Here is a 115343-nt window from a genome sequence, read left to right on the forward strand (position 1 = left end):
AGACCCCTGGAAGACGACCAGGTTGATAGGTTCGAGGTGGAAGTGCAGCAATGCATGCAGCTGACGAATACTAATCGGTCGAGGGCTTATCCTAAGAACATTCGGAGAATGTTCACTTCGGAAGCATACGCTTGCTTCGGAGGAATGTCTTCGAAAAAACCTAGCTAAAGGTGTAAGTTTCGTATCCAGTTTTCAGGGTGTGACGAATGAAATGAACCTGCCAAGTGCAGCTAGTTTCTGAAGTTACAGCGGCGTTTGGCGACGCTGTTCACCTGAAAGTATGATTGAATTGTGGCGGTGTAGCTCAGCTGGCTAGAGCATTCGGTTCATACCCGGAGGGTCGGGGGTTCGAGTCCCTTCGCCGCTACCACACATATGGAGGCTTAGCTCAGCTGGGAGAGCATCTGCCTTACAAGCAGAGGGTCGGCGGTTCGATCCCGTCAGCCTCCACCATTTTAGTTAATGCGGAGCCGTGGTGTAGAGGCCTAACATGCCTGCCTGTCACGCAGGAGACCGCGGGTTCGAATCCCGTCGGCTCCGCCATTTAATTAAATAGTTTGGCTCGGTAGCTCAGTTGGTAGAGCAGAGGACTGAAAATCCTCGTGTCGGCGGTTCGATTCCGTCCCGAGCCACCATTTATTGTGGGGATAAGCCTCATGATTGCATGGAGGATTAGCGAAGTGGCCAAACGCAGCAGACTGTAAATCTGTTCTCTGACGAGTTCGGTGGTTCGAATCCATCATCCTCCACCAGTTTTATATTAGAGCCATTAGCTCAGTTGGTAGAGCACCTGACTTTTAATCAGGGTGTCGTAGGTTCGAGTCCTACATGGCTCACCATGTTTTTGAAATGAAAACCTGTGGATTATTCCACAGGTTTTTTTGTTTTTTTATCTGAAATGACCTTAGATCCTGTACACACTGGTTTGATTCGCTGAATTCGATGTCAATGTATGGTACAATGTCCTAAAAACAAAGAGCTGTCGCTCTTGGATAGGGGCGAATGATGAGTAAAGCGAACTGGATCGAGCAATTGGAACGTGTGCTTGCACGCCCTGTACATCAGTTACAGATCCCGATTCAAGATTGGAATGAGGCCGCCCTTGAGGTGGAGGAAGGTTCTTTTCAACCGAATAAGAATGCGTTTACACTCGGAGAATGCTTGCCGCTGCGCGATGGCCGGCTTTGGTTTGCGCTTAGCGCAGACGGAAGAAACCTCGACGTGTTGGAGATCGATCGAAGCGGTCTGACGACCACGGAGATTAATCTCGTCTCGTTTACTTTAACGCAGATAGCCGGGACTGCTGAGCCCGCGATGTATGCAGGACTAACCGATGCCGAGCGTACGGTTAGAGAGCTTGGCGGCTGGATCGATCAGCAACTCACAACAGGAGAACATACTTCGGTAATTCCGGAACGGTTGATTCGACGTAATCGCATGTATACGACAATGATTCCTTTCTTGCTTATTAGTGATCAGGCCGAAGCGAGCCGTACAGGATATAGCGAATTAGAGAAGCTGCTTCGAACCTTCCTGTCGGAGGATATCTTGCTTATACCGCTTAAAGAGCAGGAATGGCTGATTCTTGGCCCGGTCTCCCTTATTCGAGAAGCGCAGACAGAAGAACGTGAAGAGGAAGAAGAAGAGTCGGAGGAGGAAAGTCTAGCTTCCATTGCTTCGGGTCTTCATGACATGCTGGCTAGCGAATGGATTGGCGATTGCCACCTTGCGGTCCTGCAGCCGATTCAACCGACCAAAGATCTTGTGGCAGCAGCGGGGCAACTTCGGGAAACAATTCAATTGGGACGGGCCTTCCATGTCGGTTCTAATATTCATTTGCCATGGCTGCTTCAATTAGAATGGCTGCTGAGCACAATCCCCGAGCCGCAGCGGTTAAAATTCATGGAACAAGCGCTTAAGCGGACGGATGTATTTCTGGAGCCGGAAATTTTAACGACGCTGGAGACCTTCTTCTCTTTAGATTGTAATGTGAGCGAAACGGCTAAGAAGCTATACATTCATCGCAATACGCTTCTCTACAGGCTGGACAAGCTGAAGCAGGAGACCGAACTCGATGTGCGTCAGTTTGGAGATGCCGTACTCGTCAAGATCGTCCTGCTATTGTACAAAGTGACGAAAAGGAAGTAGGATTTTTGTAAAGTTTGTGCATAGTCACATTTGAGCCTGTGAGATAAGATAAGTGTAGTTAAGAACAACTATTTGTTAGGGGGAAATACAAATGGCAGGTGTACGCTTAGAACATATTTACAAAAAATATGCAGGTTCGGATAACGCATCGGTTAAAGACGTTAACCTTGATATTAAGGACAAGGAGTTCCTCGTTCTTGTCGGTCCATCCGGTTGCGGTAAATCGACGACTCTTCGTATGATCGCAGGTCTCGAAGAAATTTCCGAAGGTAAATTGTTCATTGGCGACCGCCTCGTGAACGACGTTGCGCCAAAAGACCGCGACATCGCGATGGTATTCCAATCCTACGCCCTGTACCCGCACATGAACGTGTACCAAAACATGGCATTCGGCCTTAAACTTCGTAAATTCAAAAAAGCGGAAATCGACAAACGCGTTCGTGAAGCCGCTAAAATTCTAGATATCGAACATCTGCTTGACCGTAAACCTAAAGCGCTTTCCGGTGGTCAACGTCAGCGTGTTGCCCTCGGCCGTGCGATCGTACGTGAGCCGCAAGTATTCTTGATGGACGAACCGCTCTCCAACTTGGACGCGAAACTTCGCGGTCAAATGCGCGCGGAAATCTCCAAACTGGCTAAGCGTCTGGAAACTACTGTTATCTATGTAACGCATGACCAGATCGAAGCAATGACGATGGGTGACCGTATCGTCGTTATGAAAGACGGTATCATCCAACAAGCAGCTTCTCCAGAAGAGCTGTACAACCATCCATTAAACATCTTCGTTGCAGGCTTCATCGGATCGCCTACAATGAACTTCATTACAGGTACGCTGTCTGAGCAAGGCGGAGTAACTCGCTTCAAATCGACAGGCGTAGACGTAGTCGTGCCGGAAGGCAAAGCACAACTGCTTCGCGAAAAAGGCTACGCTGGCAAAGAGATCATCCTGGGCATCCGTCCGGAAGATCTTCATGAAGAGCCAGTATTCCTGGAAGCTTCGCCAAACACTGTCGTTACAGCACACGTTGAAGTTTCCGAGAACCTCGGTCACGAAATGTACCTGTACCTGAACGGTCTCGGTAAAGACACGGTAATCGCGCGTGTTGACGGCCGCTCCGGTCTGAAAGAAGGCACAAACGTTAAGCTTGCGTTCGACATGAACAAAGTTCATGTGTTCGACAAAGAGTCCGAACTGAACGTATTCGAGAACTAATAGATCCGGCAATTGCCGACGACAAGCAGCCATCCTGATGACGGGATGGCTGCTTTTTTGCGCTTGTATGCAAAAGATAATGTGGGCGGCTTCGTACATCTTCTTTAAATTGGGGAAACGATAATTGTAACACGACAAGCAGGTAACGGGAACATTGCGTTCGGTGCTGTTTTTCGATAGGATGAAGACATTGGAAAACTACATAGGCACTGTGGGCTAGATGCAGCAGCAGCTTTGGTGAAGGAGGCTGACCGATGGCGAAGAAAGTAAAGGTGTCTGATCTTGTCCAGCAGTTTCAACTCGAAATTGTGAGCGGAGAAGACGGACTGCGCCGAAGCATTACGGTTGATGATTTATATCGTCCAGGCTTGGAGATGGCAGGATATTTTCACTATTTCCCGAGTGAACGGGTACAGATTCTAGGTAAGACTGAGCTGGCGTTCATGGAGACGCTGAACGGCGAAGAGCGGTTGGATCGCATTGAGCGTCTATGCCATGACGAGACACCTTGCTTCATCATTACAAGAGGTCTGGAAGCGCCAAAGGAACTAATCGAGGAGTCGAACCGCAAGGAAATTCCGGTGCTGCGGAGCACCGTGGCAACTACGATTATTTCCAGCCGGATCACGAACTTCCTGGAACGCAAGCTTGCACCTTCCGCTACCATTCACGGCGTACTCGTTGACGTCTATGGCGTTGGCATGCTCATTACGGGCGGCAGTGGTATTGGTAAGAGCGAGACGGCGCTAGAGCTGGTCAAACGCAGCCATCGACTGGTTGCCGATGACGCGGTTGAGATCCGCCAAACTTCCGATGGCCAGTTGCACGGCACAGCTCCGGAGCTGATTCGCCATTTGCTCGAGATCCGGGGTCTTGGCATTATTAATGTAATGACGCTGTTCGGTGCAGGCGCTGTGCGGAATAACAAGCGGATTAGCGTCGTTATTCGACTTGAGAACTGGCAGGCCGATAAGCAATATGACCGTCTGGGCCTGGATGAAGAGACTACGCGTATTATCGATACGGATATCCCGATCGTCACGGTTCCCGTACGTCCTGGACGTAACCTTGCCGTCATTATCGAAGTGGCCGCGATGAATTTCCGTCTCAAGCGGATGGGCTACAACGCTGCCTTGCAGTTTACGAATAAGTTGACGGAGACGATCGCAGACGAATCGGACGATTTTGATTGATAAAGGAGCCCCTCATTCATGTTCACGCTAAAGATGGAATCGATAGCTTTCAACCTGGGGCCTATCCCGGTCCATTGGTATGGCATTATCCTGGGGACGGCAGCGCTCGTCGGCTTGCTGCTCGCGGTGCAGGAAGGCAAGAGGTTCGGCCTATCCCCCGAATTCTTCATGGATTTGCTGCTGTTCGGCGTGCCGTCAGCGATTATTGGCGCTCGCATCTACTTCGTCGCCTTCAAGTGGGACGAATATAAGAATGACCTTCCCTCCGTATTTGCGGTGTGGAATGGCGGTATCGCAATTTATGGCGCGCTGATCGGCGCGTTTATATGCGGATTCATTTATTTCCGTTATAAAGGCTACAATTTCTGGCGAATTGCGGATATATGCGCGCCTGGCCTGCTCGCTGGTCAAATGATCGGACGTTGGGGTAACTTCGTCAACCAAGAAGCATACGGAGGTCCTGCAGAAGAAAGCTTCCTGCGCGATACGCTGCATCTGCCGGGCTGGATCGTGAATCAAATGAATGTGGAAGGCGTCTTCCATCATCCAACCTTCTTGTATGAATCTTTGTGGAGCTTAGTAGGCATTATCGTGCTGATGGTGTTGCGTCGCCGTCCATTCCTCCGTGCAGGCGAACTGCTGTTTAGCTACTTTATCTGGTATTCGATTGGTCGCTTCTTTATTGAAGCACTGCGGACGGACAGCTTAGGTTTCAATGGACCAAGCTGGCTCGCTTCCTTCGTGGATGCGCTGTGGTCGCCGATGACGGTTCTTGGTTTCGAACAAGGTTATCTGGATCCAGCATACGGGAATATACGGATTTCGCAGCTTCTGGCGCTGTTCCTCGTGATCGGGGCTATCGCGCTGATCATCATCCGCCGTCAGACGGGTCTGGCCAAAGCGCGGTACCTCGATCCAATCATCTCGACCAAAACCGGTATGCCTGCCGGCGCTGAAGCAGCTTCTTCCGATGCGGCAGCAGCTCAGCATGCGGATCGGACGAACAAAGCGAACGATGAGACGGATCTGAATACGAAGGAGTAGCAGAAGAATGACAAGATCTATTACAACGGTGCTCTACGACCTGGATGGCACCATTCTCGATACGAACGAATTGATTATCCAATCCTTCCTGCATGCGCTTCAGGGCGTCGTGCCGGAAGGATTCGGCCGCGATCACATTATTCCGAGCATGGGACAGCCGCTGACGGCGCAGATGCAGCTGTTCTCCAAGCAGGAGGAAGTGTCGCATCTCATCTCTCTGTACCGGGAGTTCAACCTGCGTACCCATGATGAGCTGGTTAAGCCATTTCCCCAAGTGGTCGAAGTGATGAAGCGTCTCCATGAAGCGGGCATTCAGCAAGGAATCGTTACGACGAAGATCAGGCTGACGACGGAGAAAGGGCTTCGCTATGTCGGTATCTACGATTACGTAGCCCCGCATGCGATCGTCACGATCGACGATGTGACGAATCCGAAACCGCATCCGGAGCCGGTACTGAAAGGTATCGAGGCATTCGGCGCCGATCCGTCCACCACGCTCATGGTAGGCGACAGCATCGTGGATATACAAGCAGCCGCTGCGGCGGGTTGTATTCCGGTCGGCGTTGCATGGTCGTTGAAAGGCGAGGAACTTCTGCGGGAGAGCGGCGCTAAGCATATCATCCACGATATGCGAGACTTGTACGAGCTGATCGGACTGGAGAGGGAGTCGCTTGCGTAACGTAGAGCGCTATCCGGTCGAAGGCCCAAATGCGCTGTGGCAGGTGTACCATACGGTGAGCCGCTTCAAGGCGGTGAAAAATTTTGTTTTTATCCAAATCTCCCGGTATTGCCCGTCACTCCCGGTGAAGAATTGGATCTACCGGAACATGCTCGGGATGAAGGTAGGCAAGCATACGGCGTTCGCGCTGATGGTGATGGTCGATGTCTTCTTCCCCGAGCGGATTCGCGTGGGCGATAACACGATCATCGGGTATAACACAACCATATTGACGCATGAGTACCTGATCGGCGAATACCGGTTAGGCGATGTGTTGATCGGCTCGGGCGTCATGATCGGCGCGAACTCGACGATTCTGCCGGGTGTGACCATTGGAGACGGCGCCGTCGTAGCGGCGGGCTCCGTTGTCCATAAGGATGTCGCGCCGGGGGATTTCGTCGGGGGTAATCCGATTCAGTTGATTCGTGCAGGCAAGGGGTAACCCAAGTCTATGGGGCTGAATGGCCTTAAAGTCGTGATCAAGCGGGAAGAATGAGGACAAGCAAGGAGGCAGCGTTAGCTCCATCCGCGTTTGTCCTTTATTTTATGATGGCAGCATGAATTGGAGAGGCGGCGCGGAAGACATGACCATTATTGGTACGGCAGGTGCGGAAGCAATCTTGACGGAAAATGGGTAGCGTGGTACTATAACGACTAATCACTTTATTTTGGCAGTATGGTAACATGGTAGTACATTAACTCACTAAAGTATATGTAGGTGAATAGACAATGTCCAAACCGAAGGTGTTCGAGAAACCGATCGGAGTTAAAGATTATTTGCCTCATGCAGGCGCGAAGCTGCGCCAGATTGAACGCCAAGCGCTCGCTTGCATGCAATCTTGGGGCTATGAGCAGATTATTACGCCAACGATGGAATATTACGATACGGTCGGGGTCGCAAGTTCGACGTCCGACGAGAAGCTGTTTAAGCTGCTGAACAAGCGCGGCACGACGCTGGTGCTTCGTTCCGACATGACGGCGCCGATCGCACGGGTCGTTGCTTCTTTGTTGAAAGGCGCGGAGTTTCCGCTTCGCCTGTCTTACCATGCCAATGTGTTCCGGGCTATTGAGGAAGAGGCAGGGCGCGAAGCAGAGTTCTTCCAGACAGGCGTAGAGCTCGTCGGCGATCCTTCGCCAGAAGCCGATGCCGAAGTTGTGGCGCTTGCGATTGCTTCGCTCAAGGCGGCAGGCGTGGATCGTTTCAAAATCGCGATCGGTCACGTCGGCTTCCTGAACGGATTGTTCCAGGAAACGCTGCATGGCTTGACGGATGCCCAGGATGGGCTGAAGTCTTGCCTGCTCAGCCGCGATCATGTCGGCTACAGGGAGCGTCTGAAGTCGCTTCAACTGTCAGAACCCGTACAGCGCGAGCTGGAAGGCATTCTGCGCCTGCGCGGCGGACAGGAGATCTGCGATCAGGCGCTGCAAGTTAGCCGCGATGCGACGGCCCAAGCGTCGATCCAACATCTATGCGAGATGTGGGATGTACTGAAGGCTTACGGCGTTAGCGAGTACGTGCTGATCGATCTGACGATGATCGGCGACTTCTCCTATTACACCGGCATGACTTTCGAGGGTTATGCGGCCGATCTAGGCTTCCCTGTCGTTAGCGGTGGCCGTTATGATAACCTGATTCAACAATTCGGCCGTCCGGCGCCTGCTACCGGCTTCGCGCTCAAGACGACCCGAATCTTGGAATTGATCGGCGATGATGCCGAGAGCGGTACCGAGCGCGTACTGATCGGTTATGATGCATCCGGCCGAGCGAAGGCGCTGGCTGAAGCGCAGCGTCTCCGCTCGGAAGGGACTATCGTTGTAACAGAGAAGATGAGCATCGCAGAGACGGATCAAACGGCGCAGCTTGCCGCGGATCAGCAGTCATGGACGCATAAAGGAACGGTCTATACGGCTTTCGTACCGTTCGTGCAGCAAGGAGGCGCGTAACAGATGACGATCGAGACGAGCAGGAACGATTTATTGAAGGTCGCCATGCCCAAGGGACGGATCTATAAACAAGCATCGAAGCTGTTCCGGGAAGCGGGATTGCCTATCCCTAGCGACTTTGACGATACGCGCAAGCTGATTATCGAGCTGCCGGAGGCGGGCATGTCTTTCATTATGGCGAAGCCTGTGGATGTTCCGACGTATGTGGAATACGGGGTAGCGGATATCGGCGTCGTAGGCAAGGATGTGCTGATGGAAGAGAACCGGGACGTCTATGAGCTGCTGGATCTCGGCATCGCGAAGTGCCGTATGTCGGTCATCGCATTGCCGGACTGGAAGCCGGTCATTAATCCGCGCGTCGCGACCAAATATCCGAACGTGGCGTCGCAGTATTTCCGCGAGCAAGGACAGCAGGTTGAGGTAATCAAGCTCAACGGATCGATCGAGCTTGCGCCGATGATCGGGCTGGCCGACCGGATCGTCGATATGGTCGAGACCGGGCAGACGCTGCGCGAGAACGGGTTGGTCGAGATGGAGTCGATCTTCGGCATTACGAGCCGTCTGATCGCGAACCGGGTCAGCTACCGGATGAAGAACGAAGCGATCCAGAGCTTGTGCGACAAGCTGCAGCAGACGATTGGCGCGAAGGCCGGCGTATAAGGGAAAAGATGAGGATGCCGCTGGCGAACCGATGGGTTAGCTGCGGCATGACTTTTATCGCATAGAAGCTAGCTTAAGGGGGCGATACGCATGCGTACGCTGCGTGCGAAGGACTTCGGCTTAACACGCGAAGTCGAATATGGAACACCAGAGCAGAACGAGGCGGTCAGCCAGATCGTCGAAGGGGTGCGCACGAAGGGCGACGCCGCGCTGCTCGATTATACGGAGAAGTTCGACCGGGTGAAACTGGAGGCGGCTCAGTTACGCGTTACCGAGGCGGAAATTCAGGAAGCCTACAACCATGTGGAAGCGGACTTCCTGGTCGCGATCCGCGAGGCGGCGGCCAATATCCGTTCCTTCCATGAGAAGCAGATGCGCCAGTCCTGGGTGGATGTACAGCCGGACGGTACGATGCTCGGTCAGATTCTACGTCCGCTCAAACGAGTCGGCGTCTATGTACCCGGCGGCAAAGCGGCTTACCCGTCCTCCGTGCTGATGAACGTCATTCCGGCGCAAGTGGCAGGGGTTCCCGAGATCGTCATGGTTACGCCGCCGGCTACAGGCGGCAAGGCGGGTATCGATCCGTACATTCTCGTCGCGGCAGCGGAAGCGGGCGTCCAAGAGATGTACCGCGTCGGCGGCGCGCAGGCAATAGCAGCGCTGGCTTACGGAACGGCGACGATTGCGCCGGTCGATAAAATTACCGGCCCGGGCAATATCTTCGTGGCGCTTGCGAAGCGCGCCGTATTCGGCGCAGTCGATATCGATAGCATTGCCGGACCGAGCGAGATCGTCGTGTTGGCCGATGATACGGCCGATGCCGCTTACGTAGCGGCGGATCTGCTCTCGCAGGCCGAGCATGACGAGATGGCTTCGGCGATTCTGGTCACAACGTCGGCGAAGCTAGGCGAGGCGGTGGCCGCTGAGGTAGAGAAGCAGCTGGCGACGCTGCCGAAAGCCGACATTGCCCGTGCATCCATTGAAGCGAACGGCGCGGTATTGCTGGCGGATACGCTTAATGAAGCGATTGAAGCGGTGAATCGGATGGCGCCGGAGCATCTGGAGGTTATGGTTAACGAGCCGATGTCGATCCTCGGCCGGATCGAGAATGCGGGAGCGATCTTTGTCGGACCGTACAGCTCGGAACCGGTTGGCGACTATTTTGCGGGACCGAACCACATCCTTCCGACGAACGGCACGGCGCGCTTCTCCTCCCCGGTGAACGTGGATGATTTCGTGAAGAAATCGAGCCTTATCTACTACAGCAAGGACGCGCTGCTCGCGAACGGGGAGAAGATTATGACGCTGGCCCGCCACGAGGGGCTCGAAGCGCATGCCCGCGCGATCGAAATCCGCCTGGAGCGGGAAGGCAACTAAGAGACGAACGTGCAATTATTTTTCATATGAGAGAAAGAAGGGCCCAAGAACATGGCAGACAACGTGATTCGCGCAGCCGAGGTGGCGCGCAAGACGAACGAGACCGACATTAAGCTCGCATTCGCAATCGACGGCACGGGTACGTCGAATATCGAGACGGATGTGCCTTTCCTGAACCACATGCTGGATCTGTTCACCAAGCACGGACAGTTCGATCTGACCGTGGATGCCCGCGGCGACGTCGATATCGATGACCACCACACGGTAGAAGACATCGGTATCTGTCTGGGCCAGACTATCCTGGAAGGACTGGGCGACAAACGCGGCATTAAGCGCTACGCTTCCGTCTTCGTGCCGATGGATGAGGCACTCGCGCAGGTCGTGATCGACATCTCGGGACGTCCGCATTTCGAGTATCGCGCGCAATATCCTTCCCAGCAGGTCGGCAGCTTCTCTACTGAGCTCGTTCATGAGTTCCTCTGGAAGCTGGCGCTTGAAGCGCGGCTGACGCTTCACGTTATCGTGCACTACGGGCAGAACACCCATCATATGATCGAGGCAGTATTCAAGGCGCTTGGACGTGCGCTTGACGAAGCGACAAGCATCGATCCACGCGTACAAGGAGTGCCTTCGACGAAAGGAGTGCTGTAGGATGATCGCGATCATCGATTACGGCATGGGCAATCTCCATAGCGTGAGCAAGGCCGTCGAGCGTCTCGGGTACGAGGCGGTCGTCACGTCTGACGAGCAGGAAATCATGGCCGCAGACGGCGCGATTCTTCCTGGCGTAGGGGCCTTCGGCGACGCAATGGAGAACTTGCGCAGCACGGGAATGGATGCGGTGACCAAACGCTATGCGGCGTCCGGCAAGCCGCTCCTCGGCATTTGTCTCGGCATGCAGCTATTGTTCGAGCAGAGCGAAGAGCACGGCGTGAACGAGGGGCTTGCACTGCTGCCGGGGGCGGTCATTCGATTCCAAGGGGACTACAAGATTCCGCATATGGGCTGGAACAAACTCCGCTTTGAGCAGGAGAGCCCGTTGTTCACCGGACTTGAAGAAGGGCACGTATACTTCGTCCATTCCTTCCATGCGAAACCGGGGCGCGCAGGCGATCTGCTCGCTACAACCGACTATTATCAGCCGGTGACGGCGATCGTCGGGCACGACAATGTATACGGCATGCAGTTCCATCCGGAGAAGAGCGGGGAGCTCGGCACGCAGCTGCTGCGCAACTTCCTCGCCTTAACCGGGACGCGTTAAAGTACCAAGCAGCAAGATGAAAGCTGCATGCTCGCTCGCGCAATCAGGAGAAGCGGGCATGCAGCTGTCGAATAGGAGGTGGCCGCGTTATGCTGGCCAAACGGATTATTCCATGCCTGGACGTCAAGGACGGACGCGTGGTCAAAGGTGTTAATTTCGTCAATCTGCGCGATGCGGGCGACCCGGTGGAGCTGGCGTCCACTTACGATAAAGAAGGCGCAGACGAGCTCGTATTCCTGGATATATCGGCTTCGCACGAAGGCCGCGCCACGATGGTCGATGTCGTGCGCAAGACTGCAGGCGAGATCACGATTCCGTTCACGGTGGGCGGGGGCATTGCCCATGTCGACGACATGAAGCGGCTGCTGCGCGCCGGCGCGGACAAGATTGGCATCAACACGGCCGCTGTCGTGAATCCCACGCTCGTGAAGGACGGGGCGAGGAAGTTCGGCTCGCAATGCATCGTCGTCGCGATCGATGCACGCTTCAACCCGGAATGGGGCGAGTGGGAAGTGTATACGCACGGCGGACGCAAAGCGACGGGCATCAAGGCGCTCGCTTGGGCGCAAGAGGTCGAGCGCCTTGGCGCAGGCGAGATTCTGCTCACGAGCATGGATGCGGACGGCACGAAGGATGGCTTCGACATCAAGCTGACCCGTGCGGTATCGGATTCGCTCGGGATCCCGGTCATTGCCTCCGGCGGGGCGGGAAGAGTCGAACATTTTGCCGACGTGTTCGAAGCGGGCCGCGCGGATGCGGGCCTGGCGGCTACTATTTTTCACTATAAGGAACTGACGATCGCGGATGTGAAGGACGATCTGCGCAAAAAAGGAGTCGAGGTTCGATGAGTCAGAACGTCGAAACGCTGGTGCAGCAAATCAAATGGGACGCAAGCGGCCTTGTGCCGGCCGTCGTGCAGGACAGCGGCAGCAAAGAAGTGCTGATGCTTGCGTATATGAATAAGGAATCCTTGGCGAAGTCGCTGGAATCGGGCACGACCTGGTTCTGGAGCCGTTCGCGCAACGAGCTGTGGAATAAAGGCGCGACGAGCGGCCATACGCAGCGCATTGTATCGATGTCGTATGACTGCGACGGAGATACGCTGCTCGTGCGCGTGGAGCAGCAAGGCCCGGCTTGCCATACCGGCAGCTACAGCTGCTTCTACAACGCCATGGAGAGCGAAGCGGTTCAGGCCGCGACGGCTGCGGCGCAAGCCGATCGGTTCGCTGTGCTGAATCAACTGGAGAGCGTCATTGCATCGCGTCAAGCCGAGCGCCCGGAAGGCGCCTATACGACTTATCTATTCGAACATGGCGTCGATAAGATTCTGAAGAAGGTCGGCGAGGAAGCGTCCGAAGTCATTATCGCGGCGAAGAATGCGGATCTGGACGAGCTTCGTTACGAGACGAGCGACCTCATCTTCCACCTGATGGTGCTGTTACGCGAGCGGGGGCTGCCGCTCGACGACGTGCTCGCCGAACTAGGCCGCCGTCATGGCAAGCAGAAATCGGAGTACGCTCAAAGCCAAGCCAAATAACCAAAGCCTTAGAACGCAAGCCGAGCCCGCAATTACGCGCAAGCTCGGTTTTACGTGCGTCTAGAGGTAGATGGGCGTGCTTTGGCAACAAGCAGCGACGCAAGAATAAAGCTTCCTGTGCTCACTTAAAGCTTTACCTGTAACTGAATTGAAGGGGGTCATTTGCCTATGAAAATCGACTACCATACGCATCATGTACGCTGCGGCCATGCGGTCGGGACGCTAGAGGAGTACGTGAAGCAGGGCGTCGCCATCGGTCTTGATCAGCTTGGATTATCCGATCATATGCCGCTCCTGCACGTGGATCCGGCGACTTATTATCCCGAGATGGCAATGGCCATGGAAGAGCTGCCGCGATACGTGGAAGAGGCTTTCTCGCTGAAAGAAAAATATAAAGGCCAGATTGATATTCGCGTCGGCTTAGAGGGAGACTATATCGAAGGCTCCGAGGAAGCGATTGAACGGATCGTGAAGGCGTATCCCTGGGACTATGTCATCGGCTCGGTTCATTTCCTCGGGACATGGGACATTTCTGACTTCCGCCAGACGCATGAGTGGGAAGGCAAAGACAAACTGGCGGTCTATGAGCAATACTATGATGCGGTCCAGAAAGCATGCGCAACCGGATTCTATGATTATATCGGCCATATCGACGTGATTAAGCGCTTCGGCTTCAAGCCGGATGCCGATGTTACCCATCTAGAGGACGCGGCGCTCGCGGCAGTGAAGGCGAACAATCTGGCCATCGAGCTGAATGCCTCCGGCCTAAGAATGCCGGTGGCGGAGATGTTCCCGAGCCGCAGAATGCTTGAGAACGCGCTTGCGCTCGGCATTCCGCTGACGATCGGCTCCGATGCGCATCAGCCGGAACGGCTCGGACAATATTTAGATGAAGCGCGTATGGTGCTGAAAGAAGTCGGATTTACGCAGCTGGCTACGTATGAGGGCCGAAAACGAATCATGGTCGATTTTTGAATTATTATGAATTCCATGTATAATGGAGAATGTCGAAACAAAGCTACGTTTAATAACATGCAAATTAAGTAAATTAAGTGGTCTAATCGCTCAGGAGGGTATCATGTTTAGCGACAAGGTGCGAATTTTTTCGGGTTCGTCGAATCCGAAGCTTGCCGAGAATATCGCTGCCGAACTCGGCATTGGTCTCGGTAAAATTAAAGTGTCCCGTTTCAAAAGCGGCGAGATTTATGTTCACTACGAGGAAACGATCCGTAACTGCGACGTGTTCCTTGTACAATCGTTCTCGCATCCGATCAATGATCATTTTGTCGAGCTGCTAGTCATGATTGACGCCGCAAAACGCGCATCGGCGCGCACGGTGAATATTGTTGTGCCTTACTACGGCTATGCACGTCAAGAACGCAAAGCAGCACCGCGCGAGCCGATCTCGGCGAAAATGCTTGCGGACGTTCTGAGCACGGTCGGCGCTACGCGTGTCGTGACGATCGACCTTCATGCTCCAGCTATCCAGGGCTTCTTCAACATCCCAGTCGATCATCTGACCGGTCTTGACTTGATCAGCGACTACTTGAAACTGAAGGACATTCCGAATCCGGTCGTCGTATCCCCGGATGCGGGACGCGCTTCGACGGCCGAGAAGCTCGCCAACTATCTTGATGCGCCGTTTGCAATCATGATCAAGAAGCGCCCGGCCCATAACGAGTCCATCATCACGCACGTTATTGGCGACGTTGAAGGCCAGACGCCGATCATCATCGAGGACTTGATTGATACCGGTACAACCATCGTCAACGTGGTAGAAGGACTGAAGGAGCGCGGAGCGCATGACGTATACGTCTGTGCGACCCACCCGCTGTTCTCGGGTCCTGCCCTACAGCGATTGGACCATCCGAATATTAAGGAAGTTGTCGTTACCGACTCTATCGCCCTGCCGGACAATCGTTCGGACCGGTTCACGGTATTGTCTGTCGCACCGATTCTTGCTGAGACTGTCCGCATCATTATCGAGGGCGGATCAATCAGTACGCTATTCAAAAACGCGGGTATCTAAGCGGCAGTTATCGCCGCAAGAACACCGCTATGAAGCACTACAGAAAATCGCGGACGAGCCACTATGCGTATCAGGCAGCAGGCTGCAAGGCTTCACTTCAGCAAGACATGTGCTTGCGAAGAGGAGGGCTTGCAGTGATGCGGGCTTTGGAACGACGGGCTACGTCCGCGTTTTTGCCACATTATTCTTTCGTGTATGGATAGGCCGTGCTATGGTATAATCGTAGCAACTTTGATGATGTACCGGGGAGGTGCCTTGCGAATGAAAGAGAGGAAACGTGCGGCTTCAGGTAGTCATAAAACGAATGTGATACCGGTTCATTGGGACGCGACGTTCTTTTTCGAGCGAGCCGTGCGCTCGCTGGATCGATATCATTATGACAAGGCACTGAAGTATTTCCGCCGCGCGGTGGAGTACGAGCCGGACAATCCGGTTAACCATTGCAATATGGCAGGGATTCTATCGGAGATGGGCAATTACGAGGAATCCAACCGTGTCTTGAAACGCGTTGTCGATGAACTCGATCCGGAAATGACGGAATGCCATTTCTATATGGCGAACAATTTTGCCAACATGGAGCAGTATGAATCCGCCGAGGATGCGCTCATCCGCTATCTGGAGCTGGACGCCGAAGGCCAGTTCCTGGAGGAAGCCGAAGAGATGATGGAGCTGCTTCATTATGAGTTGGAGCGTCCAATGAAGCTTGCGTCGGTCAAGGCGCGCGAAGGTTATTTCGAGCATGACCAGGCAAGGGCGATGCTGGAGGAAGGCAAGTTCGTGGAGGCGGTCCGCCTGCTCGAGAGCATTGTCGAGAAGAATGGGGAATTCCTTGCAGCACGCAACAATTTGGCGTTGGCCTATTATTACATGGGCATCTTCGACAAGGCGATGGCAGCGATCCAAGAAGTGCTCGCGATTGAACCCGGCAATTTGCACGCGCTGTGCAATTTGGCGATTTTCTATCAGCATGAGAGCAATGAGGAGGCGCTTCGTCCGCTCGTTGTGCAGCTGTGCAAAATGGTGCCTTTCCACCAGGAGCATGTGTTCAAGATGGCGACCACGATGGGCATCTTGGGCGAGCACGGCGAAGCGTACCGTCATTTTGCCCGGCTGATGCGGGAAGGCGCTCTGCGCGCCGATGCCTGCTTGTACCACTATACGGCTGTAGCGGCATGGAACATGGGTCGGATGGATGAAGCGGAGCGGCACTGGATACAAGCCGGTAAGCTGGATCCGAAGTCGAACGTGCCTGACTATTATCTCGAGCTGGTGGAACGCGTTCGGGGCGGCGGTGAGATGGCCACGGCCAGCTATCACTACCATCTGCCGTTCGAAGAGCAGTTCAAGCTATGGGAGAAGTCGAGCGAGGCGCTGCCGGATCACCTGAAGCGGGATCCGCTCGTGCGTTCGTCGTTCTTCTGGGCGCTGCGCCACGGCGATCGGAGCACGAAGCTGCAAGTGATTCAAGCGCTCGGCATGATTGCGGACAATGAAGTGAAAGACGCGCTCAAGTCCTTTATTCAGGAGGCGCAGGAAGACGACTATCTGAAGCGGATCGCGATCTTCGTCTTGCGTTCGATGGGTGTTCACGAATCGCTGAATGCGATTCTCGAAGGGCAGGAGACGATCATCGAGCATAGCCGAATGCCGTCGCGCCTTCCGGTCTGGGAAGAGAAGTGGCAAGATGTGCTCGAGGCCGCGCTTAGCCGGATGAATAAGCAGTACGATTTGGTGCAGCAGCATGATCTCTTGACCTTGTGGATCGAATTCCTGTCGAGGGTGTATCCCGATGTGCCGAAGCTCGGCAAAGTGGAAGCTTGGGCAGCTGCGCTCGAATATTTGACGGCGAAAATGCACCGCAGAACGATTTCGTATCATGAAGTATCGCAGCGTTACGGCACTTCGATTGCCACGGTAAGCAAATGCGCCAAACGAATTGATGAAATTTGCGGGATTAAGGAGAAAATGAAAATGGTCTTCCCCGCACTCTCCGAAACGAGTAACGAATCATAATCCTGCTGAGCAGGATTCCCCGTGGTTCAAGGGATAAGGCTTTACCGTTTAAGAGAGGCAATCTGCAGCAGGAACGTCCCTCAAAGAACCGAATGCAAAGGAGGCTACTTCGATGTATAAAGCGATTATTATTGGAACAGGTCCAGCCGGATTAACGGCCGCCATCTATCTGGCGCGGGCCAACATGAAACCGCTCGTAATTGAAGGACCTGAGCCCGGCGGACAATTGACGACGACGACAGAGGTCGAGAACTTCCCGGGTTTCCCCGAGGGGATTATGGGACCTGATCTCATGGCGAATATGCGGAAGCAAGCAGAGCGCTTCGGCGCGGAGTTCCGCACCGGATGGGTGAATTCCGTCGACACGTCGAAACGGCCGTTCACGCTTCAGGTAGAAGGCCAAGGCGAACTGCAAGCAGAGGCGCTCATCATATCGACCGGCGCATCGGCCAAATATTTGGGGATTCCGAACGAGCGCGAGAACGTAGGACGCGGCGTCAGCACTTGCGCAACCTGCGACGGTTTCTTCTTCCGCGGGAAGAAGATCATCGTCGTCGGCGGCGGCGACTCGGCGATGGAGGAGGCGAACTTCCTGACGCGCTTCGCATCCGAAGTGGTGCTTGTCCATCGCCGTCAAGAGATGCGCGCCTCGAAGATTATGCAGGACCGCGCCCGTGAGAACAGCAAGGTGACTTGGTCGCTGAACCGGACGCCGCTCGAAGTTGTAGCAGGACCGATGGGCGTTACGGGGCTTAAGGTACGCAATAACGAGAGCGGTCAAGAGGAAGTCATTGAAGCAAGCGGCGTCTTCATCGCGATCGGCCATACTCCGAACACGAAGTTTCTCGGCAGACAGTTGGAGGTTGACGAGACCGGCTATCTGATTACGAAGCCGGGAACGAGCGAGACGAGTATTCCGGGCATCTTCGCATGCGGCGATGTGCAGGATACAAAGTATCGGCAGGCCATTACGGCAGCGGGAAGCGGCTGTATGGCGGCGCTCGATTGCGAGAAGTATCTGGAAGGGCATGCCGTTCACGATTGGAGCCAATCGCTCTAATCGATCCTTCTGACGCTGCGTTCGAAGCGGGAGGGTTACGCTTGCCCGAAGGCTTTACGTTGACGCTGCCCGGATGACAGGCAGCGTCGTTTCACGTCCGAATGCTGCGGGCAGATTCATCGGAATGTATCCCTGCGAGATGCTTGACCGCCTGAAAGGGCGTAACTTATAGTGGGGAAAGCAGCACCCCAACCATTATAGTAGAGGTGGCTTTATTCATGTCTGAGAAGATTGTAGTAGGCGTCGATATCGGCGGCACAGCGATTAAAGTGGGTATTTGCGATTTGAACGGTGAGCTGCTTCATACGTATGAAGGCCCGACCGAAACGGAGAAGGGCTCGGACGCGATTTGCAACAACATTGCCAATTACGCGCGTCTTATCGTGGAGCAATCCCCTTACAGCTGGGATCAAGTAGAAGGCGTCGGCATCGGAGTTGCCGGATTTCTCGACATTCCGAACGGTATTATCAAATTCTCCCCGAACCTGGGCTTCCGCAATGTACCGCTGAAGGCATTCCTCGAGGAGCGTCTTGGCAAAAAAGTACTCGTCAACAATGATGCGAACGTAGCGGCGCTCGGCGAAGCATGGGCTGGCGCAGGACGCGGCGTAGACCACTGCGTATGCTACACGCTCGGAACAGGCGTAGGCGGCGGCATTATCATCGGCGGCCGTATCGTAGAAGGGTTCAACGGCATGGCTGGCGAGCTTGGCCATATGTCCATCGTTCCTGACCTCGAAGCGATCCAATGCGGCTGCGGCAAAATGGGCTGCCTGGAGACGGTATCGTCGGCGACAGGCATTATTCGCATGGCAAAAGACGCCGTAGAACGCGGTGACCGGACATCGCTCTCGTTCGTGCCGAATATTATGGCTAAAGACGTCATCGACGCAGCCAAAGCCGGCGACGAAGTGGCAAGCCGGATCGTGGCGCGCGCTGCATTCTACCTGGGCAAATCGATGGCAGCGGTCGCAGTCGTACTTAACCCGCAGCGCTTCATCATCGGCGGCGGCGTATCCAAGGCAGGCGAGTTCCTGTTCGAGCAAATTCGTGAAGTGTTCCAGAAGGCAACGCCGGAAGTTGCGGTTGAGGGCGTCGAGATCGTGCCTGCTATCTTGGGCAATAACGCAGGCGTTGTAGGCGCAGCGGGTCTGATTATTCGTTCCTAGAACGAGGAACTGCTGCAGCGGATATAGATTTGGTTCTTATTCATTCTTCATACAAGTACGGTACGCATCGTGAATTTGGATGATGGTTAACTTAGGAGGGATCGACGATGGAAGCGGGAACAGCGATGGCGAGACTGGTCATCATTACAGGGATGTCCGGCGCGGGTAAAACAATCGCGGTGCAGAGCCTCGAGGACCTCGGCTTTTTCTGCGTCGACAACTTGCCCCCGGTGCTTATCCCGAAGTTTGCTGAGCTGATCGAGCAGTCGAACGGCAAGATCGGCAAAGTTGCGCTCGTGATCGACTTGCGCGGCCGCGAATTCTTCACGGCGTTGTCGGAATCGCTAAGCTACTTGAAGGATCATTATACGATCGGCTATGAAATTCTGTTCCTGGATGCGACCGACGGCGTTCTCGTCCAGCGTTACAAAGAAAGCCGCAGGCGGCATCCGCTCGCGCCGGAAGGTCTGCCGCTCGAGGGCATACAGCACGAGCGCCGTCTGCTTGAAGATTTGAAGGGCATGGCGACGCAAGTGATCGATACGAGCACGCTCAAACCGCTGCAGCTGAAGGATCGGATCATGTCGCATTTCACCAATGCGGACCAGAGCTCGATCTCGGTAAACATCACATCCTTCGGCTTCAAGTACGGCATTCCGATCGACGCGGATCTTATCTATGACGTTCGCTTTCTTCCGAATCCGCACTATGTGGAGCATCTGCGCCCGAATACGGGGCAGGATGCGGAAGTGTACGATTACGTCATGAAATGGCCGGAAACCCAGACGTTCCTGACGAAGCTGCTCGATATGCTCCAATTCCTGATTCCGCAGTATCGCAAGGAAGGCAAGAGCCAGGTCGTGATCGGTATCGGCTGTACAGGCGGCAAACACCGCTCGGTCGCTATCGCAGAATACCTCGGCCGTATGCTTGGCGCGAGCGATACCGAGACCGTACGAGTGAGCCATCGCGATTCCGATCGCGACCGGCATTAGAGGTGAGCGGATGAAGCAAAAACGAGCTGCGAAAGAAGAACGTTTGCCTCGTATCGTCGTCATTGGCGGCGGTACGGGTTTGTCCGTCATGCTGCGCGGTCTAAAGGAAAAACCGCTTGATATTACCGCGATCGTTACCGTAGCAGATGATGGGGGAAGCTCGGGGATCTTGCGCAACGAGTTGCAGATGCCGCCGCCCGGCGATATCCGCAACGTCCTTATTGCCTTGGCCGATGTCGAACCGCTGCTGGGGAACATGCTGCAGTATCGCTTCAATAGCGGTACAGGGCTTGCCGGGCATAGCCTAGGGAATCTGATGCTCGCTGCGATGACGGATATCTCTGGCGATTTTGTAACCGGCATTCGCGAGCTAAGCCGCGTGCTAGCCGTTCGTGGGCGCGTCCTGCCGGCGGCCGGCCAGGCAATTGTGCTCCATGCGGAGATGGCGGACGGTTCGATCGTATCCGGAGAGTCGAATATTCCGAAGGCAGGTCAGGCGATCAAGCGCGTATTTATCGAGCCGGAGCATGTGGAGCCGCTCGAGGAAGCGGTCGAGGCGATCCGTGAAGCGGACGCGATCCTGATTGGGCCCGGCAGCCTTTATACAAGTATTATTCCGAATTTGCTGGTCCCTAAGCTGGCGGAATCGATCGTCGCATCGGATGCCGTGAAGCTGTTCGTCTGCAACGTGATGACACAGCCCGGCGAGACGGACAATTATTCCGTGAGCGACCATCTGGATGCGGTGCACGCGCATATCGGGCATCACTTGTTTGATTACATCATTGTGAATGATGGTGAAATCCCTCCGCAGGTGCAGGAGAAATATGCCGAGATGGGCGCGCAGGCCGTACACCTCGATCTAGAGGAAGTACAGCGGCGGGGCTATCAGGTCATTGCCGATAGGCTGGTACTGTTCCGGACTTACTTGCGGCATGACGCAGCGAGGTTAAGCCATCATATTTATCAGCTCGTCGAGAACTGGATGAGCCGGAAGAGGTGAGAATAGCAGATGTCTTTTGCAGCGCAGACCAAAAAAGAATTAACCCTGATCGAAGCGGACCCGTGCTGTGAAATGGCGGAACTATCAGCCCTCATCCGAATGAATGGCTCTGTTTCGCTCTCCAGTCGAAAGGTCATTCTTGATATCTCGACCGAGAATGCAGCGATCGCAAGACGGATCTATTCGCTGATCAAGAAGCGGTTCGCGGTACATACAGAGCTGCTTGTCCGGAAGAAAATGCGTCTGAAGAAGAACAATGTGTATATTGTGCGCATTCCCGTAGGTGTTCAAGAAATTTTGAGCGAGCTCAATATCGTATCTCAAGGCTTTATGTTCAATCAAGGAATCGACAAGGAAATGATTCGCAAATCGTGCTGTAAGCGCTCCTACTTGCGCGGTGCGTTCCTGGCTGGCGGATCGGTCAACAACCCGGAAGGTTCCTCCTATCATCTAGAGATTGCCTGCATGTATGAGGAGCATTGCGAGGCGCTTGTCGGGCTTGCGAACAAGTTCGATTTGAACGCTCGTTGCATTGAGCGGAAGAAAGGGTACATTTTCTACATGAAAGAGGGCGAGAAGATCATTGAGCTGCTCAATATCATTGGCGCTCACCAAGCCCTGTTCAAGTTTGAGGATGTCCGCATTATGCGCGATATGCGCAATTCCGTGAACCGGATCGTCAATTGCGAGACGGCGAATTTGAATAAAACGATTGGCGCCGCTGTGCGGCAAATCGATAATATAAAGTTGCTTCAGCGTCAAGTAGGCCTCGACAGCCTGCCGGATAAGCTTCGCGAGGTGGCGGAGATTCGTCTGCTGCATCCCGACATGAACTTGAAGGAAGTCGGCGAGATGCTCAAAGGCAAGGTGAGCAAGTCGGGCGTTAATCATCGGTTGCGCAAAATCGATGAGCTTGCGGAAAAGTTGCGTGGCAGCTAGGCGTAAGACTAGTGTACATGCAAGAAAAGTGATATAATGTTGAATAAAATGACGTTTTGCACTCGTGAATCGCACGATTGAATTTCGTATAGGGGGTAGTTTCGATGACAAGGCACCCGGTTGTCGTTCGTCTCAAAACAGGTCTCCATGCAAGACCGGCGGCACTTTTCGTACAAGAAGCGAATAAGTTCTCGTCTGAGGTCTTCGTGGAGAAGGACGATAAGAAAGTGAACGCGAAATCGATTATGGGTATTATGAGCCTGGCCATCAGCTCCGGTACAGAGGTGACGATCAGCGCAGAAGGTTCGGATGCCGATCAGGCTGTAACCGCTTTAGTCAATTTGGTCAGCAAGGAAGAGCTGGAGAACCAATAATGCAGCATAGTGAGACGGCAATCGCGTTGTAATTAGCGGTGCGATGCGTTTCATTCTGTGGAAAGTCCTCTTAGGAGGGCTTTTTTGCTATTCCCGGTGATTGGTTTGCGTTCACTGTCGGGAGACAGGGAATGCAGCATTCACCGAAGTGATTGGTTTGCGTTCACTATCGGAAGATAGGGAATGCAGCATTCACCGTAAGTGATTGGTTTGCGTTCACTATCGGAAGATAGGGAATGCAGCATTCACCGAAGTGATTGGTTTGCGATGGATCTTTTTCATTTTCCTAAAGATTAAGTTAAGACGAATGCAACAATACTAGGAAGACGAGCGTCAAGAGGTCAAACGGTGAAAAGGGTGATTCCATGCGCAAATTAGGGTCAGAACTGCGGGAGCATGTGGGGCAAAACAGTAACGGCAGCAAAGGGAAGAAAGTCGCCATTCTGCTCGTGCCGGCACTAGCGGCGGCAATCGGCATCGGCGCAATCGTTGGCGTGAGCAGTCCTGCGCCAAGCGTACAAGCAGCGGAGACGGTAGCGGCTCAGCGGGGCATCATTACGGTAGCGGGTCAGGGCCAGATTAAAGTGACTCCGGATGTGGCTTATATTACGCTAGGCGTCGAGACGAGAGCGACCACGGCGAAGGAAGCGCAGTCACTGAATGCGAAAGCCTTCGCGGCCATCGACCAAATGCTGTACACCACATACAAGCTGTCGAAAAAGGACGTGCAGACGACGAGTTTCTACGTACAGCCGCAGTATCAGTACAACGAGAAGGACGGTACTAGCAAAGTGGTCAGCTATACGGCGACGAATATGGTTGAGGTTACCGTTCGCGATCTGACCCAGATCGGCGCTATGTTGGATAACTTGTCGGCAGCGGGGGCGAATCGGATTGACGGTGTTCGCTTCGATACGGAGAAGCAGGAACAATACGAACTGCAAGCAATGGAGAAAGCAATGGCGAACGCGAAGGTGAAGGCGGAGACGCTGGCTAAGGCAGCAGGTAGAAGCGTGAAGCAAGTAGTCAATATCACGCAAGGCAATGTAAGCAGTTCGCCGATCTTCCAAGGCAACGTCATGATGGAGGCCGCAACGGCAGACAAAGCGACATCGTCGGTCCAAGCAGGCGAAATTACGGTCTCGACCGATGTGACGGTTTCGTACGAAATGCAATAATGCGCATGACAAAAGGCAGATGCCACGAGGCATCTGCCTTTTCTTTTGTGCGTGCATTCGGCGCTGCTGGCAGGAGGCCAGCAATAAGAGGCTTACAGGTCGTCCTTCAACTGGATGCCGCGTTGAACGATGGCCTGTTCGATCAGGGCAATGAATTCGCTGGAAAGACGCATCGCTTTGGCCTCATGATAGACCTCCAGCAGATGGGTATCGCTTAATGGACGGAGCAGAAGCGACTTATCCTGCATCGGCAGGTAAACGTTCATCTTCTCTTGTGGCGCATCATCCGATTCTCGTGCGAAGGAAGCGCCGAAACCGGACGGATACTCGCCATAAAGTGAGTTCTCGGACTCGTGTTCTATGAAGTTATGCGCATTAGCCGTAGACTGGGATCGATTCATAACCAAGCAACTCCGTAATTATTAGATTTGATAGTCGGGTGTAGCAATGGAATTGGAACTATTTAGTATATCGTAACATGAAAACTACACAGCGTCGTTAAGATTTGAATCAGTTGAATTTGTGTTGACAAATGGAGGAATGTGTGATAATTGAGGTGAGGCGGAGTCATAATAGAGGAGTTCATGGAACGCAAAAAGTCAGCCTGCATCCAAGCAAGCTGACTTATTGACGTTACAAGCAAGTATAACTGTGCGTTGGAAGGCTTAATTAAGCTTCTCGATGACTTTATCCACGAGGCCGTATACGCTAGCTTCCTGCGCGCTCATGAAGTAATCGCGGTCGGTGTCGCGCTCGATCTTCTCAAGCGGCTGACCCGTACGCTCCGACAGGATGCGGTTCAGCGTATCGCGAGTCTTCAGAATGTGCTTCGCGCGAATCTCGATGTCGCTCGCTTGACCTTGCGCGCCGCCCAGCGGCTGGTGAATCATCACTTCGGCGTTCGGCAACGCGAAACGTTTGCCTTTGGCGCCTGCTGCCAGCAGGAAGGCGCCCATGGAAGCGGCCAAGCCTACGCAGATCGTGGAGACGTCGGGCTTAATGTATTGCATCGTATCGAAGATGGCGAGACCTGCCGAGACAGAACCGCCAGGGCTGTTGATATAGAGCGAGATGTCCTTCTCGGGATCATCCGCTGCCAGAAACAGCATTTGTGCAATGATGGAATTGGCGACCACGTCGTTCACCGGCGTGCCAAGAAAGATGATGCGGTCCTTCAGCAGGCGGGAGTAGATATCGTATGCGCGCTCACCGCGGTTGCTCTGCTCAATAACCATAGGTACGAAATTCATGTCCAAGTCCCTCCCTAATTGTGGTTATAAGTAAGTTATAGCCGGCACTCACGCTTCTTAAGCATGAGGCGGATGCTGAAATCTAACCTCATCATAACGGATGGCGGGTTAAAAGTCAAAAAAGGTCAAACCGAAAAAACAAAAAAATCGGCGTTAGCCGATTGTTGTGTGTAAGTATGGCGCGCCCGCGAGGGATCGAACCTCGATCTCAGGCTCCGGAGGCCTACGTCATATCCATTGGACCACGGGCGCTTATTGTGCAGCGAAGATTAGTGTAACTGATTCATCAGGAAAAAGCAAGTCGACTTTAAAAGAAAAATTTGAGTAAATCGTGTCGGTAATCGGTTACAAATGAAAGACGCGGCTTGCTTGCATGAAAAGTTTGGAGTACAATAACGGTGGGACTAAAAAAGAACAGGCGGGACAATTCATGTCCCTGGTGTGAATGGGTTCCAATTCGGCAATGATGGAGTGGGTGTGGGCATAATGCAGTCTCTCATCGAAATACAACAAAAGCTCCTGCCGGATCTACTTGTTGTTCTAAAGAAGAGATATCTCATCCTGCGCCAAGTAATGCTCTCCGATATGATCGGCCGCCGAACGTTGGCTGCTTCGCTGGAGATGACGGAACGCGTGCTGCGGGCAGAGACGGATTTTCTGAAGACGCAAGGTTTGCTGCATATCGAAGCGGCTGGCATGCGTATTACGGAAGCCGGTCAGCGACTGCTCGATGAGATGGAGCCGCTCTACAAGCAGATGTTCGGCTTGTCCGATCTGGAAGAACGGATTCGGAAGCGGTATGGACTCAAGCAGGTGATCGTCGTACCTGGCGATTCCGATTCGCTGCCGCATACGAAGCGGGAGCTTGGACTTGCTGGATGTGCCGTACTCCGGAAGTATATGGAGAAGGACGATGTTGTCGCGATTACGGGCGGAACCACGCTTGCGCAGGTCGCCAATCAATTGACGACGCAGACGCCGCTGAAAGGCAACTGGTTCGTACCTGCAAGGGGCGGACTTGGCGAGAGTCTCGATTACCAGGCCAACACGTTAGCCTCCACGATGGCTAAGCGTACAGGCGCCCAATACCGGTTGCTCCATGTGCCGGACCATCTGGGTGAAGAAGCGTATACAACGCTGATGCAGGAACCGAACGTCCGCGAGATCGTCGAAGTCATCCGAAGTGCCCGCATTGTCGTGCACGGGATCGGGGACGCTATGGTTATGGCACGCAGACGGCGGGTTGATGGATCGTTCATTGAAGCCTTGAAGGCCGAAGGGGCGCATGCAGAAGCGTTCGGGTATTATTTTGACCGGAACGGCGCTGTTGTTCATCGCATGCCTACCATTGGGCTGCGACTGGAAGACATTATGGCAACGGAGGTCGTCATTGCGATCGCGGGAGGAAGCAGTAAAGCCGAAGCGATTGCGGCGATTATGCGGTTCGGCCGTGATGACGTGCTGGTAACGGATGAAGGAGCTGCACTCGGGATCGTAGCGCAGTTGGATGAGGAAGAGAAACAAGCGTGATCTTGACCGCTCTCAGAACGGTCTTGAGATATATTGAAAATTACCTTTAGGAGGCAATCAACCATGGTAAAAGTAGGTATTAACGGATTTGGCCGTATCGGCCGTAACGTGTTCCGCGCATCTTTCAACAACCCGAACGTCGAAATCGTTGCAGTCAACGATCTGACAGACACTAACACACTTGCACATCTTCTTAAATATGACACGACTCACGGCAAATTCGAAGGCACTGTAGAAGCTAAAGAAGGCGCACTGATCGTAAACGGCAAAGAAATCAAAGTATTCGCTGAGCGTAACCCAGAGAACCTTCCTTGGGCTTCCGTTGGTGCAGAGATCGTCGTTGAATCGACTGGTATCTTCACAGCGAAAGAAAAAGCTGAGCTTCACCTTAAAGGCGGCGCTAAAAAAGTTATCATCTCCGCTCCAGCAACAAACGAAGACATCACAGTGGTTATGGGCGTTAACGAAGAGCAATACGATGCTTCCGCTCACACTGTAATCTCCAACGCTTCTTGCACAACGAACTGTCTGGCGCCTTTCGCAAAAGTGCTTAACGACAAATTCGGTATCGTTAAAGGTATGATGACTACAATTCACTCGTACACGAACGACCAATCCGTACTTGACGTTCCACACAAAGACCTGCGCCGTGCTCGTGCAGCAGCTGAGAACATCATTCCTTCTTCCACAGGCGCTGCTAAAGCAGTTTCCCTGGTACTGCCAGAGCTTAAAGGCAAACTGAACGGTATGGCTATGCGTGTTCCTACGCCTAACGTTTCCGTTACTGACCTGGTAGCTGAACTGAAAGTTAACGTTACAGTTGAAGAAGTAAACAATGCTTTGAAAGAAGCAGCTGAAGGCCCTCTGAAAGGCATCCTTAACTTCTCCGAAGAGCCGCTTGTATCGAGCGACTACAACGGTGACCCAGCTTCCTCCACAATCGACGCGCTGTCGACTATGGTTGTTGAAGGCAACATGGTTAAAGTTATTTCCTGGTACGACAACGAGTGGGGCTATTCCAACCGCGTCGTAGACCTGGCTGCATATATCGCGTCCAAAGGTCTGTAAGAAGACTAATGGGGAAGCGAACGATTCCGCGCGTCTTGAAGAAGAAACGCGGATGACATTCGTTCCACGCACGAAATAGTGACGAAGGAGCTGCTCGCTTGAGACAGCTCCTTCGCTACAGTTTCGAGCACATACTTAAGTACGACAATAGAGACTCGCTTGCATCTTACGAGAAGCGGGTGTTTGAGATATAGGATAGGCAAGTGGAGCGTGGATATAGATATCGGACTTCGAAGCCGTATGGGATCGGGGTCAACATACCGGGAGGGAAACACCGATGAACAAGAAAAGTGTACGCGATGTCGAGGTTGCAGGAAAGCGCGTGTTCGTACGCGTTGACTTCAACGTACCTGTTGAGAATGGAGCAATCACGGATGACAAACGGATCCGCGAGACGCTTCCGACGATCAATTTCCTGATCGAGCAAGGCGCGAAAGTCATTCTAGCAAGCCACATGGGCCGTCCACAAGGCCAAGTGGTAGAAGAACTGCGTCTGTCCGCACAAGCTGTGCGTCTGTCCGAACTGCTGGGCAAACCGGTTGTGAAGGCAAGCGAAGCGGTTGGCGAAGAAGTGAAAGCACAAGTAGCTGCGCTGAACAACGGCGACGTGCTGCTGCTCGAGAACGTTCGTTTCTACGAAGGCGAAGAGAAGAACGATCCAGAGCTGGCGAAGCAATTCGCAGAGCTTGCTGACCTGTTCGTCAACGACGCATTCGGCGCTGCTCACCGTGCCCACGCTTCGACGGAAGGTATCGCACACCATCTGCCAGCTGTAGCGGGTCTTCTCATGGAGAAAGAACTCGACGTGCTCGGCAAAGCGCTTAACAACCCAGAGCGTCCTTTCACAGCTATCGTCGGCGGCTCCAAGGTTAAAGATAAAATCGACGTCATCAACAAAATGATCGAGATCGCGGACAACATCATCATCGGCGGCGGCCTGTCCTACACCTTCTTCAAGGCGCAAGGCCATGAAATCGGTAAGTCGCTCGTTGACAACAGCAAGCTGGATCTGGCACTCGAGTTCATCGAGAAAGCAAAATCCCTCGGCAAGAACTTCCTGATTCCAGTCGACATCGTGGTTGCAGACGACTTCAGCAAGAACGCAAACACGCAAATCGTTGGCGTAGAAGGCATTCCTGCAGAGTGGGAAGGCATCGACATTGGTCCGAAGACGCGTGAAATCTATGCTGACGTGATCAAGAACTCCAAGCTGGTCGTATGGAACGGACCAATGGGCGTATTCGAGATCGAGCCATTCTCCCACGGTACGCAAGCTGTTGCACGTGCATGCGCGGAGACTTCCGGTTACACGGTTATCGGCGGCGGCGATTCGGCTGCAGCGGCTGAGAAGTTCCAACTGGCTGACAAAATGGACTTCATCTCCACTGGCGGCGGCGCTTCCCTCGAGTTCATGGAAGGCAAAGCACTCCCAGGCGTAGTTGCCCTGAACGATAAATAATAATTTTTGGCTGAATGCTGCGTTCACAATCTCCGATTATGATCGCAAACCAATCAGCCTGTTAGGAGCGATAAGAGCATGCGGAAACCGATTATTGCAGGTAACTGGAAAATGTTCAAAACGGTATCCGAGGCGGTATCGTTCTTCGCAGACGTGAAAGGCAAAGCAGAAGTTGACGGCGTTGAGTCCGTCATCTGCGCGCCATACACGACGCTGCCGGCGCTTGTAGAGGCTGCCAAAGGAACGAGCATTGCCATCGGAGCACAGAACCTTCACTTCGAAGATAACGGAGCATACACAGGCGAGATCAGCGGCGTTATGCTGAAAGATCTTGGCGTGCAATACGTTATCATCGGCCACTCGGAGCGCCGTGCATACTTCGCGGAAACCGACGAGATCGTGAACAAGAAAGTCCAAGCGGCATTCAAGCACGGTCTGACGCCGATCGTCTGCGTAGGCGAGAAGCTCGAAGAGCGCGAAGCGGATCAGACGAAAGACGTTTGCAAAGTGCAAACGGAAGCGGCTTTCCAAGGCCTGTCGGCAGCGCAAGCGGCTGAAGTGGTCATCGCTTATGAGCCAATCTGGGCAATCGGCACTGGCAAATCTTCTACTTCCGCAGACGCGGAAGACGTTATCGCTTATATTCGCGGCGTAGTCGAGGGACTCTATGATGCGGCGACTGCAGCGGCTGTCCGTATTCAATACGGCGGCAGCGTGAAGCCGAACAACATCGCGGAGTACATGGCACAGCCAAACATCGACGGCGCACTTGTAGGCGGAGCGAGCTTGGAGCCGGCTTCCTACATCCAGCTGGTCGAGGGGGCGAAGTAAGATGACGGCACCTAAACCAGTTGCGCTCATCATTCTCGACGGCTTCGGCCTGCGGAATGACGTAACAGGCAATGCGGTCGCGCAGGCGAACAAGCCGAACTACGACCGTTATTGGAACACATACCCGCATACGACGCTCACGGCGTGCGGCGAAGCCGTTGGTCTTCCTGAAGGCCAAATGGGCAACTCCGAGGTAGGCCACCTGAATATCGGTGCCGGCCGCGTGGTATACCAAGACCTGACGCGGATCAGCAAATCGATTCGCGAAGGCGAGTTCTACGACAACGAGACGCTGCAAGGCGCAGTCGATCATGCGAAGAAGAACGGCAAGAAGCTCCATCTGTACGGATTGCTGTCCGACGGCGGCGTTCACAGCCACATCGCGCATGTATTCGCGCTGCTTGAGCTTGCGAAGAAGAGTGAACTGAAGGACGTATACATCCATGCGTTCCTGGACGGCCGCGACGTTGCGCCGGACAGCGCCAAAGGCTACCTCGAGCAGCTGCAAGCGAAGATCGAAGAAATCGGCGTAGGCCAAATCGCGACCGTACAAGGCCGCTACTACGCGATGGACCGCGATAAGCGCTGGGAGCGTACCGAGAAATCGTACCGCGCCATGGTATACGGCGAAGGCCCGCAGTACACGAACCCGATCCAAGCCGTCGTCGAATCGTACGAGAAATCGGTATTCGACGAATTCGTCCTGCCTACGGTTATCGTAGGCGAAGAAGGCAAGCCGGTTGCGCTCGTCGAGTCCGAAGATGCGGTCATCTTCTTCAACTTCCGTCCTGACCGTGCCATCCAGCTGTCCCAAGTGTTCACGAACAGCGACTTCCGCGGTTTCGATCGCGGAGACCAAGTACCTGCGAACCTGTACTTCGTCTGTCTGACGCTGTTCAGCGAAACCGTAGGCGGCTATGTTGCGTACAAACCGAAGAACCTTGATAACACGTTGGGCGAAGTGCTCGTGCAGAATGGCAAGAAGCAGCTGCGTATCGCCGAGACCGAGAAATACCCGCACGTCACGTTCTTCTTCAGCGGCGGCCGCGATGTCGAGCTTCCGGGCGAGACGCGCATTCTCATCAATTCGCCGAAGGTTGCTACTTATGACCTGAAGCCGGAGATGAGCGCTTACGAAGTGGCAGCTGCAGCGGTAGCCGAGATCGAAGCCGACAAGCATGACGCTATCATCCTTAACTTCGCGAACCCGGACATGGTTGGCCACTCCGGCATGCTGGAGCCAACGATCAAGGCGGTTGAAGCGACGGACGAGTGCTTAGGCCAAGTCGTGGAAGCGGTGCTGGCTAAAGGCGGCGTATGCCTCATCACGGCGGACCACGGCAATGCGGATATGGTCATCGACCCGAACGGACGTCCATTCACGGCGCACACGACAAACCCGGTTCCATTCATCGTAACGAAGCAGGGCGCTTTGCGCGAAGGCGGCATCCTGGCCGACATCGCTCCGACGATGCTGGATCTGCTCGGTCTGTCGAAACCGGAAGAGATGACGGGCACGACGCTCATTCAAGGTTAAGTAAAGACGGCACCGGGCGCTTGTCCCAGAGCCGCAATATGGTTTACTATAGATTCGTTTGAATAATTTACTAAAGGAGTGTTCTATTCAATGTCTATCATTACTGACGTATACGCACGCGAAGTGCTTGACTCCCGTGGTAACCCTACGGTAGAAGTAGAAGTTCACCTGGAGTCCGGCGGCAAAGGCCGTGCAATCGTTCCATCCGGCGCATCCACTGGCGCTTACGAAGCTGTTGAGCTTCGCGACGGCGACAAATCCCGTTACCTCGGCAAAGGCGTTCTGAAAGCCGTTGACAACGTAAACACAATCATCGCTCCTGAAATCATCGGCCTGGACGCACTGGACCAAGTGCTGATCGACCGTAAAATGATCGAAATCGACGGCACGCCTAACAAAGGCAAGCTGGGCGCTAACGCAATCCTGGCTGTATCGATGGCAGTTGCTCAAGCAGCAGCTGACGCGCTGAGCGTTCCACTTTACACCTACCTGGGCGGATTCAACGCTAAAGTTCTGCCAGTTCCAATGATGAACATCGTTAACGGCGGCGAGCACGCTGACAACAACATCGACGTTCAAGAGTTCATGGTTCTGCCAGTTGGCGCAGAGAGCTTCCGCGAAGCGCTCCGCATCGGCGCTGAAATCTTCCACAACCTGAAATCGGTTCTGAAAGAAAAAGGCCTGAACACTGCAGTTGGCGACGAAGGCGGCTTTGCTCCTAACCTTGGATCCAACGAAGAAGCAATCACAACGATCATCTCCGCGATCGAGCGCGCAGGCTACAAGCCAGGCGTTGACGTATTCCTGGGCATGGACGTTGCTTCCACTGAGTTCTTCAAAGACGGCAAATACCACCTCGAAGGCGAAGGCAGATCCTTCACGCCAGCTGAGTTCGTAGACCTGCTTGCTTCGTGGGCTGACAAATACCCAATCATCACAATCGAAGACGGCTGCTCCGAAGACGACTGGGAAGGTTGGAAACTCCTTACTGAGAAACTCGGCGGCAAAGTTCAACTCGTTGGTGACGACCTGTTCGTTACGAACACTGAGCGTCTGTCCACAGGTATCGAAAAAGGCATCGGCAACTCGATCCTCGTTAAAGTTAACCAAATCGGTTCGCTTACCGAGACATTCGACGCGATCGAAATGGCTAAACGCGCTGGTTACACAGCAGTTATCTCCCACCGTTCCGGCGAGTCCGAAGATAACACAATCGCGGACATCGCGGTTGCTACGAACGCTGGCCAAATCAAAACAGGCGCTCCGTCCCGTACGGACCGCGTAGCGAAGTACAACCAATTGCTTCGCATCGAGGACCAACTCGGTTCGACAGCGCAATACGCTGGCAAGAGCGCGTTCTACAACCTGAAAAACTTCAAGTAAGCTTGAAGTCGGTCAGGCTTGCAGGAGGCTTCTAAAAGCGGCAAAGCCAAGATGACAAAAGAATGTCCCCAAAAGCAGCAATGTTTCGGGTAGGACATCCGCTATAATAAGGAGAGAGGCGTGCAACCGTTGCACAGCTTCTCTCCTTTTTTACTTTTACTTAGTAGTGGTTGGAACCTTAATCTTGCCGTAGGGGTGGTATTGGATGGCGAAGCCGATCGTAGGCTTGCAGCTGTATACGCTGCGTGATCAGACGGAGAAGGATTTTCTGGGTACGATTCGCAAGGTAGCCGATATGGGCTACAAAGCAATTGAATTTGCAGGATACTACAACACGCCGGCGCACGAGATCAAAGCGCTGATCGAAGAGCTTGGATTGGAAGCGCCTTCGGCGCATGTGGGCCTGAATTTCGGCGAGCCGGAGAACATGGCTGCCGATCTGGACAAGCAGATTGCAACAGCCAAGGAAATTGGCATTCAATACATCATCGTGCCTTGGGCACCGCTGCCGGAGACGCCTACCGCGGACGACGTGAAGCACCTGGCGGAAACGCTGCAGAAAGCCGGCAAGCAGGTCACGGAAGCGGGTTTGAAGTTCGGCTATCACAATCATGATTTTGAATTCAAGCTGGTCGACGACAAGACGATTATCGATCATCTGCTGGAGACCGTCCCTGCCGAATATTTGATCGCGGAGTTCGACCTGGGCTGGGTACATATGGGCGGGTATAAGCCGGTCGATTACGTGCAACGCTACGCAGGCAGAGTGCCTCTCGCGCACTTCAAGGATTTCGGGCAAGGACGCCGCGATACCGAAGTCGGCAAAGGCGTCGTCGATCTGAAGAGCGTGCTGAACATCGCCGAGGAAGTCGGCATTCAGTACATGATCGTGGAGCAGGAGGAATTTGCGTCTTCTTCGCTCGAGAGCGCGAAAATCTGCCTAGAGTTTTTCCGCGAGAACGGATATTTGTAAATTTTTTGCTGACAACAAGGCCGGCTTAAGTTGAAAGTTCCATATCTCCTATGATACAATGTACATGCTGTCTATAGGCTGAATCCTCTACGGGATATCGGCTACGGCAAATGCTGATGCTTCTTGCGTTGGAGGTGGAACTGTGGATATTTTCTTCAAAATTTTGCTGGTCATTTTCTCGCTTGGCTTGATCGCAGTTGTATTGCTGCAGAAAGGGAAAAGCGCGGGCCTTTCAGGTGCCATCTCCGGTGGTGCAGAGCATCTGTTCGGGAAGAATAAAGCTCGCGGTCTGGATCTGTTCCTTCAGCGGCTTACGATTGGTCTGGCTGCAGGGTTCTTCATTCTCTCCCTGGTCGTTGCCTACCTCGTGAAATAAGATAGGTGTAAAAGCGGGACGCGTTCCCGCTTTTTTTATTTGTTTAGACGAATCCCGCAATTGTCGGCGCCTTAGCCGATGATCGCGGGATTTTTGGCGTCCACGCTTGCGCGTCGTTTACAAGATGAATATGAACATGGTGCAAATTTGGGAGATGAAAGGAACAATTCCTTATCCTGGGGATGACATGTCCGTAACACTCGGGCACTAGAATAGGGAGCATCAGGCGGAGAAGGGATGATGTTCATGCAACCCTCGGAAGGCAGGCTGCCAGCTTCTTGGCGCCAAGCGGGGAGGCGAAAGCTCGCAGTCAGACAGACATCGCGAAGACGGATGCAGCTGCGGGAGAATGTGATCGGTTATGCGATGCTTGTGCCGTCGCTTCTGTTATTTGCCGTGTTTCTATTCTATCCGCTTGGTAAGTCGATGTACCTTAGTCTGCATTTGACCGATCCGCGAGGACGGATTGCCGCCTATGTGGGCTTCGAGAACTTCACCGCACTCCTTACATCAGACGCATTCTGGAATAGCTTGCGCGTAACCGGGCTATTCACCTTATATACCGTTATACCTGGACTGGTGCTCGGACTAGTGTTGGCCGCATTGACGAGCCGCCCTCGCAGAGGGATGCGGGCATTCCAGCTCGTCTTCTCCATGCCGGTTGCGCTGTCGATCGGAACGGCGGCCGTCATCTGGATGATGCTGTTCCATCCGACGATGGGCATGCTCAACTACTGGCTGTCGCTGGCCGGTCTGGCACCGATCCAATGGTTAACCGATCCGAAGTGGGCGCTCATCTCGATCTCGATCATGACGGTCTGGATGAACTCGGGGTTCAACTACATCATGCTGCATAGCGGCTTGCAGAGCATTCGGGAAGACATTCTGGAGAGCGCAACAATCGATGGGGCTGGGCCGGTCACGTTGTTCGTCCGTATCAAGCTACCGCTGCTCTCGCCCGTGCTATTCTTCCTGACGGTCGTATCGATCATGCACGCGTTCCAATCTTTCGGACAGAGCCACATCCTGACCAAAGGCGGACCTGCCGGATCAACGGAAGTATTCGTCTACTCGATTTACAAAGAAGCGTTCGTCAACTACCAGCTCGGTACCGGCAGCGCGATGTCGCTCGTCCTGTTCATGCTGCTGCTGATCCTGACGCTCATTCAATTCCTGGTGCTCGAAAAGAAGGTGCATTACCAATGACGATTAGACACGGCTGGTCTGCTGCTTTTATGTATATCGCGCTTATCGTGCTGGCGCTTGTCCTCATATATCCGGTCTATTATGCCTTCGCCTCAGCGGTCATGTCGCCTGAGGAATCCAGTCAGTATCCACCGCGGATGTTCCCGTCGCACCTCGACTTCAGCGCGATCCGGTCGGTCGTGGATCTTGTGCCGATCGGGGCGTTCATCCGCAACAGCTTCTTCATAGCGGCAGCCATAACCGTCGGACAGGTGCTGACGGCATCTCTTGCGGCTTATGCGTTCACATTCGTGAAGATGCGTTTCCGCGCGTTCTGGTTCGGCTTGTTCCTGTCGACGATGATGATCCCATGGGAAGTGACGATCATCCCGAACTACATGACGGTCAAGTCGTTAGGGTGGCTCGACAGCTACCCGGGCCTCATCATGCCGTTCTTGGCTTCGGCCTTCGGCGTATTCCTGCTCCGGCAGTTCTTCCTTCAGCTGCCGAAGGAATTGTTCGAGGCCGCGGTGATTGACGGCTGCGGACATTGGCGCTATTTGGCCCGAATCGTCATGCCATTGTCCCGTCCGGCGCTTGCTTCGCTTGCTGTCTATGCCTTCCTGAATGCGTGGAACATGTACCTGTGGCCGCTGCTGGTGACCAGTACGCCGGAGATGCGCACCGTGCAGATCGGCATCAGCATGCTGCAGTTCGAAGAATTCACCGCTTGGAACATCGTGCTTGCCGGGGTATCGCTCGTTCTGTTGCCTTCCCTCATCTTCCTGGTGCTTGGGCTGAAGCAGCTGGTTCAAGGCATTACGGCTGGCGCGGTGAAAGGGTAGCGTATCTACGCGTTGGATCCGCCCATACCGGGTGTGCCATACATATAAAATCTGTGTAGAGAAGGGGAATCGACCATTATGCAAGGAATGAAGCGCAAAGCAGTGCTCCTGACGGCAGTGACGGCAGCAATGATGACCGTGTCCGCATGCGGAACCAACAGCGAGAATACGGCTGGAGAGGTCAATGTCGATCAAGCGACGGAAGCAGCTTCACAGACAGCAGAGGGTTCGATCAATGAAGGAGCGGCACCTGCGGCGGAGACAAGCAAGGAGCCGGTGAAGGTCGTCTGGTGGCACTCCATGGGCGGAGAGCTGGGCAAGGCCGCAACGCAGCTGGTGACGGATTTTAACGCGTCCCAACAGGATATCGTCGTCGAAGAGGTGTACCAAGGCACGTACGACGAGAGCTTGAACAAGATGAAAGCGTCGATGGATGACAAGTCCGGCCCGTCCCTCATCCAGGTGTACGAGATCGGCTCCCGGTTCATGATCGACTCGGGCGCGGTCACGCCGGTGCAGCAATTCATCGACGGCGAAGGCTATAGTCTCGCAGACTTGGAGCCGAATATCGCAAACTACTATACGTTCGACGGCAAGCAATACTCGATGCCGTTCAATACTTCGAACCCGATCCTCTACTACAATAAGACGCTGTTCAAAAATGCGGGCCTGGATCCGGAGAAGCCGCCAGCAACGTTCGAAGAGGTGGCGGAAGCGGCCAAGAAGCTGACGAAAGACGGCGTGACCGGCGGCTCCTTCGCCATCTACGGCTGGTTCATGGAGCAGCTGTTCGCGAACCAGGGCGCGGACTATGTGGACAACGGCAACGGCCGTACAGCGGCGGCAACGGCTTCCTTGGTGAATACGGACGCTGGCGTGAAGACGCTGGAGTGGTGGAAATCGCTCATCGACAACAAGACCATGCTCAACCTGGGCCGTAAAACCGACGATACGAAGAAAGCGTTCATCGCTGGCCAAGTGGCCATGACGCTCGATTCGACGGCAAGCCTTCGCGGCATCGTCGACGGCGTCGGCGACAAATTCGAAGTCGGCACCGCGTTCCTGCCTAAGCCTGCCGCAAGCGGCGACGGCGGCGTGGTCGTGGGCGGCGCGAGCCTGTGGATTCTGAACAACAAGCCGGAAGCGGAGCAGCAAGCGGCTTGGACGTTCATGAAGTATCTGGCCGAACCTGCGACGCAGGCGAAGTGGCATATCAACACCGGCTACTTCCCGATCACGACCAAAGCGTACGACGAACAGATCGTCAAAGATAACCTCGCCAAGTACCCGCAGTTCCAGACGGCGATTGATCAATTGCACGCGACGAAGGCGATGCCGGCAACGCAAGGCGCGGTAATGGGCGTATTCCCAGAGGCGCGTCAGCTGGTCGAGACGGCGATCGAGGAAGCGTTCAGCGGGCAGAAGACGCCGAAGGCGGCGCTGGATGATGCCGCGGCGGCGATCACGGAGAAGATTGCGACCTACAATAAAACGGTGAGCAAGTAAAGGAATTGAAGGAGCGTTCCCCGGCGGCAGCGTTAATGTACTGCCCGGGGCGCTCTTTTTGCTGTTTAGGCGAAGGGTTGTCTGTGTGAAGGAGAGGTATAGATTCGAGGCGGGTTTGGTACGCTTAAAAGGGGAGATTTCACCGCTTTGCGCAAGGGTGTGCAGATTGGTAAATATTTTCGCGCCAAGCGGATGGCACTATCCTTTTTCGTGTATACTGAATCTATATGTAAATCTATCATCCTGATGCTGCATTGAGGCTTCGCTTCAGATGGCGGCGCGCGAGTGGAGGCATTATGATAACGGAGCAAGAACTGCTTGATTTTATGCGGGATACGGCTTATAAGCCGTTGACATATCAGGAACTGGAGGCCGAACTGGGCGGAGGAGACGCACAGTCCTTCAAGGAATTCCTTATCCTGCTCAACAAGCTTGAGAACGAGGGCAAAGTGCTCCGCTCACGGACGGAACGCTATGGTGTCCCGGAGCGCATGAATTTGCTGCGCGGCCGCGTTCAAGCGCATGCGAAGGGATTCGCATTCCTTATTCCGGATGAGAAGGGTCATCCGGATGTGTATTTGCATGCGAACGATTTGAAGACCGCCATGAACGGCGATATCGTGCTGGTGCGCATTACGTCCAAGAGCGAGGGCGGCGGCCGCATGGAAGGCGAGGTCGTCCGCGTCGTGGAGCGTGCGGTGACCCAGGTGGTCGGCACGTTCGAGAATCATGAGGCGTACGGATTCGTCGTTCCGGACGACAAGCGGATTAACCGCGATATTTTTATCCCTAAAGGCGAGTACCTGGGGGCGGTCTCCGGGCAGAAAGTCGTCGTCAAAATCGTCTCGTATCCGGAAGGGCGTTCGGCTGCTCAAGGCGAGATCCTCGAGATTCTCGGCCATAAGGATGATCCGGGCGTCGATATTCTCTCGATCATCCGCAAGCATCAACTGCCGGAGAGCTTCCCGCACGATGTGATGATGGAAGCCGAGGCTGCGCCGGACACGATCACCGAAGAAGAGATCGTAAGCCAAGGACGCCGCGACCTGCGCGACCGCGTTATCGTGACGATCGACGGCGAAGACGCGAAGGACCTGGACGATGCGGTTAACGTCGAGCGTTTGCCGAACGGCAACTATCTGCTCGGCGTCCATATCGCGGACGTCGGCTATTACGTGACGGAGAATTCCTCGCTGGACCAAGAGGCGTATCGCCGCGGATGCTCGGTGTATCTGGTGGATCGGGTTATCCCGATGCTGCCGCATCGGTTGTCGAACGGTATCTGCTCGCTTAATCCGCAGGTCGACCGCTTGACGATGTCATGCGAGATGGAATTCGACGCGACGACGTTGAAGCGGGTACGCCATGACGTGTTCACGAGCGTGATTCGCACGAAGGAACGGATGACGTATTCGAATGTGCGCAAAATCCTGCAGAACGAAGATCCGGAAGTAACCGAACGTTACGCCGAGCTGGTCGATACGTTCAAGCTGATGGAGGATCTCGCGATGCGCCTTCGCTCGATGCGAATGCAGCGCGGGGCGATCGACTTCGACTTCGTGGAAGCGAAAGTCCTCGTCGATTCCGAGGGCAAGCCGACCGACATTATCAAGCGCGAGCGCTCGATCGCCGAGCAGATTATCGAGGAGTTCATGCTGGCGGCGAACGAGACGGTAGCCGAGCATTTCTTCTGGCTGAAGGTGCCGTTCCTGTACCGGATTCACGAGAACCCGGACTCGGAGAAACTGATGACGTTCGTGCAATTCGCGGCGAATTTCGGTTATCAGATCAAAGGCAAAGGCAACAAGATTCATCCGCGCTCGCTGCAGACGCTGCTCGATGAGATCCACGGCAAGAAGGAGCAGACGGTCATCTCGACGATGATGCTCCGTTCGATGAAGCAGGCGCGTTATGAGGCGGAGAGCATGGGCCACTTCGGTCTTGCGGCCGAGTTCTACTCGCACTTCACGTCGCCGATCCGGCGTTATCCGGACTTGGTCATTCACCGCGTTATGCGCGAGGTATTCGAGAACGGCGGCACGCTGACGCCGGAGCGGCTCGATGCGCTCAATCAGCGCATGCCGGATATTGCGCAGCAATCGTCGGAGCGCGAGCGCGTGGCGGTCGAGGCCGAACGGGATACCGAGAAGCTGAAGAAAGCCGAGTACATGCTCGATAAGATCGGCGAGGAATTCGACGGTATCATTAGCAGCGTCACCAGCTTCGGGTTCTTCATCGAACTCGAGAATACGGTCGAAGGCTTGATTCGTCTGAGCGACATGCACGATGACTTCTACCACTTCCATGAGCAGCATATGGTGCTGATCGGCGAACGTACATCCCGGATTTTCCGAATCGGGGACGATGTGCGTATTCGGGTCGAGAACGTCAATATGGATGAGCATACGATCGACTTCGTGCTGGTGGACACAGGCTCCATCAATACCGATCCTAACTTCGAGAGGGCATTGAAGGCAGGACGCGGCGGACGCGGGCAACAGTCCGGTCGCGGTCGCGGCGATCGTAACGGCGGGCGTTCGGATGACCGCAGCGCCGGGCGCGACGATGGACGCGGCGGCAGACGCAGACGCGGCGATGACCGCGTGGCGGCAGAAGGCTCGTCGGATCGCGGCGGACGTGGCGGGCGCCAGGGACAAGGCGGTCAGGGACAAGGCGTTCAAGTTGGCCAGGGCGGCAACCGTCAAGGCGGCCGCGGAGGCCAAGGTCAAGGCGGACAAGGGCAGCGCAAAGGCCAGAGCACCGTCTTCATTCCGGGACGTCGCAATGATAGCGAGCAGCGTCCAGGTTGGAAGCCGGAGGATGATTATAATCTCGATAAGATCCTCGGCGTAAGCGAAGGAGCAGCCGATCAGGGCGGCGCTGCTGCTGATGGCAACCGCAGCGGGGGTTCGCGTTCCGGCGGCGGCAAGCGCAAAGGCGGCGTCCGCACCGATATGTGGGGCCTGCCGATCCTCGGCACCGGCGGCATTATCGATGAAGGCGAGTACGAGCACTTCAACGGCCCGGGCGGCCAACGGAAGAGCCGTTCCGGCGGCGGTAACCGTTCCGGCGGCAACCGCAGCGGCGGTCCACGTGGCGGCGGCCAAAGCGGTCAAGGAGCCGGTAACGGCGGACCGCGCAGCGGCGGCAACACCAATGGCCCGCGTGGCGGTGGCGACGTTGGCGCTCCAGGCGGCGGAGGTAATTCGCGCCGCAAGAAGGCGACCAAGGGCGGCGTATTCAATCCGAACGCGCCGGGCGCCGTGCCGACGGGAGATTTTTCGTCTATAGTAAGCGAATCGTCTGGCGGCAGCCCGAATGGAGAAGTCGGTAATGGCGGCGGAAGCGGCCGTCCGCGCAAGAAGAAGAAATCCGGCGGGAACGGCACGGCTGCTTTCGTCCGGAAGAACCGGAAGTAGGGCCGATGGCTAGGCTGCCGGTTTGAAGTGAAGGGCGGGCATTGCGGGTACGTGATGCTCGCCTTTTTTTCATTGAGGAGGGGTTGTAGGTCCGTATGGGGACAGCTTGCTTTCGTACGGAGAAGTTGTTACAATAGATTCCTAATAATGCCTTTTTGGCGGCGTGCCTGATTGGTTATAACGGCTGCCTCATGGGGTAAAGTTAGAAGAGCAGACAAGGCGAGGTGACTAGCATGGGCAAGAAGACGAACGAGAACAAGCAACTGGCTCAGAATAAGAAGGCTTCCCATGACTATTTCATCGAGGATACGTATGAAGCGGGCATGGTGCTGACCGGCACGGAGATTAAATCCGTCCGCGCGGGTAAAGCGAATATCAGCGACGCGTTCGCGACGATTCGCAACGGGGAGATGTACATTCACAACATGCACATCAGTCCGTTTGATCAAGGCAACCGCCACAACCCAACGGATCCGACTCGTGCGCGTAAGCTGTTGCTTCACAAGGTACAGATTCACAAACTGCTCGGGCAATCGAAGCAGGAAGGCTACGCCATCGTGCCGCTGAAGATTTATGTGCGCAACGGTTACGCCAAGCTGCTGATCGGGCTCGGTAAAGGTAAGAAACAATACGACAAACGCGAAAGCGCGGCGAAGAAAGATGCCCAGCGGGATATCCAACGCGCGCTGCGTGAGAAGCAGAAGGTCGCACGTTAATCGGAGCGATGGGTAAGCTGAACGGTCCATTGGCAATGATGCCAGCGTACCGCCAGTGTAACCAGAATCTCGAGGATACAATCGTGCAGACGATGTGCTATACTAACTAAGCAAGGACGACGCGACATGCGAGATAAGCACGAAGCGTCAGCAAGGAATGCAATGCAAGACAGCTTATGCTCGCTTGATTGTCGAGATGAGCGCTGTACCTGCTAAACGGAACATGAGCGTGTAAGCTCAGACGACGCCGTTTATGCGATATGGGGGCGTTTATGGATTCGACGGGGATAGTACGAGCATGGGTTGCGGGTAGTGGGGACGCGTCCACTTCATCAACGCTAAAGCCTATTAAACGGCAACCGTAATACTTCCTACGCTGTAGCAGCCTAAGAAACTGCACGCGTGCTTCTACCTTGCATCGCCCATGTGCCAGGATAGGGGCTCACATTTAGTGGGATACGCTGTCTAGTCTCCGCCTGGGGCTAGCTGAAGACGACAATCAGGCTGACCTGTAGGATAGCCGGTTACGGGGCGCTCCCACAGGTGACATCAAAACTGTGACTACACCCGTAGATGCCTATGTGGCGTTGTCTTCGGACAGGGGTTCAAATCCCCTCGCCTCCACCATGAAAACCCAGTCCGCGTGAGGACTGGGTTTTGCTATTTCTCAGCGTCGATCTATATACATATGCGATACTTCTTCAGGTTTACGTCATACATAACCACGAATCTCACAATCTCCTATACTTTGTTAGCAGTGGTTATGAACGATCGTTAACCTAGGAGGCGATAAAATTATGATCAACGTTCTCAATATAGATGGACAACCACTTACCCCATGCGTGCTCGATCGGGCGTGGAGGGAAGTTAATAGAGCGCGAGCCGTATGGATCGACGAAGAGACGATCCAATTATTATACAATCCCTTTTTATTTCGTGACTATCGCAAAGCTGCGCTTAAGCGGGATCATTACACCTGCTTGTGGTGCGGGCGTCCCGGCAAGACAGTCGATCACATTATTCCCTCAAGCAAAGGCGGCTCGGATCTCCCCCGAAACTTAATCGCTGCTTGCATGGAGTGCAATACGAAGCGGGGAAGCCGTTCGGCGTTCTCCTACTTTAGAGAAAAGGTATATTCCGCGCCGCATAAGATCAAGTTGTTTTATCGTATTGTGAAAGCGAACGTTCACCATCAGGTGAACTGATGTAGAAGTCAAATTGGAGACGAGCTAGTTTGTTGAAGAAACTCCACCAGCAAAACCCCGACCGCATATGGTCGGGGTTTTGCTACGTTTGGCTATGTTCACGTATTCTTGAAAGGGATAATGATGATTAACCATGTCGACCGTCAAATCCTCGGCGTGTTGTTGATTCATGACCAAATGGTATCCATTGTAGCGAAGGAAAATAACGAGCGCCGTAAAGGCGGTGCGTTGTTTGCGTTCTAAAAGGGATGCTTTTGCCCAAGTTGCTCATATTAACGATCCTTCAAGCCTTTTAATGTGTCATCGTATTCTTCCATAACTTGAGACAATGTATCAAGGAAGTCATGACTGATTCCCGCTGGCAGCCTAACTTTACGAGCTCTGCGAATGATGATTTCGCCATTCTCTTCGTTCACGTCGATGGTTACCGTATCGCCTGCTTCAAGTCCGAGTTGTTTCAATGCCTCGTCCATTGTAAGGCCAAGGCTTTTCCCGAATTTAGTTACTCTTCGCTCCATCTCGATCACCTTGTTCATGTGTTTTTCCTCCTTATTATACTATTCAATTATGAGTACAATCACACGGTTGCAGGGACAGCAATAATCATCAACTCAGATACGTTGCGAGTAGCGGGGGACGCAGATGATTATGAAGTAATGATTGTTTCGGAACCTGTTATGGCGCTGTTAAGCTTAGGGTGTTTCACCGGCAAGAACATGCAGCGATAAGGGAGGGAAGTAGCCGCGACTTTATGTAAGCGTCTTCAGTCAAACCGATCAAACACATTTTAGGAGGGATCCAATTGAAGAAAAAAGCAATCAGCCTCATACACACGGTGCTTATGATGTCACTTGCAGTCACCTTAATGTTTTGCGGAGTGGGCAATACGGGAGTAGCCCATGCTGCCGGCGTTACGATAACGGACAGTGGAGGTTGGAATGAAAGCGCCTATGTGGAATGGGCGCCTGTCAGCAATGCGGAGGGGTACAATGTCTACGTGAAGCCTGCCAGCGCAGCGGATGCCCAGTATCAACAAATCGATAACGAGCTTATTCGTAAGTATCCCTCTCATTGGAGAGCCGATGCTGTAGGGCTTGCGGCGGGGAATTACGTGCTGAAAGTCGAAGCCAAACTGTCTGGCGGTTCAACGGCCAGCGCGGTTACGGGGGAAATAGCCGTAGCGGCCCATGACCGGTCCGGATTCGCTTTTTCGTCGGCTTCGACCTACGGAACCGGTTCAGGTGCCTACAACGATAATGGAACGCTCAAGAGCGGTGCTCAAGTTGTCTATGTCACCTCTGCGACGGCCAAAACAGTTACGCTAGCCGTGAAAATTAGCAGCTCCGGCGGGCTGCAAACCGCTGTGGGCCTTGGCGAAATTTTGAGTTTGAGACAGAAAGGGTATGATACGACTCCGCTTGCCATTCGATTCATCGGCCAAGTGACGGGTGACGATCTGAGCGGGCAGCTGAACAGCAGCGGTTATCTTGAAGTCAAAGGCAAAAGCAATTATGCCGAGATGAATATGACGCTCGAAGGGATCGGGGACGATGCTTACGCTTACGGCTGGGGGATGCTGCTTCGGTATGTGGGCGATGTGGAAGTGCGCAACCTGGGATTCATGCTCTTCCCGGACGACGGCATTTCGCTAGATACCGGCAATGTGAACGTATGGCTGCATAACAACGATCTATTCTATGGGACGGCAGGAGGAGATGCGGACCAGGCCAAAGGCGACGGATCCACGGATATGAAGAAAGGATCGACCTATATTACGATCTCGTATAACCACTACTGGGATTCGGGCAAAGCTTCTCTGGTAGGCTTGAGCGAGTCGGCCCAATTTTTCGTTACCTTCCACCATAACTGGTTCGATCATTCGGATTCGCGTCATCCGCGCATCCGAGTGGCCTCCGTTCACATTTATAATAACTTCTATGACGGTAACTCCAAGTATGGCGTAGGCGTAACCATGGGAGCTTCGGCTTTCGTCGAATCCAATTATTTCAGACACGCCAAGAATCCGATGATGAGTTCTTTGCAAGGGACTGACGCTCTAGGGGAAGGGACGTTCTCGGGTGAAAACGGGGGTATGATTAAAGCGTTCAACAATATCATTGCGGATGCCAACAGTCTGATCTATGCGAACTCCAATGCCGGAACGGCTGCGGCCAATGCGACTTCATTCGATGCCTACCTGGCTGCTTCGAGAACGGAGACCGTTCCTGGTTCGTACAAAGCGTTGGTCGGCGGAACGGCGTATAACAATTTCGATACGAGCGTCGATATGGGCGTGAACGCAGCGGATGTGGATCCGGCCGGTTCGGTGGAAACGATCGTGACGGCAGAAGCCGGACGCCTGAATAACGGGGATTTTCAATGGCAATTCGATGACGCGGTAGATGACGCCTCGTATGCCAACAATGACGCGCTAATGTCCAAAATTAGAAGTTACGCGACCAAACTTGTGTCTGTTGGCGGGAACTCGAATCCGACTGACCCGACTGACCCGACTGATCCTACAGATCCTACAGATCCGACTCCGGACCCTACGCCAGATCCAGGTACCGAACCACAATACGTCCATAACTTCACCTTGAATGGAACGGCAAGCGACTTCTTCAACATTCAGGGCACGCTGTCGACTTCCAAAGGGACCGTATCCTACAACGGCTTAACGCTCACACAATGTTTGAAACTCGAGAGTTCGACCAGCATTGCTTTTACGACGAACGCAGCTTCGACGTTAACCTTGGTGTTCAACTCGCCAGACGGGACCAAAATCAAAATCGATGGCACGAGTTACCCGATGACAGGCGGTGTTGTGCGCGTCTCTCTTGCTGCGGGCATGCATACGATTACGAAAGATAGCGTAACGAATCTGTATTACATGCAGTTAGCCTACTAGATGCAATGCCTCCATAGCAGGATGGGTTAGGCCGCCTTCGCGGGCGGCCTTTCTGCGTGCCGATAGGTTCGTGCATAGCGCCTCCACAGACGATACTTTTATACCGCATCAAGAAGGAGAAATCCCCCAAACAGAGAATATTGTTCCATACTCACTGTGGGGTGGTAGAGGTGCGGAGCACACGCTCGATGAAGGCTGCTGGAACGGTACGGATGAAGAGGGATGCCTGGTGGTACAGGCTGCGTGATCGGTTCGAGCTCTCCTCGCTCCGCAAACGAATCATGGTGCTGCTGACCGTCGGCTTCGCGGGCTGCGCGATCTTGATGGCGGCGGTCTCTTACAATGCGATCTATACGATGCAGCGCGACAAAATCAAGACTTCGATGGCGTTCGATCTCCATCAGCAAACGACGAAGCTCAATCAAATGTACAACAGCTTGCTTCAGGTGACCCAGCAGATGATGCCCGAAGGGACGGTGGGCCATCTGATGGAAACGTACGTCCAGGCGGAGGATACGTACAGCGAGCGGCTGCTCTCGCGCGATATTTCCTACAATATCGGATTGATTACGTTCTCCAACCCGGCGATGGAGCTGGTGATGTATTATAATCCCGACGGTGGACAGGCCGCGTATTCGAATCTGCCGCTGCGCGAAGACTTCACGCTGCAAGCGTTGCCGGATGTTGCGGGTATGGGGGAATTGAAGTACCAGTCTCCGCACAAATCGCTATGCCGGTTCAGCGATGATCAGGTGATCTCGGTGACGAGGGAAGTGACCTTCTCGGACGGCACGCAGCTGGTCATTTATGTGGAAGCGAAGTCGGATCTCACCACAGAAATGAAATCGCTTACAGAAGATTTGAACATGCCATATACGCTGGTCTTCACCGATCTGGTGGGCGTTGTAACGTACAGCAGTTCTTCATCGGCGTATGCGCCGGGGGAGCATCTTCGGTTAAGCGGGCAATCGGGCATGAAGGGCGATTATGTATGGAACCGCATGACCGGCGATTACGGGTACGATGTCACGCTGCTGCTGCCCGTCTCCTACTACAATCACGAACTCTATACGTGGAAGAACCATATGGTGTGGATTCTCGGCTTGGGCCTCCTGATGATGGTGCTGCTCACGCTGGTCTTGCGGCGGCTGATTAACCGGCCGTTCCGGTTGATCGAGAAGGAGATGAGGACGTTCGGCAAAGGATACATGCGCACCAGTCAATATCACACGGGGATCGATGAGTTCGACCGGATCTTCGATCAATTCAATATTATGAAGCGGCAGATCCAGCAGCTGATCGTGGATATGGGGCAGAAGGAAAAGGACCGGCATCAGCTGGAGATCGAGAAGCTGGCCTACCAGATCAACCCGCATTTTCTCATGAATACGCTCAACTCGGTGCGCTGGCTGGCGGTGATGCACAAGCAGGCGGAGATCGAGAAGTTCGTCTCCTCGCTAATTTTCCTGTTGAGCTACAACTTGGGGAAGTCCGGGGAGAGCGCTACGTTCCGGTCAGAAATAGAGGTCATCCGAACCTATCTGGAGCTGCAGCAGATGCGCTATGACTTCGAGGTGAAGCTGGACATCGCGGAAGGGGATTATCTCGATAGTTCCGTGGCGAGGTTCATCTTGCAGCCTATCGTAGAGAATGCGGTCTGCCATGGGCTTGACGATAACGGTAAGCTGGAAATTCACGTAACGCCGGATGACAATGAGCAGGCGGTGCGTATCATGATCCGCGATGACGGCAAAGGGCTGAGCGACGAAACGCTGGCCTTCCTGCAGCGCGACACGCCGGATCAACAACAGACGGGCTGGGGGATTGGGCTTCGGTACGTGAAGTCCATGCTGGAATCATGCTACGGCTACAAAGCCCGTATGGATATACAAAGCAGTCCGAACCAAGGGACGACGGTTACGTTACACCTTCCTTTTCTCCAACCTAGAAAGGAGAGAATGCTATGATTCGCGTATTGATCGTGGACGATGACAAGCTTGCGCGCAAAGGTTTGATCTCGATCATGCCCTGGGCGAAGCACGATATGACGGTCGTTGGAGAAGCGGCCAACGGCGCGAAAGCGCTGGAGTTCATGGAGCAGCATGAGGTAGATCTTATGTTCGTGGATCTCTCGATGCCCGTCATGTCCGGCATGGAGCTGCTGCAAGTCACCCGGCAGCGGTTCCCGCGCCTGCGCTGCGTGATTCTATCGTTTCACGAAGAATTCGAGAATGTGCAGTCGGCTTACCGGATGGGCGTGCTCGATTACATATCCAAGGTGCGGCTGGAATCCGAGGACGATGAGCAGATACTGGCACGTATTCAGCAACAAATGATAGGCGAATCTCAGCCTGCTGCGCCGTCGCATCCGATCGCGAAGTCCCCTGCGGTATCTGCGCCGTCGCATGCATCAGAGGCAGTTAGCTGCACACCGGAGGAAGACTCGTGGTGCGTGCTGGAGCAGGAGTGGCGTACGCACTACTGGCTCTATAATGAATCGATTTTCCAGCGCTTATGCAAACAGACGATAGAAGCGGACGTTCCCTTCCGCCGCCTGGAGGGGCTGTTCATGCGTATGCTGTCCCCGATCGAGACGGTAATCGCGCTGGATGCCGAACTCGGGTCTGCTGTCGAGGACGTCCGGTCGGTCATCGAATGGCTGCGGGACTACAGGAGGCGTATCTACGCACGGGTTGCGGCTTCTACGGATTACGCCAATACGACGATCAGCATCCTAAAGGCGGTACTGTTCATTCGCGAGCAGGTGTCGAATACGCTGCATGCCGAGACGGTCGCGGACCATGTGCACATGAGCCGAAGCTATTTTAGCCAATGCTTCAAGAAGCTGACGGGTTCGACGTTCAACGATTACGTCCGGCAGGAGCGGATCCGGGCGGCCGAGCGGCTGCTCTCCGAGACGAACCAGTCGATTACGTGGGTGGCGCATGCCGTAGGCTATAGCGACTCCAAATATTTTTCCCAGCGATTCTATGAACAGACCTCCCTCTTGCCTTCCGAATTCCGGGCCCAACTCCACAAGGGGGACGATTGATTCCAATCGATCGAACAACTATCCCCCTTAACCCTTGCGAATCTTCACAAAACACGGCACATCCATCGGACTTTTTTTGTCCGCTTCCTAGGTACAATGAGAGGGCAAGGGAATAAGGGGAGGGATTAGATGAGAAGGAATGTGGCAGCGCTGCTTTCGGTCGTATTGCTTGGTGCAAGTTTGTCGGCTTGTACGTCTTCCAATGATTCATCGAATAAGGCAACGAATTCATCGAATGATTTGAAAGCGTCTTCAAACTCCAATTCGAACGCTAACGCGAACAAAGGCACGAATGCGGAGACCCCCGCACTGACGGGAGACGACTTGGCCTTCTCCAAATTCCCCGAACCCGTTGACGTTCACATCGGCATGGTGGTGGACCCGACGGACAAGACGCTGCCGGAAGGCGACAGCGTAAGCAACAACCAGTACACGCGCTACCTGAAGGAAAAGTACAACATTAACGTCATCGTGGATTGGACCGCTGCCACGGGCAACGATTTCAAGCAGAAGGTGAGCCTGACGATCGCATCGGGCAAGCTGCCGGACGGCATGGTGGTCGACGACCGTTCTTTCATGACCAAGGCGGCCAGCTCGGGGCTCTTGTATGACATTACCGATCTGTTCGAGCAGTACCAATCTTCGCAGGTAAGGGACATCATGGCGAGTACCGAAGGCCGTGCCATGGAGAATGCCAGCTATAAAGGCAAGATGGTATCGCTCCCGAACATTACGGTCGATACCGACGGCGTGCATATCATGTGGGTCCGCAAGGATTGGCTCGATAAGCTGCAGCTGCCGGTGCCGAAGACATTAGCGGAAATTGAAACGACGGCGAAAGCCTTCATCGATAATAAGCTTGGCGGGGACAAAACGATCGGGATCGCCGGCCCTTCCAAAAATACGTTCCCATACTCCACGTTCCTCGTATCCTCCAACAATATGGGCGGCTTTGATCCGGTCTTTGGCGCGAAGGACGCGTATCCGGGCTACTGGATCGATAATGGCGACGGATCGGTCACGTACGGAACGACGACGGACGAGACGAAACAAACGCTGGCCTTGCTGGCGGACTGGTACAAGAAAGGGCTGATCGATCCGGAGGTCGGCACGCGCGACAACGTGGGCGATCCGATCAATGCCAATCAGGCGGGCATCTTCTTCGGTCCATGGTGGAACGGCGGCTACGGCAACGGGGACTCCTTCAAGAACGACCCGACGGCGAACTGGCAGGCCTATCCGGTGTATACCGACGATGGGAAGTGGAATTCCCATATGAAGACGACGGGCAGCACGTACACCATTATTAGCAAAAAAGCCAAGCCGGACGTCGTCAAAGCGATCCTCATCATGAACAATGCCCTCGTGCGCGATGAGGCGACCTTCGATCTGTCCGTGAGCGTGGGCTGGTATCCGCTTCGCAACGTCATGGCCGCAGCCAATGAGACGGAATACGAATACGTCGAGCTGCTCAAGGTCCTGAAGGGCGAGACAGATCCGGAGGACTATAACAAGCCGAACAGCCTGTACAAATTGATGTATGCGGACGCCAAGAAGGTCAAGGACGTCATTAAGCCTCCGTATGACGATCTGAATGTCAGCAACTTCAACACGACGAACTTCGGCGACTTCCAGCGCATGTATTCGATCATGATCGGCGACCGTCCATTCACGACGATTCCGATCGATAAGAAAGTCTACAGCGTCACCTACAACCAGACCGAGACGATGGAGACCAAGTGGGCGAACCTGAAGAAGATGGAAGACGAGACCGTGCTGAAGATCATCCTGGGCCAAGCGTCTATCGATTCCTTCGATAAATTCGTGAAGGATTGGAAGTCGCAAGGCGGAGACGAGATCACGGCGGAAGTCGCGGAGCTGCTGAAGAAGTAATCATGCGGACAGCTTGCGGAGGGCGCCGGCGTATGAAGGCGTCCTCTGTAAGCGTTGACAGTCCTGTTGGAGTACGGGAGGTTGGCTTACGATGAAAAAGATGGGCTACCAAAAGCACTATTATTTCATGCTGCTGCCGGGTATGGTCTGGCTGGTCATGTTCAGCATCGTGCCGATGTTCGGCATTGTGATGGCCTTCCAGAATTACAATCCGGGAGCGGGATTGCTCGGGTCCGAGTGGGTCGGGCTAGAGAACTTCAAGTACATGTTCCAGCTGAATGACAGCAAGACGGTCATCGTGAATACCCTCATTATCGCGGTTGGCAAAATCGTCCTTAACCTGCTCGTTCCGCTCATCTTCGCGATCTTGCTTAACGAACTTCGCAGCTTGCGTTATAAGAAGCTGGTGCAGACCGTCGTGTACCTGCCGCACTTTCTGTCCTGGGTTATCATGTCCACGATTGTCATCGGGATCTTCGGCTACTATGGCGTGGTCAACACGGTCTTCGGCATGTTCGGCTACGATCCTCAGCTCTTCATGGCGGATGCGGGCATCTTCCGGCAGCTGATTATCGGCACCGACGTGTGGAAGGAGTTTGGCTTCAACGCGATTATATATTTGGCGGCGCTGACAGGGATTAATCCCAATCTGTATGAGGCGGCCGCGATTGACGGTGCGAACCGCTGGCAGCTGATCCGGCATGTGACGCTTCCCGCGCTGACGACCACCGTAGTTCTGCTAGGCGTCCTAAGCTTGGGCAACGTGCTGAATGCCGGCTTCGATCAAGTGTACAACCTGTACAATCCATTGGTGTATTCGACCGGCGATATTCTGGATACATGGGTGTACCGGCTGGGCTTGCAGAATCTGCAATTCTCGCTGGCGACGGCGGCTGGCCTGTTCAAATCCGTCATTAGTTTCGTGCTGATATTCATATCTTACCGTCTGGCATACCGATATGCCGATTACACGGTATTCTAAAGGGAGGGCGCTGCATTGGTCAGAAATATAACGTTAGGCTCGCGGACGTTTGATATCGTCAATCTCATCGTCATGGGGCTTCTGCTCATCAGCTGCTTATACCCGCTGTGGTATACCTTCTGCGTATCCATCTCCGAGAAATCCGCCGCCAACGCGGGCTTGGTGACGCTGTATCCGATCGGGTTCTCCTTGTCGCCGTATAAGGAAATTATGAGCGACCCTTTATTCTTCAACGCGTTCTGGATCTCGATCCAGCGCACGGTGCTCGGCACATCGTTCTCCCTGCTCATCACCGTCTTAATGGCCTATCCTCTGGCAAGGCCGAATCGGGAGTTCAAGATGCGCAATACGTTCATGTGGATCCTGGTCTTCTGCATGCTGTTCAACGGAGGGCTCATCCCGTGGTATCTCACCATTCAGAACTACCATCTGATCGATTCGATCTGGGCGTTGGTGCTGGGCGGCGGCGTACCGGTATTCGACGTCATCCTGATCATGAACTTCTTCCGCAACTTGCCGAAGGAGCTGAATGAGGCAGCGGTCGTGGACGGCGCGGGCCCTTGGGCGGTGCTGTTCCGGGTGTATATCCCTTGTTCGATCCCCGTGCTTGCGGCCGTGGCGCTGTTCCTGAGCGTGTACCACTGGAACGAGTTCTTCAACGGGCTGGTGCTGATGAATACGGCGGCCAAATATCCGCTCCAGACGTATATCCAGCAGCTGGTCGTCAACATTCCGGTCGGCACCAATCTGACTCCGGAGCAATACAAGAAGCTGTCGGAGCTGTCGAACCGGACGCTGAACTCGGCGAAGGTGTTCATCGCGATGGTGCCGATGCTGATCGTGTATCCCTTCCTGCAAAAATACTTCGTCTCCGGCATTATGCTGGGCGCCGTGAAGGAGTAGGCGGCGCTTGCGAACTTGCAGAAGCACACCGGCTATGCCCGAAGTTTCGCCGCGCTTCCGCCAATTGGCGGAGGCGCGGTTTTTTTGACATTGCTTTCGCGAATATTCGATAATGGGAGTATGACAATCGCAGGGGGAAGAACAGATGAAATCGCTCGTATTGGCGGAAAAGCCCAGCGTCGCGCGGGAACTCGCGCGCGTGCTCGGCTGTACGAATAAGAACAAAAGCTACATTGAAGGCCCGTCCTATGTCGTAACGTGGGCGCTCGGCCATCTCGTCGGCCTCGCCGAGCCGGAGGATTACGATCCGAAGTACAAGACCTGGAATCTCGAGGATCTGCCCATCATGCCGGACCGCATGACGCTCAAGCCGCTGAAGGAGACATCCGGTCAGTTCAAGGCCGTCCTCCAATTATGCAAGCGGCCCGATATCGGCGAGCTGATCATCGCCACGGACGCAGGACGGGAAGGCGAGCTCGTTGCCCGCTGGATTATGGAACTGGCGCATTGGAAGAAGCCGTTCAAGCGGCTCTGGATTTCGTCGCAGACGGATAAGGCGATCAAGGACGGCTTCGCGTCGCTGAAGCCGGGCCGCGAATATGACCGGCTGTACGCTTCTGCCGTATGCCGGGCGGAAGCCGATTGGCTCGTCGGCCTGAACGTCACGCGGGCCTTGACCAGCAAGCACAATGCGCAGCTATCGGCAGGCCGGGTGCAGACGCCGACGCTCGGGATGCTGATGGAACGCGAGCGCGAGATTAGCGGCTTCGTGCCGAAGCCCTTCTGGACGGTGTCCGCGGAGTTCGCCGGCGAAGGCTTCCAGGCCGCATGGCGCAGCGAGGAAGGACAAGACGGAAGACTGTGGACGCAGGCGGAGGCGGAAGCCGTCGTTGCCCGCACGAAGGGCAAGCCGGCGGTCGTCGAACGGCTGCGGACGGCAGAGCGGAGCGAGCCTCATCCGCAGGCGTACGATCTGACCGAGCTGCAGCGCGATGCGAACAAGCGGCTCGGCTTCTCGGCGAAGCAGACGTCGAACGTGCTGCAGCGGCTGTACGAGCAGCATAAACTGGTGACGTATCCGCGGACGGACTCGCGTTATTTGTCATCCGATATGGTTCCGACGTTGAAAGGCCGCATGGAAAGCATTGCGGTCGGGCCTTATGCGGCGTTGGCGCGTAAGCTGCTTCGGGCGCCGCTCGCGGTCACGAAGCGGATCGTCGACGACAGCAAGGTGAGCGATCACCATGCCATTATTCCGACGGAGCAATATGTGAACCTGTCCGCGCTCAGCCCCGAAGAGCGGAAGCTGCATGAATTGATCGTCAGACGGTTCCTGGCGATGTTCAGCCCGCCTTGCCGATATGACGAGACCAGCGTGGTCATCCGGATCGGCGAAGACCGCTTCTATGCCAAAGGCAACGTACTGAAGGAAGCGGGTTGGAAGGAAGCGTACGGCGGCGCGCAGGAGGCTGACTGGTCCGATGGCGAGGACGATGGCAGCGGCGAGGCAGCGGCGGACGGCAGCAGAGGGACGGCACGGGAGGCAGGCGGACAGCTTCTGCCTTCGCTCGCTTCCGGGCAGTCGCTAACGCTGAAGCAGAGCAGGTTCCGGGAAGGGAAGACGCAGCCGCCGGCACGTTATACGGAAGCGGGATTGCTGTCCAAGATGGAGAAATACGGGCTAGGCACCCCGGCCACGCGCGCGGATATTATCGAGAAGCTGTTGGCATCGCAGACGATCGATCGTCAAGGCAATCGGATGGTGCCGACCGGCAAAGGCAAGCAGCTGATCGAGCTGGCCTCGAAGGAGCTTCGCAGTCCGGAGCTGACCGCGGGGTGGGAACGGGAGCTCGAGCGCATTGCCAAAGGGCAAGGCGATGCGAAGAAGTTCATGGCCGGCATCCGCGAGAAGGCCGCGGCGTGGGTCAGTGAGGTGAAGCAGGATGCGACGGAGTATAAGCCGCACAACCTGTCTCATGCGCACTGCCCGGAATGCGGGAAGCGGATGGTGGAGGTCAAGGGCAAACGCGGGAAGTCGTTCGTGTGCCAAGATCGCGAATGCGGTTTCCGCCGCGCGGCCGAGCCCGCGCTGTCGAACAAACGTTGTCCGCAATGCCGCAAGAAGATGGAGATCCATACCGGCAAAGCGGGCAAATACGCGCAGTGCCGCCCTTGTAATGTCATCGAGATGCTGGAGGACAAAGCTGGCGGCGGGCGGGTCAACAAACACCAGCAGAAGCGCATGGTCGAGCAGTACAGCGATAAGGTATCGCTGACCGGCGGGCTGGCGGATGCCCTGAAGGCCGCGCTCGAGGGCAAGAACGATAAGAAGTAACCAGCGAGCCGCACATGGAGTTGTGCGGGACGCATGGCATTTTGCAATGGAATGGGTCAGGGCAGAGGTCCTGCCGAACTTGAAAGCCAGCCGAGAGGGCTGGCTTTTGTGTTGTGCGTCATGTTCGGAAGATCATTTTATTAATAATCTGTCGTTGCCTGAGTCATGATATAATGAAGTATTCCGATCGATTAGGAATCAGAGAGGAAATCATAGATGGACGCATTCGAAGACTGGAATCTAAAGGTGAAAAAGACGTTTAACGCAACGAGCAACGAAGTTGTATTAACCGTTATGGAGGCAGGCAAGTTACTTGGTCTCTCCAAAGACCAAATGAAAGTATTCGTGGACAAAAATAATTTGACCAAAGTTCCTATCATGAGAAATGTTCATCGATACCTGCTGCTTAAGAGTGAGATCGACCAAATTGTAGCCGAACGGATCGTTTAGTCCAGAAGGGATTCACATCCCTCCACCATGTAAATCCACAACCGCATGAGGTTGTGGATTTTTGCAATTTCCCAAGCCGTAATTATTTTATAAGTTTATTCAGCTCGTCGGCTTTCTTCTTGCTGTCTGCCTTGGCATAGAAGTAGAAGGCCACCGTATGAAGGATAACAGTCAATAGAAGCATACCCGGCCACCAAGGGCTGACGCGCTCGAACATCTCCTTGGAGAACAGCCACACGCACGCAAGTCCGCCGGCGCTGTTCAAGACGGAGGCAATGATAATATTCCAGAGCGGCCTTAGCGTGAAGTGATTCCAGAGCGCGTTGTACATCACCCCGTACAGCGCGGCGAAAATAACGGCAATGCCGGCTACATTCCACAGATATAAGATATCGATCGGCTGATCCTTGTAAAACCACGTCAACAGCAAGGTTACCCACAAGGACGTAATCGTAAAGACTTGAAAGAAAGACTGCTTAAAGTGCTGAATCATGATAATCTCTCCTTAAATGTTTTCATATAGTGACGACTTACAAAGTAGCTGGATTGGTCATGCAGCACGACTTCGACCCTTGCCTGATCGGTCGAGGAGAACGCCGTAATGTAACTCATATTAATGATCGTTTGGTTGTTGATTTTCATAAACGCGGCCGAGCCCAAGTCTTCCTCCACAACCTTCAATCGTTTGCCGAGCAAATACATTTCGCCCGTGATCAGCCGTACGCTGCACATCCGGTCCTCGGACTGGATAACGGCGATCGTGCTCAGCGGTACTTCCACCTTCCGGTCATTCCTCGCATCGATAACGACGATCTTCCTCTCCGCGCTATGTATCGCATGCGTAAGCTGGCCCCAGAGCTCTTTTTCAGCCGGATGGGTCGTCACTTTCGCGACCTGCAAGGCCATCCCGGAATCCGCTTCGAATATGATTTTCAATGTTGTTCCTCCTTTCATTTCCATCATATAGCCAAACCTGGGCGAAAACTACGAATGTGCGTTTTCCTGCATGTTTTTGCAGGTTTGTTGCAATGGCTCCGTCGGCAACGGAACCTGGCCGGCTAACGAAAAGGCATATTCCGCGTATGCGTGCGAATAGGATGAGTTGCTGACGAGAGAACAGGAGGAGATAGGCAGATGTCTACGCATGCGATATTGGAATGGACGTTGGTATCGGAGTGTCCGATTCCGCACGATGTGAATGCGTTGTTGGTGGCAGGGGAAGTGGCGGTGGCCGCGTACAAGACGTTCCGGGATTCGGCCGTGTTTACGAATAAGCGGCTGATCGTGCGGGATGCGCAGGGACTGACGGGGAAGAAGGTGGAGCTCTATTCGCTGCCGTATTCCTCGATCAACATGTGGTCGACGGAGAATGCCGGCGGGTTTCTCGATTTCAATGCGGAGGTCGAGCTGTGGACGCGGGCGGGACATATTAAGGTGCGGCTGCAAAAAGGCGTCGATGTCCGCAAGTTCGATATGCTGATCGCCAATGCGCTGCTGCGCGACTAATACGGCGGGGAACCGCGAATAAGCAGCGCCATAGCACGCTGCCAACGCTCTCATCTATGTAAGCCAGCCTGAGGAGGCTGGCTTTTATATTGCGGGGTGATGCATGCGACATCTATCTATGAGGCTGAGCATTCGTCGCAATCAGCGTGTTACGACGCCAACGCTTCCTTCGTGATCTGCTCGATATCGATCGGAGAACGTGACCCTTCACGGACCATATCCGGCAGGATATGCTGGAGGAAGTAGTCCACGCAATGGAGCTGGATGCCTTTGATCTTGATCAGCGCATTGCGGTACATGACGATGAACTCTTTCTCGATATTGCCGCGCTGCAGCTCGGCGAACGCTTCATAGATCTGGTCGAGTTTGTCCGCGACCTCGAGGATCTGCCCTTCCACGGAGTCGTCCTTCCCTTCGCGCAGCTGCCTGCGGAAGATCGGCTGCAATTCGGCGGGAATATGCTCGTCGATGAAATGGGCGACCATGCCTTCCTCGACTTGCTGCAGCATGGCCCGGAGCTCGAGCGAGTAGTGCTTCACCGGCGTTTTGATATCCCCGATGAAAATCTCGCCGTAATCGTGACTGCTCGTAATCTCATAAAGCTTCTTCCAATCCACGGTGACGCCTTTGCTTTCTTCGATGTCGGCCAGCGTCTTGGCATATTGGACGACCTTCCAGGAATGCGCGGCTACGCTGTGCTCTTGAAACTTGAATCGGCCGGGGCAGCGGATAATCCGCTCCAAATCGGTGAGGGACAGAAAATAAGCGTGAATTCCCATCGTGTACACATTCCTTTCCGTTAGGATTGAAGAGCCTGCTGATAGATTCAGTATATACGCGAATTGTTAGTGGATCGTTAACGCGGGCAGGCGGATGTTGGCCGGGATGTAAATTGGGGCGGAAGCCGATCGTTCCATGCATAAGGACCAAGCGAAGCCGCTGCGCCAAATGAAAAAAGCTGCCCCCGATTGTTAACGGAGACAGCTGTATGGCAAGTTACTTGGCGTTCTCGTCCGGCTGATGAATGCCGATCACATTGCCTTCGGTGTCGATGTAGTAGCCCTGCCACGCCATGCCGGGCAGCGCGTATTTGGGCAGCGCCACGATGCCGCCTTGCTCGAGAATCTTCGCTTCCGTCGCATCGTAGTCCGCCACGCCCATCGTACAGGCGAAGCCGTTCATCGGCTGACCGGGCGCCGGCGGCGGCCCTTGGCGTTTCACGAGAGCGCCGTTGATGCCCATCTCTTGGTCATCGCCCGTTACTGCGCCGTAATAAGGCATGCCCGCATATTCGGTCCAGTCCTGAAACGTCCAGCCGAATACTTCGCCGTAAAATTTCTGCGCCCGTTCCATGTTATCCACGTGAATCTCAAAATGCACGACTCGGCCCATAGGTGGAACCTCCCCAAGTGATCGGATGATTGCTATTGTTCTATTAGACTTTCATGCGGCTTCTCCTTCTTTAGTATTGTAAATTTTTACCGAGATATACGTGCGCAATCTATTGTAATCCTTTTCATTCGCGGCGCTTGCTGGTGTATAATAGCCTTACTTGATTTTCCAAGAGGAAGCCGATAGATAACAGCTGTACGCATCGGCGAAGAGAGGAACGGGAGGAAACATCGTGGAGAGCAGCAAACAGATCGGCGTGCCATTAGAAGGGTTCGCAGCATTCAGTCGTAAAGCAGCGGCCGAGGGCGCGGTATTGTTGAAGAATGAGGGACAAGTGCTGCCTTTTCGCACCGGCGAGAAGGTCGCGATTTTCGGCAGGACGCAATTCAACTACTATCGCAGCGGCACAGGATCGGGCGGCAGCGTGCATGTCGCCTACACGACGAATCTGATCGACGGCCTTCGGAGCAAGCAGGGGGTCACGGTCAATGAGGAGCTTGCGTCGGTCTATGAGGCGTGGCTGGAGCCAAATCCGTTCGATAACGGCGGCGGGGGCTGGGCGGCCGAGCCTTGGCATCAGAAGGAAATGCCGGTAAGCGACGAGCTGGCCGCCGCGGCTAGAAGCAAGTCCGACAAGGCGATCGTGGTCATCGGCCGCACCGCCGGAGAAGATCAGGATAACGCGAACGCCGAGGGCAGCTACCGACTAACAGCCGACGAAAAAGCGCTCCTGAAGCAGGTAACCGCCCGCTTCGAGCACACCGTAGTCGTGCTTAACGTCGCGAACATTATCGACATGAGCTGGCTGAACGAGGAAGGCTGCGCGGTGCCGTGCGTCATCTATGCGTGGCAGGGCGGCATGGAAGGCGGCAACGCCATTGCCGATGTATTGGCCGGCGAAGTGACGCCAAGCGGGAAGTTGACCGATACCATCGCCTATTCCATCGAGGATTATCCGTCCACCGCGAACTACGGCAGCGACAGCAAGAACCTCTACCAAGAGGACATCTATGTCGGGTATCGCTACTTCGAGACGTTCAGCCCGGAGAAGGTGCAATTCGAATTCGGCTATGGATTATCGTATACCGAATTCAAGTTGGAGCCGTCCGAAGCGAAGGTAATCAGCGAGGGAGAGCAGCCGTTCCTTGTAATCGATGTCAAAGTGACCAATACGGGCAGCGTATTCGCCGGCCAAGAGGTCGCGCAGCTGTATGTGGAAGCGCCGCAAGGCAAGCTCGGGAAGCCGGCCAAAGCGCTCGCGGCATTCGCGAAGACCGATCTGCTCCAGCCTGGCGAATCCCAAGTGCTGACGCTTCGTTGCGCCGTGCAATCGCTGGCATCTTATGATGATGGCGGCGCGACCGGTTATCCGTCTGCTTATGTGCTGGAAGCGGGGACCTATCGTCTGTATGCGGGCAATAGCGTCCGGCAGCTTGAGCCCGTTGCGGTAGCTGGGCAGGAAGGATATGTGGTCGAGGAGCTTCAAGTCGTGCAGCAGCTGCAGGAAGCGATGGCGCCGATAGAGGCGTTCACGCGCATGAAGCCGGGCGCCCGCAAGCCGGACGGTTCGTATGAATTAACATACGCGGAGGCGCCTCGGCGAACGGTGGATTTGGCGGCCCGGATCGAGGAGAATCTACCTGCAACGTTGACTCCGACAGGGGATCTCGGCTACAAGCTGAAGGATGTCCAAGAAGGGAAAGTCAGCATGGAGACCTTCATCGCGCAATTGAGCGACGAAGATCTCGCCACGATCGTCAGAGGCGAGGGGATGAGCAGTCCGCTCGTGACGCCGGGGACGGCATCGGCTTTCGGGGGCTTAAGCGAGCGGTTGCTCGATTTCGGCATTCCGACCGGCTGTACGGCGGATGGCCCGTCCGGCATTCGGATGGACAGCGGGCATAAGGCGACGCAGGTTCCGATCGGCACGCTGCTGGCGGCGACTTGGAATGCGGCGTTAATCGAAGAGCTGTATGTGATGGAAGGGCGGGAGTTGGTTCGCAATCAGGTGGATACGCTGCTCGGACCCGGCATGAATATCCGGCGCAGCCCGCTGAACGGGCGTAACTTCGAATATTTCTCGGAGGATCCGCTCGTGACGGGGATATTCGCGGCAGCTTGCGTTCGCGGCATTATGAAAGGCGGCTCGAATGCGACGCTGAAGCATTTCGCGTGCAACAATCAGGAGAAGCACCGCAATCAGGTGGATGCGGTCGTGTCCGAACGCGCGCTAAGGGAGATCTATCTGAAGGGCTTCGAGCTTGCGGTGCGCGAAGGCGGCGCCAATTGCATCATGACGGCCTATAACCCGATCAACGGGCATTGGTCAGCCTCCAATTACGATCTGAACACGACGATTCTGCGTAAGGAATGGGGTTTCCAGGGCATCGTCATGACGGACTGGTGGGCAAGAATGAACGATCCTGTAGAGGGCGGCGTATCGGACGTGCGCAACACGAGCGCAATGGTTCGCGCGCAGAACGATCTGTATATGGTCGTCCCGAACTACGGCGCGGAAGTGAACGTCATGGACGACAATACGAACCGGTCGCTGGAAGACGGTTCCTTAACCCGCGGGGAACTGCAGCAATGCGCGAAGAACATTTGCCAATTCCTCATGCAGGCGCCGGTATTCTTCAGAGGAGCGGACGACGAAGACAGCGTGCCTGCATTCGCGGGGGACAAGGCGCTCGCGCCTGAGGGTGCGCAAGCCATCGCGGAAGAGGGACGAGTGAAGCTGGGTGCTGATGACCTTACCGCCTACCTGAACGTGGAGCAAGGCGGCCGATTCCGGATCGTGGCCAAAGTCATGTCTGCCGACAGCCTGTGGGCGCAGAGCGCTTGCAATGCAGCTCTGAACGGGCAGCTGGTGACGACCATCCAGACGAACGGCACCGAGGGCAAATGGGTCCATCAGCGGCTGCTCACAATCGAGCTGGAAGCGGGTCTGTATGAGCTGAAGCTTGAGCATGTGAAGCCGGGCATGCAGATCGAATGGATCGAATTTAAGCGCGTCTAAATCCAGAAGGCTCTTCGAGCGTCTATTGCGGTTAACAAAGCTGCGGATCACCGCGCATGATTGAAGAACCCGACCGGTTGAAGGTCGGGTTTTTGCGCTGCGCGAATGATAGGAACAGGGTATGCTAGCAAAAGCAATCCGGGGAAGAATTGTCTTGCTTGGGGTCAGGGCTAGTCGCAGGAGTCGTTGTCTCGAATGCGTGCAACATATGGGTGGCGTGACTAAGAACCGCCCCCGCCCGCGTAGAGGCAGCAACCAGGACGGCCTCCATCGCTGCGGCAGGCGATCCTCCGAGCGACTGATACTTTTTGACATGCACATCGATACAGTACGGACAACCGACGACATGAGCGACGGCGACGGCGATCAGTTCTTTCGTGAGCGGATCGACGGACCCGGCAGAGTCATAGACATCCCTCTCGAAAGCCAAAAAAGATGAAGCTGCTTGCGGGGCGAGCGCGATCAGCTCCGGTATGCGCCTCAAATTGGCGCGGTCGTAATAATGATCCATAGGGATCCTCCTTTGCTCTGTACGTTCGACCTTATTGTACGAATAAGAGCAAAGGACTTCCGTGACAAAGTCACTGTGGCTGGCAGATCTCTTGTAAATAACCGGGGTTCACGATGGTGATCGTCCCTCTCGATAACGACAGGGCGCCTTCCCTAGCCATTTTCTTGAGCGTGCGGGACACGACCTCTCGGGCTGTCCCCAGATCGATGGCGAGCTGTTCATGGGTGATTCGGATCGCATTGGAATCGCCCGAAGCGGCCGCATGAAGCAAGTAAGCGGCAATGCGGACAGGCATAGGCTGGAAGGATACGCTTTCGAGCAGCTGGGTGACCTTCAGCATACGGTCGGTGAACTGCTGGTAGATGAAGCGGCGCAGGGAGACGTGCGCTGCCATCCAGTTGGTGAATACGGGTACGGGCAGCAGCAGAACGTTAACCTCTTGCTCAATGGCGACGGAAGCCTCATAAGGCACGTCGCCTAGAATGCTGGCCATCATCAGGACGCAGCATTGCCCTCTGCCAACCCGGTACAAGGTAATCTCCCGGCCTTCCGCCGTTGTTCGATAAATTCGGATCCGGCCCTCGACAACAAAAAGGGCATGCTGGAACCGATGGCCTTCACGAATCGGGTGGAGCGTTGAGGGGGGAAGCGAAAGCATCTCGGCCTGCGCCCAATCTTCCGGCGGAATCGCTAAGAAGCAAGGATACGCCTCCAGCACGTCTTCTCTTCTACCTTTCTCCAACTTCAGCGCCCCCTATTACGGTTATGTCGTAGAAGTTACTTCGAGATCGGGGAAGCGTCTCCCTTCTATGGGGGTCTTCTGTCTGACGCCTTTGTAGCAAGTAGACCGAAAACGAAATTCGTCCCTGCCACTTCCTTGCGGGAAGCGACAGGGACGAAAAGTTAATGACGAGATTCTCTTATAAGTAGGTCCGGCCTACAGCTTCCACACGCGGTACAGAATGACCGCGGCTTCCGCGCGCGTGAGCGTGTCGCTCGGCGCAAGCTTGCCGTTCTTGCCGGTGACGATGCCGGCTTGCACGAGCGCTGCGGCGCTCGCTTTGGCGTAACCGGAGACGCTCGCCGCATCGGCGAATGCGTCCAACGATCCGCCAGGTGCGACTTGCTTGCCCGCCGCGGCGAGCGCGCGGGTCGTCAGCACCATCATATCCTGGCGGGTGACGCCGCTTCCCGGCTGGAACGCGGTGTCTCCCGTGCCGGTAGCGATTCCGAGTTCTTGGGCGATGGCCAGTTCCTCGTAATAATACGCGGATTGCGGCACATCGCTGAACGTCGCCTCGCCGTTGCCTGTGCCTTTAAGCTCCAGCGCGCGGACGAGCAGCGCGATGAAGTCGGCACGCGTGATCGAAGCGTTCGGCGAGAAGCCGTCCGCCGATGTGCCTTTGATCACGGCACGCGCGGCCATGGATTCGATCGCTTGTTGCGCCCACGGCACGGTCTGCAGATCACCGAATGCGGTTGTCGCGGAAGCGACCGCATACGTGCTGAAGTGGGTCGTCTGGAAGACGACGGTTCCGGTCGCAGCATCATAGCGCCCGTTCGGAATCGCGGTCACGGTGCCGTCGCCGGCGATGTACCAGACGACGATCGCATCCGGATTACGCAATTCCTCGGCTGTCGGCGTATACGGCACGGAGACGGTCACCGGTGCGTCCGGGTTGTTCCAGGCGAGCGCCTTATCGCCGGCCAATAGGTGCAGTTCCAAGACAGGGCGATCGCCAATTTGCTCGCGAACGGCGGCATCCAGACCGTCGGTTGAAGCTGCGGCGATCCGGATCGACACTTGCTCAACTTCGTCCGTCATGTTAGACAGCATATTGCTCGGAACCGCAACCGTTCCGTGTTCGGTATGGATCGTCAGCTCGTAGGTTGTTTGGCCGTTCAGGCTCGAAGCGGGCAACTGCAGCTCGTAGGCAGTGGCGTCCGCTTGCTTCGGTACGTCAATGGCAACCTGTTTCTTGCCGCCGGCAGAAGGACCTGCTTGCTCCAACGCTTTGTTAAGCGTATCGGCAGATACGTTCCCGGTAACGCGACCCGCGTTGTCTTTCTTCACCGGAGGCTCGATGGTCACCGATCCGTTCGTCCCGGGACTTACATTGGGTTCTTCGTTCGGATTCACGCTTGGCGTCGGATAGAGGCCGGAGCTTGGGCTGCTCGGCTTCGCGGCTGTCGTCGCATGCGCGCTTGCCGGCGCGCTGTGATTGTCCGCGGTGTCGGCAACAACCTGGTAATAGTACGTCGTGGAAGGCTGGACGGCATTGTCGACATACTGCGATGCGCTAAGCCCGGTCGCAAGTTCCGAATATTCTCCGTCTTCCGTCAGCGAACGGTACACCGCATAGGAGGCCGACGGCTGAACATCATCCCATTGCAAGTGAATGACTTTATGGTTCTGCGCGGACGCCGTCAGATTCGCGACAGGGGCCAGCAAGGTGCGCGCGGAGACGGTCGTGCTGGCCTCCGATACCAATTCACCGCTGACGGCTTTCACCTGATAGTAGTAAGCCGTTCCCGGCTGCAGTCCCGTATCCGTCCACTCCGAAGCGTTCAGGTCGGCAACGACCTCGGTAAACGGACCTTCGGAAGCCGTGGCGCGATGGACGCTATAGGTGACCGATTCGTGCGACGAGTCGGTCCAACTCAGCCTTGCGGACGTGTCGTTGACGGTTGCTGCGGTCAAGCCTGTAGGCGCGGCAGGGGCGGATGGAGGCTCCGTCTCTTTTCCAGTCAACGTCAGTACGCCATAGACGGATGTGTCCATGTAGCCGCTGCCGGTCGTGTCGTTCCATGCGGCCACGCTTTGGCGCGCGCCGTCCTTCGCGTCATTGATCTGGACGTCGAAGCCGAGCTTCGCGTCGTTCGCCGGCGTTAAGGCGCTCAGCGGGATTGCCGCTTCGACGGTATAGTTCGTGCCGCTTACCTTCGTAGCCGAGGCGAACCCTTCCGCGATGCGGGCCGGGTTAAAGGACGTCTCGTTGTCGAAGTTGACGCGGTATTGGCCGTCGTCGTCTTGGTAGAACGACGTTTTCGCATTGTTTTGATCCACGAAAATCTCGACCGAATCCTGCTCCCACGCGTTCGCGTTGCTCTTATCTAGCTGCGCGTCGCTCACCTGGATGAGCACGTACAGGTTGTCGTTGTCCCAGAGTGTCCGGGCCGTGCCTGTCGCGCCTTGCCAAGCCAGCTGGTACCGGTTCACCGCAATCTCCGGCGCGCTGCTCCAAGCGGCGTCAATCGTGCCGTCTACAACTGGCGTTCCGAATTTGGCGGTCGATTGGTTGGCCGTGGACGTAGCGGGCGGGTGCTCCTCGATAAATTTGTCCGGGTCGATGACGCCATAGTAAGCTGGCTTCGCTTGCAGATCCCGGTCGAACAGCAGCGGGTTGTTCGCCGAGCGCCAGCTTGTCGCATCGTTCAGCCCCCAGAAGGTGACGCGTTCGATATGGTCCGCATGCGCTTGGTACAGCTTCATCAGCTGCGCGTACAGATAGCCTTGCGCTACGGCTTGCTTGTCGGTCAGCTCGCCGTTGCTGCCGGCTTGAATGTCCAGCTCAGTCACGCTGACTTCCACGCCCAAGTCGATGAATTTCTCCAAGGACAGCTTCACGTTGTCCGGGTTCGTGTTGACGTTGTAGTGCGCCTGCATGCCGATTCCGTCGACGAGCAGCTTGCCTGGATGCGCTTCGGCATAGCGGTCGTTCAATTCTTCGACCATGCTGGCAATGGCTTGCGCCTTGTTCTGATTGTCTTCGTTGTAGTCGTTGTAATACAGCTTAATCTCCCAGTCCGGATGGGCATCGAGCACTTCGCGTGCCGCAAGGAACGCTTGCTCGACATAATCCGGCCCGATCGCGTTGTACCACGCCGCTTTGCGCAGCGCGCCTTGCCAATCGGTCGGGTTCGGCGGATTATCGATCATCGCTTCGTTGACGACATCCCACGAGATGACTTTGTCGCCGTAATGTTCCATGACGGTCTTGATGTGCGTTCTCAAGTTGGCGAGCGCTTCTTCGCGGCTGAGCGGCGTCGTGCCGTTCTCGCCGGTCGCCGTATTCATCCACGCCGGCGTCTGCTGATGCCACACGAGCACGTGGCCATGGACCTGCAGGCCTTCATCGAGCGCTTTGTCGACGATCGTATCCGCCGCGGAGAAGGTGAAGTTGCCTTTCGTCGGCTGCATGCCGTCCGGCTTCATGGCGTTCTCGGCCGTGACGACGTTATGGTGCATGTTCAGCAGTTCCAGCCGCACGCCCTCGAGATCGGCCGCGGATACCGCATTGCCGATGAGGAAGTCGTCCGCGTAGGCATTCTTGATCGGCGTCAAATCCTTCTCGATCTCGACCGGACCCGCGCCCGTTCGCTCGAAGCTGACGTCGTCGATGTAGAAGGAGGCCGTGCTGTTGTTGGAGCTCTCCACATAGATGGTCAGGTACTCGTCGCCGACATTCGTATACCGGTAGGTGCCTTCATACTGGACCCAGCCGTCGTCGGTATTGATAGTCTTGGCGATCAAGTTGTTGTAGCTCGGGCTCGTGCTGCCGACTTGCGTGGACAGCTGCAGCTGCGAGCTGGCTGGGGAGATCAGCTTCACCCAGGCCGAGATCTTGTACTCGTAGCCTTTGTCCACGTATTTCTCCACGCGCAGCGCCGGGCCGTGCCACGTATTGGTACGGTTCTCGACCTTCAGCGCATACACGCCGCCGTCGGTATGGTTCGCCTCATTCGAGACCGTCAACGTCTCCGTGCCTGCCCGGCCCACGAATCCGCCTGTGGCCTGATCCTCGAACGTAATGGTGTTGAAAGGCAGCGCCGGATCGCGAGGCGTTTCTTCCTCTTCGTCTCCGCCGCCGGAAGCGACTTTCTCCGTAATGCGGACATCGCCGATGTAGAACGGGACCGCCGCGCCGTCTGCGCTCGATTGAATGCGCAGCGCCGTATCCTTGCTCGTATCGACCGTGAACTCTTTTGTCAGCGTAAAAGCCGAACCCGCCGCGAAATCCGCGCCGGCCAAGAAACTGTAGCTGTTCACCGTCTGCAGATAGGCTTGGGAACCGGCAGGCACGGACGCATCCGCGTCCACATAACCGGTAACCGTCACCGTGTATGTAGTGCCGTTCTCAAGGCCAACGTCGGCGAACTTGAAGTCTACGGCATCCCAGTTGTTCGTCCGGTTGCTGACGTACAGCGCCGCGCCGTCGTCATTGCCGTCGAATGCTTTACCCGTTACCGGCGTCAGCGCGGCGCTGCCTGAACGGACCGCTTTGCCTTGGCCGTCCGCGAACGTCTCGTGATATACGACCGTTGCGTCTTGCGACGGTTCCGACGGTACTGCAGGAGCGGGTCCGCCCACCATGGCCGCGAATTGGCTCAGCGTCGTGCCGCGCTGCATATAGTGGCGTCCCATCGCATAGCTGCCCTGATTCGGATAGCCGACTTTGAAGGCATACTTGAGGCCATTCGCTGCTGCGGCCGCTTCTGCATTCGCGTTGTAAGCGCCGTAAGGGTAAGCCAGCAGGACGGGATCTTCACCCGTAATCCCCTTCAAATAATCGTTAGCAGCCGTAATCTCCGTTGTCGCTTGCTCTTCGGTAATCGCGGCAGTCCATATCTCCCCGGCCGCATTGTCATTCGCGCCGTTATGCGTCTTCGAATGGTTCTGCAAGCTGACGCTAGGCTCGGAGGCAAGGGTCTGCAATTGCGCGGTCGTCATGCTGTATCCGCCGTCGATCCAATCGCTGACGACGAACTGCACCGATTGCATGCCGTACTGCTTCAGCACCGGCAGGGCCGTCGTCACGAAATCCGGCGTCGCGTCATCGAAGGTCAGCAGAATCGGCTTATCCGGCGCCGCTTCGTCCCCCTCGAGAATATCGACGTACTGCTGCGCGGACAATGTGTCATAACCATTGTCGCTTAAGTATTTCATCTGCTGCTTGAAATTGGCTTCGCTGGTATGCGTCCAATCATCGGTAGCATTGGCGACAACGCGGTGGTACAGCATGACCGGGATATCGGGCGCTGCGGCTGCCGCAGCCGGAGCGAGCCAGCCGGACGGAACAAGCAGCGCCGCCGTGAGCAAGCCCGCAACCGTTTTTCTAAGCGTACGACTCATGTATAGCATTCCTCCCCTTGGATAAATAATGAAAAAGTCCCTATAGTTAAGCGCTTACAACTCAATTGCGGAACAATCCTCCTTTCACGAGCATGATTATAACGTGAAATGACGGCGCGGTTTACCGGGCGAAGTATAGAATGTACTTTGCTTTTTAAACATTGCGTATAACCAGCCTCCAGCGAGGCCCTATACTTGATTGAATCACCAGGCGATTCGAGCATGCTGAGGTCATGCCGGGCGCCATTCGGCGGTTGCTGTTGCCTTACCGGAGATGGCATACAAGCGCGGAAGTATGTTGAAATCTGTAGTCTGGAGGCGGATTTTGCAGACCGGATGGGCAGCTGCTTTTCTTTTGTAGGCATCCGACAGGATTCGGTATTTTCCTCCAGCCGCAAGTGCTATAATCGGGTCAACTTCAATCTGCATGGATCTGATGGGAGGCGCCATAGGTATGGGGGAAAGTAAGTTTTTCACACAGTTTCGCGAATTGCGTAACCAGACGATTGCTTGGGCAGACACCACACCTCGGGATATCATCGACATCGTGCCAGAGGGCATGAACAACAGCATCAGATGGAATTTGGGCCATATCCTCGTGGCTTGGGACAACGGCATTTTCCCGAAGATCAGCGAGCACAGACGGGTACCGCAATCCTACTACGACCTGTTCCGCAAAGGGACAAGCCCGTATACCTGGACCGAGGAGCCGCCTTCCTACATCGAGATAGTGAGCAGATTGCAAGCGCAAACGGAAGAGATCATCCTCGCCTCCGACGGCAAGCTGAACGACCCGATCGCCGAATCGTTCCTGCGGGTCAAATTTGTACGGGGCATGTTCTTGTTCCACCTGCGGGAGGAGCAGCATCACCTCGACTGCATGAAGCGGATCCGCAAGGCTGCGCTGAAGGCGACGTCGGCTTGACGAACATCCCTGACGTGGAGACGATCGACGACATACGGTATGCCAATGACAAAAACCTCAATGCTTCTCCCCTCGGGAGATGAAGCATTGAGGTTTTTAGTTCACGCTTGTTCGGTTCTCAATCCGCCTTCGGCTTGTCGAACGTGAACGCCTTGCTCCACGTCTTGCCGCCATCGGCTGAGGTGTACATGACCGACGGTGCTTCGGCGTCCGTGGTCACCAACCAAACATGTTTCGCGTCGGCGGCAGCGATGTATTGCGTGCCGAAACCGGCGAATTCTTCTTTGCTCGCGGTCCACGTCTTGCCGCCGTCCGTCGTGACCGAGATCGAATTCGGTTTGTCGCACGCCGAGCAGCGGCCGCCCGCGAATGCCGTCTTCGGATCAACAACGTACAAGGCACCTGGGCCGTTGCCGGTGCCGCTCGGATACTTGTCGTCTTCCATCGTGAAGCCGGGAGCGGGGCCGGAGCCTGCGCCATGCTTGACGATGGCGGGCAGCCAGTTCTTGCCGCCATCGGACGTATGGAACAGCGCGTAGGAGGTCTGCGACATGCCGGATCCGCCGATAATCTCGATCCAGGCATCGTCCTTGCCCGTGGAACGAATGACCGTGCCGAGCGTCTCCGCCTCCACGCCGGTCTTGGTCAGCTGAGCCTTCCACGTCTTGCCGCCGTCCGCGCTATGCATGAGCGAATATTTGCCCTTCCCGGACTGCACGGCCCAGCCGTTGTTCAGATCATGGAAATAGACGTCGCCTGCGACTTGATCCGGAACGTTCAAGGCTTGCCAATTGGCGCCTCCGTCCGTTGTCATATAGTTGCCGCTGAAAGCCGTCCGATCGTCGGTGAAATGCAAGTAAGCCTGGTTCGGCACGGTGCCGGCTTCCGTCCACGTCTTGCCGCCATCGGTGGACTGGATCAGCTTCGCGCTCTTGCCGTCCGCGCTTCCGAGCGTTGCCCATACCTTCGAGCTGCTGAGCGCGAACAGCTGAACGACCGGCCCGTCGCCCATCCGCTGCACTTCCCAGTGCGCGCCGCCATCATCGGTTCTGGCGATCTGGCCGTCGCCGGTCGCCCAGCCGGTCTTGGCATCGGCAAGGCGCAGCGCGGTTACCGTACTGATCGCAAGCGCGCGTTGCGCGGGATTCTCCGCCGCCGAACCGCTTTGTTCGGCAGGCTCATTCGTGGCGGGAGACGTATTACCGGATGACGACGAATTGTTCGGCGTCGTTGCGTCGTTGTCCTCAGGGGCAACATTCGTGTTCCCGTTCGAGGTGCCTCCCTCCGCGGCCGGCGTAGGAAGCTGCGCGGAGGAGTTGTTCTCCTTGCCGCAGCCTGACAAGATCAGGGATAGGGCGAGCGTTAGCGCCGCCGCCCCCTTGCAGATTGTTCGTGTCGTAAACAGGACGAACACCACCTTTGCTTGAGATAGAAGGGAAGCATCGTTCGTACTCATTCGTGAGTGGTACTTCCTTTTTGACGAGCTGACGATAAACTAGGTTGCATGGAGCAAGCAACAACGGGCTTGTACCTCTGTGTACCGGGGCAGGCCGCGTATTGGCTTGCCCTTGGCGTATACTTACTATTACCCAATTGAGCTGACATATTTGTGTAGGGGGCGGATTTCCGATATCGCCCAATTAATTACCAATTGTTTGCTAAGTGGCAGACGGCTATGTTAGAATGAACGTACTTTATTGTAGAACGGAGGGTTACGTGTGATAGACTTTATCCGAGTTCGCTCTTTGCGCGCCTAATTGAATAGCGCCAAGACTCTGCCTGTGTGCAGAGGACTCAGGATAGGTCTGCCCATTAAAGGTAACCCAAGGTGAAACGGACTTTGCCAGGCATCTGGCAACGGTAAGTTTCATTCCGGAGAAATCCAAGCCCCCCGCAAGCGTTGAAGCTGCGCGACTTGAATTTCAAGGTGAAACGGACTTTGCCAGGCAACTGACAACGGTAAGTTTCATTCCGAAGAAGTTCAAGAACCCGTAAGCTTCGGAGCTCTACGTGCTTGAATTTCAAAGGCATAGACGCCGACTGTCGCGGAATTGGCAGTAACGGCTGTTCATGCCAATACCCCTCACGAGATGATCGGATATAGATCTCGTGTACCTTTAATACACCTTTCGGATGCGCGGGAAGGACTGTTTGCCTCTTATTGGAGCAGGCGTCTTTCATCGGCACTCATCCGAGAATGACCTCTTGTCCGTGAAGCAAGCGAGCGTGCATGCAGCTCCACAAGCTTTGCGGAGAGATAACTGAGTTCCTCTCATCGAACGCACAGGCCAAGGCTGACCGTGCGTTTTTTGCTATTTATTTCACACCTTGAAGGGGGAATTCCCATATGGAACCAACGAATAATAAAGCCGTCATCGTAGGCGTTAATTTACAGGACCGCCCGGATTTCGCGTACTCGATGGAAGAGCTGCGCAATCTGGCCGAGGCTTGCAACATCGAAGTCGTCGCGGAACTGACGCAGAATTTGCCCAAGCTCAATAGCTCGCATTACCTTGGATCGGGGAAGGTTGACGAGCTGCTCGGATTGGCGGAAGGACTCGATGCTTCGACCGTTATTTTCAACGATGAGCTGTCGCCTTCGCAAATCCGCAATCTAGAGGGCGCGCTGCAAAAACGAGTCATCGACCGCACCATTCTCATCCTCGACATCTTCGCCGAACGCGCGCAGACGCGCGAAGCTCAGCTTCAGGTCGAAGTTGCCCGCCTGCAGTATATGCTGCCAAGGTTGGTGGGCCTACGCGAATCACTCGGCCGTCAGGGCGGCGGCTCGGGCATGAAGAACAAAGGGACGGGCGAGACGAAGCTGGAGCTGGACCGCCGCCGCATCGAGGACCGGATCTCGGCGCTGCAGGCGGAGCTCGAGAAACTGGTTGCCCGCCGTCAAGTACAGCGCAAGCAGCGGCAGAAGACGGGCGTTCCGGTCGTCTGTCTCGTCGGTTATACGAACGCGGGCAAATCGAGCCTCATGAATGCGATTCTGGACCGCTATATGCCGGACTCGAACAAACAGGTGCTCGCTAAAGACATGCTGTTCGCGACGCTCGAGACGTCGGTGCGCAGCATCGAGCTGCCGGACAACAAGTCGTTCTTGCTCACCGATACGGTCGGTTTCGTCAGCCAGCTGCCGCATCACCTGGTCAAGGCGTTCCGTTCCACGCTCGAAGAAGTCGCGGAGGCGGACCTGCTCATCCAGGTCGTCGATTACGCGAATCTGGAGTATGAACGGATGATCGAGGTGACCAATTCGACCTTGAAGGAACTGGGCGCCGACCATATTCCGATGGTATACGCGTACAACAAGACCGACCTGACCGGCGAGCGTTATCCGCAAGTCAACGGCAATCAAGTCTACCTCTCCGTGAAGGAGCGGGCGGGGCTTGAGGAATTGATCGATGTCGTGAAGGCCCATGTATTCCAAGATTACGTCAAGTGCGAAGTGATCATTCCGTTCGCGGAGGGCCGCCTGGTGGCCTACTTCAACGCGAATGCGCATGTGCAGGCGACGGAATACGAGGCGAATGGCACGCGTATTACGATGGAATGCAAAAAATCGGACTATGAGAAATATCAGCATCTGTTCCTGGAGCCGGAACCTGCGGAATAACAGGCGTACCTAGAGCAGAAGCGAGTTGTTTGCAGCGGGGGATTATCCCGAATTATCCTTCAACATTGTGGGATAATCCCTTTTTTGTGAGAAAATTGATCGATTTCTAGCCAGAGGAAGAACTTGCTTGTTTGCTATTTGTTATCAGGTGTGTTAATCTTGGTTTATTGAGATTTTGACCTGAATTCACATATTGCAGAGGGTTGATGTTTTGATAGCGGTTTAATTAACCTTGTGCAATATGTGAATTTTTTTGTTTGTATCTCGAATAAAAAGGTCATGTAAATTTTTTGGAGGTGTTTCTACATGCAAACAGGAACAGTAAAATGGTTTAACGCGGAGAAAGGTTTCGGCTTCATCGAAGTTGAAGGCGGCAACGACGTATTCGTGCATTTCAGCGCGATCCAAGGCGAAGGCTTCAAGTCCCTTGACGAAGGCCAACGCGTTGAGTTCAACGTTGTTCAAGGCAACCGTGGTCCACAAGCAGAGAACGTTGTAAAACTGTAGAACTGCAATGACAATCCCTAAGCCGCATGGTTTAGGGATTTTCTTTTAGGATGAAGTCAGGCAAGCCAGTTTTGTAAATCCGATTGAGGGGGCATTCTTGTGAATTGGAGACGACCACTGGAGAATTTGCCGGAGGAAATGACGATGATCTGGTCCTGCACGAATCCGGAATGCAAAGGATGGATTCGGGATAGCTTCTCGTTCAAGGATACACCCGTCTGTTCGCAATGTAATTCCCTTATGGTCAGCAGCGAGAAAAACTTGCCGATCTTAATGTCTTCCGACCAGCAGATCAAGCGATTCCGCAAAAATCAGCAGCAAGGAAAAACAGCCGAATAGCGGGCGACCGCTAGGCGATGGAATGGAATAAGAAGGGGCTTTCGCGTCATAACGCGAGAGCCCCTTTATGTTTGTCGCGTGCCTTAGCCGGCTACAGCAGCATTTTGTTCATCGAACGGTTCATCATGTTGATGTTGGCCTGCATCGTATGCTCGTAGACGCGGTAACTGCTGATCGCCGTCGTCACCAGCTGGGACAGATGGTCGCGCTCCTCCACGATCGTCTCCGGCACGAGCAGCGAGAGCAGCACGTCTTCGTTGAACCGCGGATGCTGGCTGCCCTCCACGGCATTGGCGAAGATCGTCTGAATTGGCTCAGACAGCAGGTAAGGCACGAGGAACGCGAGCGGATCGCCGGCTTTCTTCGGACGCAGGACGTAGAACTCGGTCGAACACGCGAACAGCGTGTCGGTCTGGAATTTCTCCACTAGCTGACGGTCGACGAAGCCGACCTGGCGCAGATAAGGCCGCAGGCGGGAGATGATGACATCGCCGGGCTGCAGCAGCTTCTTCTGGCTGTTGAGGGAGGAGGCGAGCTCCTTGTCGCCGCGTATCCTTCCTTCTATCGCATCGCCCGTATCGAGCACGTAGACTTGCTGCGGGTGCTTCTCGAGCGCCTTGGCCGAGATGGCCTTGCTGGATACGTCGATCAGATCGCCCAGGACGACGCCTTGGGCCGACTGCTTGATGGACATCCGGCGTCCGGGGTGATAGCGCTCCGGCGTAAGGATCCAGCCTTCATCGAGCGCATGCGTGCTTTTGACCGTTGTGATCGCCATTGTATACTCACCACCCCATCTGTTCTTGCTGCAGGAACTGCTTGAACTGTTCTTCGATCTCGCGGAGATCATGGTCCAGGCTATCCCAGCTTGGATTGTCGCTTGTGACGAATTCCAACGTGCCCCGCGTATCCTTGCCGGACTTCTCGCTAATGCCGAAGAAGATCGATTCCGCCGGTATGCTCGCAAGCGGAGTTTTGCGCTTCTGGACGAACAGAATGCTCGTCTTCACCGAGGTATGGGGCATGAAGCTCGAGTTCGGCAAGCCGACGACGCCTACGATCCGGACATGCTGCAGCAGCCAGCGCCGCACATCGGCGAATTCCCTGGCGCCGAATTTGCTGTTCGGGAGGATAATCGCCATCCGTCCGCCCGGCTTCAGTAGTTGGACGCAGCGCTCGAGGAACAGCGTGTCGCGCTCGATGCGCGTTTTGCCCCGCGAGCTGTAATAGGAGCTTAAGATTTCCTTCTCCGTAATTTCGCCGGCGAACGGCGGGTTGGTCAATATGACGTCGAACGCTTCCGGAGCCTCGTCTATCCGAAGCACGTCCTCGATCGTCGTCATATGTTCGCTTAGCGAGTGGAACAGCACCTGTTCCTGAAAATGCGGCGATACTAGACTGTTCATCTTATGAATCTTCGGATGCTCGATACCGCCGATATAGAGCAGCGCTCGGGCGACGCGGACCGCCTTGTCGTCATAATCGAAGCCCCACTGCTGGTCGCTCGCGCCTTTCACATAATTGAAGGCGTGGAGCAGGAAGGCGCCGGACCCGCAAGCCGGGTCGAGCACCGACTCGCCTGCCTTCGGGTTCGTCATCCGGATGCAGAAATCGACCACATGCCGCGGCGTGAAGAACTGTCCCTTCGAGCCCTTGGCCGTACGTGACACGATATATTCGAAGAAGGCGTCCAGCGCCTCGAACCGGTAGCTGGTTAGGCGGAAAGGAAGGAGCAGTCCCACGCATACCGCCAGATGCTGCGGGCTTAATTTCGTATGCGTCTCGGTCAGAATGCCTGTCCAGTGGCTGCTCAGCTCGCCGAGCAGCGTATTGACCGCATGGATGGTGGCTGATTCGTCCGCATGATCGCGGAGTAAATTGAGCCCTTGCTGCTCATCCCACACCTTAGCGAGGATGAGCTTGAAAATCTCTTCAAAGTCGCTTTCGCCGGAATTCGCCAGAATGATTTCTTCCAATCGGATAAAGAGGGCGTCCAGCGAATCAGGCAGCATAATATGTCGTTTTCCCACGTGCGATTCACCTCTAGACCAAGACTAACACAATGGCCGTCGCTTTGAAACGATTCGGTCCATTTGCGAGTATACCTGCCTGGCGCGCGGCGCGCTACGAAAATAGGAAAATGAGTTGATACCATTTTTTGACTTGCGGGGTTAAGATGAAAGGAACTAACCATGGCAAGGAGATAAACGTAATGATCAGCGTATTGGCAATCATCGGCATCATCATCGGTTGTTATATCGTCTTCCGCGCGATCCAGCTCACTGTCTTGCAGGTAGGCGAGGCCGGGCGCAGCGGCGAGAAGCTTGGCAAGACGCGGACGGTGGCAGGCTGCATCTGGGTCTATACGAGGGACACCGTCATTTGTCTGTTCTGCTTAACGATCCTGTATGTGAGCGCGCAGCAAATGCTGGGCGGTTCGTTCGGATGGTACATCCTGCTCGCGCTGGTAGGCCTGGGCGGACTGGGCATGTTCTGGCCGAGACGGCTGGAGGAGGACGCTTAGACGTCTCGCGTGCAGGTACGTCCTGTGCGAAAAATACATCCATCAGCAGCAAGCCCCCTTAACTTCGTGCTCGAAGCTAAGGGGGCTTGCTTGCATAGGAGAGGAACCTTAACGGGAACCACCCTTACTGCTTTATGGGGTTGTGCTTAAATCGACCAGCATGTAGATCATTTTGGCGGTCTCGGCACGCGTGACCGTCCCGGCCGGATCGAACTGTCCGGCGCCTTTGCCGTTCACCAGCCCCAGAGCCTGAGCCTGCGCGATGGCTTGCACCGACCAAGGGGATGCCTTGGCCATGTCCGTAAAGTTTGCGCTTGCGGAAGGATTCGGCGTATCTTGCTTCAGCATGGCTTCATACAGACGGATAAGGATCACGCTCGCTTCCTCGCGAGTGATCGTATCCGTCGGACGGAATTTGCCGTCGCTGCCTTGGATGATGCCGATCTCTGCCGCTTGGGCGACATAGTCCGCGTAATAAGCAGTCGGCACCACATCGGTAAAGGCGGAAGCGCTGCTCGCTGCCGTTGTCTCATAGCCGAGCGCACGCACTGCGATCGTAGCGAATTCAGCGCGGGTTACGGCCAGATTCGGACCGAAGCGGTCGGCATCGATGCCCGTGACCAGATGCTTCGCGGCCAGCTTGCCGACATATTCAGCCGCCCAGTTGCCAGCCATGTCGGTGAAGTTCTTCCGGTATTCCATCAGCGCGAACGAGGAGAAATGATCGGTCGTAAACGTTAAGACATTGCCGTTTATCGTGCCGCCCATGTACTGCGCTTCGTCGCCGTTCATGTAGTAGACGCCCGCATAGTCGGGATCGATGGACTTGAGTTCTTCGTCCGACAGTATCCGTTCGATGCGGATTGGACCTGCGAACTGGTGCAGCTCGGCTTGTTGTCCGTTATCCGCTGCTTGGAGCGTGAACGTGAATACGATATCCGTCGCGCGGAGCGGACTTCCGTTACTCGTTGCTTGGTTCAGGATCGTCTTCAAGGAGCCGTCTGCTGCCGTGTTCATGGAAAGCGTAATCGTGTCTGCGCCTTCGAGGCCGCTCGGCAGGGAGGACGCCGGAATATGAAGCGTCAAGGCAGGGGTGCTGATCTGAAGCGTCGCTCCCTTGTCCTTCACCTTCGCGAGCCCTGTTCCGTTCAACTGCAGGGTAAGCTGGCTTTCGCTTGCATTGGCGCCATTAAGCGTAATTTGAATCGTACTCTGCCCGGCTTGCGCCGCGGTGTCGAGCATCGTCTGATCGACGCTGTACGACCCGTCCGCCTGCGGGCTTACCGTAACGTTGGCATTCGCGCCATCGGTCGGCGTAGAAGTGGAAGGCTCTTCCGACGTCGTCGTACCGGAGCCGCCCGGATAGTTACCGCCGCTGCTATTGCTTGTGCCTGTCGTGAAGCCCCAGATCGGCGACAAGCTGCTGCCGCTGTTCGCATCCTCGGCTACGGCATACCATTGATAATACGTATCGGCTTCCAGGTCCGACCATGTGACGGAAGCCTGCTTGCCGCTTGCCGCACGAGTTTGTCCGATCAGCTGGTCCGTATAGACCTTAATGCTCATATAGTCCGTCGCGACGCGCTTGGTCATCGTCGACAGATCGACGTTGAGTTCGAATTCGTCCTTCCCTGGCGCTTCTTTCGGATCGTAATAGTTGTAGTCGTCCAAGAGCGGCGAGTACGTCTTCACGTACACTTTGTCGTTCTTCGTATCGAATTGCAGCAGGCGCATATAACCAAGGCCGCCCTTCTCTGCGCCCTGATAGTCCGCCAGCATCTGATACACCTTGCGGTCCGGCGTACCGTCGCCGTTGTCGTCAATTTCGTCCACCAGCGTCTCCGCATCATGATAATGGCCGGAGAGCGTCGCGAATACGTTCTTGTTCGGGATGACGACGCGCTCATAGATCTCATCGGCAATCGGCGCGCGGTTGCCGGACACGAGCAGGTATTCATGGAAAGCGAGAATGGCTTTGCGGTCCGGATGCTGCTGGACCACTTCGTTCACCCAATCGATCTCGGCGTCGCCGATGTTCCAGCCCATGTAGACGATAATGAAGTCTACGCCGCCGGCCGACACGAGATCATAGTGGCCGCGGTTATTCTGATACGATTCGCCAAAAGTCGGCTGGACTTTGAAACGATCCTCGCCAAACCATTGCCAGTAGTGCGAATAGTCGCCGGTCTGATGCGTGACGTCATGGTTGCCGGCCAGAACGCCGTAAGGGATCTTCGCGTCTTCTAACACCTTCATGTCCTTGTCGGCTTCGATCCACTGATATTCCTGGTCCGCTTCGTCGACAATATCGCCGGTATGGATGACGTATTGAATGTTCATGTCCTTTTGTTGATCGACGATCCACTGCACGTTCTGCTGGTAGATCTCCGGATAGCTCTCCGAGTAATACTGCGTATCGGACATCCAGACGAAGGAGAAGTCATACGGCTCCTGCGAGACCGGAAGTTCGTCCTGCACCATCACTTGGATCTTCTGGTCTTCGGCATAGGTGCCGGCTTTCACTTGGGCAGTCAGTTCAAAGTCGGCCGTTCCCGCGACAAAATGGTCCAGCATGTCCCACTTCGCGCTTGTCGGGTTCCACGCGTACAGACTGACTTTGCGGCCTTCCAGCGACTTGCCCTTCCACGCGAGCTGGACATTGTCCGTTGCTTTAACGGACGAATCGAGCGTCACTTCAAAGCGTTGGTAAGGGAACTGATCGTCCGAATCCGTGATCAGATACTCGCCGTCCTCTTTGCCGATCAAGGCGTAATCGTCCGCCGTGAACGCTTGTTCGCCGGCTGGGATCTTCACCTTCGGCGGCTCGACCTCGTTCGCGTTCTTGAAGGCGGCGAAGCCGCTCTTCGTATTCGCGTCGAAGTTGTAACCTTTGTAGAAGGAGACATTCATCGCATCCTTCGTCGGATCGGTCACTTTAACGGAAAGCGTCGCTTGGCGATTAACATCCGCAGCGTCGACTACCGGCTTCACCAGCTCGGCCGGGAGCGGGTTCTCATCCGGGACCTCGAAGGCCACGGTCTTGCTCGCGGCATTGCCGATCTTGTCCGTTGCCTGGATCACAAAGCTGTGACTGCCCGCGGCAAGCTTGGACGAGGAGGTCGCATACGGCAGCTCTATCGGCTCGCCATCGAGCGTCGCTTCCACCTGGTCAACGCCAGCAAGCGCGTCGCTTACCTGGGCATCAAGGCTGAACGCTCCGCGATAGGTTTTGCCGTTCTGAACGGACGGCACGACCGTCGGCGCGGTATTGTCTACCTTCACCTTGGCGGACACCTCGCCGTATTGCGCGCTGGAGACCGTAATCGTGTGGTCGCCATCGGCTAGCGCTTTCGTATCGAGCGCGTAAGCTTTGGCGGTCAGTTTGTCTAGCGGCAGCGTGAAATGGAAATCGAGCGCCGGATAACGGCCGCTGCTATCGCCCATTTTAATCTCGGTCTCCGGATTGCTGAAGGCCGGATCATACAATACGGTGCCGTTCGACAGGACGAGCCGTACGTTTTTGACCGTGAAATCGTCCTTGTTCTCTTCTGCCCGGTCATCGAATGGCGAGGACTTCGTACCCGCGCGGATCGCGATGACATTGTCGCCTTCTTGGAGGCGGTCGGCGTCAATCGGTACCGACAGCGTCGTGTAGCTGTTGATCGGATCCATGAATGTATACAGAATCTCTTGGCCGATCGTGACGCCGTTCTTGAAGTAGTAGTTCACGCTGTTCGCGTCAAAGGCGAAGTAAGCCGTATCTTCCACTGCCGGATAGGCCGCAGCCGATACATCCTTGCCGTCCACCTTCATCGTCAACGTCTCCGGTCCGGCTTGCTCGGCCGTTCCTTTAATGATTGGCGTTCCGCTCAGGATATCGCCGTCTGCGACATTCAGGCGCACATCGGCACGGGAGTTGCCGCCGGTAATCGCGATGCGGTTCGCCTCGGTCGTGATGGTGTTCGCGCCATCCGAAATCTCATAATAATAGTCCACGTAGGAGCGCCCGATCAGCTCCGGCGAATAGATCGTATGGTGGTAGAGTGTATCGTCATAGCTCGGGTACAGATAGCGCTTGGCGTACGATGCCTGGTTGTCGGTCTTGTAGTAGAGCGCCATCGTAGTCACTAAGCGGTCGTCGGTCGCTTCGGCGACCAATTCCAGGTTGTTCGCTTGGTCGGCAGAGGAGACACCGGTCAGGTCTTTGAATTTAGGGCTGGTCGCATCCTCTGCAACCGTGAGGCCGATTTGCGGCGCTTGGCCGGCTTCGAGAGTGCCTGGTGTTGCGAAAGTAGTGCCCGTGCTGTATTTCAGCATCGAGGTCGTGCCATTCAAGGGATACTTGTACAAAATCCCCATATTATCTTTTGTCTCGTTCGCGACGGCACCGTCATAGTACGCTGCGGATAGCTCCGCATGGGTGTTCGTCCCGATCATGACACCGCGTTTGGAGCCGTTCGCCATGCCATCGCTGTAGACTTTTGCGATATTCACGTTTTCCACGAGGTTGGTATGATACTGTGCGTTGAAGTCCGCAACCGTCTTCGCTTTGTTCTTGCTGTTGATGACCCAGAACACGAAGGTACCTTTGGACGGGATAATCAGATCTTCGCGGTCGGTAGGCCATACGATATCGGCGTCAGGACCGGAGTCGGTATACCGGTAATACACCTTGTAATCCTTGAAGTTCACGGGCTTGTCCGTGTTATTGTAAATCTCGATGAACTCGTAACCGTCTGCACCGTCGACATTCGTGCTGTTCGGGACAAGTTCCGTGACCAGCAGCGCAGGAACTTTCGCGAAGTCAAAGTCCGGCAGGTCGATGGCAATCGCATAGGTTTCGGACTTCACCGTGTTAGCGGCATCCTTGGCCTCGATGTAATACTGCAATGAGGCTTCAGTCAGCGCTTCGCGCGGAATGATTCCACGGTACTCGTTGCCTGCCGAGACCGTCATCTCGACCGCGCTGTACGTACTCTGGGAAGCCGTCTTGTAAAATACCTTGGCTGTCACGGCATCGGCAGCGCCATCGGTTGCGTTCTCCGGATTGGTGATTACCGCATCGATCGTAATATGCTCTTCCGTGTCGGCGGCGGTAACCGGCGTATGGGTAATAACCGGCGGTTGATTCTCCTCCGTCACCGGAGGCAGGGTAACCGGACGCTGAGGGACCTGCTTATCGGCTACTGTCCCTGGCGTTGCGGCTTCTGTGCCTGCCGTCAACAGAACCATCTCGGAGGATCCATTGTCCGGGTAGGTGTAATGAATGCCTTTGTTGGCGATAGTCTGAGTATCACTCTCATAAAAGGCAGAACTGACCTCATAGCCGCGGGCGTCCTTGAGGATCAGTTTGCGCAGTCCTCCGTTGGACATGCCATCGTTGCTAACCCGGAACAGATTGATGCCCTCGACTAGGCTGCTGCCGTAGAGGGTATTGAAGTCGGCTGCAGTTTTGGCTGCGTTCTTGCCGTTCATCACCCAAATGGCGATCGTCTGCTGCGAAGGAATAAGGATCGGGTTGCTGCCCAACGACCATTCCTCATCTTCGTTCGTGTCCGTATGACGATAGATCAGCTTGTAGTCAGTCAGGTCAATCGTCTGGTCGGTATTGTTGTAGACTTCAACGAATTCATAGCCGTCGCTGCCGTCCACATTAGTCGAATCCGGCACAAGCTCCGTAATGAGGAGCGGCGGAACGAGCGTGTAGTCGAAGCTTGGACGGATAACCACCGTGTACTCCGTGGATTTCGCCGTATTCGCACCGTCAGTGGCTTCAATATAATAGCGCAGCTGATCACTGGTGAACGCGCTATGCGGAATGGTAGCCTCATAGCTTGCCCCTTCCTTATGCGTCATGGTCAGCGGCGTGTAGTCGCTTTGGTCCCCAATCGCATAATAGAGCGTGCCGGATACCGCTTCGGCGCCTGCTTCGCCTTCGATCGTCGCGGCAATCACAAGGTCGGTATCGTCGATGGCTTCTGCGAAAGCGGTATGCGAGATCGTCAGCGCCGGCTGCGGTTCGACCGGCGGAGAAGAAGCTTCATCCGATGCGACCGGAGGTGCTTGATCCGGCTCGACTGTCCCTGGAGTTGCGGCATTTAAACCTGCGCTGGAGATCGTCATCATTGCCGATCCATTCAGCGGATAGTGATAGAAGATTCCTTTGTTTTTCTGAGTCTGATCGTCGTTCTCGTAAGAGGCGGTAACGATGGTTGTCCCGTCGCCGTCTTTCAGGATAAAATCGCGCGGGCTGCTGTAGTGCATTCCGCCGCCGCCATCATAACGGAATAAGTTTACATTCTCGATGAGGCTTGTCCCGTAATTGGCGTTGAACTGGTCGGCCGTTAGGTCCTTATTTGACAAATTGTTGGTATTCATAACCCAGAGGACAACGGATTGTTTGGCTTCGATGATGACATCGCGGCCTGAGGTGGGTGTCCACTCATTATTCGTCGTGCCGTAGTGATAAATGAGCTGATAGTCTTTGAGGTTAATCGGCTGCGTCGAGTTATTATAGATTTCAAGGAATTCGTAAGCATCGGAAGATTGCACATTCTCGCTATCAGGCACAATCTCCGTAATGAGCAGCTTCGGTACGCTAGCATAGTTAACGGCTGCTGCTGTACCTGTATCATTGTCGGCGGCATAGCTAGCCGGAACGACCATGCCGGCCATCATGCTGGCCAACGTTACAACGGATGTCCACCGCTTCAGTCTTCGGTTACCCAAGTTTCACACGCTCCTGTTTAGTAGGTTCAGATGCTTCCTGCTGCCAAGCGGGTCTTGTTCAATCCCGTCCTGATTCGTTGATTTCCCTCCTTAGTGACGTGGAGAATAAACCCAAGGACAAGTCTATCGGTCCCGTATTAATAAAATATCAAGCTCTCGTAAAGAAATTGTAACGACAGGCGCGGAGTTTACCCTGCGTCAACAAGGCAGCGGGCAAATTGACGCTGAACTTGGTTGGTAGGTACAATGATAAGGTTGGTTATTGGACGGGTGTTCGGAAGGAGATAGAAGATGGAATCGATTGGTTTGGTATTGGAAGGCGGCGGCATGCGCGGGGTATATACCGCCGGCGTACTCGAATATTTCTCGGAACAAGGCGTGTACTTCCCGTATACGATCGGCGTCTCGGCGGGGGCGTGCATGGCGGCGAGCTATCTGTCCCGGCAGCAGGGGCGCAACCGGACGGTCAATGTCGAGTGGGTGAAGGATTCGCGGTACATTTCATGGGGCAATCTGCTCAAGAAAGGGCAGCTGTTCGGCATGGATTTTGTGTTCGACGAGATCCCGAATAAGCTCGTTCCGTTCGACTATAAGGCTTTAGAAGCCAGTACAGAAGAATTCGTCATCGGGACGACGGACTGCCGGACCGGCGAGACCGTGTATTATAAGAAAAGCGAGCCGGATTTCGACGTGCTCCACATCCTGCGGGCGTCCAGCTCGCTGCCGTTCATCGCGCCGATCGTGGAGCATGCGGGCAGACAGCTGCTCGATGGCGGGATCTCGGACCCGATTCCGCTGCGCAAGTCGCAGCAGGACGGCAACAAGCGCAATGTGCTGGTGCTCACGCGCAACCGCGAGTACCGCAAATCGCCGAACCGCTTCGCTTTCGCGATCCGGCGTGCGTACGGCAAGTATCCGGCCTTCGTCGATAGGATGCTGAAGCGGCATGAGACCTATAACAGTACGCTCGCCTACATCGATGAGCAGGAGAGCAAGGGCACGACCTTCGTGATCCGGCCGCAGGAGCCGCTCGTCGTCGGTCGCATGGAGCGGGATAGCAAGAAGCTCGATGCCTTGTATCGGCAGGGCTACGAGGATGCGAAGCGTCTGCTGCCGTCGCTGCAGGCATGGATGGCTCAGGAACAATAAGCTTCATAACCTAGCACGAATTGCGCATATTTACGCGATTATCTTATATTTGTCGGCGCGGGGATGGGATTTATAATACAGTCATGGCGATCATCATATCCATCATATACAGCATATAGACCCCATAGGAGGATCTTCGTTTCATGCGTACCTTTTTCCCGCGATTGAAGGGCAACAGCAGAGGCTGTCTCGCGTTCGAACCGCTGTTTCTAATCCCTTACAGCATGTTTGCCACGTATGCCACCATCTATATGCACGAGCTCGGCCTCAGTGAGACGCAGATCGGATGGGTGACGACGCTGACGTTGGTAGTCCAGGTGTTCTCGTCATTTATTAGCGGCTATCTGACCGACCGGATGGGGCGGAAGGCTGCGCTGCTCACGTTCGATCTTCTCAGTTGGTCGGTCGGCACCTTGTTGTGGGCCGTATCCCAGAATATTTGGTTCTTCATTGCCGCGGCGCTCATTAATGGCTTTCAGCGCGTTCCCCATACGGCATTCTACTGTTTGCTTGTCGAAGATACGGAGCCGAGAGAGCGTACATACGTATTTACATTGCTGCAGGTGATCGGCGTCGTAGGCGGTCTGTTCGCGCCGCTCGGCGGGCTGATCGTTCATGAGTACGGCATGGTCACGGGCGTCCGAATCATGTACGTGCTGGCCTTTGTCTTCATGACGGCACAATTCCTCGGACGTCATTATACGACGCACGAGACGGAGATGGGTCTGCGGAAGAAGCGGGAGGCGCGAGAACTCGGTCTGCGCGCAAGCTTGCAGGATTATATGACGACGATGCGGGCCGTCTTGGCCGACCGCGGCCTGCTGCTTATGTTCGGGGTCTACATCTTATTCAATTTCCAAATGACCATTAAGGGGACGTATCTCTCGTTATACTTGGCGGATGGCCTCGGCATGGATGAGGGCTTGATCTCGCTCGTGCCGGCCGGCTCCTCGGTCGTGATGCTGCTCGTGCTGTGGCTGGTCATGCCGCGCATACCGGAGCGGCTTACGAATCGCACGATGCTGTGGGGATTTGTCTTATCGGCCGTCTCGAACGGCATGCTCGCGCTCGCGCCGGCGGGTGCCATGGGCTGGATCGCCGCGAGTACGGTGCTGTCGGCCGGGGCGACGATGATTACGGCTCCCTATCTCGAAGCTGCCGTAGCCAACGCCATCGACGACGAGCGGCGAGCGAAGATGTTCGCGATTCTGTCGGTGCTCGTGCTCCTCGCCGTATCTCCGTCCGGCATCATCGGCGGTTGGGCGTATACGCTTGCGCCCGAGCTGCCGATCTGGCTCGCGACCGGCGCATTCGTGCTGAGCATACCCTTACTTGTAGCGGGCGCGAAGCGGGCGGTTCGGTAGCCGGCCTTAGGCCGGAATCATTTCTTGACTCATAGCTAGGACGGAAGAGGGCGGCAGCGATGCGCGGCCCTCTTCTTTGTTTGATCTGGGCGTCGCTTCGCCGCTTTCCTCACTTCTTCTCCGCCCTCGTCTGCTCCTGCAGCGAATTCCGCTCCCAGAAGACGCCTTCCGAGTAGCCTTGGATGGTGGCATCGTTCTCCGCCAGCTCCAGACGCTTCTCTGCCAGGCAGCAGAACGTCTCATCGCGCTCGATCCCGACATAGCGGCGGTTCAGCTTCTTGGCGACAACGGAAGTCGTGCCTGAGCCGAGGAATGGGTCGAAGACGACATCCTGCTCATCGGAGCTGGCCAGGATGATCTTGGCGAGCAACTTCTCCGGCTTCTGCGTCGGGTGATCGGTATTCTCCGGCATCGACCAGAACGGCACGGTCAGGTCCGTCCAGACGTTGGACGGATGGGTGAGGCGGTATCGGCCGCCGTCTTCATCGTCGTCCCAGTCCTTCGGCTTGCCGTCCGCGCTGCGGTAAGGGGCAACGACTTTCCGCTTCATTTTGACCCGGTCGACGTAGAACTTGTACGAACTGGACTTGGTGCAGAACCAGATATCCTCGGAAGCATTCTTCCAATTCGCTAAGGCCCCGCGGCCCTTCTCCCGTTCCCACGTAATCCGGTTATGAATCTGCAAATATTTCGACGCGACCTCATAGATGGAATGGCTCGAACGCCAGTCGCCGCAGATATAGACCGAAGCATCCGGCTTCAGAATCCGGACCAGCTTCGAGAACCACGATTCCAACCACTCGGTGTACGCTTCATGCTCCATGCGCGTGAAGGTCTTGCCGTTGAAACGTTTGGTCAAATTATAGGGCGGATCGATGAAAAGCAGATCCACGAACTGCTCGGGCAAGTAGTCGAGCGCTTCGAATAGATCCTGATGAATGGTCTTATTCATGATTTCGTCTGGCGCCGCTAGGCGATCCAAGGCAATCAGACGCTCTTGGTAGCCCTGCTGCTCGCCTGTCTGTAACAGAAGCGTGCGGTTGCGGGCAGCTCTTTTCTTCTCGGGTTTCTTCTCAAGGTCCATCCGTTAACGCACCACCTGTGCTGCTTGTCTCGTGTCTCATTATATCGGAAACGATTGGCAAGCGTAAATGTTACGTCCAAACGGCAAAAAAGCTACGCCAATCCTTCGTGCCTCAGACGAATGGAATGGCATAGCCTTTCATGTGGTTGCCGGGGACGGCGCCTTTCTTACCCGAACCTATTGCTACTCGTTGCCGTTCATATATTTCTCGGTCAGAATGGACAGCAGCTGAATGCCGACCTCGTTCTGCCCGCCTTCGGGAATGATGAGGTCCGCGTACTTCTTGGACGGCTCGATGAACGCCTCGTGCATCGGCTTAACCGTCTTCAGGTACTGGTCGTGAATCGATTGAATCGTTCGGCCACGCTCTTCGATATCGCGGAGCACGCGGCGCAGGATGCGAACGTCCGGATCGGTGTCGACGAATACCTTAATGTCGAGCAGAGGACGCAGTTTCTCGTCGGAGAGCACGTGCAGCCCTTCGAGAATGACGATATTGTTCGGCGCGAGCTCGACGGTCTCCGTCGTGGAACGGGCGTGAACGGTGAAATCATAGACCGGCGCATAAGCCGTCCGGCCTGCCTTGAGGAGCGTTAGATGCTCGACCAGCAGTTCGTTATCAAAGGCGAAGGGGTGATCATAGTTGATCGTTTCGCGTTCGGCCATACTAAGTTCCGAATGGTCTTTATAGTAATTATCCTGTGAGATGAACGTGACGAGCTCTGAGCCTTGACGGTCAATAACGGAGCGTGCGACCGTCGTTTTGCCAGAGCCGGTGCCGCCTGCGATACCAATAATAAGCATGGCGTTCCAATAAACCTCCCTAAAATACGAGCCAATTGCAATTCCAGTATTGTAGCACAGTAGGCGTTATTTTTCATCTTTCGTAAAGGGCGTGGGAAACAGGCATTTGCAGGAAGGATTCCTGCTGCAAGGTACGGGCGGATTTCCTCGGATGCAGGCGGGTTTGGTATGCTTAGAGAAAGACGCAAAGCGAGGAGGAGGCCGATGATGAGCGAGCAACCACACGTAGAATACAAGAGTGGCCGAATGCCCCAATGTGCTTATACCGAAGGTAAGCACGAAACGATTACGCTTGGAATGGGCTGCTTCTGGGGACCGGAGGCGCTGTTCGGGCAATTGCCGGGCGTTCAGCGCACGCGCGTCGGCTTCGCCGGAGGCACGGCACCGGATCCGACCTACCGCCAGATGGGCGATCATTCCGAGGTCGTCGAGGTCGATTATATTCCGGCGCTGCTTCCGCTTGCGGAGCTGCTGGAGCTGTTCTGGAACAGCCATAACCCGGATAACATTAACGGGTACAAAGGGCGGCAATATTGGTCGATGGCGCTGTATCGGAATGAAGCGCAGTTGGCCGTGATTAAGGCTGCCTTACAGAAGCGTGCGGCAGAAGGGTTGAACGTGACAGGGGCGGCCACGGAGGTCGCGCCGTTTGCGGCATTCTACCTTGCGGAAGACAAGCATCAAAAATATTATTTGAAGCGTTATCCGGACGCCATAGAGAAGCTGAGCAAGCTGTACCCGGAGCACGATGAGCTGGTACACTCGACGCTGGCCGCGCGGCTGAACGGCGTAGCCAAAGGTTATGCGAGCCGCGAGCGAATCCTTGCGGATATTGCGTCATGGCCGATTGATTCGGCGAGCAAGGAAGCGATGTTGGCGGTGATTCGGCAGATTCGCTGGTAGAGGGGATTAGGTCCTAGTCCGCAATCTTAGGGGCATGGGTTCCCGCAGCCAAAATCCGTTCCAATAATCCACTATTTAGTTCATAGGACCTATTCGTGTACACTAGAAGCAACTCCAAGAATAAAGGTGAACACGATGATGAGAACGATCGCGAAGCTGCTGCTCGTATCGATGGTAGGCCTGATCGGTGTGGGAGCGACGACTGCCGCAAGCCCGCTCGCGCGCACGCAGAAGCTGGGGATTCTAAATGATAGCGGCACCCACTGGGTACTCCAGAACAGCGCGGACTATAAGATGAAGTGGACGGTGCGGGATTCGAATCCGTATCAGCACTATGAGCTGTATGCAGGACCGGGAGGGTTGGTCTATGTGCAGACGACCGACGAGTTGAAGGCCATCCAGCCTGCGACAGGCAATGCGGTCTGGAAGCATCCTAGCTTGTGGGACAGCGAGCTTGATCCGGTCATCGGCAGCGATGGCGCGTTCTATAAAGTGGCGTATGCCAAAATGGACCATGCCATCTACGTCACCCAGGTGACGCGCTTCAACAGCGACGGCACGCTCAGCGTCTATAAGCTTGGCGATCGGCTGACCAGCGCCGAGGTAGATGCCCAAGGCCAGTTCCGTCTGCGGGCGGCAGGCGATACGCAAGGACATTTCGTGCTAGCCACGAACCAAGGCCTCGTCTCCTTGAATCCGGATGGCAGTACGAACTGGACACTTGGCAAGGTGTCGACGGACAGCGGCGAGATCGATCTCACCGCGGTGGACGACCTGTTCGCGGACGGCCAAGACCGGCTCTACGTCCGCCTGGGCGGCACGATGCTGGCGCTTAACCTGGACGGCAGCCTGCTGTGGGCGCGCGACTATGGGCTCCAGGATCTGCGCAACACCTACCTGGTGACGAAGGACGGCTACCTCCTTCAGTCGACGTCCTCGAACGATTACGGCGCCTATCCCGTTAGGCTCTATGAGATGGCCGAGACAGGTCTGAAGGCCGTCTATCAACCTTCGATTATCGCCAGCCAAATGGCCAATCAGGATGGACGCGGCGGAATCTACCGGGTGAACGAGACGCAGGAGATGGTTACGGACAGCTGGCTGAGCACGGGCGCGTTCCAATGGACGTATCAGCTGGGAAAAATGGAGCGGGCTTCCGGCCAAGGCCTCAGGGCCGATACGATGAGAACCGACGCGAAGGGCAATGTCTACGTCGGCTCCAATGTCGGCAACGTCTACGCCTTGGACAATCTCGGCAAGCCGCGCTTCATCATTGCCGTGAACAATGCGCAGCAGTCGTACCCGGACATCCTGCCGGTTAGCGACAGCCTGACGCTGATCGCGGTGAACAATCGTCTGGTGGCGATTGAGAAGGTCGCGAAAAAGAGTTAGTATCTATTTAATAAGAGCTCGAATCAACCAACCCTCTCTTGGGGTTGGTTTTTTGTTGGGCTGTCGGTGGTATATAGCGAATGACCGCAGTATGCGAGAAGGCTGCCTGTATTTTTTGATCAGGCGGCACCGAAAAGCGTTCCTTCCCACGAAACTATAACCATCGGCTCGCGTGCTGGCCATTATGGGCTTGCCCGCTGGTCTAACCGCGCTTGTACCGGGCATAGTAAGTAATTAGGGGCGCGGGCGCTTTTCATTGATGATGGCTTGAAACCTATGGTAGAATGTTATTATTTATTCACACAAAGGATGTTGATGCAGTGCAAATTACGATCGACGGTTTGAACATAAATTATCAGGTAGCCGGTGAGGGACAGGAAGTGCTGCTGCTGCATGGATGGGGCGCCGAGTTGAACACGTTTGCCGCCGTCCACGCGAATCTCGCACAGCATTTCAAAGTATATTCGATCGATTTCCCGGGCTTCGGCAAGAGTCAAGAGCCGCGCGAGGTGTGGGGCAATACCGAATACGTGGAATTCCTCCACAAGTTCATACAGGCCATGGGAATTAAGCGCCCGATTCTGCTCGGTCATTCCTTCGGCGGACGGATCAGCATCGAATATGCGTCCAAGTACGACGTGAAGAAGCTCGTGCTGACGAATACCGCGGGCATTAAGCCCAAGCGCAAACTGCAGTATTATGTGAAGGTTTACACGTACAAGGCGGTTAAGAACATCTTGCGCATCCCGGGACTGCATCTGTTCCGCGACCGCGTGCTGAACTACTGGAAGGCGCGGACGGGCTCGACCGACTACAAGAACGCCTCCGGCGTGCTGCAGCAGATTTTGGTGCGAGTCGTGAATACGGACTTGAAGCATGTGATGCCGCAGATTAAGGCGCCGGTGCTGCTCATATTCGGGGAGACGGATACGGCGACGCCGGTTGAACACGGGAAGACGATGGAGAAGCTGATGCCGGATGCAGGACTTGTCGTGCTGAAGACGGGGCATTTCTCCTATTTGGAACGGCCGCAGGAATTCGCCATTATCGTAAACAAGTTCTTGGAGAAGGACAAACGGGGGAGCTTATGACAACTATTCTGCATATCATCGCTGTTGTCGCGTGGCTGCTCTATGCACAGAAGAAGCTGCTTCGCAGCGTGCATATGCTGCAGCTGAATTCATACCGCAACGAGCGGTTCTGGAAGTGGTACAAAGGCAATATCGGCAAGACGGTCCGCATCGCGGAGATTCTTCCGCTGATCGGGCTGATCCTCGTTATAGCAGGTTCGGAAGTATGGGGCTCCCTCGCGTGGATGGCTTCATATTTTATTTTGTTTATGACCGCCCCGAAGGAGATCGAGAAGAAGAAGCTCGTCTATACCGCCCGGGTCAAAAGATTGCTGACCGCAACGGCCGTGCTCGCTATAGTAATCGGATTAAGCCTGCTGCTGCAGCTTGAACTCGGCTATGCGCTCATGTTCGCGGCGACGATCGTGCCTTTCTTCGTCATCCTGATCAGCAATACGGTCATGCTCCCGGTGGAGCATCGCATTAGTCTCTATTATCTGAATGACGCGAAGAAGAAGATTCATCAGTACCGCCAGCTCGAAGTGATCGGCATTACCGGTTCGTTCGGCAAAACGAGCGTGAAGCACTTCCTGGGCACCGTGCTCTCGCAAGGGTTCAACGTCCTTATTACGCCGGAGAGCTACAACACGCCGATGGGCGTGACGCGCACCGTGCGCTCGATGCTGACGCCGACGCATGAATATTTCGTCAGCGAGATGGGCGCCAAGCAGCGCGGCGACATCAAGGAGATCTGCGACCTGGTCAGCCCCAAATACGGGATCATCACGGCGATCGGCGAGCAGCATCTGGAGACGTTCAAGACGCTCGATACGATCAAGAAGACCAAATTCGAGTTGGCGGAGGCCCTTCCGGCCGACGGCATCGCGTTCCTCAATATCGATGACGAGAATGTCGCGGCGCAGCTGAAGGTCGCGAATATCAAAGCCAGAGTGGCCACGTACGGCATTCATTCGGCACAGCTGGACTATCGCGCGAGCGACATTCGCTACACGCGGGACGGCACGTTCTTCAAGGTCACCAAGAAGAGCACCGGCGAAGAGCAGGAATTCCAGACCGTGCTGCTCGGCGAGCACAACGTCTATAACCTCCTCGTGAGCATCGCGGTCGGCAGCGAACTTGGCGTGCCGCTGACGAAGCTGGCAACGTACGTGCGCAAGGTGCGTCCGGTGAAACATCGTCTGGAGCTGAAGAAGAACGGACCGGTGACGATCCTCGACGACAGCTTCAACTCCAATCCGGTCGGCTCCAAGGCAGCGCTCACGGTGCTGTCCCAGATGGAAGGTAAGAAGATCCTGATCACGCCGGGGATGATCGAGCTCGGCGACAAGGAATATGAACTGAACTTCGCCTTCGGCACCAAAGCCGCCGAGGTATGCGATTACGTCCTGCTCGTCGGGCAGTCGCAGACGAAGCCGCTGCAGGATGCTTTCGTCAAGGCAGGCTACCCGGAGTCGAAGTATAAGGTAACGAAGAATCTGAAGGAAGCGCTGCAGCATATGAACCAGGTGACCGAGCCGGGATGCATTGTGCTGCTCGAGAACGACCTTCCGGATAACTATAACGAATAGCGAGGGCTAACAGATGAAAATTCGCGTAGGGGTCCTATTCGGCGGCATGTCCGTCGAACACGAAGTATCGATCATTTCCGGCCTTCAAGCGCTGCATGCCTTGGATACGAACAAATACGAGCCGATTCCGATCTACATCACGAAGGACGGCAAATGGTACACCGGTCCTTCCCTCACGTCGGTCGATGCGTTCAAGAACATTCCTGACCTGCTGAAGAACAGCCACCATGTCATCCTGCACACCGAGTCCAAAGGCGTGCACCAGCTGATCAATCCGAAGCCGACGCTGTTCGGCAAAGGGAATAAGAAAGTCATCGCCGAGATCGACGTGGCCTTCCCGGTCACGCACGGTACGCTGGGCGAAGACGGCGCGCTGCAAGGACACTTGGAGCTGAACCAGATTCCATACGTCGGCTGTAACGTGCTGGCATCTGCGGTCGGCATGGATAAGATCGTCATGAAGACGGTCATCCGCGGCGCAGGCATTCCATCCGTCAACTACGTCTGGTTCTACTCGAGATCGTGGGATGTCGAGCAAGAAGCTTGTATCAACCGCGTCGAGGCTGAACTCACTTACCCGGTGATCGTGAAGCCGGCGAACCTCGGTTCGAGCGTCGGCATCAAGAAAGCCGCGAACCGCGAAGAGCTGATCGATGCGGTGACCGACGCGCTGATGTATTCGAACAAGGTGCTTATCGAACAGATGGTGCAGAACCTGACCGAGGTCAACTGCTCGGTTATCGGCGATCACGAAGAAGTCGAGACGTCGATCTGCGAGGAAGTGCTCAAGTCCGACGAGATCCTGAGCTACCAGGACAAATATATGAGCCAGTCCAAAGGCGGCTCCAAAGGGATGACCAGCACGAACCGCAAGGTGCCGGCGGAAATCTCCGACGAGATGACGCAGCAGGTGAAGGAGCTGGCGAAGCGCACGTTCCTTGAGCTCGGCTGTAACGGCGTATCCCGCATCGACTTCCTGATCGACAAGGATAACGGCAGCGTCTACGTGAACGAGATCAATACGATCCCGGGATCGCTGGCGTTCTATCTGTGGGAGCCGGTCGGGAAGTCGTTCACGCAGATGACGAGCCAGCTCATTACGCTCGCGCTGAAGCGCCATAGAGAGAACGCGCAATTGACGCTCTCCTACGACTCGAACATCCTGGCGCTGCAAGGCAAGGGCGGCGGCAAGCTAGGGACCAAAAACTAAAGCGAAAAGGTGGATGGCCGTGAAGTTAGAGCTGAATCCGATACCGGAATTCCCGGGCATGGACGGCTGGCAATCCATTCGCATCGAGGAGAGAGATGAGCCGCTCATCTCTCTTTCTTGCGTTTCGGAGCGAATGATCGTCCGTCCGTATTACCAGCAGTGCGGCATTCCGCGCGCGTTGGATGATGTATGGCTGCGCGAAGGCGCGGCGCAGCGGCTGCTGCAAGCGCTGGAGCTTTTGCCTGCGGCGTACAAGCTGGTGCTGTATGACGGCTGGCGTCCGCTTGCGGTGCAGCGTTATCTGTATGACGATTTCAAGGCGAAGCTGATGCGGGAGCATCCGTCGGTAACGGGCGAGGCGCTCGACCGGCTGGTCGCGCAATATGTGTCGTTGCCGAACACCGATCCGCGGAATCCGTCTCCCCATCTGACGGGAGGATCGATTGATCTGGGCCTGGCCGATGCGGATGGCCGTGAGCTTGATATGGGCTCGCCCTTCGACGATTTCACGGATCGTTCCAATACGTCGTACTACGAGACGCATGATGTCGCGCAAGGCGGCCGTTACCGGGAACTGCGCCGCTTACTCTACCATGTGTTGACAGAGGTTGGATTTACCAACTACCATAAAGAATGGTGGCATTTTGACTACGGCAACCAGTTCTGGGCCAAGGTCAAAGGCGACACCGATGCTGTTTATGGCTACATCACTCTGACGTAGGGGACTTGCACGTGGAACGCAATAAGCGACTATTCGAGAAAAGCCTGAAGGACTACACGATTCTGTTCCTCATCATTATGCTGCTGATCGCGGTCATTCTCGTCTTCGTCCGCAACATCTTCGGCTCGTACACGTTCGAGGACTTCGTGAACGATTTCTTCAATTCCTTGATGGGGGCGATTATTCCGCTCATCATCTTCAATATTTTGTTCGAGTATTTGATGCGGACGCATCAGAGCAAGGTCGTGCAGGAGTCGATTGCCGAGACGCTGCTTATGAAGGAAGAAGTGCTCACGCAATTCAGCGAGGACAACCGCAAGGAATTCCTGAAGAATACGGCGCAGTCGCTCGTCGGCAAGGACGAAGGCGAGATGCTCTACTCCACCTTGTTCGTGCCGTATCTGTCGAAGAGCCGGAATTTTCGGCGGAACTTCAAGTACTATATTTTTTATACGCCGGAAGACAAGATGCGCGATCTCGATCAGGGGGCGAGAGACCTGTTCCCCGCCTCCGACTATGTGTGGGTGATCGAGGATCTGTCGTATGAGAAGAACGTCATTCGGTTGGAAGACGAGCTGCTCGTCGGATTCAGCTATAACGAGCAGCAGCTCGAGAGCTACTTCAAGAACAGCCGGATCGTGTTCCGCGAGAACCTGTTCCTCCACGAGGCGCAGATTCAGCAGATGCGTGCGATGGAAGAGGCTAAGCTCACGGAGTTCGTCGAACGTTCCATGCAGTTCGCGATGGAGGTCAACGGCGTTAAGCTGAAGGTCAAAGGGGTCATCCATGAGAACGGCGGCTTCGTGCTAAGACTGGATGCGCAAGAGGCTAAGTTCGCGGAGGACGGCTCTTATAACCGGCTGAAGGTGAATTTCCGGATGCCGCAGATGAAGGCGAAGAAACAGTTCATCCTCGTCATCTCGGAGCCGACCTACGGCGTCGACATCCTGTTCTCGAATCAACTGGAGCAGATGAACGTATCGGCCGTGCCGTTCTTCGACCAGGACGAGATCGTCGAGAGCCTGCCGAACGATCTGACGAAGATCCAGCTTAGCAGCTGGGTGCTGCCGACGAGCGGCGTCGTGTTCGTGTGGGAAGAGAAGCAAGCGGCGCTGCGTGCCGTCGATAACGTGGAGGAAGAAGCATCCCGGGCGTCGTAGGGGTGCTTCTTTTTTTAGAAATAGAAAATCAGCAACAGGATGAAAATAACGATAGGGGATATTCCGATTGCATAGAGTGGGCGCACATGATGAAGACGGAGCATAGGGAACATCATGCAATTAAACAGCAATGACCAGGTCCAAGACCACCCATGATGGTAAGTCATAAAACCATTTTCTTTGCCGATCCATTCCAGTAAAGAGTAGGTTATGATCCATTTCATGAAGTGACCTAGTATGGCGGCTTTCCTTACTGGAAAGTTAGACAGGAAAAGCATGATCGTACATGGGAAAACGATAAAGCTGTATAAATTATCCGTAATGAGTTCGCTCGGAATATTCCGCTCGTGATGCCACAGATGATAGATGTTATGCGCAATGTATTGATAGAGCAAGTTCATGCTCACCATATAGTATATGGTCGGAAGAAACTCCTTCCACCGTCCCCAATCCGCCCATTTCCAAGCCGCAAGTAAAGCCCATATCGTTAATGCAATGTGCAAACATACCCCATCCTTGGTTGATTTAGGAAAAGTTTATCCATTTCATAGGCGTATTATGCTAGCCGTAGGTGCGCGTTTCTAACGATCGGACAGAGGCAGGCAGCTGGTCGATCTGGCCAGCTACCTTGGTGCCGCAATGTGGTAATCGTTTCGTTTATTGGACGATCCCTAGATCCGGTAATAGCGCTTGAAGCTTCGGAAGGACGACGCTGCGGAAGTGGTCCGGCGTTCGCGTGGAGATGTAGAGCGCCATGCCGTCATGTTCTTCGGTGTAGTTTAGGAAATAGGTGTAGTCCTCGACAGGTTGGCCAGGATTGACGATGGCGCAAGTAAACCAAGAATCGGTTTTCTCGAAGGCGGTCAGAATATCTTCCTTCGTATTGACGCGGTACCAGAGGATGTTCTTCAGATAGACCGGGCGCTCATAGGGCAGCAGCCAGGTCGTGTTGGTGTGGGCGAGGCGATCGTTGATGAAGGACTGGGTGTCCGCATCTTGGTCTTCCAACGTGTATATGGCGCGATGACCATGAATAACAGCTCCGATCTTGCGCGTAAGCTCTTCGTTCAACTCGTCTAGCGGAACTTGCTTGTAGTGAGCGAGTAATTGATCCATCAAAGCGGTATTCTTCTGGGGATCGCGGTCCGGAGCGTAATGTTGGAGCAAGACCTCTTTCACACGCTGGCTGACGGTGCCGTCCGGATCGTGAATCAGTTCGTTGTGATAGTCGTATAGCGCTTCTTGGATTAATTGATCCTTATGCGGATCGAGATTGTTATCCCAATTGATGTAGTCGAAAATTACATCCTGCTCCGGTTCACGAAAAGCAAGGATCATTTCCGCTAGGGTTGGGAAGGCGCTTGGGCCATAGCCGAGTTCGTAACCCTGTTCGAGCCGATAGGGATGAGTCGTCATGTTCAGTTTCATTCGTGGTTCTCCTTGGTAACGAGCGTAGTTGCGATAATTGTACCATGGACGCGGGCGATCCGCTAAAGCTAACACTGCGCGGGAGTTGGCACTTGGTAGGGAGAAGGTTATACTAGCAGCAATGCGATCAACGCACAGAATGGAGAATGGATAGATGGGTGCATGGGGACCGGGGATTTTCGATAACGATATGACGTGCGATGTACGCGATGAGTTCAACGCCTTGCTAGCGCAGGGATTGTCCGTCATCGAGGCGACGAGCGGCGTGCTGGAGTCGTACGAGATGGAGCTGGAGGATGAGGACCCGGAGATGGTCTGTTACGTCTACCTGGGCCTTGCAGGTGCGCAGCTAGAGCATGCCGCGCTGTTGCCCGAAGTAAGCGCGAAGGCCATCGAGGTCATCGAGCAAGGAGCGGACCTGGAGCTGTGGGAAGAATCGACGGGTGAAGACTACGCCGAGCGCAAGGCGATGCTGGAAGCATTCAAGCAGCAGCTCAAAGATTTTACCGCGAATGTGACGATGGAATAATCATCAGCTGACCGCAACTTGAGGAGCGACTCCGGAATTACGGCTATCGGCCCACCTTGGTACCAACGTCTACCTACAAATAGGTCCTCTGTTCTATAAATAGCGGATTATTCCATGCCGATAATTAGAAGAATAAATCTAACGTGCATGCTGATTAATTGCCAGCTTATCGTGAATGGGGGTTGAAGAAAAATGAAGGTCATGCATAACCATTCGTTGGACAGCCTCATAGCGGCGATCCCGGTCTTGAAGGCGGCGATTCCTGCTGACTTATCGATCGCAGTATGCAATCTGGAGCAGTTCATCGCTTATTTTCCTGGCGAGAACATCAATCTGAACATTCAGGTGGGACAGCAACTGCATCCGGAAGAGCCGCTTACGGCGGCCATCCGCGGCCGGCAAGCGCTGCGGGCTGAGGTACCCGCCGAATTCTACGGTTTTGCCTTCATCGGCACGGCTTCGCCGCTCTACGATGAACAGGGCCAGGTCATTGGCGGCCTCGCCGTGCAGCTTCGCCGACAGACGGAGTTATTCGCGCTCGCCGATCAGATCGAGGAGGCTATCGCTCAAGCGAATGAGCGAATCGCGCAGGTGGCGAAAGGGGCGACCGTATTAACGGGGTTTACCCAGCAGCTGGTTGCCTTGTCCCAACAGGCCGGCGTGAACGTGAAAAACACGGATGAGGTCGTGACGATCATTAAGAACGTGGCGGACCAGTCGAATTTGCTCGGGCTGAACGCAGCCATCGAAGCGGCCCACGCCGGGGAGAAGGGCAGAGGTTTCGGGATCGTCGCCGGGGAGATCCGCAAGCTGGCCAACGAGACGGTCCATTCGACGAATGAGATCCGCAAGACGCTCTCGGCGATGAAAGACATGACGCAGCAGATCGGCGCCTCCATTGAGCGCATGGCGTCCGTCGGCCAGGAGCAGGGAGCATCAATTCAGGAAATCTCGACGTTCATGGAAGAGATTCGCCACATGTCCGAACAGTTGAATGCGTACGCCAAACGGCTGTAGGCATCACCCAACATGGAGCAGCTTGCCGCGAGGCAAGCTGCTCTTTTTTGTCATGGGACAAGGGCATGAAGCAACAATGAACAAGGAATGCAAATAGTGACAGCGAATTCCATAACCATCAGAGGAATGGAGGCGCTCATTAGGATGAGGTTTAAAGCAGTGCTCTTTGATTTGGACGGTACCTTATTGGACCGTAATACTTCGCTCGTGCGATTCGTTCGAGACCAGTATGAACGCTATTCGCCCCTACAAGTTGTTGCCAAGGAAGACTTCGTAGAACGCTTCGTCGCGCTCGATAATAACGGTTATGTCTGGAAAGATAACGTGTATCGGCAGCTCATCGATGAGTTCTCGATTCCCGAAGTAGAATGGGACGAACTGCTGGACGATTACGTTACGGGTTTCCGCAAGCACTGCGTGGGCTTCCCCAATTTGATCCTTATGCTCACCGTATTGCGGAACAGCGGCGTCAGAATAGCATTGGTTTCCAATGGATTCGGCCAGTTCCAATCCAACAATTTCGAATCGCTCGGCATCAGTCACTTGTTCGATGCCGTGCTGATCTCGGAGTGGGAGGGACTGCGCAAACCTGACCCGGCTATTTTCGTCCGGGCCTTATCCGGCCTTGGAGTCGAGGCAGTCGAGGCCCTCTTCGTAGGTGACCATCCGGAGAACGATATCCGGGCAAGTCGGGCGGTGGGGATGAAGGCGGCATGGAAGCGCAACGGCGGATCTTCGAATGCAGTCGAGGCGGATCTGGTGATCGATGACCTTGAAGAGTTAATTCCGTATATATTGGGGCCATAGAATGAAGGTCGAACTAGGGTCTGCCACTTTGTGGGAATTATTTCCTCATTAAGGATTGACGAGGTGTGCTTACTGTGATTATACTGTATATAAAGATATACACACTAATAACACCTAATCACCCCAAATTTAAGGAGGAATTCCTGATGAAAAATAGGATTCAAGTTGTCGGTCCGATCCTGTTCCTTGCCTACTTGCTGGTGTCGCGTTATGTGCCTATGCACGATTTCGTGGCAGGGATGCTGCTCGGCCTGTCTGCAGTGAGCAGCGCCTATACCGTTTACCTGTTCGGGAAAAGCCGCGCCAAGAAGCTCGTATAGGAAGATTCAAGCTCCATCTATCAGGAACTGGCCGCAATTAAGGGCCAGTTCTTTTTGGTTTAAACACACCTAAACTTGCCCGAAAAATTCCCGTTTGAAAATGAATCCTATCCGGCGCTCACACATGTGAAAATCGCAAAACCAATACGGTATAGCGGTTGAAAATAGAGTATAACAATAATAAAACTCCGTACAACGAATAAAATATATTGTAAAACAATAAAAATGATGCTATTCTCAACTTGAAAATATCGTAAGCGGGGTGCGTGATTTGGTACGGGGATCGACGCTCTTGTTAAAAATAACGGTTATCCTTATGGGGATACCGGTTCTTGGGCTCTGCCTATTAGGTTTGCCTTCGTTCTCGATTGAAGCGTCCGAAAGCTATCCAGCATATTGGGTATATCCCGTCATCGCAGGCATGTATGCATCTGCAATCCCATTCTTCGTTGCCTTGTATCAGGCTTTCCGACTGTTAGGCTATATAGAGAAGAACGAAGCTTTCTCGGAATTATCGGCACGATCTCTAAAGACCATACAATCTTGCGCGATTACAATTAGCCTTGTCTATGTGGGGATCTTGCCATTCCTGGCTCTCATCGCGCAGGAAGATGACGCTCCCGGGCTTACGGCACTCGGGCTTGGCATTATGTTGGCTTCGATGGTCATTGCCGCTTTGGCGGCTGTTCTTCGAGCGGCTGTGCAACAAACTATGGCTCGCAAATCAGAAAACGATTTAACGGTCTGAGGCGAACAACATAGCGGCTAAACAAACAAGCGGCAGTCTAGGCGTGACATTCGTTCATGTCCTAGACTGCCGCTATTTATATTCATCTTGCTATGCCACCCGATCAGCCGCCCCAATCCCGGCGCAGCGTGAACAGATCTTGCAGCGCATCGGTCGACAGCTCCGTAATCCAAGCCTCCGAGCTCGTGATGACGTTGTCGCTCAGCTGCTGCTTGCTCTCGAGCATCTCGTCGATTCGCTCCTCGAGCGTGCCGAGGGCAATGAACTTGTGCACCTGCACGTCGCGGGTCTGTCCCATCCGGTAAGCGCGGTCGGTCGCCTGGTTCTCGACAGCCGGATTCCACCACCGGTCAAAATGGAACACGTGGTTCGCCGCCGTCAGATTGAGGCCTACGCCGCCGGCCTTGATGGACAGGATGAACACGTTCGGCTGCTCTTTCGCTGGCAGCGTGCGCGATTGGAACTGCTCGATCATCCGGTCGCGCGCCGTCTTGGAGGTGCCGCCGTGCAGGTAGAGGACCGGCTCCTCGAGTTCATGCTCGAATACCGCCTGGAGAATCTTACCCATTCCGATATATTGGGTGAAAATAAGGCAGCGCTCGCCTTCTTCGCGAAGCTCCCGCACCATCGCGACGAGCCGCTCCAGCTTGGAGGATCTCGCGATCAGCGATTCGATGTCAAGCGTCTCGCCGCCATCGGCATCCAGCTCGCTGAGCGCTTCCTTCGTCAGCAGCACCGGATGGTCGCATAGCTGCTTGAGCTGCGTCAGCGCCGCGAGAATCGCGCCTTTGCGCTCGATGCCTTCGAGCTGACGGACGCGGTCGAGCAGATCTTTGACCGCTTGGTCGTACAAGGCGCTTTGCTCCGCGGTGAGATGCAGATAGGTCTTCATCTCGTTCTTCTCCGGCAGATCGAGCTGGATGTTCGGGTCCTTCTTCTTCCGCCGCAGCATGAACGGCTTCACGAGCTTCTGCAGATCGGCCGTCTTCTGTTCGTCCTGCTCCTTCTCGATAGCAGTCGCGTAATTGTCCTGGAAGGCGCGGGCCGTCCCGAGGAATCCCGGATTAATGAAGTCGTAGATCGACCACAGCTCGGACAGCCGGTTCTCGATCGGCGTACCGGTCAGCGCGATCCGGTGCTTGGCCGGGAAGCTGCGTACCGCCATCGATTGGCGCGTCCCCGCATTCTTAATGTTCTGCGCTTCGTCGAGGCAGATCGCGCCCCATGTGTATTGACGCAGCAGCTCTTGGTCGAGCGCTGACGTGGCGAAGGAAGTGAGCACGACGTCGGCCTCCCCCGCCGCCGCAGAGAACGCTTCGTCGTTCAGCCGCCGCGGGCCATAGTGGAGCATCACCCTAAGCGACGGCGCGAAGCGGCTGATCTCTTTCTGCCAGTTGCCGAGCACGGAGGTTGGACAAATAACGAGCGAAGGGAAGGTGTCCGATTCTGCCGGCGTCGTCTCCTTCACATGGAGCAGGTACGTGATGAGCTGCACGGTCTTGCCCAGACCCATATCGTCCGCGAGACACGCGCCCATGCCGAACCGGCGCAGGAAGGAGAGCCAAGCGAAGCCGTCCTGCTGATACGAGCGCAAGCTCGCTTGCAGCCCCGCAGGGATCGGCAGTTCCGGCCAGTCGGATTGCGAAGTCAGCTGATGGATGAGCTGCGAGAGATGGTCGTTCAGCTCGATCTCAAGCTCGACCTTCTCTTCCTCATCTTCCTCCGCCTCGTCTTGCTTCGCCGCGCGCCGGAACACGGTCGGACCGACCAGCTGCAGCTGGAGCGCTTCTTGGAAGGTAAGTCCCTTCGAGCGGTCGACGCGGGCCATCGCTTGGCGGATATTGGCGAGCAGCACCGGATCGAGCGCGACCCATTGGCCGCGGAACTGGACGAGCCGCTCGTTGCGCGCCAGCAGCGCCTCGAACTCCTCTTCGGTCAGCTCCGTGTCGCCGATCGCGATACGCCAGTTGAAGTCGATCAGCGAGTTCAAGCCGAACAACGACTTCACGCCTCCGCCTGCCTCGGCGCTCCCTTCCTCTGGTTTGACTTTCGCCACGACCTTCGGTTTCTTCTTGCTGGCCGCTTCCCACCAAGCGGGGAGCAGCACCTGCCAACCGCTGGCCAATAGCCGGTTGCTGTCCACGGTGAGAAAATGCCACGCATCCTCGGCCGTCAGCGAACCTCCGAACACATCCCGGCGTCCGCCGGATAGACGAGCGGGAGAAAGGCTTGCCCGCAGATGGTCCAGCCAGCCGGCCGATCGTTCGGCAACCGCAATCTCCCAATTCGATGGCCAACTGCCATAGGCTTGCCCGTCTTCGCCTAACCGAATCGGCACGATGTGCGCCAGGTCCGACTTATCCTGCAGGACGAGCTGCAGCTCCCAATCCGTTTGTTCGAGCTCTTCGTTCGGCTCGAGCAGCTGGAGGAGAGGCCGGAACGGCGCCACATCGGTCAGCCAGCCTACCGCGACGAGCCATGTCTTGTAATCCATCCCGGAGAGGACGACACGGTCCGGCGCATACAGCAGCGGATGCTCGCGGCGCAGATCGGCGGCCTCTTCTTCGGTGGCGTAGTAGCGCTCGAACACCGACGCCGAGAATGCAGCCTCCAGGCCCTCCCGCAATTCCAGGTCTTCCCCGACTTGCCGCATGAGTTTGCCGGCTTCTGCGGGCAGCAGCTGCTCATCCCACATCCACTGCAATTTCCCCCTCTTGAAGGCCTGGAAGCTCGGCATGTATTGCCTTTCCTCGATCGCCGTCAGCAGATGGGGAGCCAATTGCTTCAGCAGTTCGGCTTGCCCGGCCCACTGCCATTCCACGTGGGCGAGCAGCTCCGGACCGGCGAAGAACGGGATGACCTGCTCCGCGGGCAGCACGACAAGCTCGAGATCCGGCGTCTGCTGCAGCTCAAGCCCCGTTCCGTACAGGGAGGGCTCATGCCAGGCGAACAGCCGGTGCTTCAGCAGCATGCCGGGGACGAAGCTGTACGTATTCAGCGTGCCGTACATAAGAGCGTCGCCGTACGCCGTCATCGTCAAGTGAACATGCATGGTTTCTACGAATTTGCTCATGGGATCAGCTTTCCTTTCCGCAGCTCTTCCTGCAAGGCGCGCAGGCGGCTGTTCCGGTCTGCGAAGCTGCTGATGTAATGCTCGAAGCGATCGTCCTGCTTCAGCTTCTTATACAGTTTGGCCAGCCGCTTGAGCAGCTTGACGGCGGCCTTGTAGCCGTCGCGGTTCTTCTGCGCGACGTATCGCTCTACCGCTTGATGGTAGAAGGGCAGGAGCAGCTCGGGCGCATTCTTCTCGATCGGGGCCAACTCGCTGACCTTGAAGCTGAGCGGCTCGCGGCCGGAACTGAGCTGCAGGTCGATCCATGGTTTCCACCGTTCGAATTCGATCAGCTTGTCCTCATACAGCTTACGGGCAAGCGGCAGCATGCCGGTCAGCGCTTCCCACATCCGTTCCTCTGCCTCCGGGTCGTGCTCAGTCGCTTGATCCCAGAATTGCGAATACACGCTCAAGGATTCGATGCGATGAATGTTGAGCAGCGGACCGAGCTGCGCGAGCCAAGACGTCAGGCGCGTCCACTGTTCCCGGGCGACGAGCTCATAAGGGAAGCGGAGCAGGCTCTCCACGGACAGCCTTGCCTTCGTCCCTCGCATCAGTGCCCAGGCCGATTCATCCTGCAGCAGGTAAAAATGCATCCAGCTCCGCGCCATCACCCAGGAGGCGCGGGAGAGCGTCTGGCCAAGCTCGTCTTCGGCTGCTTCCAGCTGCCGCAGCTCCTCGGCCACCACTTGCGTATCGCTGAGCTGCGGCTCGATCCAACGGCGCCATAGCTCGATATACAGATCGGAGAAGTAAGGGTGCGAGGGCGTATCCGTCAGCATCAGCCTGCGCATATAGACCGCCGTATCCATCGCCTGCTGCCAGTATGCCGGATGTTCGGCAAGCGGCAGCGGCTGACCGAAGCAGGCGACGATGCCTTCCTGCACTTCGGCGGCTGCGACATGCGTATGGAAGCCCATATAGAAGCCGGTCGTATGCCATTGCGTCTGGCTCTGGTTCTGCGACGGACGCGTAAGCTGAACCAGCACATGCAGGCGGATATGCAGGTCGAACAATGGAGTCAGCACCGGGGGCAAGTCAGGTTTGACCGCAATGAGCGCGGTCAGCGCTTCCTGCGCGTACTGGCTGTTGCGGGTCTGGCTATCGAGCGGCGCGATGACGCTGGCCATCAGCTCATGCCACTGCGCAATCGGCAGCTCGGCAAGGCTGCTCGCCTGATCCGAGAACTTCGAGGCCGCTTCTACCTTTTGTTTGGCCTTGGCTTCCGCCGCGCCACGCGCGGCCGCGAAGCCTGCATTCGACTTGGCATTCACGATCGCGTTCACCATGCGCCCTTGCAGGTTCGCATATTGCAGCAGCGCCGCGATGACATGCTTGCAACGGCCGCCGGCCGGGCATTCGCAGCGGCTTTCGCTCAGCTCATCGAGGTTGATCGTCACTTCGTAACGCTCATGCTCGCTGCCTTCGATGGTCGCTTCGACCTCCCGTTCGCCGGGAAGGGCCAGCTGCTGGACGCGTTCTTGCTTATAGAATTGGAAGCCGCGCTTTATCGTCAGGTCATCGAATAGCTCGCCGACCTGCGCGACGAGCTGCTCCCATTGCGTATCGTCAATCGTATAAGGGGGTCTCATAATGACGTAATCTCCTACGAGAAAGATTAGATACAGAACATACGTACTTATTATAGCAGGTGAAGGGAGGAACACGAAGTGAAACAAGGCTGATCCGGCGTATTTTTCTTTTTCTGAACGGTAGCGTACAGAAAAGAGTTGTGCGGACAAGGGTGGATGCTGTACAATTTTTCTATACGGTAGCGTACAGAAGAGAGGCGGAAGAGAATGCCGAAAGTCGTTGTGACCAAGGAAGCGTGGATCCGGAAAGGGGCAGAATATTTTGCCCAAGGGGGAGCCGATCAGCTTCCGATCGAGAAGATGGCGCGCGAGCTGCATTGCAGCAAGAGCAGCTTCTATTGGTATTTCGACAGCCGGGAGGCGTTCATCTCGGCGATCATCGAGGCGTGGGTCGAACGTTATACCCATGCGGTCATTACCCAAGCGGAGAGCGGACCCGACGCGGACGAAGCGATTCAGCACGTCCTGCGCGTCATGTTCGCCACGACGAAAGGCCACGACTTTATGTACCATCTGCGCCGGTTAGGCGAGCGGGAGGCGCGGTATAAGGAACTGATCGATGGCCTTGAGCAGAAACGCATGGACTTCATGGCTGCTCTGCTACGGAAGAAAGGACTGTCCGCGGAGGAGGCGATGCGCCGCTCCGTGGTGCTGTACCATTTTTATCTCGGGTGGCACGAAAGGCATAAAGGGCAGGAGCAAGTCGCGCGGATGGAGGATTGGATCCGGTTGGTCCGGGATGTCATTATCGAAGCGAAGGGGGATTAAGATGAGTGTGCTGCTCTCCATTGTTGCAGGCGGTATATTGCTGATCGTAAGCGGCGTTCATGTGTATTGGGCATTCGGCGGGACTAGCGGCGCGGCTGCGGCCTTGCCGTCGAGCGGCGGCAATCCGTTATTCGTGCCGAGGATGCCGGAGACGCTTGCGGTTGCGGTCTTGTTGGCGCTAGCGGCGTGCGTCCTGCTTGGGATTGGCGATGTGCTGCCTACGTTCCTGCCCGCATGGGCATATGAATGGGGCGGATGGCTGCTGGGCGCGGTATTCGCGCTGCGGACGATCGGGGATTTTCGCTGGGTAGGACTGTTCAAGACGAGACGAGGCACAACATTCGCCCATTGGGACACGCGCTTCTATTCGCCGCTCTGCTTGGTGCTCGCCGCAATCGCATTGTGGCTTCAGATCGCCGAATAGACCGCAGACGCCGAGATATTCCGACATAACAAACAAGGGCCCCCGTTACGGAAGGCCCTTGTTGTTGCTTGCGTTAAGCCGATGCGTCGCCTGGCTCAGGATTCGCTTTGGCTGCGGCGGCTTTATTCATGGAATTGCGCTTGAGCAGCAGCCAGATGGAGCTGGCGATATAGATCGTCGAATACATGCCGACCATGAGGCCGATCGTCATCGCCAGCGAGAAGAGCTGGATCGAATCGCTGCCGACGAGCAGCAGGATGAATGATGCCCCGAGGACCATCAGACCCGTATTGATGGATCTGGTCAGCGTCTGCGAGATACTCGTGTTGACGAGATGGGCCAGATCCTCGAACGTTTTGATTTTGGCAAAACGCAAGTTCTCCCGGATGCGGTCGAAAATGACGATCGTGTCATTGATCGAGTAACCGATGATCGTCAGAATCGCCGCGATGAACGTCAGGTTCACCTCTAGCCGGAAGATCGAGAAGATACTGACGACGAAGAACACGTCATGGAACAGCGCGATAACGCCGGCTACGGCGAAGCGCCATTCGAAGCGGAACGCGACGAACGCGATGATCCCTAAGCTTGCGAACAGGATCGCATAGATGGCCTTGATGCCGAGCTCTTGCGCGATACCCGGATCGACCGTATTCTCCTCGCCGGAGACCGCCTCGCCGTACTTCTCGGTGAACTTCGCCAGAATGGCGGCGACTTCGCCCTCATCCGAGCTTAGCACCTCTTCGAACCGGACGGAGACGCGCTCCTGGTTATCCCCGCCCACCGTAATGGAGGATGGCGTGAAACCTGCTTCTTCGATGATATCCGATGCTTCCTGCTGGGTGATCTTCTGGCCGACGATAATATCGAGGCTCGTGCCGGCCTTGAAGTCGACGCCGTAATTGAATTGGAAGAGCAGCAGCATGACCAGGCCTACAGCGGTTACGCCGCCGGAAAGGGCGAAGAAGAAATTCCGCCTTTTCACGAAATCATAGATTTTGTAGAAGGATTCGGCCGGCTTGTCTTTGGCGGAGAGGGAGACGATATCCGATTCTTTCACGCCGTAATAACTCGGCTTCATGAACAAGCCGGTCCGTACGAGCAGCGCCAGCAGGAACCGCGAGAAATACACGTTCGTCGCCATGCTGAGAATGTTGCTGAGGATCAGCGTCAGCGCAAAGCCTTGAATCGCGCCGGTCCCTACAAAATAGAGCACGCCTGCCGCTACGATGGTCGTAATGTTCGCGTCGAGAATCGTGCGGAACGAGTTCTTAGAGCCGGACTTCAGGGATGACAGCAGCGATTTGCCGGTGCGCATCTCCTCGCGGATCCGCTCGGCGGTAATGATATTGGCGTCGACGGCCATGCCGACACCGAGCACGAACGCCGCGATGCCCGGCAGCGTTACGGTTGCCTGCATCCAATAGTAGAGCAGCAGGATGCCCCAGTTATAAATAATGAGCGTAATGCTGGCGATGAGGCCCGGCATACGGTACACGATGAGCATGAACAGCAGAATCAGTACGGAAGCGATAACGCCGGCGAGCAGCGTCTTCTCGAGCGACTGCTGGCCGAGGCTCGCGCCAACCGATTGCGTGTACTTCTCCGTCAGCTTGAGCGGCAGGGCGCCGAGATTAATGACATCGGCCAGCTCATTGGCTTCATCGAGCGTGTAATCGCCGGATATGGTCGCTTTGCCGTCCGGCAGCACGGCGCGGACGATCGGCGCGGACAGCTCCGTCTCATCGAGATAGATGGCGAGCGGCTGGCCGAGCAGCTTCTCGGTTACGGCCGCAAGCTTCGCTTTGTCTTTCACCTCGATCAGAATCATCGGCTGGTTCATTTCGTCGAAGGCAACCTGTGCGGCTCCTTCCACGAAATCGCTGCCGAGCATCTCTTTCGTGCCGTCAGGACCGCGGAAGGTCAGCTCGGCGGGTTTCTTCATCATCTCCCGCACGGTCTGCTCGTCCGATACGCCCGCGATCCGGGCGCGGATCCGGTTCTCGCCTTCGGTCGTTACTTCAGGCTCGGCAACCCCGTAAGCGTTGGCGCGTTTCTCCAGGCTTTTGGCCGTCTCGCGCAGCGCTTCCTTCGTGATCGTGCCGCCTTCTTCGACAGGCTGCGCTTCATACAGAATCTCGAAGCCGCCTTTCAGGTCGAGGCCGAGCTTAATGCCGCTTGTAATCGTTGGCGATGTAATGGCGACTATGGCTAAACAAAGAAGCGCGGTAAAGAAAAACCCCGCAATACGTATCGATTTCATAATCATGTCCCTTCTTGTAGGCTAATGTGCGTTAGAAGGGAACTGCATCCACGTAATTGGACGTATATTTGATCGGATCGAGCCGTTCATGCTTGACCAGCAGCGGGATACTATTGCCCAGCCATGCCGTATGCGATCCGATGAGGTTCGGCAGGCTGATCTGCATCGATCGGAACAGCCGTGCCGCCGGCGGCGGGAACGACTTGTTCCATGGCGGCGGGTTCGCCGCGCTGACGTCGTAGGCATGGCCGCTCCCCGCAAAGCTGATCATATGGAGGGAGGCCGGCTGCGGATGGGACGTGTTCAGCGGAATTACCAGCACGACGAAGGACAGCAGGAGCAGATAGACCGACCAGTTGTTCATCATAGGGTGCGAATGCTTGAATGACGGCTTCATCTTGGCTCCTCCTTGTGTGCGTGTGGTGAGATTCGTGCTTGTCCCATGCGTATGGCGTACTTGCGCAGCTAGCAGGACGAGCCATAACTCTGAATATACGGCATAGGGCCGTAAGCGTTTCAGCAAAATGCCGGCAATCAGCCGACTGTTCCTGCCTAACGGGAATCATTCGCCGTCTTCCGCTATTTTCCCTGTTTATCCCATCCCTATCCGTGAAAAAAGAGAGCGTCCGGCGATCCGATCCGCAAACGCGTCTGTTTTTATCGCCTTCGGATATCGGCTATCGGCTTTAGCGCCGGCATTCTGGGGTAAAGACAAGTGAGCCGCTTGCATGGACAAGCGGCGCTTGGTAGAACGAACCGATGCCGGAGGTGCATGAATGATGATAGAGCGTGAACAGACGCAGACTCGCCCGGAGGAAGAGATCGTCGCCCACAAGCAGGGCAACAGCTACGTGCTGCAGGGCGTAGGCGGGATCGTCGGCGAGATTACGTATCGCCTGGTAGACGTGGACACGTGGGTGATTGACCATACTTTTGTGGACGGTTACTATCGCGGCCGAGGACTGGCCAAGCAGCTGCTCGACTTCGTGGTGGAGGAGGCGCGGGAACGGGGCCGCAAGATCATTCCTTCCTGCTCTTACGCGCTGCGCCAATTCGAGGCCGACCCGTCCTACGCCGATGTGTGGGCCAAGGAGAAGCCGACCTCCTATTCGGACTCGTATAGTTCGGATGGGGTCAAGTAGTCTGTCATTCAGTCGGCCTCAAAGAGCCCGCCAATCCTGGGCAACAGGACGGCGGGCTCTTTGAGGTTGGCTATTACTGTTGAGCCGGGTTTTTACCTTGATCGTTCGGATTGTTCGAACGCGACGGCGAATGCTTCGGGTTGTTTTTGTCTGGTTTGGCTTTTGTGCTCATGGATATCGTTCACCTCCCGTCTTACTCTGTAACAAAGTATTTCTCCAAACCGGTATCCTTATTAGAGAAGTGCGGGCAGGAAGTACTTTTGAAAAAATGACGGCATACACTACAGTAACCATACATCAAATGAGGTGCAGCCAAGATGAGATATATGGTGCAGTATCTCCCTTTACACAAACTAAAGTCCGCGATGACCGACAAAGCAACGAAACGCAGCAAAGAACTCCGCAAAGTCGCGCAAGATTGCATGCAGCTGATGATCGTCAGAAAAAGCCGAAAAGACGGCGGTTACGTGGTTGTAAACGGAAGTAACCACTTGGAGCACTACAGAAGGTTCTCGAATAAAAAAACGGTTCCCTGTCTGGTGGATGAAGGCAAGATCGCTTCGACCATGACCGCCTTATGGCACCAGCTTCGCAAACGTAAGCTTCCTCACGAACTGCCTTCCGCCGATATGGATCAGACGAGCGGCAACGGGTGGTCGATCATCCGTTCCTTTTTGAAACAGGACCCTCGGTTCAAAACCTTATCCCGCCGAGAGCAGGCCAAGGTACTGCGACTCGGTATTCAATATAAGAAAACGACGATCCGGTCCATGAAATCGAAGGTGGATGAGTTGATCAAAAGGCAAGCCGCCGCGAAAAAGTGAGGTCATCCTTGCGGCGTTGTAGTTGCATTAAGAAAAGTGTCATGCTGCTACGCTCAGGAGTCTACAGTTCAAGTCAAACACCTCGAGAGAGGTGTTTTTGTTTCGCAATAGGCGGCAATTCCCTCTGCCCCAATAGTTGCAGCAGGGCAATAGATATTGCCTGATAAAACTTAGTTTGTCCGCGTTTACTTTTTTCCCCCAATGACAAAACGTTTCTCTAGACCCACATGAACATCGGTTGTTACGATAAGTTGGACTTCTTGCTGTGGGAAAGGATTGGAACGGTTATTATGGATCAACAGCGATACGAGGATCTGAAGCTGGGGGAACGCGGGGCCATCGTCAGCATCATCGCTTATATCATACTGTCTGGACTGAAACTCTTGATCGGCGTAGTCGCCGGTTCGGAGGCCCTCAGGGCGGACGGACTCAATAATGCGACGGATATTGTGGCTTCCATAGCGGTGCTGATCGGGTTGAGGTTGGCCCAAAAGCCTGCGGACAGCGACCATCCCTACGGTCATTGGAAGTCGGAAACGATAGCTTCGCTCATCGCCTCCTTCATCATGATGGCAGTCGGGCTGCAGGTGCTGTATGAAGCCGTCACCAAGATGACGCATGCCGGAGGGGAAGCACCTGATCTGATCGCGGCATGGACGGGCATCGTCTGCGCGGCCGTCATGTTCGCCGTGTATCGGTACAACAAGCGGTTGGCGACGCGAATCAAGAGCCAAGCCGTCATGGCCGCGGCCAAAGATAATCTGTCCGATGCCATCGTCAGTATCGGGACGGTCGTGGGCATTATCGGCTCCCAGTTCCGGCTGCCCTGGCTGGATCCGCTCGCCGCGATAGCGGTGGGGATCGTCATCTGCCGAACCGCCTGGGAGATCTTCAGGGAAGCTTCGCACCATCTGTCGGATGGATTCAATGAAGAGACGATCGAATCGTTCAAGCAAGTCGTGCTGGACGTGGACGGCGTGGAAGGCGTGAAGAATATTCGAGCGAGGAGCTACGGGAGCAACGCGGTCGTGGACGTCATTCTGTTCATCGATGCGGATCTCGGCTTCCAGCAAGCGCACGATGTGGCCACGAAAGTGGAAGAGGCGCTGAAAAGCTCCTCGGACGAAGTGTATGAAGTGCATGTGCACTACGAACCGTATGACGTAGCGAACCAGTAGCGTTCACCCGCCGATAGCCCATAAGCAGCCAAAGCCCGCTCACGTTAGGTTAGATCCTAACGAGAACGGGCTTTTTCGCGTGGATACGCAAGCTGCTATTGCGCCAAACGAAACGTCGCCGCCAATCTAGATGGCGACAGCCGCTTCATCTGGTTAGTCGTCTTTCGTAATCCGGTTGGAGAGCAGCAGCATGACGAACGACAGCAGCAGCATAACCCCGCACCATGCCCAGGCCATCGACATGCTTCCGCCGTCCGCGGCCACGTAGATGGCCGTCGGAATGGTCTGCGTCTTCCCCGGAATATTCCCCGCAATCATCAGCGTCGCGCCGAATTCGCCCAGTCCCCGGCAGAATCCGAGGATGTACGCCGACGTCAGCGCCCGTTTGGCTAGCGGAACCGAGATGAATCGGAACACTTGCCATTCGCTCGCTCCGATTGCTCGGGCGGAATCCTCCAGGTCGTTGTCCACGCCGTCGAAGCCGGCTTTCATCGACCGGTAGGCCAGCGGGAAGGCGACGATGACGGCGGCAATGGTGGCGGCCCCCCATGTGAATAGGATCGGGCCATGGAACAGCGCTTCATAAGCTCGGCCGATCCAGCTGCGCCGGCCAAGCAGGACGAGCAGGATGAGACCGACGACGGTTGGCGGCAGTACCAGCGGCAAGAGAAGTAAGGTCTCCACGATGCTTTTGCCGAAGAAACGAGCCCGCGACATCTTGTAGGCAACGGCTAACGAAACGATAAAGACGATGATGCTGGCGATGATGGAGATTTGTACGGAAAGGGTTATCGGTTCGAGAAAAGTGGTCCAGTCCAAGCGATCATTCCTGACGTAGCGAGATTAACGCAGTTTGAAGCCGTACTTCTTGAAGACCGTATTGGCTTCCTTGGATTGCGGATAGGTATAGAAGGCGGTTGCTTCGGCCGCGTGCTCGGATTCCTTCAGTACGCCGGCGGGATAAAGGGTTGGCGCGTGAACGCTAGGGAGCACGTTAATGGCGTTCTTCACTTTCTTGGAAGTGAGCGCATCCGTCTTGTAGACGAAGCCCGCGTCGACGTTGCCTGTCTCTACGTAGGTCAGCACTTGCCGAACATCCTTCGCGTAGACGAGTTTATTCTCAAGCGTATCCCACACTTTGCGCGCGGTCAACGTCTCTTTGGCATACTGGCCGGCCGGCACCGATTCCGGTTGGCCGATGGCGACTTTCTTGATCTCTTTATCGGTCAGGTCTTTCACCCCGCAAGACCAAGAATCCAACTTTTCTTCAATGTGAACGCCCCCAGTTACGTTAGTGGTTAACATGTCAACTATCGTAACATATCACTCATCTGTTTTATAGTGTTTTAATATATTTAAGTATAACTAAATATAATTAGAGTTTGTAGTCCGGTTATATTATGCGTTTTCGTTGTAATTAGTATGATTTAGCAAGGGAAGCGTTCTTCAACCGCCGCAGCAGTCCGGACGCAAAAAAGGCTCAGCAGGCGATGGGCCTGCTAAGCCTTGCTCTCTACGATTCAACGGGCTAGTCCGGGAACTGCTGCAAGTACGCCTCGATCTCTTCGAGCGTCAGCTTCGGACCGGTGAAGAGCGTACCGGCTTTCGCTTCCTCCAGCAGCCGCTCGATCCAGTCGCATTCGGTCTCGCCGAACGCGATGAAGCCCTCGATCATGAGCGTCGAACCCCGGGGGAGGTAATGCGCCTTCCGCTCTAGCACAAGCTTGAGCCGGTCGATCCGCTTGCGGCCGGCCTCCAGATGCTCGGCCAAGAAGGGCTCGACCTTCGCCGGTTCGGCATAACGAACGAACGGAAGTCCGGAGAACACCGGATGCTGCGGGTAGGAGATTTGCTTGAACTGCGCAATGAGCAGCTCCTGGAAGGCGGCAACGCCTTTCTCCGTGATATGGTAGATGACCTTGTCCGGACGTTTCTCGCCCGGCACCTGCACCACCTCGGCGGGCTCGATGTGCCCGCTCGCTCGCAGCTGATCGACCGCATAATAGAGCGAGCCGTCACGCAGCTTGAAGCTTTCGTCCCAGTTGCGCGACTTGATGATCTTGCGGATTTCGTACGGGTGCAAATCCCGTTCCATCAGCAAGCCGAGAATCAACAGCTTCATCGCCATAATCGCCTAATGCCCTCCGGCTGTCGGCGCAGGCTTCGCGCCTTGCTTGTCGCCGCGGGCTTCGAGGCCCGCGCGTCCCATCAGCAGCGCGAAGATGAGGGCGCCGGCCGGCAGAATGACCGACCACTGGAAGAGGAACAGAATCGAATCGGCCAGGTTGCCGAGCAGGACGTTGATGACGTCTTGGGACAAGCCCATCTGCGTCTGGATCGTCGGGTCCAGCAGCGCCTGGCCGCCTTTAATCTGCTCCGCTAGCTGCGGATCCACATTCGGCAACGCGTTCAGCCCATCCTGGAATACATGCTTCTGCATCGCGCCGAACACCGTGACGCCGAGGGCCGAGCCGATCGTCCGGAAGAAGGTAATGAGCGATGAAGCGGAGCCCTTATACTGGGGCGGTACCGAACCAAGCGTCGAGATGCTCAGGAGCGAGAAGGAGACGCCGATGCCAAGGCCAGTGACGATCATGAACAGGGTAATGTACAGGCGGCTCGTCGAGGCGTCCATGACAAAGCCGAGCAGCGACAGGCCGATGAATAACACCAACGCGGAGAATATCATAACGGTGCGATAACGCAGCTTGCCGGCAATCCGCCCGCCGACCTGGCTGCTCAGCACGACGCCGATCAGCATCGGGGTCAGGACGGTGCTCGTCTCCGTCGCCGTCTTATGGAACACGCCTTGAATGAAGATCGGGATATAGGTTGCCGTGCCGATCATCGCTGCGCCGTACAGCAAGGAGATCATCATGCTGCTCGTGAACACGTTGTCCTTAAACAGCTTGAAGGCGATGATGGGATCCTTCGCCCGGCGCTCGCACGCGACGAATATGGCGGTCAGTACCGCTGAGGCAACGAACAAGCCGATCGTATTCCACGACGACCAAGCCCAGCCGTCGCTGCCGCCAAGCTCCAGGCCGAACATGAGGCAGAGCACCGCGGCAGCGAGCGTGATGGCTCCGGCCCAGTCGATGTTCTGCTTCTTATGGTTTGTCGACTCATGATACGCCTTCAGGATGAATATGAACGACAATACGGCGATCGGCACGTTGATGTAAAAAATCCACCGCCAGCTGATGCTGTCGGTAATCGCGCCGCCCATGATCGGGCCGAACACGTTCGAGATGCCGAAGACGGCGCCGAAGAGGCCCATCATCTTGCCGCGCTTCTCGGGCGGGAACAGATCGAAAATAATCGCGAATACGATCGGGGTGACCGCGCCGCCGCCGATGCCTTGAATGGCCCGGTAAATAATGAGCTGTTCCATGTTCTGCGCCGTTCCGCACAGAATGGAGCCTGCCATGAACACGAACAGGCCCGCGAGGAAGAACCGCTTGCGCCCATACATATCCGACAGCTTGCCGAAGATCGGGGAACAGACGACCATCGCAATCATGTAGGCCGAATATACCCAGACAAACTTATCGAATCCGCCGAGTTTGGCAATAATTTGGGTCATGGCCGTCGATACGATCGTCTGATCGAGCGCCGACATGAACAAGCCTAACATGAGCCCCGCAATGACGAGTCCCATACTGCCGTTTTTTTTCGCTTCCACGTCGAATGACCTCTCTTGTGACTACTCAAATTTGATTACTTCGTTAGTATACTCAAATTTGAGTAAACTGCAAGGATTTAATGGCTCGCAATCCCTTTCCTCATATATTCGTCCGGCGTTATGCCCAGGATCGCCTTGAAGTCTTTAATGAAGTGGGATTGATCGTAGTAACCGAGCTCGAAGGCAAGC

The 115343-nt window shown here is 55.3% G+C and carries 97 protein-coding genes, 7 tRNA genes, 1 rRNA gene, 1 other RNA gene and 1 pseudogene (1 of these 107 running past the window's edge); 79 read left to right on the top strand and 28 right to left on the bottom strand.

Features of this window, described 5'->3' with window-relative positions; genetic code table 11:
* The 30 genes from FHS18_RS25635 to FHS18_RS25780 form a co-directional block, all read left to right on the top strand.
* Nucleotides 1-94, top strand: a 23S ribosomal RNA gene (locus FHS18_RS25635); the annotation flags it as partial.
* A 199-nt stretch (nt 95-293) separates the two neighbouring features.
* Nucleotides 294-370 (top strand) — tRNA-Met (locus tag FHS18_RS25640).
* A gap of 7 nt (nt 371-377) precedes the next feature.
* Nucleotides 378-453: transfer RNA gene (locus FHS18_RS25645), tRNA-Val, on the top strand.
* 13 nt (nt 454-466) lie between these two features.
* Nucleotides 467-543, top strand: a tRNA-Asp gene (locus tag FHS18_RS25650).
* Between the two features lie 16 nt (nt 544-559).
* Nucleotides 560-635: transfer RNA gene (locus tag FHS18_RS25655), tRNA-Phe, on the top strand.
* A 31-nt stretch (nt 636-666) separates the two neighbouring features.
* Nucleotides 667-752 (top strand) — tRNA-Tyr (locus tag FHS18_RS25660).
* An 11-nt stretch (nt 753-763) separates the two neighbouring features.
* Nucleotides 764-839 (top strand) — tRNA-Lys (locus FHS18_RS25665).
* Nucleotides 840-1002: 163 nt separating this feature from the next.
* Complete coding sequence (locus FHS18_RS25670) at nt 1003-2148, top strand: PucR family transcriptional regulator (RefSeq protein ID WP_246427910.1); 1146 nt, start codon at nt 1003-1005, stop codon at nt 2146-2148.
* Nucleotides 2149-2239: 91 nt separating this feature from the next.
* Nucleotides 2240-3361 (top strand): ABC transporter ATP-binding protein, encoded by a 1122-nt coding sequence (locus tag FHS18_RS25675; RefSeq protein ID WP_183603250.1) that lies wholly within the window; start codon nt 2240-2242, stop codon nt 3359-3361.
* A 254-nt stretch (nt 3362-3615) separates the two neighbouring features.
* Nucleotides 3616-4554: an HPr(Ser) kinase/phosphatase gene (gene hprK / locus FHS18_RS25680; RefSeq protein ID WP_183603251.1), complete on the top strand. Its 939-nt coding sequence runs from the start codon at nt 3616-3618 to the stop codon at nt 4552-4554.
* Nucleotides 4555-4572: 18 nt separating this feature from the next.
* A complete protein-coding gene (lgt, locus tag FHS18_RS25685) occupies nt 4573-5598 on the top strand; it encodes a prolipoprotein diacylglyceryl transferase (protein WP_183603252.1) in 1026 nt (341 codons plus the stop codon).
* Nucleotides 5599-5605: 7 nt separating this feature from the next.
* Nucleotides 5606-6277: an HAD-IA family hydrolase gene (locus tag FHS18_RS25690; protein ID WP_183603253.1), complete on the top strand. Its 672-nt coding sequence runs from the start codon at nt 5606-5608 to the stop codon at nt 6275-6277.
* Nucleotides 6270-6758, top strand: coding sequence for an acyltransferase (locus FHS18_RS25695; protein WP_183603254.1), 489 nt, complete (start codon nt 6270-6272; stop codon nt 6756-6758). Before FHS18_RS25690 ends, FHS18_RS25695 begins: the two co-directional genes overlap by 8 nt.
* Before the next feature lie 287 nt (nt 6759-7045).
* A complete protein-coding gene (locus FHS18_RS25700; RefSeq protein WP_183603255.1) occupies nt 7046-8260 on the top strand; it encodes an ATP phosphoribosyltransferase regulatory subunit in 1215 nt (404 codons plus the stop codon).
* Nucleotides 8261-8263: 3 nt separating this feature from the next.
* The gene (gene hisG, locus FHS18_RS25705; protein ID WP_183603256.1) at nt 8264-8920 is read left to right on the top strand and encodes an ATP phosphoribosyltransferase; all 657 of its coding nucleotides are present in this window, start codon (nt 8264-8266) and stop codon (nt 8918-8920) included.
* Between the two features lie 90 nt (nt 8921-9010).
* Entirely contained in the window at nt 9011-10297 is a 1287-nt protein-coding gene (gene hisD, locus FHS18_RS25710; protein ID WP_183603257.1) for a histidinol dehydrogenase, read from the top strand.
* Between the two features lie 51 nt (nt 10298-10348).
* Nucleotides 10349-10948, top strand: a complete 600-nt coding sequence (gene hisB, locus FHS18_RS25715; RefSeq protein ID WP_183603258.1) for an imidazoleglycerol-phosphate dehydratase HisB — start codon at nt 10349-10351, stop codon at nt 10946-10948.
* A gap of 1 nt (nt 10949) precedes the next feature.
* Entirely contained in the window at nt 10950-11558 is a 609-nt protein-coding gene (hisH, locus tag FHS18_RS25720) for an imidazole glycerol phosphate synthase subunit HisH (protein ID WP_183603259.1), read from the top strand.
* A gap of 89 nt (nt 11559-11647) precedes the next feature.
* Complete coding sequence (hisF, locus tag FHS18_RS25725) at nt 11648-12406, top strand: imidazole glycerol phosphate synthase subunit HisF (RefSeq protein WP_183603260.1); 759 nt, start codon at nt 11648-11650, stop codon at nt 12404-12406.
* The gene (gene hisIE / locus FHS18_RS25730; protein WP_183603261.1) at nt 12403-13095 is read left to right on the top strand and encodes a bifunctional phosphoribosyl-AMP cyclohydrolase/phosphoribosyl-ATP diphosphatase HisIE; all 693 of its coding nucleotides are present in this window, start codon (nt 12403-12405) and stop codon (nt 13093-13095) included. Before hisF ends, hisIE begins: the two co-directional genes overlap by 4 nt.
* Before the next feature lie 168 nt (nt 13096-13263).
* Nucleotides 13264-14070 carry a histidinol-phosphatase HisJ gene (gene hisJ / locus FHS18_RS25735; RefSeq protein ID WP_183603262.1) on the top strand — a complete coding sequence of 269 codons (807 nt, stop codon included), beginning with the start codon at nt 13264-13266 and terminating at the stop codon, nt 14068-14070.
* A gap of 103 nt (nt 14071-14173) precedes the next feature.
* Nucleotides 14174-15124 (top strand): ribose-phosphate diphosphokinase, encoded by a 951-nt coding sequence (locus tag FHS18_RS25740; RefSeq protein WP_183603263.1) that lies wholly within the window; start codon nt 14174-14176, stop codon nt 15122-15124.
* Nucleotides 15125-15385: 261 nt separating this feature from the next.
* Complete coding sequence (locus tag FHS18_RS25745) at nt 15386-17137, top strand: tetratricopeptide repeat protein (protein WP_183603264.1); 1752 nt, start codon at nt 15386-15388, stop codon at nt 17135-17137.
* A 112-nt stretch (nt 17138-17249) separates the two neighbouring features.
* Nucleotides 17250-18197 (top strand): thioredoxin-disulfide reductase, encoded by a 948-nt coding sequence (trxB, locus tag FHS18_RS25750; protein WP_183603265.1) that lies wholly within the window; start codon nt 17250-17252, stop codon nt 18195-18197.
* 218 nt (nt 18198-18415) lie between these two features.
* Nucleotides 18416-19366 carry an ROK family glucokinase gene (locus tag FHS18_RS25755; protein ID WP_183603266.1) on the top strand — a complete coding sequence of 317 codons (951 nt, stop codon included), beginning with the start codon at nt 18416-18418 and terminating at the stop codon, nt 19364-19366.
* Nucleotides 19367-19473: 107 nt separating this feature from the next.
* Nucleotides 19474-20361, top strand: a complete 888-nt coding sequence (gene rapZ / locus FHS18_RS25760) for an RNase adapter RapZ (RefSeq protein WP_183603267.1) — start codon at nt 19474-19476, stop codon at nt 20359-20361.
* Nucleotides 20362-20371: 10 nt separating this feature from the next.
* A complete protein-coding gene (locus tag FHS18_RS25765; protein ID WP_183603268.1) occupies nt 20372-21364 on the top strand; it encodes a gluconeogenesis factor YvcK family protein in 993 nt (330 codons plus the stop codon).
* Nucleotides 21365-21373: 9 nt separating this feature from the next.
* On the top strand, nt 21374-22303 hold the full coding sequence (gene whiA, locus FHS18_RS25770) for a DNA-binding protein WhiA (protein ID WP_183603269.1): 930 nt from the start codon (nt 21374-21376) through the stop codon (nt 22301-22303).
* 104 nt (nt 22304-22407) lie between these two features.
* Nucleotides 22408-22677 carry an HPr family phosphocarrier protein gene (locus FHS18_RS25775; RefSeq protein ID WP_090583454.1) on the top strand — a complete coding sequence of 90 codons (270 nt, stop codon included), beginning with the start codon at nt 22408-22410 and terminating at the stop codon, nt 22675-22677.
* Nucleotides 22678-23042: 365 nt separating this feature from the next.
* Nucleotides 23043-23855: an SIMPL domain-containing protein gene (locus FHS18_RS25780; protein WP_183603270.1), complete on the top strand. Its 813-nt coding sequence runs from the start codon at nt 23043-23045 to the stop codon at nt 23853-23855.
* 92 nt (nt 23856-23947) lie between these two features.
* Here the strand turns inward: FHS18_RS25780 and sda are convergent, their stop codons facing one another.
* The 3 genes from sda to FHS18_RS25795 all read right to left on the bottom strand — a co-directional run bounded on the left by sda (nt 23948) and on the right by FHS18_RS25795 (nt 25357).
* Nucleotides 23948-24256, bottom strand: a complete 309-nt coding sequence (gene sda, locus FHS18_RS34650) for a sporulation histidine kinase inhibitor Sda (protein ID WP_246427911.1) — start codon at nt 24254-24256, stop codon at nt 23948-23950.
* A 264-nt stretch (nt 24257-24520) separates the two neighbouring features.
* On the bottom strand, nt 24521-25105 hold the full coding sequence (gene clpP, locus FHS18_RS25790; protein ID WP_183603271.1) for an ATP-dependent Clp endopeptidase proteolytic subunit ClpP: 585 nt from the start codon (nt 25103-25105) through the stop codon (nt 24521-24523).
* A gap of 177 nt (nt 25106-25282) precedes the next feature.
* A tRNA-Arg gene (locus FHS18_RS25795) sits at nt 25283-25357 on the bottom strand.
* A 234-nt stretch (nt 25358-25591) separates the two neighbouring features.
* Between FHS18_RS25795 and FHS18_RS25800 the strand changes: the two genes are divergently transcribed.
* The 15 genes from FHS18_RS25800 (at nt 25592) to FHS18_RS25870 (ending at nt 43138) form a co-directional block, all read left to right on the top strand.
* Complete coding sequence (locus tag FHS18_RS25800) at nt 25592-26635, top strand: sugar-binding transcriptional regulator (protein ID WP_183603272.1); 1044 nt, start codon at nt 25592-25594, stop codon at nt 26633-26635.
* A gap of 63 nt (nt 26636-26698) precedes the next feature.
* Entirely contained in the window at nt 26699-27703 is a 1005-nt protein-coding gene (gene gap / locus FHS18_RS25805; protein ID WP_183603273.1) for a type I glyceraldehyde-3-phosphate dehydrogenase, read from the top strand.
* Nucleotides 27704-27980: 277 nt separating this feature from the next.
* Complete coding sequence (locus FHS18_RS25810; RefSeq protein ID WP_183603274.1) at nt 27981-29162, top strand: phosphoglycerate kinase; 1182 nt, start codon at nt 27981-27983, stop codon at nt 29160-29162.
* A gap of 78 nt (nt 29163-29240) precedes the next feature.
* Complete coding sequence (gene tpiA / locus FHS18_RS25815; RefSeq protein ID WP_183603275.1) at nt 29241-29993, top strand: triose-phosphate isomerase; 753 nt, start codon at nt 29241-29243, stop codon at nt 29991-29993.
* A gap of 1 nt (nt 29994) precedes the next feature.
* Complete coding sequence (gene gpmI, locus FHS18_RS25820; RefSeq protein WP_183603276.1) at nt 29995-31530, top strand: 2,3-bisphosphoglycerate-independent phosphoglycerate mutase; 1536 nt, start codon at nt 29995-29997, stop codon at nt 31528-31530.
* Between the two features lie 90 nt (nt 31531-31620).
* Entirely contained in the window at nt 31621-32913 is a 1293-nt protein-coding gene (gene eno, locus FHS18_RS25825) for a phosphopyruvate hydratase (protein ID WP_183603277.1), read from the top strand.
* A gap of 205 nt (nt 32914-33118) precedes the next feature.
* The gene (locus FHS18_RS25830) at nt 33119-33886 is read left to right on the top strand and encodes a sugar phosphate isomerase/epimerase family protein (RefSeq protein ID WP_183603278.1); all 768 of its coding nucleotides are present in this window, start codon (nt 33119-33121) and stop codon (nt 33884-33886) included.
* A gap of 142 nt (nt 33887-34028) precedes the next feature.
* The gene (gene secG / locus FHS18_RS25835) at nt 34029-34262 is read left to right on the top strand and encodes a preprotein translocase subunit SecG (protein ID WP_183603279.1); all 234 of its coding nucleotides are present in this window, start codon (nt 34029-34031) and stop codon (nt 34260-34262) included.
* A gap of 246 nt (nt 34263-34508) precedes the next feature.
* Nucleotides 34509-35468, top strand: coding sequence for a carbohydrate ABC transporter permease (locus FHS18_RS25840; RefSeq protein ID WP_183603280.1), 960 nt, complete (start codon nt 34509-34511; stop codon nt 35466-35468).
* A complete protein-coding gene (locus tag FHS18_RS25845) occupies nt 35465-36292 on the top strand; it encodes a carbohydrate ABC transporter permease (RefSeq protein WP_183603281.1) in 828 nt (275 codons plus the stop codon). Before FHS18_RS25840 ends, FHS18_RS25845 begins: the two co-directional genes overlap by 4 nt.
* Before the next feature lie 87 nt (nt 36293-36379).
* On the top strand, nt 36380-37798 hold the full coding sequence (locus tag FHS18_RS25850) for an ABC transporter substrate-binding protein (RefSeq protein ID WP_409348572.1): 1419 nt from the start codon (nt 36380-36382) through the stop codon (nt 37796-37798).
* A gap of 296 nt (nt 37799-38094) precedes the next feature.
* A complete protein-coding gene (rnr, locus tag FHS18_RS25855) occupies nt 38095-41217 on the top strand; it encodes a ribonuclease R (protein ID WP_183603283.1) in 3123 nt (1040 codons plus the stop codon).
* A 233-nt stretch (nt 41218-41450) separates the two neighbouring features.
* Nucleotides 41451-41933, top strand: a complete 483-nt coding sequence (gene smpB, locus FHS18_RS25860) for an SsrA-binding protein SmpB (protein WP_183603284.1) — start codon at nt 41451-41453, stop codon at nt 41931-41933.
* Nucleotides 41934-42195: 262 nt separating this feature from the next.
* Nucleotides 42196-42560: a transfer-messenger RNA gene (gene ssrA, locus FHS18_RS25865) on the top strand.
* Between the two features lie 170 nt (nt 42561-42730).
* On the top strand, nt 42731-43138 hold the full coding sequence (locus FHS18_RS25870; RefSeq protein ID WP_183603285.1) for an HNH endonuclease: 408 nt from the start codon (nt 42731-42733) through the stop codon (nt 43136-43138).
* 272 nt (nt 43139-43410) lie between these two features.
* Here FHS18_RS25870 and FHS18_RS25875 read toward each other — a convergent pair whose 3' ends face one another.
* On the bottom strand, nt 43411-43674 hold the full coding sequence (locus FHS18_RS25875; protein WP_183603286.1) for an AbrB/MazE/SpoVT family DNA-binding domain-containing protein: 264 nt from the start codon (nt 43672-43674) through the stop codon (nt 43411-43413).
* Between the two features lie 266 nt (nt 43675-43940).
* Here FHS18_RS25875 and FHS18_RS25880 point away from each other — a divergent pair, with 266 nt between their 5' ends.
* The 8 genes from FHS18_RS25880 (at nt 43941) to FHS18_RS25915 (ending at nt 55661) form a co-directional block, all read left to right on the top strand.
* On the top strand, nt 43941-46046 hold the full coding sequence (locus FHS18_RS25880; protein ID WP_246427912.1) for a pectate lyase family protein: 2106 nt from the start codon (nt 43941-43943) through the stop codon (nt 46044-46046).
* Between the two features lie 188 nt (nt 46047-46234).
* Nucleotides 46235-48013: a sensor histidine kinase gene (locus tag FHS18_RS25885; protein ID WP_183603287.1), complete on the top strand. Its 1779-nt coding sequence runs from the start codon at nt 46235-46237 to the stop codon at nt 48011-48013.
* Nucleotides 48010-49098, top strand: coding sequence for a response regulator (locus tag FHS18_RS25890; RefSeq protein WP_183603288.1), 1089 nt, complete (start codon nt 48010-48012; stop codon nt 49096-49098). Before FHS18_RS25885 ends, FHS18_RS25890 begins: the two co-directional genes overlap by 4 nt.
* Nucleotides 49099-49227: 129 nt before the next feature.
* Nucleotides 49228-50991: an extracellular solute-binding protein gene (locus tag FHS18_RS25895; RefSeq protein ID WP_183603289.1), complete on the top strand. Its 1764-nt coding sequence runs from the start codon at nt 49228-49230 to the stop codon at nt 50989-50991.
* A 91-nt stretch (nt 50992-51082) separates the two neighbouring features.
* The gene (locus tag FHS18_RS25900; protein WP_183603290.1) at nt 51083-51973 is read left to right on the top strand and encodes an ABC transporter permease; all 891 of its coding nucleotides are present in this window, start codon (nt 51083-51085) and stop codon (nt 51971-51973) included.
* A gap of 15 nt (nt 51974-51988) precedes the next feature.
* Nucleotides 51989-52876 (top strand): carbohydrate ABC transporter permease, encoded by an 888-nt coding sequence (locus FHS18_RS25905; RefSeq protein WP_183603291.1) that lies wholly within the window; start codon nt 51989-51991, stop codon nt 52874-52876.
* Nucleotides 52877-53021: 145 nt separating this feature from the next.
* Nucleotides 53022-55211 (top strand): DNA topoisomerase III, encoded by a 2190-nt coding sequence (locus FHS18_RS25910; RefSeq protein ID WP_183603292.1) that lies wholly within the window; start codon nt 53022-53024, stop codon nt 55209-55211.
* 216 nt (nt 55212-55427) lie between these two features.
* Nucleotides 55428-55661, top strand: a complete 234-nt coding sequence (locus FHS18_RS25915; protein ID WP_183603293.1) for a DNA-binding protein — start codon at nt 55428-55430, stop codon at nt 55659-55661.
* A gap of 82 nt (nt 55662-55743) precedes the next feature.
* Here FHS18_RS25915 and FHS18_RS25920 read toward each other — a convergent pair whose 3' ends face one another.
* Both FHS18_RS25920 and FHS18_RS25925 read right to left on the bottom strand, forming a co-directional pair.
* Nucleotides 55744-56154: a hypothetical protein gene (locus FHS18_RS25920; protein WP_183603294.1), complete on the bottom strand. Its 411-nt coding sequence runs from the start codon at nt 56152-56154 to the stop codon at nt 55744-55746.
* The gene (locus FHS18_RS25925; protein WP_183603295.1) at nt 56151-56597 is read right to left on the bottom strand and encodes a LytTR family DNA-binding domain-containing protein; all 447 of its coding nucleotides are present in this window, start codon (nt 56595-56597) and stop codon (nt 56151-56153) included. The genes FHS18_RS25920 and FHS18_RS25925 overlap by 4 nt, the downstream gene beginning before the upstream one ends.
* A 198-nt stretch (nt 56598-56795) precedes the next feature.
* On the opposite strand from FHS18_RS25925, the gene FHS18_RS25930 reads away from it, so the two are divergent.
* Nucleotides 56796-57167, top strand: coding sequence for a PH domain-containing protein (locus FHS18_RS25930; protein WP_183603296.1), 372 nt, complete (start codon nt 56796-56798; stop codon nt 57165-57167).
* Nucleotides 57168-57316: 149 nt separating this feature from the next.
* On the opposite strand, the gene FHS18_RS25935 is transcribed toward FHS18_RS25930, so the two are convergent.
* Both FHS18_RS25935 and FHS18_RS25940 read right to left on the bottom strand, forming a co-directional pair.
* Complete coding sequence (locus FHS18_RS25935; RefSeq protein WP_183603297.1) at nt 57317-57946, bottom strand: HD domain-containing protein; 630 nt, start codon at nt 57944-57946, stop codon at nt 57317-57319.
* A gap of 217 nt (nt 57947-58163) precedes the next feature.
* Nucleotides 58164-58559, bottom strand: a complete 396-nt coding sequence (locus FHS18_RS25940; RefSeq protein WP_183603298.1) for a VOC family protein — start codon at nt 58557-58559, stop codon at nt 58164-58166.
* Nucleotides 58560-58791: 232 nt separating this feature from the next.
* Between FHS18_RS25940 and FHS18_RS25945 the strand changes: the two genes are divergently transcribed.
* On the top strand, nt 58792-61578 hold the full coding sequence (locus tag FHS18_RS25945) for a glycoside hydrolase family 3 C-terminal domain-containing protein (protein ID WP_183603299.1): 2787 nt from the start codon (nt 58792-58794) through the stop codon (nt 61576-61578).
* A 124-nt stretch (nt 61579-61702) separates the two neighbouring features.
* On the opposite strand, the gene FHS18_RS25950 is transcribed toward FHS18_RS25945, so the two are convergent.
* The 3 genes from FHS18_RS25950 to FHS18_RS25965 form a co-directional block, all read right to left on the bottom strand.
* Nucleotides 61703-62089, bottom strand: coding sequence for a carboxymuconolactone decarboxylase family protein (locus FHS18_RS25950; protein ID WP_183603300.1), 387 nt, complete (start codon nt 62087-62089; stop codon nt 61703-61705).
* A gap of 70 nt (nt 62090-62159) precedes the next feature.
* Nucleotides 62160-62831, bottom strand: a complete 672-nt coding sequence (locus tag FHS18_RS25955) for a Crp/Fnr family transcriptional regulator (protein ID WP_183603301.1) — start codon at nt 62829-62831, stop codon at nt 62160-62162.
* A gap of 195 nt (nt 62832-63026) precedes the next feature.
* Entirely contained in the window at nt 63027-68222 is a 5196-nt protein-coding gene (locus FHS18_RS25965) for an endo-1,4-beta-xylanase (protein ID WP_246427913.1), read from the bottom strand.
* Nucleotides 68223-68676: 454 nt separating this feature from the next.
* On the opposite strand from FHS18_RS25965, the gene FHS18_RS25970 reads away from it, so the two are divergent.
* On the top strand, nt 68677-69147 hold the full coding sequence (locus tag FHS18_RS25970; RefSeq protein ID WP_183603302.1) for a DinB family protein: 471 nt from the start codon (nt 68677-68679) through the stop codon (nt 69145-69147).
* Between the two features lie 118 nt (nt 69148-69265).
* On the opposite strand, the gene FHS18_RS25975 is transcribed toward FHS18_RS25970, so the two are convergent.
* Nucleotides 69266-70603 carry a WD40/YVTN/BNR-like repeat-containing protein gene (locus FHS18_RS25975; protein ID WP_183603303.1) on the bottom strand — a complete coding sequence of 446 codons (1338 nt, stop codon included), beginning with the start codon at nt 70601-70603 and terminating at the stop codon, nt 69266-69268.
* An 891-nt stretch (nt 70604-71494) separates the two neighbouring features.
* Between FHS18_RS25975 and hflX the strand changes: the two genes are divergently transcribed.
* The 3 genes from hflX (at nt 71495) to FHS18_RS25990 (ending at nt 73618) form a co-directional block, all read left to right on the top strand.
* Nucleotides 71495-72772, top strand: coding sequence for a GTPase HflX (gene hflX / locus FHS18_RS25980; protein ID WP_183603304.1), 1278 nt, complete (start codon nt 71495-71497; stop codon nt 72770-72772).
* A 306-nt stretch (nt 72773-73078) separates the two neighbouring features.
* Entirely contained in the window at nt 73079-73279 is a 201-nt protein-coding gene (locus FHS18_RS25985) for a cold-shock protein (protein ID WP_016423690.1), read from the top strand.
* A gap of 99 nt (nt 73280-73378) precedes the next feature.
* Nucleotides 73379-73618, top strand: a complete 240-nt coding sequence (locus tag FHS18_RS25990; protein ID WP_343060678.1) for a cold-shock protein — start codon at nt 73379-73381, stop codon at nt 73616-73618.
* Nucleotides 73619-73709: 91 nt separating this feature from the next.
* On the opposite strand, the gene FHS18_RS25995 is transcribed toward FHS18_RS25990, so the two are convergent.
* Nucleotides 73710-74396 (bottom strand): restriction endonuclease subunit S domain-containing protein, encoded by a 687-nt coding sequence (locus tag FHS18_RS25995; protein WP_183603305.1) that lies wholly within the window; start codon nt 74394-74396, stop codon nt 73710-73712.
* A 7-nt stretch (nt 74397-74403) separates the two neighbouring features.
* A complete protein-coding gene (locus FHS18_RS26000; RefSeq protein WP_183603306.1) occupies nt 74404-75648 on the bottom strand; it encodes an N-6 DNA methylase in 1245 nt (414 codons plus the stop codon).
* Nucleotides 75649-75830: 182 nt separating this feature from the next.
* Here FHS18_RS26000 and FHS18_RS26005 point away from each other — a divergent pair, with 182 nt between their 5' ends.
* Nucleotides 75831-76142: a hypothetical protein gene (locus FHS18_RS26005; protein WP_183603307.1), complete on the top strand. Its 312-nt coding sequence runs from the start codon at nt 75831-75833 to the stop codon at nt 76140-76142.
* A gap of 132 nt (nt 76143-76274) precedes the next feature.
* Here FHS18_RS26005 and FHS18_RS26010 read toward each other — a convergent pair whose 3' ends face one another.
* The gene (locus FHS18_RS26010; protein ID WP_183603308.1) at nt 76275-82871 is read right to left on the bottom strand and encodes a lamin tail domain-containing protein; all 6597 of its coding nucleotides are present in this window, start codon (nt 82869-82871) and stop codon (nt 76275-76277) included.
* A gap of 291 nt (nt 82872-83162) precedes the next feature.
* Here FHS18_RS26010 and FHS18_RS26015 point away from each other — a divergent pair, with 291 nt between their 5' ends.
* Entirely contained in the window at nt 83163-84020 is an 858-nt protein-coding gene (locus tag FHS18_RS26015) for a patatin-like phospholipase family protein (RefSeq protein WP_183603309.1), read from the top strand.
* Between the two features lie 143 nt (nt 84021-84163).
* On the top strand, nt 84164-85384 hold the full coding sequence (locus tag FHS18_RS26020) for an MFS transporter (RefSeq protein ID WP_183603310.1): 1221 nt from the start codon (nt 84164-84166) through the stop codon (nt 85382-85384).
* A 109-nt stretch (nt 85385-85493) separates the two neighbouring features.
* Here FHS18_RS26020 and FHS18_RS26025 read toward each other — a convergent pair whose 3' ends face one another.
* Together FHS18_RS26025 and udk are read right to left on the bottom strand one after the other, a co-directional pair.
* Complete coding sequence (locus FHS18_RS26025) at nt 85494-86468, bottom strand: DNA-methyltransferase (protein ID WP_183603311.1); 975 nt, start codon at nt 86466-86468, stop codon at nt 85494-85496.
* Nucleotides 86469-86651: 183 nt separating this feature from the next.
* Nucleotides 86652-87272, bottom strand: a complete 621-nt coding sequence (gene udk / locus FHS18_RS26030; RefSeq protein WP_183603312.1) for a uridine kinase — start codon at nt 87270-87272, stop codon at nt 86652-86654.
* Between the two features lie 204 nt (nt 87273-87476).
* Between udk and msrA the strand changes: the two genes are divergently transcribed.
* The 7 genes from msrA to FHS18_RS26065 all read left to right on the top strand — a co-directional run bounded on the left by msrA (nt 87477) and on the right by FHS18_RS26065 (nt 95317).
* Nucleotides 87477-88175 (top strand): peptide-methionine (S)-S-oxide reductase MsrA, encoded by a 699-nt coding sequence (msrA, locus tag FHS18_RS26035; protein WP_246427914.1) that lies wholly within the window; start codon nt 87477-87479, stop codon nt 88173-88175.
* A 135-nt stretch (nt 88176-88310) separates the two neighbouring features.
* Complete coding sequence (locus tag FHS18_RS26040) at nt 88311-89567, top strand: outer membrane protein assembly factor BamB family protein (protein ID WP_183603313.1); 1257 nt, start codon at nt 88311-88313, stop codon at nt 89565-89567.
* A gap of 320 nt (nt 89568-89887) precedes the next feature.
* Nucleotides 89888-90658: an alpha/beta fold hydrolase gene (locus tag FHS18_RS26045; protein WP_183603314.1), complete on the top strand. Its 771-nt coding sequence runs from the start codon at nt 89888-89890 to the stop codon at nt 90656-90658.
* Nucleotides 90655-92226, top strand: coding sequence for a UDP-N-acetylmuramoyl-tripeptide--D-alanyl-D-alanine ligase (locus tag FHS18_RS26050; protein ID WP_183603315.1), 1572 nt, complete (start codon nt 90655-90657; stop codon nt 92224-92226). Before FHS18_RS26045 ends, FHS18_RS26050 begins: the two co-directional genes overlap by 4 nt.
* A 13-nt stretch (nt 92227-92239) precedes the next feature.
* Nucleotides 92240-93436, top strand: a complete 1197-nt coding sequence (locus FHS18_RS26055) for a D-alanine--D-alanine ligase family protein (RefSeq protein ID WP_183603316.1) — start codon at nt 92240-92242, stop codon at nt 93434-93436.
* A 19-nt stretch (nt 93437-93455) separates the two neighbouring features.
* Complete coding sequence (locus FHS18_RS26060) at nt 93456-94157, top strand: M15 family metallopeptidase (RefSeq protein WP_183603317.1); 702 nt, start codon at nt 93456-93458, stop codon at nt 94155-94157.
* A gap of 11 nt (nt 94158-94168) precedes the next feature.
* Nucleotides 94169-95317: a hypothetical protein gene (locus tag FHS18_RS26065; RefSeq protein WP_183603318.1), complete on the top strand. Its 1149-nt coding sequence runs from the start codon at nt 94169-94171 to the stop codon at nt 95315-95317.
* Between the two features lie 14 nt (nt 95318-95331).
* Here FHS18_RS26065 and FHS18_RS35450 read toward each other — a convergent pair whose 3' ends face one another.
* The gene (locus FHS18_RS35450) at nt 95332-95820 is read right to left on the bottom strand and encodes a CBO0543 family protein (protein WP_354471519.1); all 489 of its coding nucleotides are present in this window, start codon (nt 95818-95820) and stop codon (nt 95332-95334) included.
* A 154-nt stretch (nt 95821-95974) separates the two neighbouring features.
* Nucleotides 95975-96745 (bottom strand): hypothetical protein, encoded by a 771-nt coding sequence (locus tag FHS18_RS26070; protein WP_183603319.1) that lies wholly within the window; start codon nt 96743-96745, stop codon nt 95975-95977.
* 154 nt (nt 96746-96899) lie between these two features.
* Between FHS18_RS26070 and FHS18_RS26075 the strand changes: the two genes are divergently transcribed.
* The 5 genes from FHS18_RS26075 to FHS18_RS26095 all read left to right on the top strand — a co-directional run bounded on the left by FHS18_RS26075 (nt 96900) and on the right by FHS18_RS26095 (nt 100166).
* Nucleotides 96900-97274, top strand: a complete 375-nt coding sequence (locus FHS18_RS26075) for a DUF4259 domain-containing protein (protein WP_183603320.1) — start codon at nt 96900-96902, stop codon at nt 97272-97274.
* A 192-nt stretch (nt 97275-97466) separates the two neighbouring features.
* Complete coding sequence (locus FHS18_RS26080) at nt 97467-98291, top strand: methyl-accepting chemotaxis protein (RefSeq protein ID WP_183603321.1); 825 nt, start codon at nt 97467-97469, stop codon at nt 98289-98291.
* A 144-nt stretch (nt 98292-98435) separates the two neighbouring features.
* Nucleotides 98436-99098, top strand: a complete 663-nt coding sequence (locus FHS18_RS26085; RefSeq protein WP_183603322.1) for an HAD family hydrolase — start codon at nt 98436-98438, stop codon at nt 99096-99098.
* Nucleotides 99099-99244: 146 nt separating this feature from the next.
* Entirely contained in the window at nt 99245-99418 is a 174-nt protein-coding gene (locus tag FHS18_RS26090) for a hypothetical protein (RefSeq protein ID WP_183603323.1), read from the top strand.
* A 292-nt stretch (nt 99419-99710) separates the two neighbouring features.
* Nucleotides 99711-100166: a DUF2975 domain-containing protein gene (locus FHS18_RS26095; RefSeq protein WP_343060680.1), complete on the top strand. Its 456-nt coding sequence runs from the start codon at nt 99711-99713 to the stop codon at nt 100164-100166.
* A gap of 103 nt (nt 100167-100269) precedes the next feature.
* On the opposite strand, the gene FHS18_RS26100 is transcribed toward FHS18_RS26095, so the two are convergent.
* Together FHS18_RS26100 and FHS18_RS26105 are read right to left on the bottom strand one after the other, a co-directional pair.
* Entirely contained in the window at nt 100270-103239 is a 2970-nt protein-coding gene (locus FHS18_RS26100; protein WP_183603324.1) for a DEAD/DEAH box helicase, read from the bottom strand.
* Nucleotides 103236-104870, bottom strand: a complete 1635-nt coding sequence (locus FHS18_RS26105; RefSeq protein ID WP_183603325.1) for an SWIM zinc finger family protein — start codon at nt 104868-104870, stop codon at nt 103236-103238. Before FHS18_RS26105 ends, FHS18_RS26100 begins: the two co-directional genes overlap by 4 nt.
* Nucleotides 104871-105077: 207 nt before the next feature.
* Here FHS18_RS26105 and FHS18_RS26110 point away from each other — a divergent pair, with 207 nt between their 5' ends.
* Together FHS18_RS26110 and FHS18_RS26115 are read left to right on the top strand one after the other, a co-directional pair.
* Nucleotides 105078-105638 (top strand): TetR/AcrR family transcriptional regulator, encoded by a 561-nt coding sequence (locus tag FHS18_RS26110; protein ID WP_183603326.1) that lies wholly within the window; start codon nt 105078-105080, stop codon nt 105636-105638.
* 1 nt (nt 105639) lies between these two features.
* Nucleotides 105640-106062 (top strand): DUF3995 domain-containing protein, encoded by a 423-nt coding sequence (locus FHS18_RS26115; protein ID WP_183603327.1) that lies wholly within the window; start codon nt 105640-105642, stop codon nt 106060-106062.
* Nucleotides 106063-106135: 73 nt separating this feature from the next.
* Here the strand turns inward: FHS18_RS26115 and secD are convergent, their stop codons facing one another.
* Both secD and FHS18_RS26125 read right to left on the bottom strand, forming a co-directional pair.
* Complete coding sequence (gene secD, locus FHS18_RS26120) at nt 106136-108325, bottom strand: protein translocase subunit SecD (protein ID WP_246427915.1); 2190 nt, start codon at nt 108323-108325, stop codon at nt 106136-106138.
* Nucleotides 108326-108356: 31 nt separating this feature from the next.
* Nucleotides 108357-108722 (bottom strand): hypothetical protein, encoded by a 366-nt coding sequence (locus FHS18_RS26125; RefSeq protein ID WP_183603329.1) that lies wholly within the window; start codon nt 108720-108722, stop codon nt 108357-108359.
* Between the two features lie 379 nt (nt 108723-109101).
* Between FHS18_RS26125 and FHS18_RS26130 the strand changes: the two genes are divergently transcribed.
* The 3 genes from FHS18_RS26130 (at nt 109102) to FHS18_RS26140 (ending at nt 111469) form a co-directional block, all read left to right on the top strand.
* Nucleotides 109102-109467, top strand: a complete 366-nt coding sequence (locus FHS18_RS26130) for a GNAT family N-acetyltransferase (RefSeq protein WP_183603330.1) — start codon at nt 109102-109104, stop codon at nt 109465-109467.
* A gap of 317 nt (nt 109468-109784) precedes the next feature.
* Nucleotides 109785-110291: a hypothetical protein gene (locus FHS18_RS26135; protein WP_183603331.1), complete on the top strand. Its 507-nt coding sequence runs from the start codon at nt 109785-109787 to the stop codon at nt 110289-110291.
* Nucleotides 110292-110581: 290 nt separating this feature from the next.
* Complete coding sequence (locus FHS18_RS26140; RefSeq protein WP_183603332.1) at nt 110582-111469, top strand: cation diffusion facilitator family transporter; 888 nt, start codon at nt 110582-110584, stop codon at nt 111467-111469.
* 153 nt (nt 111470-111622) lie between these two features.
* Here the strand turns inward: FHS18_RS26140 and modB are convergent, their stop codons facing one another.
* The 5 genes and pseudogenes from modB to FHS18_RS26165 form a co-directional block, all read right to left on the bottom strand.
* Nucleotides 111623-112288, bottom strand: a complete 666-nt coding sequence (gene modB / locus FHS18_RS26145) for a molybdate ABC transporter permease subunit (protein WP_183603333.1) — start codon at nt 112286-112288, stop codon at nt 111623-111625.
* Nucleotides 112289-112312: 24 nt separating this feature from the next.
* A pseudogene (gene modA, locus FHS18_RS26150) lies at nt 112313-112726 on the bottom strand (molybdate ABC transporter substrate-binding protein); the annotation flags it as partial.
* Between the two features lie 271 nt (nt 112727-112997).
* Nucleotides 112998-113591 (bottom strand): PadR family transcriptional regulator, encoded by a 594-nt coding sequence (locus tag FHS18_RS26155; RefSeq protein WP_246427916.1) that lies wholly within the window; start codon nt 113589-113591, stop codon nt 112998-113000.
* 12 nt (nt 113592-113603) lie between these two features.
* Nucleotides 113604-115130 carry an MDR family MFS transporter gene (locus FHS18_RS26160; RefSeq protein WP_183603387.1) on the bottom strand — a complete coding sequence of 509 codons (1527 nt, stop codon included), beginning with the start codon at nt 115128-115130 and terminating at the stop codon, nt 113604-113606.
* A gap of 101 nt (nt 115131-115231) precedes the next feature.
* Nucleotides 115232-115343: the final stretch of an AraC family transcriptional regulator gene (locus FHS18_RS26165; protein WP_343060681.1), read on the bottom strand. Its footprint extends 701 nt past the window's final position; 112 of the gene's 813 nt are visible here — the last part of the coding sequence; its start codon lies off the right edge, out of view — the gene reads right to left on this strand; the stop codon is at nt 115232-115234.

Source organism: Paenibacillus phyllosphaerae, from assembly GCF_014192105.1.
In the GTDB taxonomy this organism is placed as follows: domain Bacteria; phylum Bacillota; class Bacilli; order Paenibacillales; family Paenibacillaceae; genus Paenibacillus_Z; species Paenibacillus_Z phyllosphaerae.

Bases quoted from the DNA above. Each gene is read 5' to 3' on its own strand.
- FHS18_RS25670 (WP_246427910.1), top strand. From the start codon at position 1,003: ATGATGAGTAAAGCGAACTGGATCGAGCAATTGGAACGTGTGCTTGCA.
- FHS18_RS25675 (WP_183603250.1), top strand. From the start codon at position 2,240: ATGGCAGGTGTACGCTTAGAACATATTTACAAAAAATATGCAGGTTCG.
- hprK (WP_183603251.1), top strand. From the start codon at position 3,616: ATGGCGAAGAAAGTAAAGGTGTCTGATCTTGTCCAGCAGTTTCAACTC.
- lgt (WP_183603252.1), top strand. From the start codon at position 4,573: ATGTTCACGCTAAAGATGGAATCGATAGCTTTCAACCTGGGGCCTATC.
- FHS18_RS25690 (WP_183603253.1), top strand. From the start codon at position 5,606: ATGACAAGATCTATTACAACGGTGCTCTACGACCTGGATGGCACCATT.
- FHS18_RS25700 (WP_183603255.1), top strand. From the start codon at position 7,046: ATGTCCAAACCGAAGGTGTTCGAGAAACCGATCGGAGTTAAAGATTAT.
- hisG (WP_183603256.1), top strand. From the start codon at position 8,264: ATGACGATCGAGACGAGCAGGAACGATTTATTGAAGGTCGCCATGCCC.
- hisD (WP_183603257.1), top strand. From the start codon at position 9,011: ATGCGTACGCTGCGTGCGAAGGACTTCGGCTTAACACGCGAAGTCGAA.
- hisB (WP_183603258.1), top strand. From the start codon at position 10,349: ATGGCAGACAACGTGATTCGCGCAGCCGAGGTGGCGCGCAAGACGAAC.
- hisH (WP_183603259.1), top strand. From the start codon at position 10,950: ATGATCGCGATCATCGATTACGGCATGGGCAATCTCCATAGCGTGAGC.
- hisF (WP_183603260.1), top strand. From the start codon at position 11,648: ATGCTGGCCAAACGGATTATTCCATGCCTGGACGTCAAGGACGGACGC.
- hisIE (WP_183603261.1), top strand. From the start codon at position 12,403: ATGAGTCAGAACGTCGAAACGCTGGTGCAGCAAATCAAATGGGACGCA.
- hisJ (WP_183603262.1), top strand. From the start codon at position 13,264: ATGAAAATCGACTACCATACGCATCATGTACGCTGCGGCCATGCGGTC.
- FHS18_RS25740 (WP_183603263.1), top strand. From the start codon at position 14,174: ATGTTTAGCGACAAGGTGCGAATTTTTTCGGGTTCGTCGAATCCGAAG.
- FHS18_RS25745 (WP_183603264.1), top strand. From the start codon at position 15,386: ATGAAAGAGAGGAAACGTGCGGCTTCAGGTAGTCATAAAACGAATGTG.
- trxB (WP_183603265.1), top strand. From the start codon at position 17,250: ATGTATAAAGCGATTATTATTGGAACAGGTCCAGCCGGATTAACGGCC.
- FHS18_RS25755 (WP_183603266.1), top strand. From the start codon at position 18,416: ATGTCTGAGAAGATTGTAGTAGGCGTCGATATCGGCGGCACAGCGATT.
- rapZ (WP_183603267.1), top strand. From the start codon at position 19,474: ATGGAAGCGGGAACAGCGATGGCGAGACTGGTCATCATTACAGGGATG.
- FHS18_RS25765 (WP_183603268.1), top strand. From the start codon at position 20,372: ATGAAGCAAAAACGAGCTGCGAAAGAAGAACGTTTGCCTCGTATCGTC.
- whiA (WP_183603269.1), top strand. From the start codon at position 21,374: ATGTCTTTTGCAGCGCAGACCAAAAAAGAATTAACCCTGATCGAAGCG.
- FHS18_RS25775 (WP_090583454.1), top strand. From the start codon at position 22,408: ATGACAAGGCACCCGGTTGTCGTTCGTCTCAAAACAGGTCTCCATGCA.
- FHS18_RS25780 (WP_183603270.1), top strand. From the start codon at position 23,043: ATGCGCAAATTAGGGTCAGAACTGCGGGAGCATGTGGGGCAAAACAGT.
- sda (WP_246427911.1), bottom strand. From the start codon at position 24,256: ATGAATCGATCCCAGTCTACGGCTAATGCGCATAACTTCATAGAACAC.
- clpP (WP_183603271.1), bottom strand. From the start codon at position 25,105: ATGAATTTCGTACCTATGGTTATTGAGCAGAGCAACCGCGGTGAGCGC.
- FHS18_RS25800 (WP_183603272.1), top strand. From the start codon at position 25,592: ATGCAGTCTCTCATCGAAATACAACAAAAGCTCCTGCCGGATCTACTT.
- gap (WP_183603273.1), top strand. From the start codon at position 26,699: ATGGTAAAAGTAGGTATTAACGGATTTGGCCGTATCGGCCGTAACGTG.
- FHS18_RS25810 (WP_183603274.1), top strand. From the start codon at position 27,981: ATGAACAAGAAAAGTGTACGCGATGTCGAGGTTGCAGGAAAGCGCGTG.
- tpiA (WP_183603275.1), top strand. From the start codon at position 29,241: ATGCGGAAACCGATTATTGCAGGTAACTGGAAAATGTTCAAAACGGTA.
- gpmI (WP_183603276.1), top strand. From the start codon at position 29,995: ATGACGGCACCTAAACCAGTTGCGCTCATCATTCTCGACGGCTTCGGC.
- eno (WP_183603277.1), top strand. From the start codon at position 31,621: ATGTCTATCATTACTGACGTATACGCACGCGAAGTGCTTGACTCCCGT.
- FHS18_RS25830 (WP_183603278.1), top strand. From the start codon at position 33,119: ATGGCGAAGCCGATCGTAGGCTTGCAGCTGTATACGCTGCGTGATCAG.
- FHS18_RS25840 (WP_183603280.1), top strand. From the start codon at position 34,509: ATGCAACCCTCGGAAGGCAGGCTGCCAGCTTCTTGGCGCCAAGCGGGG.
- FHS18_RS25845 (WP_183603281.1), top strand. From the start codon at position 35,465: ATGACGATTAGACACGGCTGGTCTGCTGCTTTTATGTATATCGCGCTT.
- FHS18_RS25850 (WP_409348572.1), top strand. From the start codon at position 36,380: ATGAAGCGCAAAGCAGTGCTCCTGACGGCAGTGACGGCAGCAATGATG.
- rnr (WP_183603283.1), top strand. From the start codon at position 38,095: ATGATAACGGAGCAAGAACTGCTTGATTTTATGCGGGATACGGCTTAT.
- smpB (WP_183603284.1), top strand. From the start codon at position 41,451: ATGGGCAAGAAGACGAACGAGAACAAGCAACTGGCTCAGAATAAGAAG.
- FHS18_RS25870 (WP_183603285.1), top strand. From the start codon at position 42,731: ATGATCAACGTTCTCAATATAGATGGACAACCACTTACCCCATGCGTG.
- FHS18_RS25875 (WP_183603286.1), bottom strand. From the start codon at position 43,674: ATGAACAAGGTGATCGAGATGGAGCGAAGAGTAACTAAATTCGGGAAA.
- FHS18_RS25885 (WP_183603287.1), top strand. From the start codon at position 46,235: ATGAAGGCTGCTGGAACGGTACGGATGAAGAGGGATGCCTGGTGGTAC.
- FHS18_RS25890 (WP_183603288.1), top strand. From the start codon at position 48,010: ATGATTCGCGTATTGATCGTGGACGATGACAAGCTTGCGCGCAAAGGT.
- FHS18_RS25895 (WP_183603289.1), top strand. From the start codon at position 49,228: ATGAGAAGGAATGTGGCAGCGCTGCTTTCGGTCGTATTGCTTGGTGCA.
- FHS18_RS25900 (WP_183603290.1), top strand. From the start codon at position 51,083: ATGAAAAAGATGGGCTACCAAAAGCACTATTATTTCATGCTGCTGCCG.
- FHS18_RS25910 (WP_183603292.1), top strand. From the start codon at position 53,022: ATGAAATCGCTCGTATTGGCGGAAAAGCCCAGCGTCGCGCGGGAACTC.
- FHS18_RS25915 (WP_183603293.1), top strand. From the start codon at position 55,428: ATGGACGCATTCGAAGACTGGAATCTAAAGGTGAAAAAGACGTTTAAC.
- FHS18_RS25920 (WP_183603294.1), bottom strand. From the start codon at position 56,154: ATGATTCAGCACTTTAAGCAGTCTTTCTTTCAAGTCTTTACGATTACG.
- FHS18_RS25930 (WP_183603296.1), top strand. From the start codon at position 56,796: ATGTCTACGCATGCGATATTGGAATGGACGTTGGTATCGGAGTGTCCG.
- FHS18_RS25935 (WP_183603297.1), bottom strand. From the start codon at position 57,946: ATGGGAATTCACGCTTATTTTCTGTCCCTCACCGATTTGGAGCGGATT.
- FHS18_RS25940 (WP_183603298.1), bottom strand. From the start codon at position 58,559: ATGGGCCGAGTCGTGCATTTTGAGATTCACGTGGATAACATGGAACGG.
- FHS18_RS25950 (WP_183603300.1), bottom strand. From the start codon at position 62,089: ATGGATCATTATTACGACCGCGCCAATTTGAGGCGCATACCGGAGCTG.
- FHS18_RS25965 (WP_246427913.1), bottom strand. From the start codon at position 68,222: ATGAGTCGTACGCTTAGAAAAACGGTTGCGGGCTTGCTCACGGCGGCG.
- FHS18_RS25970 (WP_183603302.1), top strand. From the start codon at position 68,677: ATGGGGGAAAGTAAGTTTTTCACACAGTTTCGCGAATTGCGTAACCAG.
- FHS18_RS25975 (WP_183603303.1), bottom strand. From the start codon at position 70,603: ATGAGTACGAACGATGCTTCCCTTCTATCTCAAGCAAAGGTGGTGTTC.
- hflX (WP_183603304.1), top strand. From the start codon at position 71,495: ATGGAACCAACGAATAATAAAGCCGTCATCGTAGGCGTTAATTTACAG.
- FHS18_RS25985 (WP_016423690.1), top strand. From the start codon at position 73,079: ATGCAAACAGGAACAGTAAAATGGTTTAACGCGGAGAAAGGTTTCGGC.
- FHS18_RS25995 (WP_183603305.1), bottom strand. From the start codon at position 74,396: ATGGCGATCACAACGGTCAAAAGCACGCATGCGCTCGATGAAGGCTGG.
- FHS18_RS26005 (WP_183603307.1), top strand. From the start codon at position 75,831: ATGATCAGCGTATTGGCAATCATCGGCATCATCATCGGTTGTTATATC.
- FHS18_RS26015 (WP_183603309.1), top strand. From the start codon at position 83,163: ATGGAATCGATTGGTTTGGTATTGGAAGGCGGCGGCATGCGCGGGGTA.
- FHS18_RS26020 (WP_183603310.1), top strand. From the start codon at position 84,164: ATGCGTACCTTTTTCCCGCGATTGAAGGGCAACAGCAGAGGCTGTCTC.
- FHS18_RS26025 (WP_183603311.1), bottom strand. From the start codon at position 86,468: ATGGACCTTGAGAAGAAACCCGAGAAGAAAAGAGCTGCCCGCAACCGC.
- udk (WP_183603312.1), bottom strand. From the start codon at position 87,272: ATGCTTATTATTGGTATCGCAGGCGGCACCGGCTCTGGCAAAACGACG.
- msrA (WP_246427914.1), top strand. From the start codon at position 87,477: ATGATGAGCGAGCAACCACACGTAGAATACAAGAGTGGCCGAATGCCC.
- FHS18_RS26040 (WP_183603313.1), top strand. From the start codon at position 88,311: ATGATGAGAACGATCGCGAAGCTGCTGCTCGTATCGATGGTAGGCCTG.
- FHS18_RS26050 (WP_183603315.1), top strand. From the start codon at position 90,655: ATGACAACTATTCTGCATATCATCGCTGTTGTCGCGTGGCTGCTCTAT.
- FHS18_RS26055 (WP_183603316.1), top strand. From the start codon at position 92,240: ATGAAAATTCGCGTAGGGGTCCTATTCGGCGGCATGTCCGTCGAACAC.
- FHS18_RS26070 (WP_183603319.1), bottom strand. From the start codon at position 96,745: ATGAAACTGAACATGACGACTCATCCCTATCGGCTCGAACAGGGTTAC.
- FHS18_RS26075 (WP_183603320.1), top strand. From the start codon at position 96,900: ATGGGTGCATGGGGACCGGGGATTTTCGATAACGATATGACGTGCGAT.
- FHS18_RS26080 (WP_183603321.1), top strand. From the start codon at position 97,467: ATGAAGGTCATGCATAACCATTCGTTGGACAGCCTCATAGCGGCGATC.
- FHS18_RS26085 (WP_183603322.1), top strand. From the start codon at position 98,436: ATGAGGTTTAAAGCAGTGCTCTTTGATTTGGACGGTACCTTATTGGAC.
- FHS18_RS26090 (WP_183603323.1), top strand. From the start codon at position 99,245: ATGAAAAATAGGATTCAAGTTGTCGGTCCGATCCTGTTCCTTGCCTAC.
- FHS18_RS26100 (WP_183603324.1), bottom strand. From the start codon at position 103,239: ATGAGCAAATTCGTAGAAACCATGCATGTTCACTTGACGATGACGGCG.
- FHS18_RS26105 (WP_183603325.1), bottom strand. From the start codon at position 104,870: ATGAGACCCCCTTATACGATTGACGATACGCAATGGGAGCAGCTCGTC.
- FHS18_RS26110 (WP_183603326.1), top strand. From the start codon at position 105,078: ATGCCGAAAGTCGTTGTGACCAAGGAAGCGTGGATCCGGAAAGGGGCA.
- FHS18_RS26115 (WP_183603327.1), top strand. From the start codon at position 105,640: ATGAGTGTGCTGCTCTCCATTGTTGCAGGCGGTATATTGCTGATCGTA.
- secD (WP_246427915.1), bottom strand. From the start codon at position 108,325: ATGAAATCGATACGTATTGCGGGGTTTTTCTTTACCGCGCTTCTTTGT.
- FHS18_RS26125 (WP_183603329.1), bottom strand. From the start codon at position 108,722: ATGAAGCCGTCATTCAAGCATTCGCACCCTATGATGAACAACTGGTCG.
- FHS18_RS26130 (WP_183603330.1), top strand. From the start codon at position 109,102: ATGATGATAGAGCGTGAACAGACGCAGACTCGCCCGGAGGAAGAGATC.
- FHS18_RS26135 (WP_183603331.1), top strand. From the start codon at position 109,785: ATGAGATATATGGTGCAGTATCTCCCTTTACACAAACTAAAGTCCGCG.
- FHS18_RS26140 (WP_183603332.1), top strand. From the start codon at position 110,582: ATGGATCAACAGCGATACGAGGATCTGAAGCTGGGGGAACGCGGGGCC.
- FHS18_RS26155 (WP_246427916.1), bottom strand. From the start codon at position 113,591: ATGAAGCTGTTGATTCTCGGCTTGCTGATGGAACGGGATTTGCACCCG.
- FHS18_RS26160 (WP_183603387.1), bottom strand. From the start codon at position 115,130: ATGGGACTCGTCATTGCGGGGCTCATGTTAGGCTTGTTCATGTCGGCG.